The sequence below is a fragment of the Achromobacter sp. 1011811831 genome (genome assembly GCF_059760905.1).
The window spans coordinates 1-109454 of the sequence record NZ_JCBANG010000009.1; the positions used below are offsets into that span (position 1 = coordinate 1).

Here is a 109454-nt window from a genome sequence, read left to right on the forward strand (position 1 = left end):
CGCGGAGCCAGCGCGGCGCCGGCGGCCAGGACCAGCAGCGCCGCCCAGCCGCCGGCGCGCGCCAGGAAGGCACGCGGGGCGGCGGAAAGAATGGGTGGCGCCATGGATGGACTCCGGCGGTATCCGGCAAGGCGCCCGGCGCGCAGGCGCGTCGGGCAGGAGGCCCTATGCTGCGCCGCCGAGCCAGCCTTGTCGCTCCTGCCTACGAACTAATGCGCGACGTCGGGCCCAGATCAAGGAAAAAACAGGGACGGCACTAAGGCTTTTGGCGGGCACGCCGTTGCATAAGGTGCCAGTGGTCATGGGCATGAGTTAATATATGACCTAATATTTCGTTTAATTACTAAATGAGTGAACCGGCCAGCAGCGCCGGGCAGGAGGCTGACATGGACGCAAACAACTCGCTCCAGCTACTGCTGGACGCCAACACCCACGTCCTGACGGCGATCTATACCCCGCCCCCGGCCCGGCCCGCCACTGCCGCCACCGAGACCGCCGAAGCCGCCCCCCCCTCGGACGAGAACGGCGCGGACGAGAACGCCGACGCTGCCGAAGACGGCGCCGAACGCGCCGGCGATGCCGCCCTGGCCAGCGACCTGCCCAACTGGGACAGCCTGGCCGCCGCCGCCGCCGAACAGGGCTGGACCACCGAAGCGCTGGACAACCACGCCGTCATCGCCTTCATCGACATGTGCCGGGACGCCGTCGCGCCCGTGCAGGGCACGATCGGCAAGGTGGAAGACGGCTCCTATGAGCTGGAACTGAGCGCCGACCGCATGGCGGCCATGATCACCCTGCTGCCGCCCAAGGGCGGCCGTCCCGTCGCGCTGCAGACGGTGCGCCAGGCGCTGGCCGACCAGGGCATCGTCCATGGCCTGCTCGAAACGGAACTGGCCGAGGCCGTCGAACAAGGTCGCAACGGCACCCTGCTGGTGGCACAAGGCACCCCACCCACGCGCGGCACCCCCACCCGCTTCGAAAGCCTGCTGGACCGGCTCAAGCCGCGCGCCCAGGAAATCGACGAACTGGCCCAGGTGGACTACCGTGACCTGGGCAGCCTGCTGCTGGTCACGCCGGGCACGCCGCTCATGCGCCGCATCCCGCCGCTGCCCGGCATCGACGGCCGCGACGTGCTGGGCCAGCCCGTGCTGCCCGACGAGATGGCCGACACGCAATTCTCCAGCGACATGTCCGGCGTCGAGATCGATCCGGAAGATCCCCTGCTGCTGCGCGCGGCGATCGCCGGCAGCCCCAAGCTGATCAACCAGGGCGTGCAGGTCAACCCGGTCGTCGAGGTGGACGCCGTGGACCTGACCACCGGCAACATCAATTTCGAAGGCTCGCTGCAGGTCCGGGGCGACATCAGCGCCACCATGGAAGTGCGCGTGACGGGCGACGTGGTCGTCAACGGCACCATGGAAGCGGCGCTGGTCGAGGCCGGCGGCAATGTCACGGTCAAGGGCGGCATCATCGGCATGGCCGAGGCGGTGCAGGACGCGTCCGGCCCGGCCCGCACCGCGCACATCGTCTGCGGCGGCGAGCTGAAGGCCCGCTTCATCGAGAACGCCATCATCAGCGCCGGCCAGAACGTGGAAGTCGAGCGCGAGATCCGCCAGTGCAGCATCGCCGCCGGCGGCGCGGTCAACGTGGGCGCAGCCAACGCGCAGCAGACCGCCATCATGGGCGGCCAGATCCGCGCCCTGCAGGCGGTGCGCGCCGGCACCATCGGTTCGCCCGCCGGCGTGCCCACGCTGGTGCAGGCGGGCCTGGACCCACACGCCGACATCAAGCGCTCGGCGCTGACGCGCAAGCGCGTGAAGATGAACGAGGAAAAGGCCAAGCTCGAACAGCTGCTGCTGTTCCTGCACTCGCACCCCGAGCGCGCCACCGGCGACGTGGTCGATCGCGCGCGCAACACCCACGCCAAGCTGGGCCGCGACCTGGTCACGCTGGAAGAGGAAGAGGCCCAGCTGGTGCGCGACCTGCAGCCGATCCACACGGCCAGCATCACGGCCAGCCGGCGCTATTGCAGCGGCGTGAAGATCCAGATCGGCAACAAGATGCAGGAATTCCTGGAAGACCAGGTTGGCGGCAAGGCCGCGCTGGAAGAAGGCCAGATCGTCATCCGCTGACGGGCATTGCGGGCGGCGCGGACCTTGCCGCGCCTGGCCCGCTCCGGGCCGCGACAGCCGGCGACCGCGCCGCTGCCGGCGGGTCCGCGAGCGTCACGTCCCGCCCGCGCCCTCGTCCTGGCCCGGCGCCAGTTCACGGAACCACACGCGCGGCGAAATCCCCCGGTCCGGCCCCAGCACCGAAAAGCCGCCGTCCACCGGGATATCCACCCCCGTCATCCACGACGCCGCGTCCGAGCAGGCGAAACACACCGCCGCCGCGATCTCCTCGCCCGATCCCACCCGCCCGAGCGGATGGAAATGCGCGCCCACCGCATCGGCCGCCGCGCGCGAGCCGCCCGCCAGTTGTTCGACCGAGGGCGACCAGGTCCAGGCAGGCGACACCGCCAGCACCCGCACGCCGGCCGGCGCCAGTTCCACCGCGAAGTTCTTGGTGATCTGCAGCAAGGCCGCCTTGGACGCAGGATAGATCGCGCGTCCGGCCGCGCCGAACTTGCCGCCGGTGCTGCCCATGTTCACCACCACGCCGCCGCGCGGCAGCCTCGGCGCGACGAGCTGGGTGAAGATCGCGGCCGACACCAAGTTGGTGTCCAGCGTCGCGTGCCATTGAGCGCGGCTGGAAGCCAGGCCCTGGTCGGCGTACTGGCAGGCGTTGTTGACCAGGATGTCGATGCGGCCGAAACGTGCCAGCGCGGCCTGGATGCAGCGCTCGATCTGCTCGTCCTGGCCGATGTCGGTCTCGCAATACAGCGCCCGCTCGCGCAGCTCATCCGCCAGCGCCTGGCCGGCCGGGGCATTGCGGCCGACCAACACCACGTTGGCGCCGGCCGCGGCCAGCCCGCGCGCGATGTCCGCGCCCAGCCCTTGCGTGCTGCCGGTGACGATGGCGGTTTTGCCGGCCAGGCCGGGAAAGCCCTTGAAATCCATGACGTATCCTTGTTCAGTGCGCGGCCGCCCAGCGCATGGCCTCGGCCACCGAGCCGGTCTGCGCGATCAGCCGCATGCTGGCCAGCGACGCATCGTGCACCGCCGGGTCGGCCGAGGCGCAGGCGTCCTCGGCCACCATCACATTGAAACCGATATCGGCGGCGTGGCGCACCGTGCCCTCGACCACCGAATGCGTGGCCACGCCCGCCACCACCAGCCGGCGCGCGCCCAGCACGCGCAGCGTCTCTTCCAGCGGCGTGCCGTAGAAGGCGCTGATGCGCGTGTGCTTGACCACGAACTCGCGCGCGCTGCCGGCCAGCGGCTGCAGGCCCTCGTAGAACGCGCTGCCCCACTGCCCTTCCGGCACCGCGCCGATGGCGGCCACGTTGCGGAAGATATCGCAGTTGGCCAGCAGGTCGGCGTAGTCGGGCCGGAAGGCGATGCGCACGTGCACGATGGGCAGGCCGCCCATGCGCGCGCCCCGCAGCAGGTCGGAAGCGCCGCGCAGCAGCCGCTGGCGCGTGCTGCCGTCGCCGTCCAGGCCGACACGGATCTTGCCTTCCGGATGCAGCACATCGTTCTGGTAGTGCAGGGCCAGCACGGCCACGTCTGCCGCGTTCATGGCTGGCTCCCGCAAGCCGGGCCGGCGCCGCGCGGTGTATGCAGGCAAACCCTCACACGAACACCTCGAACGCGTCATGCGCGTCATCGCAATTGACCAGGTCCACGCGCTTCATGCGGATGCGCCAACCGTCGCCGTCGGCGGCCAGCTTGTGGGTATAGCGTCCGGCCAGCTGGCGCGGCTGGCGCTTGCGCCATTCGGTCATCTGGAAGGCCGAATGCACCACCAGGTTGCCGCCCCCGTCCACGCCCTCGACCTGCACTCCGCCCACCAGCCGCACGCCGCGCGTCGGCGGCTGTTGCGACCAGTTGCGCGGGTGCTCCAGCCGGCGGATGCGCACATCGCGCAACATGCGGTCTTCCCAGAACAGCGAAACGTGGTCATAGGGGCTCTTCTGCCCCGGCACGCGCGGCATCCAGTACATGCCGTCCTCGGTCCACAGCGCATGCCAGTCGGCATAGCGCCGCTCGTCCAGCAGCCGCGCCTCGCGGTAGAGGAACTGGGCGATGCGGTGATAGGCCTCGGCCGGCACGTCCGCCGGCTTGAGATTGTCGGTATCGACGTCGAAATCCAGGTCTAGCAGCATGCGCCTTCTCCCTTCGCGGACGATGCCAGCGCCACGGGGCCGGCCAGCATGTAGTCGCGCCAGGCGCGGAACTGGTTGCGCATGGGCAATTCGCTGGTGCCGTTGACCGACACCATGCCTTGTTCATCGCTGCGGTCGGTGCCGTGATAGCGGTGCATGCTGACCCATTCGCCGCCGCGCGTGGCATTGCCTTCCTGGCAGCGGTTGTACAGCTCGATGTCGTCCGGCATGACGTTGGAGGACGGCGAATTGATCACGTTGGCGTACAGCATGGCGCGCTTGAACACGCCGTCCGGCGCGCCCTTGCAGCGGAAGGTCTGGATCTCGATCAGCGTGCGGTCCACGGCCACCGGCCGGATCACGCGGAACTGCTGGAATACGGTATGGGGCGAACCGCTGCCGTAGATCACGGTGTTGTGCCGGTTCATGCCCAGCACCTGACGCGCCTTGTCCTCGCCATAGGCCGCCGCCAGCGTCTCGAAGTGCGCCCGCGAAACCGGATCGCGCTCGGCCGCGCCGGGGTTGAAGATGCCTTCCATGTAGCCGTGGCCGTTCGGGTAGGCGCGCAGTTCCAGCTTTTCCCAGAATTCGTAGGGTTCGCCGTTGCCGTCCATGATGTGCAGCTCGAACGGCATCTCGCCCATTTCCTTGGCTTCGTCGCGCGCGGCGGCGAACGAGGACTCATGCGTGACGCGGGCGTGCATGGTGTCGTGCAGGTTCTCGTAGAACACCTTCCAGTTCGAACGCTGCATCACGCGGAACACGCCGCCGGCCACCTCCACCTCGCCCACCGGCGAACGGTCGCAGAGATTGTCGATGGACGAGCGCACGCCGCCCAGGAAGTCCTCCAGCGCCGGCCCCTCGGCCGACTGGCTGGCAAACACGAAGCCCCGGTAGCTGTCCACCCGCGCCAGGCGGCGCATCGAGAACGTGGGGTCGGCCGGGTCATAGGACGTGCCTTCCAGGCCCTGCTTGAGCGGCACGCCCAGGTGGCTGCCGTCCAGCTTGAAGGTCCAGGCATGGTACGGGCAGCGGAAGAACTTGCCCGCGCAGCCCTCGCCGTCGGCCACCACCTTGGCGCCCTTGTGCGGGCAGCGGTTGTACAGCACGTGCACGCGTCCGTCGGCCGCGCGCACCATCAGCACGTCCTGGTCGCCCAGGCGCGTGGTGTGATAGTCGCCCGTCCTGGGCACCTGGCTTTCATGTCCCACGTAGATCCAGGCGCGTCCGTAGATGCGCTCCATCTCCATGTCGAAGATCGCCGGATCGGTATAGACGCCGCGGTGCACGCTGTCGCCGCGCACCATCGCGGCCAATTGCTCTTCGCTGTATGCCATGTCCATCTCCTACTTTTTCTCGCTCTCGCGCCAGCGCGCCATCAGCGTGTTGGACGGCAAGGTCTCGTCCAGCAGCTTGCGCGCGGTCTCGGCGCCGGCCACCGGCAAGCCCTGCGGGTCGAGCAGGCCCACCTGCACCAGCACGCTGGCCTGGTCCCAATAGATGTGTTCGTGATAGAGCTTGTCGCCACGGAACTTCACGATCGCCACCAGCGGAATCTCGACGTACTTGCCGGTGGGCGGCACGCCGGGCAGCATCCAGTCGATCTCGGTGGTGTGGGTGAAGCAGAACAGCAGCTCGTCGACGATCTGCGTGGCGCCCACCGTGCGCGACAGCGGCACCAGCCGCGTGTCGGGCGGATTGCTGTTGACGAAATGATGCTGGTAGAAGCGCGACAGCTCCTTGTGGCCCACGCCGCCGGTCATGGTGGGAATGTGGTTCACATAGGGCTCGGCCACCATGGTGGCCATGGTGGCGGCCACGTCGCGGGTGCCGAATTCGTATTCGCAGTGCTTGTCCCACAGATGCGAGTAGTCGAACTCCGGTCCGATCGCGCGTTGCAGGGCGGCCATGCTGCGCTGGTGCGCCATCATCGCGGCGGGCTTGTCGTAGTGCGCGCCGCCGGTGCGCGCGAAGGCGTGGTCCAGGCCCGGATACACGTACAGCTCCACGCCGGGCTTGCCGCCCAGCGCCGCCAGGATGCGCTCGCGCGCCTCGGGCGGACAGAAGCCGTCGCGCTCGGCGATGTGCAGCACCAGCCGGCCGCGCAGTTTGGACGCTTCTTCCAGGCTGTTCTCGATGCCGACGCCGTAATAGCCCACGGCCACATCCACGTCGCAGCGGCAGGCCGCCAGATAGGCCAGCTTGCCGCCCAGGCAATAGCCCAGCGCGCCCACGCCGCCCTTGAGCTCGGGCAGCGCGCGCAGCGCCGCCACCGCCGAGCCGATGTCGCGCACGCCCAGATCCTCGTTGAAGCCCTGGTACAGCGCGAAGGCGCGCGGCATGTCGTCCGGACCGTCGGTCAGTTCGATGCCGGGCTGCTGGCGCCAGAACAGATCCGGCGCCAGCACCACATAGCCTTCCTCGGCCAGCCGCTCGGCGGTCTGGCGCACGAAGCCGTTCAGGCCGAAGATCTCCTGGCACAGCACCAGGCCAGGGCCGCTGCCCGAGGCCGGCACGGCCAGGTAGCCCTCGAACTCGCCGCCGTCATGCGCGGCGATGCGTATCCGCCGGGTCGTCACGTTCACACTCATGTATCTCTCCTTCTATCTCTATTCAAACTGGGCTAGCAAACCACTCGCCCCGCATAAGCAGATGCCACGTCACCCAGGCCGCGCGAAGCCGGCTCCGCCGGTCCGCTGCGGCGCCCCCTGGGGGGAAGCGCGCAGCGCTTCGGGGGGGTCTACCGCATTTGGCAGGATGCAGCGAACGGGTCCTGGTACTGCGTCAGCACCGTGCCCGACAGCTTGTTCGCCGGCTTGCCGTCCGCGCCGGACTCGATGATCCGCAGGTAGTAGTTCTGGATGGGGTACTGGTTGCGGTTGAACTTGAAATCGCCGCGCACCGACTTGAAATCGGCGCGGCGCAGGGCCGGACGCAGCGTGTCCGCGTCCAGCTTGCCGCCGGTCTGGCGCACCGCGCTGTCCAGCAGCATGGCGGCGTCGTAGCCCTGCGAGGCGTACAGCGTCGGCATGCGCTTGTAGGTCTTCTTGAAATCCTCGACGAACTTGCGATTGGCGGGATTGTCCAGGTCCGCCGCCCATTGCGCGGTGTTGCGCAGGCCCTTGATCGGCTCGCCCACGGCGGCGATGGTGTCCTCGTCGCCCGAGAAGCCCGGCGCCAGCAGCGCGATCTCCTGGCCCAGTCCGGCGCCATTGAACTGCTTGATGAAGTTCACGCCCATGCCGCCCGGCAGGAAGAAGAACACCGCGTCCGGCTTGCTGGCGCGCAGGCGGGTGATCTCCACGCCATAGTCCAGCTGGCCCAGCTGCGTATAGATCTCTTCGGACAGGCCGCCCTTGTACAGGCGCTTGAAGCCGTTGAGCGATTCACGCCCGCCGGGATAGTCGGGCGCGATCAGCGCCACGCGCTTGTAACCCTGGTCGGCCGCGTACTTGCCCATGGCCGCCGGGATGTCCTCGTTCTGCCAGGCCACCGCGAAGAAATTCGGATTACAGCCGGCGCCGGCGTAGTTCTCGGGGCCGGTGTTGGTGCTGAGGTAAATCGTGCCCGATTGCAGGATGGCGGGCATCACCGGCAGCAGCACGTTCGAGAACACGATGCCGGTCATCACGTCGACCTTGTCGCGCTTGAGCAGGCGTTCGACGGCCTGGCGGCCGGCGTCGGCCTTCTGCTGGTCGTCGGCCACCACCACCTCGGCCGGCAGGCCGCCGAGCTTGCCGCCCGTATGTTGCAGCGCCAGATTGAAGCCGTCGCGGATTTCATTGCCCAGGGCCGCGCCCGGACCCGACAAGGTGGTCAGCATGCCCACCTTGACCTTGTCCGCCGCCACGGCGCCCGCCGCCGCTCCCATGCACACCAGCACGGCCAGCGCGCGCCGGCCCCAGAGATTGCGATTCATGAGTCACCCCGTTTTGTCGCGCCGGCCCCGCCGGCGTCAGACTGGCAGAATCCGTCTGCCGCGGTCCGCGCATGCCGCTCGCCAGGAATCGCCAGCTTACGCGCCGCCGCGCCACGCACCAACCCAGGCCCGCCTGCGCGGGATCCCAGGCCTCTTGCGCTAGCGTAGGCCGCCCGACCGCCCCGCTCTATCCGAAAAGCGGCGGCTTTATCCGGGATTCACTTAATTCCCAATCCTTGACCTTTAAATTACTCTGGGTGCGCAGGCGGGGTGTCCCGCGTTCCGGAGGCATCCATGCGCGGCTGGTCCCCCCTAGAGCTGGCGCCCTTGTTCGAGCGGCGCGTATTCAGCTCCACGCAACAAGACGAGACGCGTGCGCTCGTCTCGGAAACGCTCAAGGAACACCGGCTGACCTGGAAAGGCGGACGAGTCGACGCGCGCCTGAACCGCGGCCGCTTCGGCGCGCTGACGGTCTGTACCTTGCGCTATGGCGCCGAAGTCCAGATCGAACCCGACAAGCTGCAGGATTTCATGCTGGTGCAGGTGCCGCTGCGCGGGCGCGCCCGCATCGACTGCGGCGGCGTCCAGGTGGACGCCGATCCGGCCTGTGCCGCGGTCATCGCGCCCAACCGGCCGCTGCGGCTGCACTGGGAGGCCGGCTGCGAACAACTGCTGTTGAAGATCCCGCGCGGCAAGCTGGACGCCATCGGCCAGCGCGCCTTCGGCGAGGCCGCGCTGCGGCCGCTGGACTTCAGCCCCGCGCTGCGGCTGGACCATCCCGTGGGCGCCGCCTGGCGCAGCATGATGGGCGGCCTGATCCACCTGCTGCCCACGCTGGACGACGGCGCGCCGCGCCCGCCGGCCGCCTGGCTGGACCAGCTCGAGGACACGCTGGTGCTGCACCTGCTGTACAACCAGCCCAACACCTGGCGCGGCGGACCCGCGGCGACGCCGCCACGCCGCCTGGCGCTGGCCGAGGCCTATATGCGCGCGCACCTGGCCGCGCCCATGACGCTCAAGGACATCGCCCGCCATGCCGGCGCCAGCGACACGGCGCTGACCCGGCTGTTCCAGGAACACCGCGACACCACGCCCATGAACGCGCTGCGCGCGCTGCGGCTGGACGCGGCGCGCCAGCGCCTGCTGGACGGCGCCTGCGCCAACGTCACCGAGGCGGCGCTGGCGGTGGGCTTTGGCCACCTGGGCAGGTTTTCGGAGTATTACAAGGACAGATTCGGCGAACTGCCCAGGCAGACCTTGCGCCTGGCGCAGTGATCGCGGGTACGTGGGCACGCGGCCCGCGCCGGCTCCAGCGCCCGCCATCCCGTACCGGGTGCCGGCCCGGGAAACTGGACGGCGGACGGCCGGAGCCTGCAGCGCCGGGCCTGCGCGACAGGCCGCTCGGCGCGTTGAACAAGATCAGGCCGGCACGACGGCCGTGACTTCGATCTCGACCTTGGCGCGATCCTCGACCAGGTCCGCGACCTCCACCGCCGTCATGGCCGGGAAATGCCGGCCGATCAGTTCGCGGTAGTGCTTGCCGATGGCCGGGTAGGCCGCCACGTATGCGTTCTTGTCGGTGACGTACCAGGTCATGCGCACGATGTGCTCCGGCTTGGCGCCGCCCTCGGCCAGGATGGCGACGATGTTCGCCAGGGTCTGGCGCACCTGGTCCGCCAGGTCATCCGACTCGAATTGCTGCTGTCCGTTCCAGCCGACCTGGCCGCCCACGAACACCAGCTTGCTGCCCACCGTCATCTCGGCAAGGATTCCATTTGAATAGCCACGGGGCGCCATCCAATCCGGCGGTTGCAGAATCTTCATAACGTCTCATCCTATTATCAAAAAAACACTCTGGAAAAGGCTGGCGCGCGCTCAGGCGGCGGGCGCCAGATAGGCCCGCATCCGCTCGCGCAGATCGTCGGGCAGGGGCGTGGACTTCATGCTGCGCAAGTCCACGGTCACGATGGTCAGGGTGGCCGACAGCCGCAGCTGCCCGTCCGGCCCCTCGAAGCGCACCAGCGCCTTGAACGATGCGCCGCCGATGCGCTGCACTTCCAGCGTCTGGCGCAGCCGTTCATGCCAGCGGCTGGGCGCGGTGAAGTCGCACTGCACCGAGGCCGTGGGCGTGCCGATCCGGCGCTCCACGTGCAGCGCATGGAAAGGCAGGCCCATGCCCTTGTCGAACCATTCCTCGACGAAGTCGTTGATCATCTCGAAATAGCGCGGATAGAACACGATGCCAGCCGGATCGCAATGGCGGAACCGCACTTCCACCTGGCTGACGAACGGATTTCCCATGTTGGCTCCTGCTTGCCTTGTCGCCGCTCAGGCCATCTTGCGCAGCGCGAAGCGCTGCAGCTTGCCGGTCTCGGTGCGCGGCAGCGCATCCACGAATTCGATGGCGCGCGGGTACTTGTAGGGCGCGATATTGGCCTTGACGAAGGCCTGCAGCTCGGCCACCAGCGCATCGCCCGGCTCGAAGCCCGGCTTGAGCACCACGAAGGCCTTGACCACCTGGCCGCGCTCGTCGCAGGGCGCGCCGACCACGCCGCACTCGGCCACGGCCGGATGGCGCAGCAGCGCGTCCTCGACCTCGGGACCGGCGATGTTGTAGCCCGCCGACACGATCATGTCGTCGTTGCGCGCCTGGTAGAAGAGATAGCCGTCGTCATCCTGCACGAAGGTGTCGCCCGGCAGGTTCCAGCCGGCCTGCACGAAGCGCCGCTGGCGCTCGTCGGCCAGGTATCGGCAGCCCGTGGGACCCTTGATGGCCAGCCGGCCGGCGGTGCCGTTGGGCAGCGGATTCATGTCGTCGTCCACGATCAGCGCGATGTAGCCCGGCACCACGCGGCCGATGGCGCCGCGGCGCACCTCGTCCGGCGGGCTGGACACGAACACGTGGATCATCTCGGTGCCGCCGATGCCGTCGATCATCTCCAGGCCGCTGGCCTGCTTCCATAGCTGGCGCGTGGCATCGGGCAGGGCCTCGCCCGCCGACACGCTCTTCTTGAGCGAGGACAGGTCGTACTTGCCGGCCAGCGCCGCCATCTGGCGGTAGAAGGTGGGCGCGGTGAACACGATGGTGGCGCGGAAATCCTGGATCAGCTGCAGCAGGCTGTCGGGCGACAGCTTCTCGGCCAGCACCGTGCTGGCGCCCACGCGCAGCGGGAAGCACAGCAGTCCGCCCAGGCCGAAGGTGAAGGCCAGCGGCGGCGTGCCGCAGAATACATCGTCCGGTCCCGGCTTGATCACGTGCTTGGGGAACAGGTCGCACATGGCCAGCACATCGCGATGGAAGTGCATGCAGCCCTTGGGCGCGCCGGTGGTGCCGCTGGTGAAGGCGATCAGGCAGACATCGTCGGCCGAGGTGTCGCAAGCCTGGAAATCATCGGCCTTGGTCGCGGCCAGCGCGTCCAGCGAGGCCGGCCCCTGGTCATTGAAATACACGACCTGCCGCAGGCCGGCGCAATGGTGCTCGTGGTCCTTCTGCAGGCAGAACTCGGCCTCGTCCTTCAAGCGCACGTCGCACAGCGCCGCCTGGATCTGCGCCTTGTCGATGATCTGCTTGAGTTCCTTGGCGCGCAGCAGCGGCATGGTGGGCACGGTGACCAGCCCGGCCTTGATGGCGGCCAGCCACGCGGCGGCCATCATGGGATTGTTCGGGCCGCGCAGCAGCAGCCGGTTGCCCGGCACCAGCTTCATGTCCTCGACCAGCACATGGGCGATGCGGTTGGTCAGCGCCGCCAGCTCGCCGTAGGTCATGGCCGCCGGCTTGCCGTCCCGGGACCAGCGCAGCGCCACGCGCTCGCCGTGGCCGCGTTCGACCATGGCGTCCACCAGTTCCACCGCGCAGTTCATGCGCTTGGGATAGGCCACGTCGGGGCCGTCGAGCAGGAATTCAGGCCATAGCTCGCCCGGGGGCAGGTTGTCCCGGGCGAAAGTGTCGATGTGGGCGGATGTTTCCATGAAAACCCCTTGCCGTCTGTGCTGTGCTGTGTGGTTTGGTGGCGTGGCCTGGTCCCGCGGACGCTCTGCGGCGTCCGTCAGGATTTCAGTAGTTCACGGGCAATGATCAACTTCTGGACTTCGGTGGCGCCCTCGTAGATGCGCAGCGCCCGGATCTCGCGGTACAGCTTTTCCACCGGCATGCCGGAAACCACGCCCGCGCCGCCGAACATCTGCAGCGCGCGGTCGATCACGGCCTGGGCCGATTCGGTGGCGGTCATCTTGGCCATCGCGGCCTCGCGCGTGGTGCGCTGCTTCTGCACGTCGCGCATCCAGGCGGCGCGGTAGGTCAGCAGCGCCGAGGAATCGATGGCGGTGGCCATGTCGCCCAGCGCCGCCTGCGTCAGCTGCAGGTCGGCCAGCGTCTGGCCGAACATGCGGCGCGACCTGGCCCGTTCCAGCCCCTCGTCCAGCGCGCGGCGGGCGAAGCCCAGCGCCGCCGCCGCCACCGAGGCACGGAAGATATCCAGCGTCATCATGGCCAGCTTGAAGCCCTGCCCCGGCTCGCCCAGCCGCTGCGTGACGGGGATGCGGCAGTTGTCGAAGGTGATCGTGGCCAGCGGATGCGGGGCGATCAGGTCGATGCGCTCGCTGACCTCGAAGCCCGGGGTGTCGGCGTCCACGACAAAGGCGCTGATGCCGCGCGCGCCCGGCGCCTCGCCGGTGCGCGCGAACACGCAATAGAAATCGGCGATGCCGCCGTTGGAGATCCAGGTCTTGGCGCCGTTGAGCACATAGGCGTCGCCGTCCAGCCGGGCTTCGCAGGCCAGCGCCGCCACGTCGGAACCGGCCTCGGGCTCGGACAGCGCGAAGGCGGCGATGGCCTCGCCGCGCGCCACGCGCGGCAGATAGCGCGCGCGCAGCGCATCGGAACCCATCAGCGAAATCGCGCCGCTGCCCAGGCCCTGCATGGCGAAGGCGAAGTCCGCCAGCCCTTCATGGCGCGCGAGCGTTTCGCGCAGGATGCAGACCGAGCGCGAATCGACCTCGGGCAATGCGCCGCCCCAGGCGCCGTCGGGACCGCCGGCGACCGCGTAGCGCAGCCAGCCGGCCTCACCCATGGCCTTGACCAGCTTGCGGCAGGCGGCGTCCGCGTCATGGTGATCGACTTCGCCCAGCGAACGCTCGCACCAGGCGTCGACCTCGTGCGCCAGGGCGCGGTGCCGTTCCTCGAAAAACGGCCAATCCAGCCAGCTTGCATCTCTCATATCAACTCTCCGTAGCGCTACGCGGCATCTGCAACGCTAAAAACAGGTGTGGCTCAATCGCGGCTGCGCGGAGCCGGCTTTGCCGGTCCGCAGCAGCGCCCCCTGGAGGGGGAGCGCGTAGCGCTCGGGGGTGGGCCTCTCCCTTCAGTCCCCTTGGAAGACGGGCTTTTGCTTGGCGACGAAGGCCTCGTAGGCGCGATGGAAATCGCGCGTCTGCATGCAGATGGCCTGGGCCTCGGCCTCGGCCTCGATGGCCTCGTCCACGCCCATGTTCCATTCCTGATGCAGCAGCTTCTTGGTCACGCCGTGCGCGAAGGTCGGGCCGGCGGCCAGCTGCGCGGCCAGCGCCTGGGCGGCATCGAGCAGCCCGGCGCCATCGTGCAGCGCGTTGAAGAAGCCCCAGCTGGCGCCCTCTTCAGCCGTCATGGCGCGGCCGGTGTACAGCAATTCCGACGCGCGGCCCTGGCCGATCATGCGCGGCAGCAGCGTGCAGGCGCCCATGTCTGCGCCGGCCAGGCCGACGCGGGTGAACAGGAAGGCGGTGCGCGCGGCCGGCGTGCCCAGGCGCATGTCCGAGGCCAGCGCGATCATGGCGCCGGCGCCGGCGCAGATGCCGTCCACCGCCGCCACGATGGGCTGCGGGCAGGCGCGCATGGCCTTGACCAGATCGCCCGTCATGCGGGTGAAGTCCAGCAGCTCGGGCATGCTCATCCTGGTCAGCGGGCCGATGATCTCGTGGACGTCGCCGCCAGAGCAGAAATTGCCGCCCGCGCCCGTCACCACCACGACCTTGATGTCGGTGGCGTAGACCAGCGCGCGGAACAGGTCGCGCAGCTCGGCGTAGGAATCGAAGGTCAGCGGATTCTTGCGCTCGGGCCGGTTCAACGTGATGGTGGCGACCTTGCCGTCCGCAGACACCTGCCACAGGAACGTCTTCGCCTGGTAGCCGGCGAGCGGACGCTTGTGGTGCTTCATGGTGTGTTCTTCGGTCTGCGTGCTCATGGTGTCTCCGTTTCTGTATGCAAGGGGTGGGCGCCGGCTCAGCCGGTCATCACTTCGCCGCCGTCCACGGCGATGGCCTGGCCGTTGATCGAGGCGCTGGCCGGCAGGGCCAGCCAGGCGACCGTCTCGGCCACTTCCTCGGGCTGCACCAGGCGGCCCTGCGGGTTGCGCTCGGCCAGCTTGGCGCGGGCGGCGTCCGGCGTCATGCCGGTCTTGTCGACGATGTTGGCGACGGCGCCGCGCACGATGTCGGTCTCGGTGTAGCCGGGGCAGACCGCGTTCACGGTCACGCCCTTCCGCGCGGTTTCCAGCGCCAGCGAGCGCGTCAGGCCGATCACGCCGTGCTTGGCGGCACAGTAGGCGCTGACATAGGCATAGCCGATCAGGCCGGCGGTGCTGGCGACGTTGATCACCCGGCCCCAGCCCGCCGCCAGCATGCCCGGCAGCGCCGCCTGGACGCAGTGGAAGGTGCCGGTCAGGTTGACCGCCAGCATGTTCTGCCACAGCGCGGCATCGGTGCGCTCGAACTTCTGGCTGACCGCCTGGCCGGCGTTGTTCACCAGGATGTGCACCGGGCCGAAGGCGGCCTCGGCCTGCGCGAAGGCCTGCCGCACCGAGGCTTCGTCGGCGATGTCGGCGCTGACGGCCTGGGCCTGGCCCAGGCTCGCCAGCCCCCCGACGGCGCTGTCCAGCGCCGCGCCGTCGCGGCCCAGCAGCGTGACGCGGGCGCCGCGCGCCAGCAGCGCGCGGGCGCAGGCCAGGCCGATGCCGCGGGCGCCGCCCGTCACCAGCGCATGGCGGCCCGCCAGGGGCAATGCAAGTTCACTCATTTGACGTCCAGTTGCGCCATGGCAGCGGCGCGCTCGAAGTTGGTTTCCAGCTGGCGCTTGCCGGCGAAATATTGGCTGGGCCAGGTCACGTCACGATAGCCCACGCGGGCGGCTTCGCGCAGCGTCCAGGACGCGTCGGCCAGGTGCGGACGGGCCAGCGCGCACAGGTCGGCGCGGCCGGACGCGATGATGGCGTTGGCATGGTCGGCCTCGAAGATCGCGCCCACGGCGATGGTGGGAATGCCCGCCTCGTTGCGCACGCGGTCGGCGAAGGGCGTCTGGAACATGCGGCCGTAGACGGGCTTCTCGGCCTTGCTGACCTGGCCGGACGAGCAGTCGATCATGTCGGCGCCGGCGGCCTTGAAGCGGCGCGCGATCTCGACCGCGTCGTCGGGGGTGATGCCGCCCTCGACCCAGTCGTGCGCCGAGATCCGCACCGACATGGGCTTGTCCTCGGGCCAGGCGGCGCGCACCGCGTGGAACACTTCCAGCGGATAGCGCAGCCGGTTCTCCAGGCTGCCGCCGTATTCGTCGTCGCGCAGGTTGGTCAGGGGCGAGATGAAGCTGGACAGCAGATAGCCGTGGGCGCAGTGCAGCTCCAGCCAGTCGAAACCGGCGGCCACGGCCCGCTTGGTGGCGGCCACGAAATTGTCGCGCACCTGGTCCATGTCGGCGCGCGTCATGGCGCGCGGCGTCTGCGACACGCCCTCGATATAGGGCAGCGCCGAGGCCGACAGCAACGGCCAGTTGCCTTCGGCCAGCGGATGGTCGATCTTCTGCCAGCCCAGCTGGGTCGAGCCCTTGCGCCCGGCGTGGCCGATCTGCACGCCAATGCGGGCGTCGCTGTTGCCGTGCACGAAGTCCACGATGCGCGTGAAGGCGCGCGCCTGATCGTCATTCCACAGGCCGGGGCATCCCGGGGTGATGCGCGCGTCGGGCGAGACGCAGGTCATCTCCACCATTACCAGGCCGGCGCCGCCCATGGCGCGGCCGCCCAGATGCACCAGGTGGAAGTCGCCCGGCACGCCGTCCTGGCAGGAATACATGGCCATGGGCGAGACCATGATGCGGTTCTTGAGCCGCACACCGCGCGCCTGGTAGGGCGTGAGCATGGGCATGGCCGGACGCTGGCCGGCCGGGGCCGGCGCGCCGGCGCGCTCGGCGATCCAGCGCTCGAAGCCTTCCAGCCATGCCGGATCGCGCAGCCGCAGGTTCTCGTGCGAGATGCGCTGCGAGCGGGTCAGCAGCGAATAGGCGAACTGCTCCGGCTCGAGACCAGCGTAGCGCTTGACGTTCTCGAACCATTCGGTGGAGTTGCGGGCGGCGTTCTGGATCTTCAGCACTTCCACGCTGCGCACTTCCTCGTAGTGCTTCAAGCCGTGTTCCACGCTGCCTTCGGCGCCGCTCAGGCAACGCGCCAGCTCGATGGAATCCTCCAGCGCCAGCTTGGTGCCCGAGCCGATGGAGAAGTGGGCGGTGTGGGCGGCGTCGCCCATCAGCACCACCGGCACGCGGCGTTCGCCACGGGCGGTGTCCAGCGTGTTCCAGTGCACCCAGGTATTGCAGATGACGCGCGGGAAGCGGATCCAGATGGCCGAGCCGCGCAGGTGCGAGGCGTTGCTCACCAGCGGATTGCCGTCCAGCCAGGGCGCGAACAGCTTTTCGCAATAGGCGATGCCCTCTTCCTGGCTCATTTGTTCGATGCCGGCGGCCTGCCAGGTTTCCTCGGGCGTTTCCACGATGAAGGTGGACATGCCGTCTTCGTAGCGGTAGGCGTGCGCCTGGAACCAGCCGTGCTCGGTCTGCACAAAGGCGAAGGTGAAGGCGTCGAAGACCTTTTTCGTGCCCAGCCAGACGAAGCGGCAGTTGCGCTGGTCGATGTCGGGGCGGAAGGTGTCGGCGTAGCGGGTGCGGATCTGGCTGTTGATGCCGTCCGAGGCGATCACCAGGTCGGCGTCGTACTCACGGGCGATGGCCTGATCATCCTGGATGAACTGTTCGAACACCAGCTTGACGCCCACGTCCTCGCAGCGTGCCTGCAGGATGTTCAGCAGCTTCTTGCGGCCGATGCCGATGAAGCCGTGGCCGCCGCTGCGCAGGCTGCGGCCCTTGAAGTGGATGTCGATGTCGTCCCAGTGGTTGAAGGCGTCGCCGATGGTCTGGGCGGATACCGGATCGGCCTCGCGCAGGTTTTGCATGGTGGCGTCCGAGAACACCACGCCCCAGCCGAAGGTGTCGTACGGGCGGTTGCGCTCGATCACCGTGACTTCGTTGGCGGGGTCCTGCAACTTCATGAGCAGACCGAAATACAGGCCGGCGGGACCGCCGCCGATGCAGACTATTTTCATTGCCGTATGCACTCCATGGTGTGCGACGGGCGCTCTGGGTGTGCTGGAGCGGGGGCCGCAGATATTTAGGTCTGGATAGTTTAGGCTTGAAATATATACCCGAAATTGACCTATCGCAAATAGGGGAAGCGACAAGTCGGAATATCAAATGGGGACGAATTGCTGCGTGAAGCAGCCAAGCAGGAAGCCAGGGAGGATGGCGCGAGGGCGCGCGCCGAGGGTTGCGGCCTGCCCGGGACGGCACAAGGGCGGGACCAGGCCCGCCCTTGCGTTCAAGCTGCCGCTAGAACCGACCGCGCAGCCACTGCTCCAGGTCGTTGGCCGGCAAGGGCGGCGAAAACAGGAAGCCCTGCCCCGCCGCGCAGCCCTGCTCGATCAGGAAGCGCCGCTGCTCCTCGTTCTCGATCCCCTCGGCCACCACGGGCAGGCTCAGGCTCTCGCCGATGCGGATCACGGCGCTGGTCAGCGCCCGCGCCGCGTCGTCGCTCTCCAGGCCCTGCACGAAGCTGCGGTCCAGCTTCAGTTCGTCGACGATCAGCCGGCGCAAGTGCCCCAGGCTGGAATAGCCGGTGCCGAAATCGTCCATGGACAGGCGCACGCCCAGGCGATGCAGTTCGGCGATGGTGCGCAGCGTGCCGGCGGTGGCGTCCAGCACCACGCCCTCGGTGATCTCCAGCATCAGGTCGCCTGGCGCCAGGCCGAATTCCGCCAGCGTCGCCGCGATCATCCGGGGCAGGTTCAGGTTGTGGAAGTTGGTGGCCGACAGGTTCACCGACACCGAAGGCACGCGCAGGCCGTTGTGACGCCAGGTCGCCAGCTGCGAGCAAGCCTCGCGCAGCGCCCAGTCGCCCAGGTCGCCGATCAGCCCGCATTCCTCGGCCAGCGGCACGAAGCGCGCTGGCGAGATCTCGCCCAGCGTCGGATGGCGCCAGCGGGCCAGCGCCTCGACGCCGTACAGGCTGCCGTTCTTCAGCCCGACCTGCGGCTGATAGTGCAGCCGCAGCGCGCGGCCTTCCAGCGCGTCGCGCAGGGCCGCCTCCAGCGCCAGGCGTTCCTGCGCCTGGCGGTTCATCTCGGCGCTGAAGAAGGAGATGCGGTTGCGGCCGGCGGTCTTGGCCTGGTACATGGCCATGTCGGCATGGCGCAGCAGCGTGTCCATGTCGCGCCCGTTTTCCGGGAAGACGCTGATGCCGATGCTGACCGAGGGATTCAGCGTGATGCCGCCCACGGCGAAGGGCTGCGCCAGCGCCACCAGGATGTGCTCGGCGGCGGCGGTCAGCCGGCCATGCTCGAAATCGGGCAACAGCATGACGAACTCGTCGCCCGACAGGCGGCCGACGATGTCGGTGGCGCGCGCCAGCCGCCGCAGCCGCAGCGCGACCTCGCGCAGCAAGGCGTCGCCAATCGGGTGCCCCAGCGTGTCGTTGACCTGCTTGAAGCGGTCCAGGTCCAGGAACAGCACCGCCACGCGCTTGCGCTCGGCCTCGGCGCGGGCGATGGCCTGCTCGGACTGGGCCAGCAGCAGGTTGCGGTTGGGCAGCCCGGTCAATTCGTCGTAGAAGGCCAGCTGGCGGATGCGGGCGCGCGCTTCCTCGCGCTCCAGCGCCAGCGCGCACAGGTAGACGCAGACATCCACCAGGCGGTGATGGAAGTCGTCGGGCAGCCGGCGCTCGCGGAAATAGAAGCCGAAGGTGCCGATGACGCGGCCATCGCTAGACTTGATCGGCGAGGACCAGCAGGACTTGATGTCGTCCGGCAGCGGCAGGTGGCGATAGCCGTCCCACAGCGGATCGGTGGCGATATCCGGCACGATGACCGGCCGGCCCAGGAAGGCGGAAGTGCCGCAGGCGCCGCATTGCGGGCCGATGGGCTCGCCGTCCAGCGCGTCGCTGAACGCCGGCGGCAGGCTGGGCGCGGCCAGCGGCCGCAGCCGCCCGGCATCGTCCACCCGCAGCACGGTGGTCAGCACCTCGGGCGCCAGGCGTTCGACCTCGCGGCACACCATGTTCATCACTTCGGTGACCGAGGCCTCGTTGACCATGGCCTGCAGCACGCGGCGCTGCAGCACCTCGTGCACCTTGGTCGGGGTGATGTCAGTCAGCACGTCCACCACGTTGACCAGCGTGCCGCGCTCGTCGAACACGGAGTTGGCCATGACCGACACCCACAGCGGCTTGCCGGCGCGGTCGTAGACCAGCACGTCCTTGTGGTAGCCCTCGCGGCAGGCGATGCGGCGGTCCAGCTCTTCGCGCGTGCCGCCATCCGGCCGGCCGCCGGCCAGCAGTTCGCCCAGCTCCTGGTTGACCGCGTCGGCGCGGCCGAAGCCGAGCATGCGGTGAAAGCCTTCGTTGACGTAGACGATGCGGCCGTCCGGGCCGGACACGGCCACGGCGTTGCCGGTCTCGTTGATGCCCAGCAGCAGCAGGCGCACCTCTTCCTGCCGTTCGGCGTCGGCGATGGACTTGCGCGAGACGACCGAGATGCGCTCGACCTCGCCGGCCGGATTGATCTGCGGCAGGTAGGTGGCCTCGATCCACAGCGCGCCGCCGTCGCGGCGGCGGTAGCGGCAGGTGCCGGAGAAGTGTTCGCCGCGGCGCAGCCGGGCCCAGATCTGTTCGGCGCTGGCAATGCCCTTGCCCTCGTCCATGCTGTCGCACAGCAGGTCGTGGCGCAGGGCCAGCGCCTCGGCGCCGGCGTAGCCCATGGCCGCCAGGAAATTCGCATTCGTACTCAACACGGAGCCGGCCGGGTCGAAATCGAACAGCAGCAGCGCCCGATCCATCGATGCCAGGTAGCTGCCCGTTCGCCACGCGTCCGCTTCTGGATCCGCGTCGGGAACGCCCAGATGAGAATCAAGCATATGAGGCTCCAATACCGGAATACAGCAGTTCCGGGGTCATTCAGCGCCGGGGGTATATCCAAGGGCGACGCGGTCGCGTCCATCCTGCTTGGCCAGGTACAGGGCCTGGTCCGCGCGGCTGAGCGTTTCTGAAAAGGTCTCTCCCAGCTGATGGCGCGACATGCCGATGCTGACCGTGAGCCGGATCGCCTCGCCGCCCACGTCCACGGACAGGGCGCGGATTTCGCCGACCAGCCGGTCCATGACGATCTGGGCCGCCTCCGGCCCGGTGTTGGGCAGCAGCACCAGGAATTCCTCGCCGCCCCAGCGGCCGCACAGGTCGTACTCGCGCAGACCGTGGCGCAGCACCCTGGCCAGCTCGACCAGGGCGCGGTCGCCGGCCTCGTGGCCGTAGCGGTCATTGACCGCCTTGAAATGATCCACGTCCAGCATGCCCACGACGAAGGGCTGGCCGCCGCGCGCGACACGTTGCACTTCCTGCTTGATCGTCTCCATCAGGGCGCGGCGGTTCAACAGGCTGGTCAGGGGGTCGCGGCTGGACGTTTCCTCGAGCGCGGCGTTCAGGTCGCGCATCATGCTCTGGTAATGGTCGGAGATGCGGGCGATGCGGGTCAGCCTGCGCAATTGCCGGTCGAAGCGGTCGCACAGGCCGATCTCGCGCTCATGCGCCATGGTCTGGTAGGCATCCGACAGCTGGGTCACGCGCTCGATCCGCGCCATCTGGTCGGCGGTATGGCGCCACAGCGCCTCCAATGCCTCGCGCAGCGGATGCCCGGCATGGGCGGGATCCGCCAACAACTCGGCGATGCGCTGATCCAGGTCGGCGTTGCCTAATTTCATTGGCGGCCGATAACCGAGAAGGGAAAGGTGCAATCTTCCTTGAATTCCTCGGCCAGCTCGCCGACGCGCTCGTTGCGCATGTCATAGAACCAGGTGACGCCAACCTGGCGTCCCTTGCCGTGGGCGGCTTCCAGCACGTCGAAGATGTCCATCATGGACTTGATGCTGCTGGTGTTCAGGTAGAGCAGTTCCAGTTCCAGGTTGAGCGGCGCGCTCGATGCCAGCAGATAGGACTCCACCCACTCGATCACCGGGCCGAACAGCTCGAACGAGTTTTCCGGATAGGAATCGCCGCGCATGGTCAGCAGGCCCCGCGCCGGATCCGCGGTGATGGCGGGCGTGGACTGGGTCCCGGGAATGGTCAGGTCTTTCATCAATAGCTCCGATGGGCCCCGTCGCGGACGCGGGCGGCTGGGTCCGGCGCATGGGGCCTGTTCAATTGGGAATCCGTGGGCATGGCGGCGTTCAGATCACCGCGCTAAGGCTGAAGAAGGCCGAGCCCTCGCCGGCGGCCGGCGTCAGGCTGGCCTCCATCGGCGCGCCCGAGCGCCGGGCGATGTCGATCAGCCCGAGGCCCGCGCCCGAGGCCACGCCCTGGGCCCGGGGCTTGTGCAGTTGGGCCTTGTAGGCGGCCTTGAGCTCGGCCTTGTCCAGGGCAGCCAGCTCCTGGACGCGCGCCACCAGGGCGTTGCCGTCCTCGATCCGCACCAGGTTGCCGGCCGACACCACGTAACGACTTTCGTCGCGGCGGCCGATGACCACCGTGGCGCAGGCGTCGGTGTCACCGTTCTGGGCGGCGTATTGGCGGATGTTCTGGATCATTTCGATATAGACCGAGAACACGTCCATGGCCTCCGCCGGCCGGGCGTGCTCGACATTCAGGTAGTTCTTCAGTGCGTTGCCGATTTCTTCGATCAGGCTGCGGGAGATCGGCCCGTTGAAGCACAACAGGGTCCGGTTCTGGTTGAACCGCTCGCCCAAGGCGTACAGATCGGAGGCATTCATGGAAGTTGGCGCCCTGATAACGATTATTCGAAACGGAAAGACAGCAAGGTGATGTCGTCGCGCTGCGGCTGGCCGCCCTGATAATCGGCCAGCGCCTGCGTGAACGCGGCGACCTGTTCAGTTAACGGCCGCCGCGCGTGGGTCTTGAGCATGTCGGCGAAGCGCGTATTGCCGAAGCCGAAGCCATGTTCACCGCCCGCCTGGTCCAGGAAGCCATCGGTCGCCAGGGTGTAGGTCCAGCCCGGCTCCATCGACAGCTCGATATTCTCATAGGCGCCCGCGCGCTTATCACCCAACGCGCGCCTTCCTCCGGGAACTTCGCGCAACGCATCGCCATTGCTGGCGTACAGGCTGATCTTCGCGCCCGCGTAGCGCAGCAGGCCAGCCTGGCGGTCAATATATACCAGCCCCGCATCGGTATTGGTCGCCAGCGCCCGCGGCAATTGCGCGTCCGCAAGCATGGCGCGGATCGCGCTGTCGGTGCGGGTCAGCACGGCGGCCGGATCGGACGGGCCGACCTCGGTGATCGCCAGATCGATGGCGGCGCGCGCCAGCATGGTCATCAGCGCGCCCGGCACGCCGTGGCCGGCGCAGTCCATGATGCCCAGCAGGCAATTCCCGCCATCGGAACGGAACACGTAGAAATCGCCGCCCACCACGTCGCGCGGCTTCCACAGCACGAAGTGATGCTCGCCCAGCGACTGGGTCAGCTGGCGGTCCGGCAGGATGGCCCGCTGGATCAGGCTGGCGTAGTCGATGGAGTCGCCGATCTTCTTGTGCGCGGCGGCCATGGCGCGGTTGGCGTTTTCCAGCTCCGAGGTGCGCTCGCGCACCTTGCTCTCGAGCTCGGCCGTGTGCTGGCGCACCTTGTCGGCCATGACGCCGAAGGCATTGCTGAGATCGCCGATCTCGTCCTGCCCGCCCGGCGGCAGGCTGACGTCATAGCTGCCGTTGGCGATGGCGCGGGCCGATTGCTGCAGCCGGCGCAGCGGCCGCAGCATCAGCCGCTCGACGGCATAGCCGAAGCACAGCAGCATGGCCGCGAACAGCAGCACCAGGCCCGCCGCCACCGGCCAGATCCAGCCCGTGTCCAGCACCCGGGCCGCACCCAGGTCCACCATGGTCACCACATGCCAGTGCAGTTCGGGCATGTAGGCCACCGACGCCAGCTGGCGGCGGCCGTCCACCGCGACCCAGGCCGACTGCACCGACTGCGGATCGGCCTGCGCCGCATGCATGGCCGAGCGCAACTCGTCGCGCCCCGGGCCGGCGTCCAGCAGGGTGAACACCATGCCCCGGCCGTCGGCGCCGCCGGCGCCGGAGTTGTAGGCGATCAGCGTGGGATCCATGTGCGCCTGGATCGCGCCCGTCTCGTCGACGATGATGGGCGTGACGCCAGCCTGGCCGCTATTGACGAAGTCGCGCAGGAAGCCGCCCACGTCCAGGCCGGCGCCGGTCAGGCCCAGCACCTTGTCGCCATCGCGCACCTGCGCGTTGATCCAGACCCGCGTGGTCTTGAGCTTCAGGTCAGGATTGACGTTGATGTTGTAGAGCGCGGGCGCCTGCAGCGACTTGTAGAACCAGCCGTCATCGGCGGCGGCGCGGCTCAGCGTGTAGCGCGGCGCCTCGGACAGGGGCTGGTCGTCGTTGAAGTAGTAATTGCCGGTGGCCGCGCTGGCGATGAAGTAGGCCCGGCCCAGCAGATCGCGGCGGTAGCCGTCGGCTTCGCGGAAGAACAGCTCGCGCGCGGCCGGATCGGACTCATTGCGCAGCCAGCGGCGCGTGACCTCGCTGTCGGCCAGCCGCAGCGACAGGGCCAGTTCGCGCGAGACCGGCGCCAGGATGCGCTGGCGGTTCAGTTGCGTGAAGTTGTCGGCGAATGCCCGCCCGAAGTGATCCCTGACGCCATCCAGCAGCTGCCAGCCGATCAATGCGGCCGGCGCCAGCGCGACCAGGCACGCCAGCAGCAAAGCCATAAGCGATTTCTTGCGCAAACCCCATTTCGCCATGCGTAGTCTTCCTGACAACTGGATAAGTAGCGGCGTGCGCGGAGTGTCTTGCATGCGCGGCCTGCCGTCCCGGCCGCGAGTCCGCGGCCGCGGGCAGGGCTTGCCGCCGCGCGCTCGACCCGCCTCGTGGGCAGTGATGGCCGCGCACCGAGCTGGTGCGTGGCGCGCTTAGTGTAGAGAACCGCGCAGGCGATGGAAACGGGTGTAAACGCCTTGAAGCGTTTTGTGCGTCAAGTTTTTCCTTGCGGCAAACTATATGTGGTTTTATTGCCGTTTATGTCGCATCTTCAAACCGGCGGCGCGGGGGAATTGCGGCTTTCTCGCTACACCCCGAGATAGCGTTCCCACAGGCCGCGATCGGCGTCCAGCGCCGGCGAGTCGCCGGTCCAGACCACCTTGCCGCGCTCCAGGATCACGTGCTGGTCGGCCAGGCTGAGCAGCCGCTCGACATACTTGTCGATCACCAGGATGGTCTGGCCGGCCTCCCGCAGCCGCGCCAGGCAATTCCAGATTTCCTCGCGGATCTTGGGCGCCAGGCCCTCGGTGGCCTCGTCCAGGATCAGCAGGCGCGGATTGGTGACCAACGCCCGGCCGATAGCCAGCATCTGCTGCTCGCCGCCGGACAGCTGGTTGCCCATGTTGCGGGCGCGCTCGCCCAGGCGGGGAAACAGCTCGAACACCCGCTCGGGCGTCCAGGGCGCGCCGATGTCCGGATTGCGCGCCGCGACGAAGGCCGTCAGGTGCTCGCGCACCGTCAGGTTGGGAAAGCACTGCCGCCCTTCCGGCACGATGGCCATGCCCAGGCGCGCGATGCGGTCCGGACTCCAGCCGCTGATGTCCTGCCCGGCGAAGCGGATCGCGCCGCCGCGCAGCGGCAGCTGGCCGAACAGGGTGCGCAGCAGCGTGGTCTTGCCCATGCCGTTGCGGCCCAGCAAGGTCACCACCTGTCCCGCGCCGATGCGCAGGTCCACGCCGAACAGCACCTGGCTCGCGCCGTAGCCGCTCTTGGCCGATTCGATCGAGAGCATCAGGCAGTCTCCTGGCGGGCGGGCGCGGTTTCCTCGTCACCCAGATAGGCTTGGCGCACGTCGGCGTTCGCGCGGATCTCGTCGGGCGTGCCGGTGGCGATGATGCGGCCGTACACCAGCACCGAAATGCGGTCGGCCAGGCGGAACACGGCCTGCATGTCATGCTCGACCAGCAACATGGCGGCGCGGCCGCGCATGGCCTCGATCAGCTCGGTCAGCCTGAGCGTCTCGTCCGGCCCCATGCCGGCCATGGGTTCGTCCAGCAGCAGCACGGCGGGCCGGGCGGCCAGGGCCAGCGCGAACTCCACCTTGCGTTGCTCGCCGTGCGGCAGCGTGCCGGCGGGACGCTCCAGCAGGCTGGCGTCGATGGCGCATTCGCGCGCCAGCTCGCGCGCCTGTTCATACAGCGCGGTCTCGGCCGCGCGCGGGCGCCAGAAGCGGAAGCTGCTGCCCGCGTGCGCCTGCACCGCCAGCACCAGGTTGTCCAGCACCGAGGACTGCTTGAAGATATTGGTGATCTGGTACGAGCGCGACAGGCCCGCGGCCACGCGCTGGTGCGCGTTCATGCCGGTGACGTCGCGCCCGCCCAGCAGCAGCGTGCCCGCGTCGGCCGACAGCGTGCCCGAGAGCAGGTGAATCAGGGTGGACTTGCCGGCGCCGTTGGGGCCGATCAGGGCGTGGATCTCGCCCGGCGCCAGGCTCAGCGATACCTGGTCGGTCGCCACCAGCGCGCCGAAGCGACGCACCAGGCCGCGCGCCTCCAGGGCCGGAACCGCGGAATTGACGGCGTTCATCGCGATCCCTCCTTGCCCGGCTGTGCCGCCGCGCGGCCGGCGAACCATGGTCCCAGCAGGCCGACCAGCCCGCGCGGCGCGCCGAACACCACGCCCAGCAGCAGCACGCCCAGCGGCAGGTGCCAGTATTCCGTCCACAAGCGCAGGACCTCTTCCAGCGTCAGCATCACCACCGCGCCGGCCACGCCGCCGTAGCGCAGGCCGATGCCGCCCACCAGCACCATGATCAGCAGGTTGGCCGACTGGGTCCAGTGCATCAGGCTGGGCGAGATGAACAGGTTGTGGTTGGCCAGCAGCGCGCCGGCCAGTCCCGCCGCGGCGCCGCTCAAGGTGAAGGCGGCCAGCTTGATCCGGTAGACCGGATAGCCCAGCGACTCCATGCGCGATTCGTTCTCGCGTATGCCTTGCAGCGCCATGCCGAAGCGCGAGGCCACCAGCCGTCCGAACAGCCAGGTCAGGAGCGTGAACAGCGCCAGCACCAGGTAGTAGAACGACACATCGTCGCCCAGCGACAGGCCCGGCAGCGTCGACGGACCCGGCAGGTTCAGCCCGTCCTCGCCGCCATACTGCCGCAGCGAAATGAAGATGTAGAACAGCATCTGCGCGAAGGCCAGCGTGATCATGATGAAGTACACGCCGCGCGTGCGCAGCGAGATCGCGCCGGTGACGCAGGCCAGCACGGCCGCCAGCGCCACGGCCACCGGCCAGGACACCAGCGCGGACGTGACGCCCGACATGGCCAGGATGCCCACCGCATAGGCGCCGGCGCCGAAGAAGGCCGCGTGGCCCAGCGCCACCATGCCGCCGTAGCCCAGGATCAGGTTCAGGCTGGTGGCGGCCAGCGCGTAGATCAGCACGCGGCGCACGAAGGAAATGTAGAAGTCCAGGCCGAGCGCGGGCGCGACCAGCGGAAACACCGCCAGCAGGGCCAGCAGGACCAGGGTCCAGGCAGTCTGTTTGCGCATCTTGCCTTACCCCCGCGCCGGAAACAGGCCCGAAGGCCGGAACACCAGCACCGCCGCCATCAGCACATAGATGGCGATGGCCGCCAGCGTGGGACCCACGCTGGACGCCACGGCGGGCGAAAACACCTGGCGCAGCAGCATGGGCAGGAAGGCCCGGCCCGCCGTGTCCACCATGCCCACCAGCAAGGCGCCGACGAAGGCGCCCCGGATCGAGCCGATGCCGCCGATGACGATACAGACCAGCACCAGGATCAGGATCTCCTCGCCCATGCCCACCTGCACCGAGGTGATCGGGCCGAGCAGCGCGCCGGCCACGGCGGCCAGCATGGCGCCCAGCGCGAACACGCCCAGGAACAGCAGCGGCACCCGCACGCCCATCAGCGTGGCCATCTGGCGGTTGGACGCGCCGGCGCGCACCAGCACCCCGGCGCGCGTGCGTGTCACGAACCAGTACAGGCCCAGCGCGGCAGCCACGCCGAAAGCGATGATCATGAGCCGGTAGGCGGGATAGAGCAGGTCCGGCAGCAGCCGCACCGGACCGGACAGCGTCGCGGGCATGTTGAGCATGACCGGCGCCGGCCCCCAGATCATCTTGACCAGGTCGTTGGCGATCAGGATGACCGCGTAAGTGCCCAGCACCTGCGCCAGATGGTCGCGCAGCGCGAGGCGGCGGATCAGCGTGAGTTCCAGCGCCACGCCGACCAGCCCGGTGGCGACGGCCGCCACCAGGACGGCGGCGGTGAAGGAACCCGTGCGTTGCATGGTCTCGGCGGCCACGTAGGCGCCGGCCATGTAGAGCGAGCCGTGAGCCAGATTCATGATGTCCATGATGCCGAACACCAGGGTCAGCCCGGCCGCGATCAGAAACAACATCAACCCAAACTGCAGACCGTTCAGCAATTGCTCGACGATCAGCGTAAACGTCATGAACACTACCCCCCTGCCGCGCGCCGCCGATGGCCTGGCGCACGGTCGATTCAGTAAAGCGCTTCCAGTTCTTCAGATACCGCCTGCCCACCGCATGCCACGAGACCAACCTCGAGGAAGTGCCCGACAACGCAACGGGTGCCCCACCATCGGGATGCCGCGGCCCCGGCTTTGCCGGTCCGCAGGCATGCCCCCTGGAGGGGGGCCCGCCTAGGGGGAAGCGCGTCAGCGCTTCGGGGGTGGACCTACTTGCATTCGCCGACGTAGACGTCCTGGTACTTGTCGAAGACCTTGCCCACCAGCTTGTTGGTGATGCGGCCGCTCGCGTCCTTCTGGATCACGCGCTGGTAATAGGCCTGGATAGGATAGTGGTTCTTGCCATAAGTGAAGCTGCCGCGCACCGAGGGGTAGTCGGCCTTTTCCAGCGCGCGCACGATGGCGTCGCGATCGCTGGCCTTGCCGCCGGCCTGCTTGACCGCCGCGTCCATGGCCATGATCACGTCGTAGGCCTGGGCCGCGTAGACCGAGGGATAACGGCCGTTGTATTCCTTGCGGAAGGCCTCAACGAAGGCCTTGTTCTGCGGCACGTCCAGGTCATGCGCCCACTGCGCCGTGTTGACCATGCCCAGCATGGGCTCGCCCACGGCCTGGATCACGTCCTCGTCGGCCGAGAAGCCCGGGCCGATCAGCTTGATGCTCTGCGACAGGCCCGCCGACACGAACTGCTTGACGAAATTGATGCCCATGCCGCCAGGCAGGAAGATGTAGACCGCGTCCGGCTTGGCCGCGCGGATCTGCGCCAGCTCGGCCGCGTAGTCGATCTGGCCCAGCTTGGTGTAGACCTCGTCGCCCGGGGCGGTCTTGTAGCCGCGCTTGAAGCCGTTGAGCGCGTCCTTGCCCGCCGGATAGTCCGGGGCCATGATGAACATCTTCTTGAAGCCGCTGTCGGCCGCGACCTTGCCGGCGGCCTCGTGGAAGGCGTCGTTCTGGTACGAGGTGCCGAACCAGTAGGGATTGCACTGGGCGCCGGCGAACTGGCTGGGGCCCGGATTGTTGGACAGGTAGGGCACCTTGGCGGCGAACAGCGCGGGGCCCACGGCCAGCGCCACGTTCGAGCCGATCGGGCCGGTGAAGAAATCGACCTTTTCGCGCTGCAGGTAGCGCGTGACCAGCTGGCGGGCCTGGTCGGGATTGCCGCCCATGTCGGTCTGCAGGAATTCGGCGGGCTGGCCGCCCAGCTTGCCGCCCAGCTGCTTGATGGCGAGGTTGAAGCCGTCGCGGGCCTCGGCGCCCAGCGCCGAGAACGGGCCCGAAATGTCGTTGGCGATGCCGACCTTGATGGCATCGGCTTGCGCCAGCGCCGGAACCAGGGCGGCCGCGGCGAGTAGGGAAGTGATCAAACGCATGGTGGATGCTCCGTGCGCGAGCCCGCGCAGAGATGTTCTTTTTGGAGGTGCGATTCGAAAGACTTCTTCCCGGCCTGCCGGCGCCTGTGCGCCGCCGTCAAACGGGAGTCATGCGGGAGCTTGCGACACCCGCCCCCGCCGCGGGACGTGGGGAAGGCTGGCGTGCTTCATAGTTTAGGTTTAAAGTATTCGCCAAAACAAGTCTAGGGTTTTTACCAATAAACTACCGCATGGCTACGCTGTTCCGCTCCCCTGACCGCGCGACCTTACCCGACATTGCGCCGCCGCTCAAGACGCGCGCGCCGGGCCGCGCGCCCGCGGCGCCGACGCCCGCCGACCAACCGCCCTCCCGGTAACTCTTCCGCCATGACCGACACCCCCGACCTGGAATCCCGCGCCGCGCCCGACGACCACCACGCGCTGCGCCTGTGGCTGCGCATGCTGACCTGCTGCAACCTGATCGAAGGCGAGATCCGCAGCCGGCTGCGCAACGACTTCGACACCACTCTGCCGCGCTTCGACCTGATGGCCCAGCTGCAACGCGCGCCCAAGGGCATGAAGATGGGCGAACTGTCGCGCCACATGATGGTCACCAACGGCAATATCACCGGCATCACCGACCAGCTCGAAAAGGAAGGCCTGGTGGTCCGCACCAAGGTCGAATCCGACCGCCGCAGCTCGCTGATCAAGCTCACCCCGCAAGGCAAGAAAGCCTTCTCGCGCATGGCCCGCGCCCACGAGACCTGGGTCAAGAACATGTTCGGCGACATGCCCGAAACCAGCCGCAACGCGCTGTTCCAGGCCCTGGGCGAACTGAAGCTGCAGGTGGTGGCCACCCGCTCCGAAGCCGAGAAGGGCTGAGGCGCCTGCCACCTACTACCTGCTATCTATATAGGCGGCCAATCCCCCCAAAAGGCAGCCAAGCAAGACGCCCGCCCAACCAAGCACATCCTCTCCCAACCGGGGCAGCGCGGATCCGGCTCCGCCGGTCCGCAGCTGCGCCCCCCTGGGGGGGAAGCGCCCCCGGCGCCTCGGGGGGGATCCTATAATCTTCCCATGATCCCGGTCTCACTTCCTGGCGGCAATTTCTACGTGCTGATGGCGGTCTCCCTCGCCTGTCTGAGCACCCTGCTGACATGGCTGGCGGTGCTCGCCACCAGCCGCGGCGCGCGCCATTGGCTCGGCGGCCACCGTCGGCTGGGAACGGTCCTGATGGCCGCGCTGGCCCTGCTCGGCGCCGTCTTCCCCTATCAACAGCTGGGCCAGTGGCTGGACGCCGAGCGCGACGCCCAGGCCGACGCCGGACGCCGCAGCGTGCTGGACCAGCCCACCCGCGTCGCCGGCGTGGACATGCCCGCCGGCACCGTGCTGCGGCTGGCCACGCCGGGCGAGCTGTCCTCCTTCGACCGCGCCCGCTTCCCCGACGGCCAGCCGGGCCTGGTCCACGGCCTGGAAAGCGCCGGCCTGTACCGCTACGCGGCGACCGCCCGGCAGCCGGAAACCCTGTCCGTGGAGATCGCCCGCGACCAGGCCCAGGAGGGCTGGCTGTGCGCCCACGGCCACCGCGTCGAATTCGTCATGCTGGGCGGCCAGCCCCGTTTCGCCAGCTGCCATCTGGCCATCGGCAACCAGCTGGACGGGCAGCCGGTGCCGCCGGGCACCTGGATCCAGGTGGACCCGGCCGTGCGCGGCCAGCCCATCGAACAGGCGGGCGCGGGCACCGGCGCGCGCTGGCTGCTGCGCACCGAGGGCAGCGAGCCCATGGACGTGGAGCGGCTGTCGCTGCTGAAGCTGGAACTGCGGCTGGATGCCCGCCGCCAGCTGCTGGGTTTCGAGGGACTGCTGTCGCGCGAGACCGCGCTGGGCGAGATGACCTATCCCGCCGGCACCCGCGTGCTGTCGGGCGGCCTGCGCGCGGCTGGCGCCCAGCCCGGCGACCTGCTGTTCTCGGCCTCGCGCGGCCGCGTGGCCCGGCGCGCCGGCGGCACGGACGTGGCGGCCGGCAGCTCGGTGCTGCAGGCGCCGGACGGCGCGGTGCGCGCGGTCCTGTCCAACCGCGATGCCGGCGTGCTGGATGTGGCCGCGGTCCGGGTCGGGCCCTAGCGTGCTGTCCCGCAGATACGCCCGCACGAAATCCACCCCCAGCCGCCATGGCGCCCGGGCGTTCGCGCCCCTCCCGGCGGTCCGCCTTGCCGTGATCCCTGCCCTGCAGCAAAGCGGTGGGATAATAGCCAGCTTTCCCCCACGCGCCGCCCAGCGGGCGGCGGTTCCGTCCTGCTCATTGATAGAGACGAAGTCATGGCCGTTAACCTGCAGATCCCCTCCGAGTCCGAAATTTTCCCTGTTGCCGGCGTTGAAATCGGCGTTACCGAGGCCGGCATCCGCAAAGCCAACCGACGCGATCTGACCGTGTTCCGCTTCGCGCCCGGCACCAGCGTGGCGGGCGTGTTCACGCGCAATCGTTTCTGCGCCGCGCCGGTGCAGGTCTGCCAGGCCCATCTGGCCGCCGGCGGCCCGATCAGCGCGCTGGTCATCAACACCGGCAACGCCAACGCCGGCACCGGCGACGAAGGCCTGCAAAAGGCCAAGGACACCTGCGCCGCGCTGGGCAAGCTGCTGGGCGTGCCCGCCGCCGAAGTCCTGCCCTTCTCCACCGGCGTCATCCTGGAGCCGCTGCCGCTGGACCGCCTGGTCGCCGGCCTGCCCGCCGCCATCGCCAAACTCGGCCCGGACCACTGGTTCAGCGCCGCCCACGGCATCATGACCACGGACACGCTGCCCAAGGTCCATTCCAGCAAGGTCCGGATCGGCGGCAAGACCGTCACCTTCACCGGCATCAGCAAGGGCGCCGGCATGATCCGGCCCAACATGGCCACCATGCTGAGCTTCCTGGCCACCGACGCCGGCATCGCCCAGCCGCTGCTGGGCAAGCTGGCCCGCGAGATCGCCGACGCCTCGTTCAACCGCATCACGGTCGACGGCGACACGTCCACCAATGACTCCTTCATCATCGCCGCCACCGGCAAATCCGGCGTCGAGGTGAACGCCGAGTCCGACGCCGACTACGCCGCCGTGCGCCAGGCCCTGACCGCCGCCGCGCTGGAACTGGCGCAGAAGATCGTGCGCGACGCCGAAGGCGCCACCAAGTTCATGACCATCCGCGTCGAGGAAGCCGGCAGCACCGAAGAAGCGCTGAAGGTGGCCTACGCCGTGGCGCACTCGCCGCTGGTCAAGACCGCCTTCTTCGCCTCGGATCCCAACCTGGGCCGCATCCTGGCCGCGGTGGGCTATGCCGGCATCGACGACCTGGACGTCTCGAACATCCGCCTGTGGCTGGACGATGTGCTGGTCGCCGTCAACGGCGGCCGCAATCCGGCCTACCAGGAAGCCGACGGCCAGCGCGTCATGAAGCAGGCCGAGATCGCCGTGCGCATCGCGCTGGGCCGCGGCCAGGTGAGCGACACCGTCTACACCTGCGACTTCTCGCACGAGTACGTGTCGATCAACGCCGATTACCGTTCCTGAAGTGGTTTGCCCCCCCCCCGAAGCGCTACGCGCTTCCCCCTCAAGGGGGCGCCGCCACGGACCGGCAAAGCCGGCTCCGCGCGGCCCGGATCGTGCAGGCCCTGCCTCATTGGGGGGCTTGATTCTTGGCGGGATGATGCCGCCGACTCACAAGGTCGGTTGCGCGAAATCCTCCAGGAATCCTGCCCGCCTCATGCGACTCGGATGTCGCCCATCCGAAGACAAACGCGGACGCGCCGCGGCCCGATGGCCGCAGGCCCGTCAGCCCATCCAAGGACCACAACCGTGACCGCAAACGAATTCACTACCCTCATCCAGCGCGCCGAGCGCGTGCTGTCCCAGCTCGAAGCCTGGCTGCCGCCCGCCACGCCCGAGATCGACTGGACCGCCCATGCCTACCGCTGGCGCAAGCGCGGCGCGCGCGGCTGGCTCGACTCGGTGCGCCACGTGGCCCGCATCGACCTCGACGACCTGCAGCACATCGAGCGCCAGAAGAACGTCATCGACCGCAACACCCAGCAGTTCATCGAGAAAAAGCCCGCCAACAACGTGCTGATGACCGGTGCGCGCGGCACCGGCAAGAGCTCGCTGGTCAAGGCCATGCTGGCGGCCTACGCCGATCGCGGCCTGCGCCTGATCGAAGTGGACAAGTCCGACCTGGGCGACCTGGCCGACATCGTCGAGCTGGTCGCCGGCCGGCCCGAGCGCTACATCGTGTTCTGCGACGACCTGTCCTTCGAGGAAGGCGAGGCCGGCTACAAGGCGCTGAAGTCGGTGCTGGACGGCTCGGTGGCCGCCTCGGGCGACAACGTGCTGATCTACGCCACGTCCAACCGCCGCCACCTCATGCCGGAATACATGAGCGAGAACCTGCAGGCCAAGCACCAGCCGGACGGCGAAATCCATCCCGGCGAAACGGTCGAGGAAAAGATCTCGCTGTCCGAGCGCTTCGGCCTGTGGCTGTCGTTCTATCCCTTCAAGCAGGACGACTACCTGGACATCGTCTACCACTGGCTGCGCGAGCTGGGTTGCCCGGAACAGCACATCGAGCCCTCGCGCACCGAGGCCCTGCAATGGACGCTGGAGCGCGGTTCGCGCTCGGGACGCGTCGCCTACCAATTCGCCCGTGACTGGGCTGCCCGTCATGTCTGAAAAAATCGTCGATGTCGCCGCCGGCCTGATCCTGCGCCCGGACGGCAAACTGCTGCTGGGGCAGCGTCCCGAAGGCAAGCCCTGGTCGGGCTGGTGGGAACTGCCCGGCGGCAAGCTGGAGCCCGGCGAGACCGTGCTGCAGGCGCTGGCGCGCGAGCTGCACGAGGAAATCGGCATCCGCGTCACGCAATCGTGCCCCTGGGTCACCTATGTGCACGTCTATCCCCACACCACGGTACGGCTGGCGTTCTGCCACGTCACCGGCTGGGAAGGCGAGCCGCGCGGCCTGGAGAACCAGCGCCTGGAATGGGTGGACCCGGCGCGCGCGGCCGAGGTCGGCGACCTCCTGCCCGCCACGCTGCCGCCGCTGCGCTGGTTGCAGCTGCCGACCCGCTACGGCATCAGTTCCATCGGCTCGCGCGCGGGCCTGCCGGCTTTCCTGGACCGGCTGGACGCGGCGCTGGCGCGCGGCGTGAAGCTGGTGCAGCTGCGCGAGCCACAATGGCCCGACGGCCCCGGCGCCGCCTCGCTGCATGAAGCGCTGCTGCAGGTGAAGCAGCGCTGCCACGCCGCCGGCGCGCGCCTGCTGGTCAACAGCATCCATCCGGCCGCCTGGTGGAAGGAAGCCGACGGCGTGCACCTGCGCGCCGCCGACGCCGCCCGCCTGGACGCGCGCCCGGCGCTGCCCGAAGGCGCGCTGGTCGGCGCATCGGCGCACGACAACGCCCAGGTCACGCATGCGCGCGATCTGGGCGCCGACTTCGCCGTGCTGGGCCCGGTGCTGGACACGCCCAGCCATCCCGGCACGCCGACGCTGGGCTGGGAGGGCTTCGTGGCCGGCAACCGCGACGCCGGCCTGCCGGTATATGCGCTCGGCGGCCAGTCCGAGCAGACCGTGTCGCAAGCGCTGCGCCATGGCGCGCACGGCATCGCGGGAATACGCGGACTCATCTGAGTACGTCCGGGACGTCCGCGCGCGTGCGCGGCGTCCCCGGCCCGCTTCACCCCTCGGTAGACCACAATAGGCAGGCCTCCCTGGTCTTGGCTACAACGGAAGTGCGCCATGCACATTCCGAGGAGCACGCCATGACACTGGAATCCCGCTACAAGATCCGCCCCACCCCGACCATCGCCCTGCAGGAACCCTCGGCCAGGCCCGCCGCCGGCGGGCACCAGCGCCCCACCGCATCCGCCAACAACTCCTGGGACGCCTGGTTCGACGGCGAATCCGTCACAGCCGACTTTCTTGTCGATCGCGACCAGCCGACGGACGATGCCCGATGACGCTGCGGTTCGTGCTCGACACGAACATCTGCATCTTCGCCATCAAGAACAAGCCGAGCAACGTGCGGCAGGCGCTCAACCGGCGGCCCGGCCAGCTGTGCGTAAGCGCGATCACCGCAATGGAACTGCGCTACGGCGCGGAAAAATCAGCAACCCCGGCCCGCAACCACGCCGTCATCGACGGATTCCTGAAACGCCTGGAAGTGCTGAACTATGACCGCGCGGCAGCCACGCACGCTGGCCGGCTACGGGCCGAGCTGGCGCGAGCCGGCACGCCCATCGGCCCCTACGATGCCATGATCGCCGGCCACGCTCGCTCTCGGGGTTTCGTGCTTGTCACGAACAACACTCGCGAGTTTTCCCGTGTGTCCGGGCTGCGGCTGGACGATTGGACACTGTGACGTTCGATCACGGCGCCGGCTGACCGCCCCGAAAGCGCAGCGTCAACTTGCGCTCGGCCAAAACCAGGGACGGGCATCGACGGTCAGAATCTGCCGCCGCCAGGGCGGTCGCCCCCGTGGTGGATAGCCGTCGCAGCGCTGTCGCGTCACTGTCGTGCCCGTGTCGTGCCCGTGTCGTATCGCTGCGCCGTCCTTTCGGCTACCTTGGCAGCTCCGAACCAATGGAAGCCGAACCATGTTGATTCAAAAGCTGCGCCTCAAGCGTGGCTGGTCCCAACAGCAGCTGGCCCAGGCCAGCGGGCTGAGCGCCCGGACCATCCAGCGCATCGAAGCGGGCCAACCCGCGAGCGTGGAAACGCTCAAGTCCATTGCCTCGGTTTTCGAAGTCGACTTTTCCACCCTGAATACGGAGGAAGCAAATATGGACACGACCATGACGGCCGCCGACGAGGCGGAACGGGAAGCCTTCGCCCATGTCCGCGAATTGCGCGGTTTCTATGTGGCCTGCATGCGCTACGTACTGATCGCGGTGGCGCTGCTCGCGATCAACCTGCTGACATCGCCCCACAACATGTGGTCATACTGGGCGATGCTGGGCCTGGGGCTGGCCCTGGCGGCGCGCGCCATCCGGGTCTACGCGCCCTGGCGGCTGTTCGGTCCGCAATGGGAAAAAGCCCAGGTGGAAAAGCGGCTCGGACGGCCGCTGTAACGAGGGCCGGGCCATGCCCGGTCCCGTCCCGTCCTGTACCGTCGGGTCCTCAGTCGATCTTGTAGTCCATCCACGACGCGACCATTTCGCGCAACCCGCCGCCCTCGTCGAAGGCCTCGCGCGATCCCTCCGCCTTGTTGCGGCCCAGCTCCAGGATGTACATATAGTCCGAGATCTCGGCGCAGCGGCGCACGTTCTGGTCCACCAGCACCACCGTCATGCCCTCGTCCGCGAAGCCACGGATCAGCGCATAGATTTCCTTGGAGATCCGCGGCGCCAGCATGGCGGTCGGTTCGTCCAGCAGGATCACCGAGGGCTCGATCAGGAGCGCGCGGCCGAACTCCACGAAACGCTGCTGGCCGCCGCTCATGCTGGACACCGGATCGTCGCGCTTCTGCGCCAGGATCGGAAAACGCTCATACACCGACTCGATGCGCCGGCGCACGCGCGCCTTGTCCTGCCGGAACGGCCAGCAGCCCAGCAGCAGGTTGTCATGCACCGACAGCTCGCCGAACAGGCTGCGGTGCTGCGGCACGAAGGCCACGCCGTGGCGCGCGCGCTCATGCGAAGGCTGCGCGCTGATGTCCTGCCCGCGCAACGTGATGCGGCCCGTGCGCGGCGGCAGGAAGCCGAACAGCGTCTTGAGCACCGTTGACTTCCCGGCGCCATTGGGTCCGATCACTCCCGTGACCTTGCCCTGCCGAGCCTGCACATTCACGCGGTTCAGGATGGTGATGTCGCCGTGATAGGCCACGGTCACATCTTCCAGCGCAAGCACTGCGTTGCTCATATCCGTCGCTCCTCTGCGCCGCGCGCAGTTCAATCCAATCCAATCCGATCCAACAAGACACCGCTCTCGCCCGAGCCCGGCGCCCTTCATCCGAGATAAACCACCCGCGCCCAATAAAAACCGCCCTCACTCAAGCGGGGCCGCACGGATCCGGCTCCGCCGGTCCGTAGCGGCGCCCCCTAGGGGGAAGCGCCGCAGGCGCTGCGGGGGGGGACTCTACTCGCCGAGATAGGCCTCGACCACTCGCGGATCGTTCCGCACATGGTCGGCATCGCCCTCGGTCAGGATCGCGCCTTCGTTCATGACAATGATGTGGTGGGACAGCTGGTAGATCGAGGTCAGGTCGTGCGAGACCAGCACCACCGAGCAATCGTGCTCGACCGGCAACTCGCGGATGACCGAGATCAGCAGCTGCGCAAGCGCCGGATTGACGCCGGCGAAGGGCTCGTCCAGCAGCACCACCTTGGGCCGCGCGACCATGATGCGCGCCAGCTCCACCAGCTTCTGCTGGCCGCCGGACAGCTCCTCGGCATAGTTGTGCCGCAGCCGGTGCAGCTCGACCTTGCGCAGCCAGTATTCGGACTGGACGTAGCGCTCGTCGGCGCTGCGCCCGGTCTGCTGCTGCGCCACGTCCAGGTTGTCCAGCAGCGTCAGCTGGCGGAAGATGCGCGGCACCTGGAAGGTGCGCCCCACGCCCAGCCGCGCCACTTCATGGACCTGGCGGCCGGCGATGTCGCGGCCGTCCAGCTCGATGCGACCCTCGTCCGGCGTATAGATGCCGTTGATGCAGTTGAGCATGGTGGTCTTGCCCGACCCGTTCATGCCGATGACGCCCAGAATCGCGCCGCGCGGCACATGCACATCCACGCCTTGCAGCGCCACCAGGCCGCCGAAACGCTTTTTCAGATTGCTGACTTTCAACATGGCGGATCTCCTAGCGCAGCGCCTGGCGGCCGAACAGCCCGCTGGGCCGCACGAAGATCATGGCGACCATGAGCGTGAAGCCGCAGATGGTGGCGATGGACGGATTGAAGAACACCACCGACACCTGCTCGGTGACGCCGAACAGCAGCGCGCCGACCAGCGCCCCCACCGGATGGCCCAGGCCGCCCAGCACGATGACGATGAAGCCGATCAGCGTGTAGTCGTTGCCCATGAACGGCGAGAAGGACGGGAACACCATCGCCACCAGCACGCCGCTGGCCGCCGCCAGGCCGATGCCCAGGCCGAAGGCCACCGCCGACAGGCGCTCGGCGTTGATGCCGACGATGCGCACCGCGTCGCGGTTCATGATGATGGCGCGCAGCGCCTTGCCCAGATGCGTGCGGTACAGGAACAGTGCCAGCGCCGCCACGATGGCCAGCGCGATGCACAGCGCCAGCAGCCGCACCGTCGGGACCAGCACCGGGCCGAACTTCAGGAACACCGGCTCGATCTCATAGGGCAGCGAGCGGGCGTCGGCCTCGAAGGCCAGCAGCATGATCGCGCCCAGCATGATGGATACGCCGAACATCAGCAGCAGCGAGCTGATCTCCGGATCTTCGGCCTTGGATAGCCTCGGGATCAGCACGAAGTACAGCAGATAGCCCGCCAGGGAGAAGACGGCGAAGGCCAGCGGCAAGGCCAGCAAGGGGTTGATGCCCAGGTATTCCAGCAGATAGAAGGCGAAATAGGCGCCGAGCACGAGGAATTCGCCGTGCGCGAAGTTGACCACGCGCAGCACGCCGAAGATCACGTTCAGCCCCACGCCGATCAGCCCATAGATGGCGCCCAGGATCAGGCCGTTGATCAGCCCTTGGATAATCAGTCCGGTCATGTCGAATCCCTCAGGCGATGTAGCGACGCAGTTGCGGCTTGCGCTTGATCAGGCTGCCGACGATGCCGCGCGGCAGGAACAGCATCAGCAGCACGATGATCAGGCCCAGCAGCAGCAGATTCACCACCGGGAATTTCTGCCAGATCAGGTGATCGATGCCCAGCAGCGCCAGCGTGCCGGCCACCGGCCCGAGCACGGTGCCGAAGCCGCCGGCCATGGCGTAGATGATGCTCTTGGCCGTGATCAGCACATGGAACGCGTATTCGGGATCGACCACGTTCGTGTACCAGGCCTCGATGCCGCCGGCCAGCGCCGGGAACAGCGCGGCCAGCAGCCAGGCCTTCAGCCGCGTATTGGGCACGTGGATGCCGACGCAGGCGGCCGCGCCGTCGTCGTCGCGGATAGCCTTGAGCGCGCGGCCCAGGCCCGACGCGGACAGCCAGGTCACCACGGCCAGCGTGGCGCCCATGACGGCCAGCATCGCGTAGTAGCTGTGCGCGGGGTTGTTGGCGTTGGACAGGATGATGCCCATGCTGCCGCCGGTGAAGGACTGCGGCAGGTTGGAGATCACCAGCTTGATGATGGTGGCCAGCGCCAGGCTGACGATGCCGAAATACACGCCGCGCAGCCGCAGCGTGGGCGCCAGCAGCAGCGCGATCGCCACGCCCGTGCCGCCGGCCGCGAGCAGCGACGGCAGGATGGGCCAGCCCAGGATCTTGTAGCAGATGCCGGTGGCGTAGGCGCCCACGCCGTAGAACACCACGTAGCCGAACGGCAGGTAGCCGGTGAAGCCCACGCAGATGTTCATGGCGCTGGCCATGGTGATCCACAGCATCAGGTAGAACGCGAACGAGATATTCGACGTCGCGGCGGGGACCAGCGCCAGGCTGACGGTCAGCACGGCAAAGACGGCGATGGCGATACGGGTGCGTAGCCGCTGCGCGCGCTGATCCTGCGCGCGATGCGACGCCGCGCCCGCCGCCAGGGCGGGACTGCTGCTCATGGTGTCTCCTCCGGGCCGCTCGGGATCGGCGGCCACATTTATTTGGAGGCGATTATGAACAGATAAAACTATAACTGCAAGTTAAGGACTAACCCTTATCCAGTCCCTTATTTGCCCCCGGGAAGGCCTCTTCCAGCACGCCGCGCAGCTCCTTGATGAACTGTTGCGCGATGCGCGAAGGCTCCCGGTTGCTGGCATAGACCGCCGAAATATTCAGCGGAATACGCTCCTGCAGCGGCACGATGACCACGTCCGGCATGGTGTTCTGCATGACCGTGAATTCATCCACCACAGCGATCCCGACGCCCGCATTGACCAGGGCGCAGGCCAACTGGCTCCAGGGCACGTCGGCGCACATATTGCAGGGCAGGCCGGCCTGCTCGAAGGCGTTCAGCACCAGCATCCCGTAGGGCATGCGGGTGCCGACGATGATGTGCGGATGCGGCGACAGATCGGCCAGGCTGACCACCTCGCGCCCGGCCAGGACATGCCCGCGCGGGATGGCGGCCACCATGCGCCCCACGTGCAGCAGCTCCGACACCAAGAAGGGATGATCGGCCTGCATCACCACCAGCCCCAGCTCGGCCTCGCCCTGCAGCACGTCGGTGATCAGGCTGGGCAGCGCGGTCGTGCCCAGGCGCAGCAGCAGCTCGGGGTGGCGCTGCTGGAAGCGCGCCACGGCGCGCGGCACCAGGTACTGCGCCAGGCTGGGAATGGACGCCAGGCGCAGCACGCCCGTGCCGTGCTCGGCCAGCGCGTCGGCCAGATCGTTGACCCGCTGCATCATGCGCTGCGTCTTCTCGATCTCCTCGAACAGGCTCTGCACCTGCACGGTCGGCTGCAGCCGCCCCCGCACCCGCTCGAACAGCGTCACCCCCATCGCTTTCTCGGTGTGGGCGAGCATGCGGCTGACGGCCGGCTGGGAAATATTGAGCAGCCGCGCGGCGCCGCTGATGGACCCGGCCATCACCACGGCCCACAACATTTCGGTCTGTCGGTAATTCAATTTACTCAAGGCGTGCACTCCATGCCTATTTGTTATACGCTACTTCCCGTATTGCGCAAAAACTGCTCAATACCGCTCGCGATCTGTCCCCAAGACCAGGTCCGGGATCGCATATTTATAACGATTGGAGACATCCCATGTTTGGCAAATCCTGGCTGTACCGCCTGCCCGCGCTGGCCCTGGCCGCCGCGGCGCTGACGCCGACCCTCGGCGCCGCCCAGACTTCCGACAAGCTGCGCATCGGCATGACGGTATCGTCCACCGGCAGCTTCGCGCTCGCCTCGCAATCCGGCGTGCGCGGCGTCGAGCTGTGGGTCGACGACGTCAACCGCCGTGGCGGCATCGAGATCAAGGGCAAGAAATACCCCGTCGAACTGGTCAAGCTGGACGACCGCAGCGACAAGCAGATGGTCACGCGCGTCTACGAACGCCTGATTGTCGATGAAAAAGTGGACCTGGTGTTCGCGCCTTTCGGTTCCACGCTGACGGCCGCCGCCGCGACCGTCACGGAACGGCTGGGCAAGTACATGATGGTCTGGTCCGCCGCCAGCGACGACCTGTACCGCCAGGGCTTCAAGAACATGGTGTCGGGCACGCAGATGCCGGTGTCGGCCATGCTGCGCGCCAACATGGAGATGGCCGCCAAGCTGGGCGTGAAGAAGGTCGCGCTGCTGTATTCGGACGAACCCTTCCCCGCGGGCCTGGCCGAGGGCGGCAAGGAGCAGGCCGCCAAGAACGGCATGCAGGTCGTGATGTTCGAGAAATACCCCAAGGGCCAGAAGGACTTCAGCACCATCCTGCAGAAGGCCCGCGCATCCGGCGCCGAGGCGCTGGTGCCGACCTCCTACGAGGGCGACCTCATCAGCATGACGCGCCAGATGAAGCAGCTGGACATCAACTTCCCGTACGTCTTCATGGTGTACGCGTCCACGCCGCAATTCCAGGCCATCGGCGCCGACGCGGACTACATCTACAGCCACACCAACTACCATCCCGCGATCAACTGGAAGGTCAACGCCGGCATGACGCGCGAGCAATTCGCCACGTCCTATGACCGCCTGTTCCCCAAGGCCGAGTTCCCGCCCGATTTCCAGACCGCGCTGGCCTACGGCGCGGGCGCGCTGACCGAAGAGATCGTCAAGCAGGCGGGCAACACCGACGCCGCCGCGCTCAAGAAAGCCTCGCTGGACCTGTCCGGCAAGCTCACGGTGATGGCCGGCCCCTACGCCATCGACGAGACGGGCAAGCAACTGCAGATGCCCTTCCCCGTCGTGCAACTGCTGCCGGGCAAGCAGATGGCGCCCGTCTGGCCTGAAGACGTGGCCACCGCCAAGCCGGTCTACCCCATGCCTGCCTGGAACAAGCGCTGATCGCGCTCATCGCGCCGGGCCGCGCCGCGCGTGCGGCCCGCGCACCAACCCGAGGAAAACATGTCTGACATCGCATTTGCCACGCTGAGCGAACTCGCCCTGGGCCTGGCCGAGGGACGCCACAGCTCGGTGGAGTTGGCGAAGCACTTCCTGGACCGCATCGGCCGCGCCAATCAGACGCTGCACGCCTATGTGAGCGTGGATGCCGACAGCACGCTGCGCCTGGCCGAGGCCGCCGATGCGCGCCGCCGCGCCGGCTACGGGCTGCTGGGCCCGCTGGACGGCGTGCCCGTGGCCATCAAGGACCTGTGCGACATCGAAGGCCAGGTCGCCACCGCCGGCTCGCAGGCCTGGCGCCAGCGGCGCGGCACGACCACCTCGACCGCCGTGGCCAGGCTGCTGGCGGGCGGCATGGTGCCGCTGGGCAAGCTGCACATGGTCGAGTTCGCATTCGGCGGCTGGGGCACCAATCCCGTGATGGGCACGCCGCGCAATCCCTGGGACCTGGAACACGCGCGCATTCCGGGCGGCTCGTCCAGCGGCTCGGGCGTGGCCGTGGCCGCCGGCCTGGCGCCCGCCGCGCTGGGCTCGGACACGGGCGGTTCTGTACGCATCCCGGCGGCGCTCAACGGCGTCACCGGCCTGAAGACCACGCGCGGGCTGGTCAGCCTGCATGGCGCGGTGCCGCTATCCGGCACGCTGGACTCCATCGGCCCGCTGACGCGCGACGTGCGCGACGCGCTGCTGCTGACGCAAGCCATGGCCGGCGCCGATCCCAGGGATCCGCTCACGCAGGGCGTGCCGGCCTTCCAGATGCCCGAGAGGCCCGCCGGCGCGCAACCCCTGCGCGGCATGCGCATCGCCATGATGCCGCCGGCGCAATACCCGATCGAAGTGGATGGCGCCGTGCTGGCCGCGCTGGACGACACGCGCCGCGCGCTGATCGAACTGGGCGCCGAGGTGCGCGAAACGCCCTTCCCGTTCGACTTCCACGACATGATGCTGCGCAATGGCGTGATCATCGCCGCCGAAGCCTATGCGCTGCACCGCGAATACATCGAGGACGCCTCCCTGCCGTTCGGCAGGCATGTGCGCGCCCGCGTGCTGGCGGGCAAGGGCACGGGCGCGGCGGACTACGTGCTGGCGCTGCAGGCGCACGCCCGCGCCTGCGCGGCCTGGGCCGAATGGATGCGCGACGCCGACGCGCTGCTGACGCCTTGCCTGCCCTTCGCCGCCTGCCGTCTCGAGGAGGTCGACGAAACGGCGACGCCGCTGGCGGCCTTCACACGCGCCGGCAACTACGTCAACGCATCCGGCCTGGCGCTGCCGGCCGGCTTCACCGCCGACGGCTTGCCCGTGGGCGTGCAACTGTTGGGCAGCCCCCACGGCGAGGCAGCGCTGGGCCGTATCGGCATGGCCTTCCAGGCCGCCACGGACTGGCACCTGCGGCGTCCGGACCTGGGCGCGATCGGGCTTTAGGCGTGAGCTAGGCTGGCGCCCGCGTGCCTCGCGCGCGGGCCGTTCCACCTTCGATCGGGCCATGCCGACGCGGGCGTTCGTCGATTCGCGGATTCCTCTTTAGAATTCAGCAGACGCCCAAAAACGCCGGCGCGCCACGCCGCCGCGCGCCGGCGGCCCGCCCCATCGAAGGAATGCGCCCATGTCCCGACGCGAGAAAACCGAACGCCAGATCCTGCAGGCCCTGGAGGAACAGATCCGGGAAACGGGCATGGGCGGCGTCGGCATCAACGCCATCGCCAAGCGCGCCGGCGTCAGCAAGGAACTGATCTACCGCTACTTCGACGGCATGCCCGGCCTGATGCTGGCCTGGATGCAGGAACAGGATTTCTGGACGCGCAATCCTGGCCTGCTGCTGTCCGACGAGGCCAGCCAGCGCACGCCAGCCGACCTGGTGCTGTCCATGCTGCGCGCGCAGGTCGAGGCACTGGCCGGCAACGACACCTTGCGCGAAGTGCGGCGCTGGGAGCTGATCGAACGCAATGAGGTGTCGGCCCCGCTGGCCGAGCGGCGCGAACGCGCCGCGCGCGACTTCATCGACCGCATCGACGGGCTCAGCCCCGGCCTGGACGCGCCCGCCGTCGTCAGCGTGATGCTGGCCGGCGTGCTCTACCTGACGCTGCGCGCCAAGACCGAAAGCCATTTCCTGGGCCTGCCGCTGCGCGAGCCGGAAGGCTGGCAGCGGATCGACGCGGCGCTGGCACACCTGGTGTCGGGCGGCTTCCCGGAGCCGCTGCGCAGCGCCTCGCTGGCCGAGCTGGAGGCGGAACGCAAACCGCCCGCCGCGCCTGACGCCGAACGCTGATCCGGCATCTGCACGCGCCGAAGGCAACCATGCCGCCGCCGCGTCACGCCGGCTCGCAGGCCTCGCGCAGCAGGGCCTCGAGCCAGTCCGCGAACACCTGCACCCTGCGCGACGGCAGCCGTCGCTGCGGATAGAGCAGAGTCATCGGCATGGGCGCGGGCAGATGGTCCGGCATCACGGCCACCAGCTCGCCCGACGCGAGATGCTGGCGCACGTCATAGGCCGGGATCTGGATCAGCCCCAGCCCGGCCAGGCAGCTGGCGATATAGGCTTCAGCATTGTTGACCGTGACGCGGCCGGGCAGCGTGCGTATGCGCGCGACCTGCCCTTCCAGCCATTCCCATGGCGCGACGCGGCCCGTGGACGGCGAGGCGTAGTGCACGCAGGCATGCGCGTCCAGGTCCGCCGGCGTGCGCGGCACGCCGTGGCGCGCCAGATAAGCCGGGCTGGCGACATTGATGAGCGGCAGCTTGCCCATCGTGCGCGCCACCAGTCCAGAATCCGGCAGCTCGCCCACGCGCAGCGCGCAATCCACGCCTTCCTCGATCAGGTTGACGGCGCGGTCCGTCACGCCCAGCGTGATGTCGATCTGCGGATACGCGTCGAGAAACGCGGGCAGCGCCGGCGCCACGATCAACCGCCCCACCCGGCCCGGCACGTCCACGCGCAGCACGCCGCGCGGCCCGACCGAGGCCTGGCGGAACAGGTTCTCGGCCTCTTCCATGTCTTCGATCAGGCGCAGGCAGCGCGCGTAAAAGACCTCGCCCTCGCGCGTGGGCGCGACCTGGCGCGTGGTGCGGTTCAGGAGCCGCGCGCCGACCCGGCCCTCCAGTTCCTGGATGGCCGCCGACACGGTGGAACGGGGCAAGCCCAGCGTATCCGCGGCGCGGGTGAAGTTGGCGCATTCGACGACGCGGGCGTAGACGCGAAACAGGTCGATCCTATCCATGCAGGGTCCGGCCGCGAGCCGGCGTATGAGTCGATGAGGGACGGGCGGCGGGGAGCACCAACCCGTCTGGCCGAAGCCGAAGCCGAAGCCGAAGCCGAAGCCGAAGCCGAAGCCGAAGCCGAAGCCGCCAGAATGTTCGTTAATTCTGGACAGTAAAGACAGAATTAACAGCTTTATCCTGATTTTGTGGAATATATCATTCCCTTCCATGAGCGGCCGCAATCCGGCGGCCCCGCAATCAGGAGCCTCTCATGGCGGATCACGGCATCAAGGGCAAGACCATCATCATCGCGGGCGGCGCGAAGAACCTGGGCGGGCTGATCGCCCGCGACTTGGCGCAACAGGGCGCGCGCGCCGTGGCGATCCACTACAACAGTCCGGCGACCAAGGCGGACGCCGACGCCACCGTGGCGGCGGTAAAGCAGTTGGGCACGCAGGCGGTGGCGTTGCAGGCCGACCTGAGCTCGGCCGGCGCCATGGAAAAACTGTTCGCCGACGCGGTGGCCGCCGTCGGCCGGCCCGACATCGCGATCAACACGGTGGGCAAGGTGCTGAAGAAGCCTTTCACCGAGATCACCGAGGCCGAGTACGACGAGATGACGGCGGTCAACTCGAAGGCCGCGTTCTTCTTCCTGCGCGAAGCGGGTCGTCACGTCAACGACAACGGCAAGATCTGCACGCTGGTCACTTCGCTGCTGGGCGCCTACACGCCGTTCTACGCCGCCTACGCGGGCACCAAGGCGCCGGTCGAGCACTACACCCGCGCCGCGTCCAAGGAATACGGCATCCGCGGCATCTCGGTGACGGCGGTCGGCCCCGGTCCGATGGACACGCCCTTCTTCTATCCGGCCGAAGGCGCCGACGCGGTGGCGTACCACAAGGCCGCCGCCGCGCTGTCGCCATTCTCCAAGACCGGCTTGACCGACATCGAGGACGTGGTGCCCTTCATCCGCTTCCTGGTGTCGGACGGCTGGTGGATCACCGGCCAGACCATCCTGATCAACGGCGGCTACACCACCAAGTAAACGGCGGGCGGACCATGCGCGCCGCCGGAACGCACCGGCGGCGCCCGCGCGTCATTCATGAAGGAAAAGACATGCACATGCTGCTGACCATCTGCAATGGCCTGCTGGTGCTGGCGGTGTTCCTGCTGTTCGGCCGGCTCTGGGGCGGCGACTCCGCCGCGCTCGTGCTGGCCGCCAAGCTGTTCATCCCGGCGTGGCTGCTGCTGTCGATCGTGAACCTGTGGATCGGCGTGAGCCGCGCCGGCTACACGGTGCGCGAGGAACTGCCCATTCTGCTGCTGGTGTTCGGCGTGCCCGCCGTGGTGGCCGCGCTGACCATCGCCTTCACGCCGCGCGGCTGATCCAGGACTAGGGTCGCGCCGGCGTCGCCGCAGCCGGCTCGGCGACGGCAGCCGCCGGCCCGGCATCCGCGGGCGCCGTCGCGGCCTGCGCCGGCGGCGGATTCAAGCCATCCCAGCCGCCGCCCAGCGCCACGATCAGGTTGACGCTGGCGGCCAGCCGGTTGCCCAGCAGGCTCAGCGCGCTGCGCTCGCTGTTGAGCGCCGTGGCCTGCACCACCGACACGCTCAGATAGTCCACCAGGCCGGCCTCGTACTGGTTGCGGACCAGGCGCAGCGATTCGCGCGCCGCCTCCAGCGCGCGGCCCTGCACCACCTGCTCCTGTTCCATGACGCGCAGCTGGATCAGATAGTCCTCGACCTCGCGCAGGCCGGTGAGCGCTGCCTGCCGATAGGCGGCCGCCTGCGCGTCATAGGCCGCGCGCGCCTGATCCACCTTGGCCTGGCGCGCGCCGCCATCGAATACGGTCAATGCCAGCGCCGGGCCGAGCGACCAGAAGCGCGCCGGCGCGGTCAGCAGCTCGGCGAACTGGCCGCTGCGGAACCCGCCGTCCGCCGACAGCGTCAGGCTGGGGAACCAGGCCGCCTGCGCCACGCCGATATCGGCATTGGCGGCCGCCGCGCGGCGCTCCGCCGCCGCCACGTCGGGACGCCGCTCCAGCAGCTCGGACGGCAGCCCCACCGGGATCCGCGGCAGCTGCTGCGTGAACGGCGCGGGCGTCAGGCTGAACTGCGACGGCGCCTGCCCCATCAACACGGCGATGGCGTGCTCGTACTGCCCGCGCTGCCAATCCAGGTCGATGGACTGGGCGCGCGTGTTTTCCAGCTGCGTGCGCGCCACGGCCACATCCGCCTGCGCCGCCACGCCGACCTCGTAGCGGTTCTGCGTCAGGCGCAGCGACCGTTCATAGGCCGCGACGGTGGCGTCCAGCAGGCGCTTCTGTTCGTCCAGCACGCGCAATTGCAGATAGGTCAGCACCAGACTGGCCTGCGCGCTCAGCCGCGTGGCGGCCAGATCGGCCTGGCTGGCGGCGGCGCCGGCCTCGGACGACTCGACCGAGCGGCGCACGCGGCCCCACACGTCCAGCTCCCAGCTGACGCTGCCGCTCAGCGAATACTGATTCGACACATTGCCGCCCGACGAGGACGAGCCGCCCTGCGTGCCGCCGCCGCTGCCCGAGCGCGTGACGCCGGCATTGGCGCCCACTGTCGGGAAAAAGCCGGCGCGCGCGCCGCGCACCAGGCCCAGCGCCTGGCGGTAGTTGGCCTCGGCCTGCGCGATGGTCTGGTTCGATGCGTTCAAGCGCTCGACCAGGCCGTCCAGCGTGGCGTCGCCATAGACGCGCCACCATGCGCCGCGATCGGCCTGGTCGCGCGGTTCGGCGGGCTTCCAGCCCGGCACCTCGCCCTGCCCTTCCTTGTAGGACGCGCCGATGTCCAGCGCCGGACGCTGATAGTCGGGCCCGACGGCGCAGGCGCCCAGCAGGGCGCACAGCGCGAGCGCGACGGCGCCGCGCAGCGGCAGGAGGGGAAACGACGGCTTGGCGTTGCGGGTCATGGATGTTCTGAGGAAACGGCCGCCGCGCCGCCGGAACGGCGCCTGCGCGCGGCCCAGAGACGGAAGCGGTCCAGATAGAGATAAACCACGGGCGTGGTGTAGAGCGTCAGGATCTGGCTCAACACCAGGCCGCCCACGATGGTGATGCCCAGCGGCTGGCGCATCTCGACGCCAGCGCCGGTGGCCAGCATCAGCGGCAGCGCGCCGAAGATGGCGGCCATGGTCGTCATCATGATGGGACGGAAGCGCGTCAGGCAGGCCTGGAAGATCGCGTCGCGCGGCGCCAGCCCCTGCGTGCGCTCGGCCTCCAGCGCGAAGTCCACCATCATGATGGCGTTCTTCTTGACGATGCCGATCAGCAGGAACACGCCGATCAGCGCGATCAGCGTGAAGTCCTGGCGCAGCATCAGCAGGGCCAGCAGCGCGCCCAGGCCGGCGGAAGGCAGCGTCGACAGGATGGTCAGCGGGTGCACGAAGCTCTCGTACAGGATGCCCAGCACGATGTACATGGTGACCAGCGCGGCCAGGATCAGCCAGGGCTGCTGCGCCAGCGTCTGCTGCAGGGCGGCGGCGGTGCCCTGGAAGCCCGCCTGGATTTGATCCGACGGCAGGCCGATGCGCGCCACCGCCGCGTCGATGGCGGCCGTGGCCTGGCCCAGCGACACGCCGGGAGCCAGGCTGAACGACACTGTGTCGGCCACGAACAACCCCTGGTGCTGCACGCTCAGCGGCGCATTGGCGTCCTCGAAGCGGGCAAAGGCCGACATGGGCACGCGCGCGCCGGTGGCGGTGATCACTTCCACCTGCTTGAGCGACTGGATATCCTGCGCGAAGCGCGGATCCACGCCCATCACCACGTGATACTGGTTGAGCGGGCCGTACATCACCGATACCTGGCGCTGGCTGAAGGAATTGTTGAGCACGGTGGAGATGGTGCTCATGCTGACGCCCAGCCGGGTCGCGGCCTCGCGGTCGATCACCAGGTTGATCTGGCGCCCCTTGTCCTCGACGTCGGTGTCGACGTCAGTGATCTCGGGCACCTCGGCCATGGCGCGCTGCACCTTGGGCATCCAGGTCCGCAGCAGCTGCAGGTCGCCGGACATCAGCGTGTAGTCATACGAGCCCTGGCTGGAACGGCCGCCGATGCGGATGTCCTGCTGCGCCACCAGGAACATGCGCGCGCCCGGCATGTTCTGCAGCTTGCCGCGCAGGCGGTTGATGACCACGTCGGCCGACACGCCGCGCTCTTCCAGCGGCTTGAGCTGGATCTGCATGAAGCTGCTGTTGCTGCCGCCGCGCCCGCCGGCGAAACCGGTCATGCTCTGCACGGCGGGATCGGCCAGCACCACCTTGCGCAGCGCATCCAGCTTGGGCACGGTGGCCTGGAACGAAGTGCCCTGGTCGACGCGGAAAAAACCTAGCAGCTGGCCGGTGTCCTGCTGCGGGAAGAAGCCCTTGGGCACCACCGCATACAGATAGACGTTCAGCCCCACGGCCGCGGCCAGGATCAGCATCATCAGCCGGCCATGCGCCAGCGCCCAGCCCAGCGTGCGGCGGTAGCCTTCCTGCATGGCCTCGAAGCCGCGCTCGGACCAGCGCGCCAGCCGGCCCGGCGGCCGGGGCTCGGCCGGCTCGGCGCGCAGCAGGCGCGCGCACATCATCGGCGTGAGCGTCAACGACACCACCAGCGACACCGCGATGGCGGCCGACAGCGTGACGGCGAACTCGCGGAACAGGCGCCCGACCACGCCGCCCATCAGCAGGATCGGGATGAACACGGCCACCAGCGACAGGCTCATGGACAGCACGGTGAAACCAACTTCGCGCGACCCGCGCAGCGCGGCGCGCATCGGCGACATGCCGCGTTCGACGTGGCGCATGATGTTCTCCAGCACCACGATGGCATCATCCACCACGAAGCCGGTGGCCACGATCAGCGCCATCAGCGAGATCGTGTTCAGCGTGAAGCCGCACAGGTACATGACGCAGAAGGTACCGATCAGCGACACCGGCACGGCGACGCTGGGGATCAGCGCGGCGCGCCAGCGGCGCAGGAACAGCAGCACCACCAGCACCACCAGGCCCACGGCGATGATCAGCGTCAGCTCGGCCTCGTGCAGCGAGGCGCGGATGCTGGGCGTGCGGTCCTGCGCCACCGACATCTTGACGTCGGCCGGCATCAGCGCGGACAACATGGGCAGCTGGGCGCGCACCGCGTCCACCGTTTCGATGATGTTGGCGTCGGCCTGGCGCCGCAGGATCATCAGGATGGCCTTGCGATCGTTGAAGAAGCCCGTCTGGTAGAGATCTTCAACCGAATCCTCGACCTTAGCCACGTCCGACACGCGCACCGGCGCGCCATCGCGCCAGGCCACGATCAGCGGCTTGTATTGCTCGGCGCGGCTGAGCTGGTCGTTGACCATGACCTGCCAGTGATAGCGGTCGTTCTCCAGCACGCCCTTGGGGCGGTTGGCGTTGGCATTGGCCAGCGCCGTGCGCACCTCGTCCAGCGACACGCCACGATTGGCCAGCGCGCCGGGCAGCACGGTGACACGCACTGCCGGCAGCGAGCTGCCGCCCACCGTCACTTCGCCCACGCCGTCCACCTGCGACAGCTTCTGCGCCACGATGGTCGAGGCCAGATCGTAGAGCTGGCCCTGGCTGAGCGTGTCGGACGTCAGCGCCAGCGTCATGATGGGCGCGTCCGACGGGTTGGACTTGTGATACGTGGGATTGCTGCGCAGGCTGGTCGGCAGCAGCGAGCGCGCCGCGTTGATGGCGGCCTGCACGTCGCGCGCGGCGCCATTGATATCGCGGCTCAGGTCGAACTGCAGCGTGACGCGGGTCGAGCCCTGCGAGCTGCTGGAGGTCATCTCGGTCACGCCGGCGATGCTGCCCAGCGAGCGCTCCAGCGGCGTGGCCACGCTGGAGGCCATGGTCTCGGGGCTGGCGCCGGGCAGGCTGGCCGACACCGAGATGGTGGGGATATCCACCTGCGGCAGCGGCGCCACCGGCAGCAGGAAGAACGACAGCAGCCCCGCCAGCACGACCGCCAGGGTGAGCAGCGTGGTCGCCACCGGACGGACGATGAAGGGCGCCGAGATGATCATGAGGCGTCCCCGGCCCGCGCGGGACGCGCGCCGCGCCAGCGGCGCGACAAGCGGTCGAACATCAGGTAGATGACCGGCGTGGTGAACAGCGTCAGCACCTGGCTCAGCAGCAGCCCGCCCACCATCACCAGGCCCAGCGGCTGGCGCAACTCAGCGCCCGTGCCGGTGGACAGCATCAGCGGCAGCGCCCCGAACAGCGCCGCCAGCGTGGTCATCAGGATGGGACGGAAACGCAGCAGCGCCGCCTCGTGGATGGCCGCGCGCGGCGACAGGCCGCGCTTGCGCTCGGCATCGAGCGCGAAGTCGATCATCATGATCGCGTTCTTCTTGACAATGCCGATCAGCAGGATGATGCCGATGATGCCGATCATGTCCAGCTCGGTGCCGCTGATCAGCAGCGCCAGCAGCGCCCCCACGCCGGCCGAGGGCAAGGTCGACAAAATGGTGATGGGATGGATGTAGCTCTCGTACAGCACGCCCAGCACGATGTACATGGTGACCACCGCCGCCAGTATCAGCCACAGCGTGCTCGTCAGTGAATTCTGGAACGCCAGCGCCGCGCCCTGGAAGCGCGTCTCCACGCCGGCCGGCATGCCGATCTCGGCCTCGGCGGCCTTGATGTCCTCGACGGCGCCGGACAGCGAGGCGCCCGGCGCCAGGTTGAACGACACCGTCACCATAGGGAACTGGTCCAGCCGGTTCACGGCCAGCACGGTCTTGCCTTCGGTGATGCGCGCCACCGAGGACAGCGGCACCTGTCCGCCCGTCGACGTCGGCACGTGGATCTGGCCCAGCGCCGCCGGATTGGTCTGGAACTGCGGCTGCGCCTCCAGCACCACGCGGTACTGGTTCGACTGCGTGAAAATCGTGGAGATCAGCCGCTGGCCGAAGGCGTCGTACAGGGCCTCGTCGACCACGGCGGCCGTGATGCCCAGGCGCGAGGCCGCGTCGCGGTCGATCTCCACCCAGGTCTGCAAGCCCTCGTCCTGCAGGTCATCGGTCACGTCCGACAGGCCCGGTACCTGGCGCAGCCGCTCGACCAGCTTGGGCGTCCATAGGCTCAGCACGCCCAGGTCGGGATTGGAGAGCGTCATCTGGTACTGCGTGCGGCTGACGCGGTCCTCGATGGTCAGGTCCTGCACCGGTTGCATGTAGACGGTCAGGCCGTCCTGCGTGGCCAGCGAGTCCTGCAGCCGCGCCATGACCGCGCGCAGGTCGCCGCTACGCTCGGCATGCGGCTTGAGCGCGATCAGCATGCGGCCGGCGCTGAGCGTGGCATTGCTGCCGTCCACGCCGATGAAGGACGACACGGCGGCCACGTCCGGATCCTCCAGCGCCTTGCTGGCGGCGGCCTGCTGGCGCTCGGCCATGGCCGTGAAGGAGATCGATTGCGGCGCCTGGGTGATGGCCTGGATCAGGCCCGTGTCCTGCTGCGGGAAGAATCCCTTGGGGATCATGATGTACAGCAGCACCGTGAGCGCGAAGGTCGCCAGGGCCACCAGCAGCGTCAGCGGCTGGTGCCGCAGCACCACCTGCAGCATGCGGTCGTAGGCGGCGATGACGCGGTCGATGAAGGCGCCCGTGACCTGGTGGAAGCGTCCGTGGCGCTGCTCGGACTCGGCGCGCAGCAGGCGCGCGCACATCATCGGCGTGAGCGTCAGCGATACGAACAGGGAAATCAGGATGGACACCGCCAGCGTGATCGCGAACTCGCGGAACAGCCGGCCCACCACCTCGGTCATGAAGAGCAGCGGGATCAGCACGGCGATCAGAGAGAAGGTCAGCGAGATCAGCGTGAAGCCGATCTGCGAGGCGCCCTTGAGCGCCGCCTGCAGCGGGCTCTCGCCCTCCTCGATATGGCGGGCGATGTTCTCGATCATGACGATGGCGTCGTCCACCACGAAACCGGTGGCGATGGTCAGCGCCATCAGCGTCAGGTTGTTGATGGAGAAACCGGCCAGGTACATGATGCCGAAGGTGCCCACCAGCGACAGTGGCACCACCACGCTGGGAATCAACGTGGCCGTGAGGCTGCGCAGGAACACGAAGGTCACCATCACCACCAGCGCCACGGCCAGCAGCATCTCGAACTGCACGTCGGCCACCGAATCGCGGATGGTCTGGGTGCGGTCGGACACCACGGTCACGTCCAGCGTGGCGGGCAGCGACGCGCGCAGCTGCGGCAGCAACGCATTGATCCGGTTGACCACGTCGATCACGTTGGCGCCGGGCTGGCGCTGGATGTTCAGCAGGATCGCCGGCTTGTCGCCCGCCCAGGCCGCCTGCCGCACGTCCTCGGCCCCTTCCACCGCGCGCGCCACGTCCGACAGGCGCAGCGGCGCGTTGTTCTTGTAGGCGATGATCAGGCTGTTGTAGTCGGTGGGCGTCTTGAGCTGGTCGTTGGCGTTGATCGTGGTCGAGCGTAGCGGGCCGTCCAGGTTGCCCTTGGGCTGGTTGACGTTGGCGCCGACGATGGCCGTGCGCAGGTCCGACAGCGACATGCCGTTGGCGGCCAGCGCCTGCGGATTGACCTGCACGCGCACCGCCGGCCGCTGGCCGCCGGCCACGCTGACCAGGCCCACGCCCGGAATCTGCGACAGCTTCTGCGCGACGCGCGTGTCCACCAGGTCGCGCACCTGCGGCAGCGGCATGGTGGGCGAGGTGATCGCCAGCGTCAGCACGGCGGCGTCGGCCGGATTGACCTTGTTGTAGGTCGGCGGCACCGGCAGGTCGTTGGGCAGCAGGTTGGAGGCCGCGTTGATGGCCGCCTGCACCTGCTGCTCGGCCACGTCCAGCGGCAGGCTCAGGTTGAATTGCAGCGTGATGACCGACGCGCCCCCGGAGCTGGTGGACGACATCTGGTTCAGGCCCGGCATCTGTCCGAACTGGCGCTCCAGCGGCGAAGTGACCAGCGAGGTCATCACGTCGGGGCTGGCGCCGGGGTACAGCGTGGTCACCTGGATGGTCGGGTAATCCACTTCCGGCAGGGCCGACACCGGCAACAGCCGGTAGGCGATGAAGCCGGCGATCAGGATGGCCACCATCGACAGCGTGGTGGCCACGGGCCGCAGGATGAACAGGCGCGACGGGCTCACGGCGGCGTCCGCTTATCGGGTGGCCGGGGTGGTGCCGGCGGGCGCGCCCGCGCCCAGCGACTTGTCGGTCGACTTGGGTATCGTGTCCGATCCCTTGGCGACGTCGACCTTGGCGCCGGCGCGCAGGCGGTCGGTGCCCTCGGTCACGACCCGGTCGCCGGGCTGCAGGCCCTCGTTGACCGCCACCATGCCGTTGTTGACGGCGCCCAGCTTGACCTGCCGCACGGCCACCGTATCGTCGTCCTGGACCAGGAAGACGAAGGCGCCGGCCGAGCCCTGCTGCACCGCCGCGACGGGAATCGCGGTGGCGTCCTTGCGCGTGGTCACGTGCAGGCGCGCGTTGACGAACTGGTTCGGAAACAGTGCGTCGTCGGCATTGTCGAAGCGCGCCTTGAGCTTGAGCGTGCCGGTGGTGACGTCGATCTGGTTGTCCAGCGTTTCCAGCTTGCCGCTGGCGATGCGGCGGGTATCGGCCCGATCATAGGCTTCCACGGTCAGCTTGTGGCCGGCCGCCAGCTCGGCCCGCACTTCGGGCAGCTGGGTCTCGGGCAGCGTGAACACCACGGAGATGGGCTGGGTCTGGGTGATGACCACCAGGCCGTTGGTATCGGAACTGGACACCAGGTTGCCCTTGTCCACCTGGCGCAGGCCGAGGCGGCCGCTGATGGGCGCGGTGATGCGCGAGTAGTCCAGCTGCAGCTTGGCATTGTCGACATTGGCCTGGTCGCTCTTGACCGTGCCTTCGTACTGGCGCACCAGCGCGGCCTGCGTGTCGACCTGCTGTTTGGCGATGGAGTCCTGCTTGTACAGGGCCTGGTAGCGCTGCAGGTCGCGGCGGGCGTTTTCCAGCTGAGCCAGGTTCTGCATCTGGGTGCCCTGGGCCTGGGCCAGCGCGACCTGGAAGGCGCGCGGGTCCACCTGCGCCAGCAGATCGCCGGCCTTGACGGTCTGGCCTTCCTGGAACGGCACGTCCACCAGCTCGCCGCTGACGCGGCTGCGCACGGTGACGGTGTTGTAGGCCGTGACGGTGCCCAGGGACTTGAGATAGATATCGATGTCCTGCTTGACCGCGGCCGCCGCGCGCACCGGCACGGCCATGTTGGCCATGGCGGCCATCTGACCGCGTCCCGCGCCAGGGCGTCCCGCGCCGGGCTTGGCAGCAGGCCGCAGCGCCAGCCAGGCGATGCCGGCGACGACCAGCAGCAGGATGGCCCACCCGAGCAAGCGGCGTCGGGTCCAACGGGAAGGCGGAGTAACGGGACGGCTTTGAGACATGGAAGCGGATCCGGCGCGAGCGGGAAAAGCCGTATTGTCTACTAGGCGACGTTGAATTCGTATGATGCCCGGCCGCGCTGAAATAGCCCGCAACAGGAATCGGGGCCTGAAGGCCCCGCGCTCAGGAATTGCAGAGCGTCATCTGGAAGGGCACGTCCCGCGCCACCGGCTGGGGCTTGAAATCCCCGTCCTGGGTGGAAAAACGTATCCAGATCATATACTTATTGGCGCTGATCTCGGGAAACACGCCGTGCGCCGGGTCCACCCACACGCGCAGCATCTGGAACTGCTTGCCGCCCAGCATCTGCTGGTAGGCGCCCTGCTCGGCCACGGTGTCGCTCTTGCGGCCGGACTCGCGCAACAGGCGCAGCGCCAGCGTCAGGCCGTCGTACAGGGGAACGAAGGGCGCGGTCCAGGCCTGCAGGTCGGCGCAGCGCGCGGCCTGGGGCTTGTGCTGCCAGGAATAGTACGAGGGCATGTCGACCTGGATCGCGCCGCCCGCCACCGACAGGCGGCCGCGCAGGCTGGTCAGCCATTCGTTCTCGCGCAGCGACTGGCCGGTCTTGCCGGTCGCCGACAACGTTTGCGCGATCTTCTCCATTTCACGCAGCATGCCTTCGAGCGCGTCCTGGGCCACGCCGGGATGGTCGCGCAATGCACCAAGCGCCAGGCGCTGCCGTTCCAGGTCCTGCAGCAGCGCACCCTTGATGTCGGTGCGCTCGCACGCGTCGAGCAGGTCGAACAAGGCGGTGACGGCGACCTGGTGTTGGCGGAAATCTCCCTCGCGGGCGAAGAAGAACAGCCTGTCGAACAGGTATTCCAGCCGCAGATAAGCGCGGATGCGCTCGTTGAAGGGATACTCGTAAACAATCACGCTATATGCAGGCCCGTCAGGAGTCGGCCGCATGGGCCGGGTTATTCATGAGCGCCGCATTGGCGCCAGGCTCACGGCCTTGCGGCCGCCAACGCCAACCAACGCTCATGCACGGTCTTCGTCCGCGCGCGCAATTGTTCCGGTGTGGTGTCGCCATCGTTGTCGACGACATCGTCCGCGACCGCCAGCCGGCTTGCCCGCGCAGCCTGTGCCGCCATGATACGCCGTATGGCAGGCTCCGTCAGCCCGCTGCGCGACTGCACGCGCGCGACCTGCGTGGCGGGATCGCAATCGACCACGCAGATGCGGTCCACGCGCGGCCGCCAGCGCGGCAGCGACTCGACCAATAGCGGCACCACGAACACCAGATAGCAGCCGCGCGCCGCTTCGGCCTGGCGCTCCGTCTCATCGCCGATCAACGGATGCAGCACGGCTTCCAGCCGCTGCCGCACCGACGCATCGGCGAAGGCGCGCTCGCGCATCCAGGCGCGGTCCAGCGAACCGTCCTCGGCCAGCGCCCCGGCGCCGAACGCCTGCTCGATCGCGGGCATGGCCGAACCGCCCGCGACGGTCAGCGCGCGCGCGATCTCGTCGGTGTCCACCACGGACGCGCCCCACTCGGCCAGCATGTCCGCCACGCGCGACTTGCCCGAGCCGATCCCGCCCGTCAAACCTATCTTGAATATGCTCATAGCCTTCGCCCCATGTATGACCGCTCGCGCGCCCGCGCCATGCCCGGTGGTCATGGCAACAGCCTTGCCAGCCCGGGCTCGCCGCCCAGCAGCAGCACCGCCACCCCGGCCAGTGCCAGGTAGGGTCCGAAAGGCAAGGGTTGGCCACGGCTGGCGCGGCCGGCCAGCGTCATCGTACCGCCCACCAGCACGCCGGCCAGCGACGCCGCCAGCAGCAGCATGGGCAGCGCACCCACGCCGAACCATGCGCCCAGCGCGGCCAGCAACTTGAAATCGCCGTAGCCCATGCCCTCGCGCCCCGTGAAGTAGCGGAACGCGTGAAAAATCAGCCACAGGAAACCATAGCCGGCCACCGCGCCCAGCACCGCCAGCGGCAGCGGCGTGAAACCGTCGCCCAGATTGACCAGCAGCCCGGCCCAGGCCAGCGGCAAGGTAATCGCGTCGGGCAGCAGCGTGCTCTCCAGGTCGATCCAGGCCAATGCCACCAGGGCGGCCGACAGGCCCATGCCGCACAGCGCGATGGGCGTGGGCCCGAAGCGCCAGGCGCAGGCAACGAACAAGACGGCGGTCAGCAGTTCGATCACGGGATAGCGCCAGCCGATGGCGGCGCCGCAGGCCGCGCAGCGCCCCTTGAGCAGCAGCCAGCCCGCCAGCGGCAGGGTGCGCCAGCCCCGGACCGGCGCCGAGCACTGCGGACAATGCGAGGCCGGCGCGCGCAGGCCATAGGCCGGGGCGCACGCCTGCCCCGTGGCGGCGGCCGGCTCGGCGGACTCCTGGCAATGCGCCTGCCACTCTCGTTCCATCATGCGCGGCAGCCGATGGGTCAGCAGCGTCAGCCAGCCGCCCACGGCCAGGCCGGCCAGGGCCGCCAGAACCAGGAACAGGGATTGAGGCAGGTCAAAGGCTTGCCACATGGCCGTCATGCGCCCCCGGCGTCCAGCCAGGCCCCGTGGATACGGGACGGGCGGTGCAAGCATGCCAGGCGGTCATGCCCGGGGACGTGTCGTAATTTGCGCATAAAGGCCGGCCGCTCGACGGAGCGGCGATTGGATTCGTATCGAATCTTCGCATAAGTGCGTAAAATCGGAGACAGACTCAATTCACGGATAAGCTGCCATGATGACCGCGCGCGACGATACCTCCACCCGCCCCCGCAAATTCAACATCATGGCGCTGCTGCTGGCCGGCTCGGCGCTGGGCATCGCCGGCTGCGCGCAACAGCGCACCGAAGGCTATTACGACCCTCCGGCTGAAAGCACCGTCACGGACGCCCAGTCCCAGGGCTCCGGCGCCGGCTACCGCACCGTCCTGCGCGCGCCGTCGCAAGTGCAGATCGCGCTCAAGCCCGACGCCTCCCGCAAGACCGCCAGCCAGCAGGCCCAGGCCGCGCAAGCTGGCCATACCACCGAGGACGGCCAGGCCGTGCCCGAAGGCGCCGACAGCGCCGCCGCCTCGGGCGCGGCGCCCGCCCCGGCCCTGCCGGCATCCACGCCCAGCGCCGCCGCGCACAGCCTCGTGCCGCAGCCGCAAACCTACATGGGCACGCTGCCCTGCTTCTCGCCCGCCATGCAATGCACGGCGCAGCGCGTGACGCTGACGCTGGCGCCCAACGGCCGCTGGCGCGGCCGCGTCGCCTACCTGGAAAGCGACGCCAAGCAGGGCGCGCCGGTGGTCGAACAAGGCTGCTGGAACGCCACCGACGAGCGCCCGTCGCGCGTGATCCTGCTGGACGGCAAGGGCAATGTGCGCGCCGAGTTCGCCGCCGCCGCCAACAATGTGCTGCGCGTGCGCTCCATCGCCGGCCAGACGCCCAACCTGAACTACAACCTGACCCGCCAGCCCGACCTGGACCCGATCGACGAGCTGTCCAAGGCCGCCGCGCCGCAGTGCCCTTGAGCGCCGCCGGCAACGGCTGAACGCGACGGACAGCGATACCCGACTATCCGGCCGCGACACGACAGGCCCGCCTTCTGGCGGGCCTGCGCGTTTCCGGACCTGGCGACCCGCGCTAGGACCGGCCCCGGCAGCGCGGGGCGGCCGGACGGACAGGCTGCGAACCAGGACTGGACGAATCGGATGCAGCGGCGGAGGCGGAAGAATCGGAAGCGCCAGCGCAAACCGCAGCCGCGTCGGGATACCGCAGCAACGGCGACGCCCCCGCGCGCCAGTGCTCGCACAGCCGGCACGCCAGCTGCATGGCGTTGCGGACGCCGAGTTTTTCGAAGATGTGGGCGCGATGGGCCTCGGCCGTGCGCAGCGAAATGCCCAGGTCGATGGCGATGACCTTGTTGGCGCGCCCGGTGGCCACATAGAGGACGATTTCGCGTTCGCGCGGGGTCAGCGAAGCGAGCAGGGAATCGAGATCGGAGCGTAGCTGCATGGGCAAAGACTGCTGGCATTCTTGTGAATACCCGCAGTCTGCCGTGGCGGCGGCCACGCCGTAAGCTGGCAATTCTGACAGCGGCGGGCCGCGCCCGCCGCCCGGCGGCTACGCCCGGTAGGCGAGTTCCAGGTTGTCGATCAACCGGGTCGCGCCCAGCTTGGCGGCGGCCAGCGCCACCAGCGGTTCGCCGGCGGCCAGGTCGGCGGCCTCCGGACGCTTCAGGTCGCGCTGGCGGCGCACCGAGATGTAGTCCACCTGCCAGCCACGGCGCGCCAGGCTGGCGGCGGCCTCGGCCTCCAGAGCGACCGCGTCGGTCGCGCCGGCGGCCAGCCGATGCTCGATGGCGCGCAGCTCGGCGTACAGCGCCGGCGCCTCGGCGCGCTCGGCCTCGCTCAAGTAGCGGTTGCGCGACGACAGCGCCAGGCCGTCGTCGGCGCGCACGGTCTCGTGCGCCAGCACTTCCACCGGCAGCTGGAACTGGCGGCACATGTTGCGCACCACCATGAGCTGCTGGTAGTCCTTCTTGCCGAACACGGCCACGCGCGGCTGCACGCAGGAGAACAGCTTCAGCACCACCGTGCTCACGCCCGTGAAGAAGCCGGGCCGGAACTCGCCTTCCAGGATGTCGCCCAGGTCATCGGGCGGCTGCACACGGTAGTTCTGCGGCTCGGGATACATCTCGCGCTCGTCGGGCGCGAACAGCACGTAGACGTCGCGCTCGCGCTCCATCTTCTCGATGTCGGCAGCCAGCGTGCGGGGATAGCGGTCGAAGTCCTCGTTGGGCCCGAACTGCAGCCGGTTGACGAAGATGCTGGCCACCACCGGGTCGCCGTGCTGGCGAGCCATCTTCATCAAGGACAGGTGGCCTTCGTGCAGGTTGCCCATGGTGGGCACGAAGGAGACGCGATTCTGGCCGCGCAGCTGGTCGCGCAGTTCCTGGATGGTGTGGACGACTTTCAAGGGAATTCTCCGGGGTTGGGCGCAGCCCCGCCGGCGGATCAGGCCGCGACGGCGGCCACGCTCGTATAGGCCAGGCGCACGTAGATCGGCGCGTAAGGCTCGGCCTGCGTGATCTCCAGCAGCGATTCGCGGGCCAGCTCGAGCATGGCGATGAAATGCACGACGACCACGGCCGCGGGCGCGCCTTCGCGGATGCGCTCCATGAACAGGTCGCCGAACTCCATGAAGCGCACGTCGTTCAGGCGCCTCAGGATATGGGTCATGTGGTCGCGCACGGACAGCTGTTCGCGCGTGATGTGGTGGTGCTGGTTGAGCCGGGCGCGCTTCATGATGTCGGCCCAGGCCGCGCGCAGGTCGTCCACGTCGACCTCGGGCAGCATGCGCTCCACGCTCAGGTCGGCCACGGCGTGGCTGCTGACAAAATCGCGGCCCAGCTGGGGCATGGCGTCGAGCTTCTGCGCCGCCAGCTTCATCTGCTCGTACTCGAGCAGGCGGCGGACCAGTTCGGCGCGCGGATCCTCGGGCTCTTCGCCGGTGTCGCTCTTCCTGACCGGCAGCAGCATGCGCGACTTGATCTCGATGAGCATGGCCGCCATGAGCAGGTACTCGGCGGCCAGCTCCAGGTTGTGGATGCGGATCTGGTCCACATACGACAGGTATTGCCGCGTGACATCCGCCATGGGGATGTCCAGAACGTTGAAGTTCTGCTTGCGGATCAGGTACAGCAGCAGGTCCAGCGGCCCCTCGAACGCCTCGAGGAAGATCTCCAGCGCGTCCGGCGGGATGTACAGGTCCGTCGGCATCTGGAACAACGGCTCGCCGTAAAGGCGAGCGAACGCCACGCTGTCGACCGTATCAGGGGTGCTGTCGACGGGCGGTTCCACGAGCGCGGCCAGAGCGTCGCCTGGGACGGAGGCGTTCTTGGACATGGCTGCCGCGACGGTATCAGTCGGCCTGATACACGTACGGCCTTTGCGGCACGCGGGCCGCGCGGAAGCCTTCCTGCAGTTCCTGGTCCTGCGGCTTGTCCCAGAGGCGGGCGCGGCCTTCGCGCTGGCGCTCCTCGGTGCCGGGATGGGACTTCTTGTAGTCCTTCAGGAAGAGAGTGATCTCGGATTCGTAGTTGGTTGCCATGACACCAATTTCAGCGGGTTTCTGATCCCGGGAGTTTACTGCACCCTGGCCCACCCCCGGCGTTACAATCTTCCGGCACCCAACGCCCCCTCCCGCCATGCCCGCAGACACCGCCGCAGCCGCCCGCCCCGCTCCGCCCTCTACCCCGGACGCGCAGCGCGCGGCACGGATGATTCCCTTCATCGTGGGCTGCGCGCTCTTCATGCAGATGCTGGACGCCACCGTGGTGGCCACCGCGCTGCCGGCCATGGCCCGGGCCCTGGATTCGACCCCGGTGCGGCTGAACGTCGCCATCACCTCCTACCTGCTGTCGGTGGCCGTGTTCGTGCCGGTCAGCGGCTGGGCGGCCGACCGGTACGGCGCGCGGCGCGTGTTCGTGGCCGCCATAGGCCTGTTCACCCTGAGCTCCGTCGCCTGCGCCCTGGCCCAGGACCTGCCGCAGCTGGTCCTGGCGCGCATCGTGCAGGGCATGGCCGGCGCCATGATGGTGCCGGTGGGCCGCATCATCCTGCTGCGCACGGTGCCCAAGCAGGATCTGCTGAAGGCCATGTCCTTCCTGTCCATCCCGGCGCTGCTGGGGCCGGTGATCGGGCCGCCGCTGGGCGGTTTCATGGTCACCTACATGTCCTGGCACTGGATCTTCCTCATCAACATCCCGATCGGCGTGCTGGGCATCGCGCTGGTGCTGCGCTATGTGGCCGAGATCCGCGAGGAAAGCGCGCCCGGCCTGGACTGGCCGGGCTTCCTCTTGAGCGCGGCCTGTCTGGCCATGCTGGTCAGCGGCTTCGAGGCCATCGGCCGCGACATCATGCCGTTGCCCGCGTTGCTGGGCCTGCTCGCCGCCGGCACCGCCTGCGGCCTGCTCTACGCCTGGCATGCCAAGCGCGTCGAGCATCCCATCATCGACCTGTCGCTGATGAAGATCCCCACCTTCGCCATCTCCACGCTGGGCGGCAACCTGTGCCGCTTCACCGTGGGCGCCACGCCCTTCCTGCTGGCCATGCTGCTGCAGGTGGGTTTCGGCCTGACGCCGTTCTCGGCCGGGCTGATCACCTTCGCCAGCGCCGCCGGCGCGCTGCTGATGAAGTTCGTGGCCACGCCCATCGTCAGGCACTTCGGCTTTCGCCGCGTGCTGACCGTCAACGCGGTGCTGGCCGGCGCCTTCGTGGCCGCCAGCGCCGCCTTCACGCCCACCACGCCGGTCTGGCTGATGATCGCCGTGCTGCTGGTCGGCGGCTTCTTCCGCTCGCTGCAGTTCACCGGCGTAAATACGCTAACCTATGCCGACATCCCGCCGGCCAAGATGAGCCGCGCCAGCAGCTTCGCTGCCATGGCGCAGCAGTTGGGCATCAGCCTGGGCGTGGGGGTGGCCGCCGTCACGCTGAACGTCAGCATGACCTTGCGCGGCGCCGAGACGCTGGCCATACGCGACGTGGTCGCGGGTTTCATCGTCATCGGCCTGATGTGCGCGGCCTCGGTTTTCTCCTTTAGACGCCTCGAGCCCATGGCCGGGGCACACCTGAACGGCGCAAAGCAAAGTGACGACGAATGAGTTTGTCCTCGCCCTGGACCAGGGCACGACCAGTTCCCGGGCCATCGTGTTCGACCGCGACGGCGTGGTGCGCGGCGTGGGCCAGCGCGAGTTCCACCAGCACTATCCCCGGCCGGGCTGGGTCGAGCACGATGCCGGCGAGCTTTGGCACAGCCAGCTCGACGTGGCGCGCGAGGCGCTGCGCAACGCCGGGGCCACCGCGGCCGACGTGGCCGCCATCGGCATCACCAACCAGCGCGAAACCACGCTGATCTGGGAACGCGCCACCGGCCGCCCGCTGGCGCGCGCCATCGTCTGGCAGGACCGCCGCACCGCGCCGCTGTGCGACCGGCTGCGCGCCGACGGGCACGCCGATTTCCTGCAGTCCCGCACCGGCCTGGTGCTGGACGCGTACTTCTCCGGCACCAAGCTGTCCTGGCTGCTCGACCACGTGCCCGGCGCGCGCCAGATGGCCGAACGCGGCGAACTGGCCTTCGGCACCGTCGACACCTGGCTGGTGTGGCAGCTGACCGGCGGCGCGGTCCACAGCACCGACCCCAGCAACGCCTCGCGCACCATGCTGTTCGACCTGCACACACAGGACTGGAACGATGACATCCTGGCGCTGCTGAACATCCCGCGCAGCGTGCTGCCCGACATCGCGCCAAGCAGCGCGGTGATCGGCAACGCCCTGCCCGAATGGCTGGGCGGCGCCATCCCCATCGCCGGCGTGGCCGGCGACCAGCAGGCCGCCACCTTCGGCCAGGCCTGCTTCACGCCCGGCATGGCCAAGAACACCTACGGCACCGGCTGCTTCATGCTGATGAACGTCGGCGACAAGCCGGTGCGCTCGGCCAACAACCTGCTGTCCACCGTGGGCTGGGGCCTGCCCGATGCCGGCTCGCGCGGCTCCTGGAAGCCCGCCTACATGCTGGAAGGCGGCGTGTTCGTGGCCGGCGCGGCGGTGCAGTGGCTGCGCGACGGGCTGGGCATCATCCAGCGCTCGGAAGAGATCGAGGCGCTGGCCGCCAGCGTCGCCGACACCGACGACGTGTTCATGGTGCCGGCCTTCGCAGGCCTGGGCGCGCCGCATTGGGACCCATACGCGCGCGGCACCCTGGTCGGACTGACGCGCGGCACCACGCGCGCGCATATCGCCCGCGCCACGCTGGAATCCATCGCGCTGCAAAGCGCCGAGCTGCTGACCTGCATGAACGGCGACAGCGGCATCGCCCTGACCGAGCTGCGCGTGGACGGCGGCGCGGCGCGCAATGACCTGCTCATGCAGATGCAGGCCGACCTGCTGGGCGTGCCCGTAGTGCGCCCGCGCGTATCGGAATCGACCGCGCTGGGCGCGGCCGGCCTGGCCGGCCTTGCCGTGGGCTTCTGGTCCGGCCAGGACGAGTTCGCCTCCAAGTGGCAGGCCGAACGGACCTTCGAACCGGCCTGGCCGGAATCGGTGCGCGCGGCACGCATGCAGCGCTGGCGCCAGGCGGTGGAACTGTCCAAGGGCTGGTCCAACACCGCCAGGTAGCGGCCGCGCCCGCAGCGGCCGGCGCGGTCAGCGCCGGCGGCCCTCGCGCCGGTCCATCGCCCGCCGCGCCATCCGGTAGCCGGCATAGACATAGAAGGCATTGCTATCCAGCACCAGCCAGGCGCCCAGTCCGCAGGACAGCGCCAGCGCCGGCCCCACCGCGCGCATGTCGCCCTGGGTCCAGGCGATCAGTCCCAGCGCGCCGGCGGCCGCCAGGCCCAGCGCCAACCGCCTGAGCAGCACCAGTCCGTAGGCGTGTCCGCCCATGAAGGCCACCACACCGATGGCCAGGGTCAACGCGGTCGCGGCGCAGGCCAGCACCAGCGCGAAGGCCGCCGCCGCCGCGCCCGCCAGCGGCAGCAGCAGGCTCAGCAGGCCCAGCCCCACGCCCACCCCGCCCGCCATCGCCAGCACCGCCAGCGCCAGCGGCGACCACATGCCCGGCGGCGCGCGGCGCGCGTCCATCTCTGCGACGAATCGATGCATGGCCGTCGACTCCCTGTGCCCGGCGCCGTCCAGCTCCACCTCCAGCCGGCGACACTGCTCGATCAGCGCGTTCAGGCCACGGCGGGACGAGGGCATGTCAGGACCTCGCCGCGCCCGGCGCGTGTTCGGCCACCGTGGCGCGCAGGGCTGCCATCGCCTCCTGCACCGCCGCCGGCCGGAAGGCATCCTCGCGCCAGTACATCGCCACCGAGCCGAAGCCCGACAGGCGCACCGGCAGGATGCGCATGGCCCGCAGCTCCGAAAAGCGCAGCGCGGCGCGGTGCGAGGCCACGCCGATCATGTCGCTGTTGTTGAGCAACGTGAGGTTGATGGTCACCGAATTGGATTCCACGTGGTCGGCCGGCGCGACCTGGCCGGCGGCGGCCAGCGCGGCGTCCAGCGCATTGCGGATGGGCGTGCCCCTGGGCCACAGGATCCAGCGGTAGGACAGCAGCCGCGGCCAGTCCGGTTGCGCGACGGCGAACAGCGGATGGCGCGGCCGCGCCACCAGGTGGATGGGTTCCAGATAGAGCGCCTCGTAGCGGATGGCGGGGTCGTGGTGCTCGGGCGCCGAGCGCCCCACCACGATGTCCAGCCCGCCTTGCGCCAGCTGCTCCAGCAACCGGTCGGTGGTGCCCTCGACCAGTTTCACGCGCGCCTGCGGCATGCGCTCGAGCAGCTTCATCACCGCCAGCGGCACCGTGTCCGACGCCGACGCGCCCGAGGCGCCGATCACCACCCGCCCGCCTCCGCCCTCGCGCAGCGCGGCCATGTCCTCGCCGGCGCGGTCGAGCTGGGCCTCGACGCGGCGCGCGTGCGCGATCAGCACATCGCCATGCGGCGTGGGCCGCAGCCCGCGCGCGTGCCGCTCGAACAGCGGCAGGCCGATATCGTCTTCCAGATCCTTCAGCCACTTCGACAGGCCGGGCTGCGTGGTGTTGAGCATGGCCGCCGAATGGCTGATGTTGCGGGTCTGGTCCAGGCTGAGCAGCATCTTCAGGTTGCGCAGGCGCAACCGGTGGGTCCAGTCCATGCAAGCCCCTTGCTTGTCTCTCAGGTATATATTTCTTCGTATGGATAATAAGATAATTTCATTTCAAAACACATAGCTGCCTGCGCATAATCGTCTCCACCACCCGGACCGCGCCCCGCCGCGACGGTCCCGAGCAGAAGCCGGCCTGAACCGGCTCGCCCAGGAGACAAGCATGCAGGACAGCCACACCGCCGGCGCGGATCGCGCCGCCTATTACGCGCGCATCGCCAAGAAGCACATGGCCCCGCTCTGGGAGTCGCTGCACAACCTGGTGCCGCGCGAACCGGCGCCGCGCTGCGTGCCCGCCATCTGGAAGTACGAGGACGTGCGCGCCGACGTCATGGCCTCCGGCGCGCTGATCAGCGCCGAGGAAGCCGTGCGCCGCGTGCTGATCCTGGAGAACCCCGGCCTGCCCGGCCAGGCCAGCATCACGCAAAGCCTGTACGCCGGCCTGCAGCTGATCCTGCCCGGCGAGATCGCGCCCAGCCACCGCCACACCCAATCCGCGCTGCGCTTCATCGTCGAGGGACGCGGCGCCTACACGGCGGTCAACGGCGAGCGCACCACCATGCGCCCCGGCGACTTCATCATCACCCCGTCCTGGACCTGGCATGACCACGGCAACGCCGACAGCGCCGACGGCGGCGAGCCGGTGGTCTGGCTGGACGGCCTGGACATCCCGCTGCTGCGCTTCCTGGACGCGGGCTTCGCCGAGAACTACCCGTCGGCCACCCAGCCCGTCACCCGCCCCGAGGGCGACAGCATGGCGCGCTACGGCCACAACATGGCGCCGGTGCGCCACCAGGCGACGGGCGGCACCTCGCCGATCTTCAACTATCCGTACGAGCGCAGCCGCGAGGCGCTGGACCAGCTCTACCGCCACGGCGAGCTGGACCCCTGGGACGGCGTCAAGCTGCGCTACCTGAATCCGGCCACGGGCGGCTATCCCATGCCCACCATGGCCACCTTCATGCAGCTCCTGCCCGCCGGCTTCCAGGGCAAGACCAGCCGCAGCACCGACTCCACCGTCTACTGCGTGGTGGAAGGCCGCGGCACGGCCCGCATCGGCGAGCAGGAATTCCATTTCGGCCCGCGCGACGTGTTCGTGGCGCCGTCCTGGCAGCCGCTGCAGCTGGCGGCGCTGGAAGACGCCACGCTGTTCAGCTATTCCGACCGCCCGGTGCAGGCCGCGCTGGGCGTCTGGCGCGAAGCGCGCGCCGACTGAACGCGCGGCCCCCGCGCGCCTTTCCGTTTTCCGACAGTCCCGCATCAGAAGGGTGATCCATGTCTTTCGTCTTTGCCCCCGCCGCGCCCGTCGCGGTGCCCGTGGCCGGCAGCGCCGACCGCTATCCCGTGCGCCGCGTCTATTGCGTGGGCCGCAACTACGCCGCTCATGCCCGCGAGATGGGCTTCGACCCGGACCGCGAACCGCCCTTCTTCTTCTGCAAGCCGGCCGACGCCGTGGTGCCGGTGGCCGAAGGCGAAACGCTGTCCCTGCCCTACCCGCCCGAGACCGCCAACCTGCACTATGAAATCGAGCTGGTCGCCGCCATCGGCAAGGGCGGCGCGAACATCGCCGTGGAAAACGCGCTGGACCATGTCTGGGGCTATGCCGTAGGCCTGGACATGACGCGCCGCGACCTGCAGATGAAGATGCGCGAGGCCGGCCGCCCCTGGGAGCTGGGCAAGGCCTTCGACCAGAGCGCGCCGATCGGCCCGCTGCGCCCCGCCGCCGCGCTGCCCGATATCGCCCGCGCCGGCATCTGGCTGCAGGTCAACGGCCGCGACAAGCAGCGCAGCGACATCGGCAAGCTCATCTGGTCGGTGGCCGAGACCGTGGCCTACCTGTCGAAGTACTTCCGCCTGGAAGCCGGCGACCTGATCTATACCGGCACGCCCGAAGGCGTGGGCCCGGTGGTGCGCGGCGACCTCATGACCGGCGGCGTCGACGGCCTGGGCACGCTCAGCGTGCGCATGGCCTGAAACCTCTCGCAAAGAGCCGCCCATGCAACTGCACAACTTCTTCAACAGCTCCACCTCGTACCGCGTGCGCATCGCCCTGGCGCTCAAGGGGCTGTCCTATGAATACCTGCCGGTGAACCTGCGCAAACAGGAGCAGCGCGCCGCCGGATATGTGGCGCTGAACCCGTCCGCCGGCGTGCCGCTGCTGATCGACGGCGACACGCAGCTGTCCCAGTCGCTGGCCATCATCGACTACCTGGACGCCACGCATCCCGAGCCGCGCCTGCTGCCCACGGCTGCGCTGGCGCGGGCGCGCGTGCTGGAACTGTCGCTGGCCATCGCCTGCGACATCCATCCCGTCAACAACATGCGCATCCTGCGCCACCTGCAGGACGTGCTGGGCGCCAGCGACGCGCAGAAGAACGACTGGTATCGCCACTGGATCGCCGAAGGCATGGCCGCCGTCGAGGCGCTGCTGCAGCGCCACGGCCAAGGCGCCTATTGCTTCGGCGACGCGCCCACGCTGGCCGACTGCTGCCTGGTGCCCCAGGTGGCCAACGCGCAACGCATGGGCTGCGACCTGACGCCGTACGCCCATGTCAAGCGCGTCCATGAACACTGCATCGCCCAACCCGCCTTCCAGCGGGCCGCGCCCGCCCAACAGCCCGACTACATCCAATAGCCCGAGCAGGAAACCATGCAAGAACCCGATACCCAAGGCCGTCCGCTGCGCGAGTACCTGGACCCGGACTACCGGCCGCTGTGCGCCACGCTGGCCGACGTGCGCGCCAACATCGACCGGCTTGACGACCAGATCGTCAAGCTGATAGCCGAGCGCGCCATGTACGTGAAGGACGCCGCCCGCTTCAAGCGCGACGCCTACCAGGTCAGCGCCCCGGCGCGCCAGGCCGAAGTCTTTGAAAAGGCGCGCCGCCTGGCCGAGCGCCACAACCAGGGCTTCGCCAATCTGGAGCAGGTGGTCGACGCCGCCTATCGCGCCATGGTGGCGGCCTTCATCGCCAATGAACAGACCTACTTCGATGCCATGAAGGACGCGGGAGACAACCATGCATAAGCCCTTGACCCTGGCCGCAAGCGCCGTCGCGCTGGCCCTCGCCGCGCTGGCGCCGCTGGCCGCCGCCCAGGCCCAGGCCTGGCCCAGCCAGCCGCTCAAGGCGCTGGTGCCGTTCGGCCCCGGCTCCAGCCCGGACCAGGTGGCGCGCATCGTCACCGAGAAGGCGGGCGCGCTGCTCGGCCAGAGCATCGTGGTCGAGAACAAGCCCGGCGCCAGCGGCAACATCGGCACCTACGCCATCGCCAATGCCAAGCCCGACGGCTACACCTTCGGCGTGTCCATCACCGGCCCGCTGGTGAACAATACGCTGCTATTCGACAAGCTGCCCTATGCGCCCGCCACCGACCTGGCGCCGCTGACGCTGGCGGTGCACCAGCCCAACGTGCTGGTGGTGCCGGCCGGTTCCGGCATCGCCAACGTCGGCCAGCTGCTGGACGCGCTGAAGAAGAACCCGGACAAGTACAACTTCCCCTCGACCGGCACGGGCACCGTGTCCCACCTGGCGGTGGAACTGCTGCTGCAGCAGATCGGCGCGCGCGCCACGCATGTGCCCTACCCCTCGTCGCCGGCCGCGCTGACCTCGCTGATGTCGGGCGACACGCAATTCGGCGCGCTGCCGCCCATCGCGGTCATGCCCATGGTCAAGGACGGCAGGCTGAAGGCGCTGGCGGTGACCTCTTCCAAGCGCTCGGCGCTGCTGCCAGAGATTCCCACGCTGGCCGAGGCCGGCGTGCAGGGCATCGAAGGCTCGGCCTGGATCGGCTTCGTCATCTCATCCAAGGTGCCGGCCGACATCCAGAAGAAACTGTCCGACGCGCTGATCCAGGCGATCCGCGATCCGGAGGTCGCCAAGCGCCTGCAGGCCCAGTTCATGGATCCGGTGGGCGACACGCCCGCGCAGTTCCGCGCCTACATGGACGACGAGCTGCAACGCTGGAGCCCCCTCATCAAGAAACTCGGCATCAAGGGCCAGTAGGCGCGCCGCGCCAGCAAGGAGACACGGATGCACATCACCGAACCCGCCCGCCAGACCCCGCTGCACGGCGAATACGATGTCGTCGTGCTGGGCGGCGGCCCGGCCGGCCTGCTGGCCGCCGCCAGCGCCGCGCGCAACGGCGCCAGCGTGCTGCTGGTCGAACGCTATGGCTTCCTGGGCGGCATGGGCACGGCGGCCGGCGTGTCGAACTTCTGCGGCCTGCACGCCAACGTGCACGGCACGATCCGGCAGGTGGTGCATGGCATGACGGACGAGCTGCTGGACCGCATGCGCGCGCTGGACGGGCTGAACGAGCCGCACCTGATCCTGGGCAAGATCCACGCCCAGGCCTACGACATCTCGGCCTTCAAGTGCGCGGCCGACGGCCTGCTGCGGGACAGCGGCGCCGGCGTCCTGTTCCATGCGCTGGCCACCGGCATGGCGCGCGGCGCCGATGGCGACGTCGACACGCTGTTCCTGGAAACCAAGTCGGGCCGCCGCGCGGTGCGCGGCCGCGTCTTCATCGACTGTTCCGGCGACGCCGACCTGGCGGCCTGGGCCGGCCTGCCCTTTGAAAAGGGCGATGCCCATGGCGGCATGCTCTACCCCACGCTGATGTTCAAGGTCGGCAACGTCGACGGCGCGCGGGCGCAGGAAGCCTGGAAGACCATACCGGCGCTGATGGACGCGGCCGCCGCCAGCGGCGAATTCACCTTCCCGCGCCGGGGCGCCATCGTGCGTCCGCAGAAGCACGACTACGAATGGCGGGTCAACGTGACCCAGCTGGCCGATGCCGATGGCGGCGCGGCCGACGGCACCGACGCCGAATCGCTGTCGGCCGGCGAGCTGGAAGGCCGCCGCCAGATCGTGCAGTACCTGGCCTTCCTGCGCGCCAAGGTGCCGGGCTTCGAGCAGGCCTATGTGCTGGACATCGCGCCGCAACTCGGCATCCGCGAAACCCGGCGCATCGTCGGCGAGTACATGCTGACGCAGGACGACGTGCTGGGCTGCGCCGACTTCGACGACAGCATCGGCGTGAACGGCTGGCCGCTGGAGATGCACATGGCCGGCGACGTGAAATGGCTGTGGCCGCCCATTCCCGAATCGCGCGGCTACAACCAGCTGCCCTACCGCATGATGCTGCCGCGACGCGACGCCGGCGTGGCGCGCAACGTGCTGGTGGCGGGCCGCTGCGCGTCCATGACGCACGAGGGCCAGTCGGCCGCGCGCGTCAGCGGCAGCTGCTTCGCGATGGGCGAGGCCGCCGGCGCCGCGGCGGCGCTGGCGTTGAAGGCCGGCACGCTGCCGGCCGAGCTGTCCGTGGCGCTCTTGCAGGCGTGCCTGCGCGAGCAAGGCGCGTTCCTGGGCGGCCAGGACTGAGCGGGCAACGCCGCCCCGGCGGCGGCGACATGAATCATGACGATGGACACAACGGCGGCAAGGGAACGGGCATGAACACGGCAACGGCGGGCAGCTCCGCCCGACAATCGGTCATCGTGGTGGGCGGCGGCATCGGCGGCCTGGCCGCGGCGCTGGCGCTCACGCGCCAGGGCGTGGCGGTGCAGCTGCTGGAGCAGTCCTCGCAGATCGGCGAGATAGGCGCGGGCATCCAGCTCGGCCCCAACGCCTTCGCGGCGCTGGACGCACTGGGCGTCGGCCGCGCCGCGCGCGAACGCGCCGTCTTCACCGACCACATCATCATGATGGACGCGGTCGATGCCCGCGAGGTGGTGCGCATCGATACGGGCAAGGACTTCCGCGCCCGCTTCGGCGGCCCCTATGCCGTCATCCACCGCGCCGACATCCACCTGTCCATCCTGGAAGCCGTGCGGCAGGATCCCTTGATCCGCTTCCACACCTCCACCCAGATCGCCGACGTGTCGCAGCAAGGCGGGCGCGCCGAAGTGGTGGACACGCAGGGCCGCCGCTACCAGGCCGATGCCGTGATCGGCGCCGACGGCGTCAAGTCCGTGATCCGCCAGCGCATGGTGGGCGATCCGGTGCGCGTCACCGGCCACGTGGTCTACCGGGCCGTGGTCGAGCGCGACAACATGCCCGAGGAACTGCGCATCAACGCGCCCGTGCTGTGGGCTGGCCCGCACTGCCACCTGGTCCACTATCCGCTGCGCGGCGGCCAGCAATACAACCTGGTCGTCACCTTCCACAGCCGCGAGCAGGAGGAATGGGGCGTGCGCGACGGCAGCAAGGAAGAGGTGCTGTCGTACTTCCAGGACATACACCCGCGCCCGCACCAGATGCTGGACCGGCCTACCTCGTGGAAGCGCTGGGCCACCGCGGACCGCGAGCCGGTCGAGCACTGGGGCCAGGGCCGCGTCACGCTGCTGGGCGACGCCGCGCATCCGATGACCCAGTACATGGCGCAAGGCGCCTGCATGGCGCTGGAAGACGCCGTGACGCTGGGCGAGGCCGTGCGCGCCTGCGACCACGACTTGGAGGCGGCCTTCCGCCGCTACGAGTCGGTCCGCATCCCGCGCAGCGCGCGCGTGGTCTGGTCCACGCGCGAGATGGGCCGGCTGTATCACGCGCGCGGCGTCGAACGCACCGTGCGCAATTCGCTGTGGACCGGCCGCAGCCAGTCCCAGTTCCAGGACGCGTTGCAATGGCTCTACGGCTGGAAAGTGGAGCAATGCCTCGCGGGACCCATCCAGCCATAAAAAAACAGGCACAGGAGGAGACGACATGAAGCACGCACCTACCCGCGGCGCCGTCCGCATTGCCGCAGCACCCGCCGCCGGCGCGTCCCGGCGCGCCGCCCGCCGCGTCGCCGCGTCGGCCGTCACGCTGCTGGCGCTGTACGCGCACGCCGCCGGCGCGCAGCAAAAGCCCGTGGACATCGGCTTCATCGGCACGCTGTCCACGCCCGCCGGCTACATCGGCGAGGACGAGCGCGACGCCTTCATGCTGGCCGTGCAGGAAGGCGGCGGCAAGCTCGGCGGGGTGCCCGTCAACGTGCGCGTCGAGGACGACGCGCTCAAGCCCGCCAACGCCAAGCAGAGCGCCGACAGGATGGTGCAGAGCGGCGTGCGCCTGTTCACCGGCGTCAACTTCTCGAACGTGCTGGCCGCCGTCGCGCCCGCCGTGCTCAACGCCGGCGGCTTCTACGTCAGCCTGAACGCCGCGCCGTCGAACTACGCCGGCCGCGCCTGCAATCCCAACTATTTCTCGGTGGCGTTCCAGAACGACTCCTACGCCGACACCGCCGGCATGGCCGCCAACGAACTGGGCGCCAGGCGCGTGGTCGTCATGGCGCCCAACTACCAGGCCGGGCGCGACGCGGTGGCCGGCTTCAAGCGCGCCTACAAGGGCGAGATCGTCGAAGAGATCTACACCAAGCTCGACCAGTCGGACTTCTCGGTGGAACTTGCGCGCATCCGCTCGCTCGATCCGGACGCGCTGTTCCAGTTCCACCCCGGCGGCGCGGGCATCAACCTGACCAAGCAGTTCGCCAATTCCGGGCTGGCCGGCAAGATCAAGATGATCACGCCGATCTACTCGATGGACGACCGCATGCTGGCCGCCACCGGCAGCGCCGGCAAGGGCTTCTACCTGAGTTCGCTGTGGAGCGCCGACCTGGACAATCCGCAGAACAAGCACTTCGTCGACGCCTTCACCAAGGCCTACAAGCGCGCGCCCACCGCCTACGCGGCCCAGGCCTACGACACGGCCAACCTGATCGGATCCGGCCTGAAGGCGGTCGGCGGCGACATCGCTGGCAAACCCGACGCGTTCCGCGACGCACTGCGCCGCGCCGACTTCCCCAGCGTGCGCGGCAAGTTCAAGTTCGGTTCCAACCAGCACCCGGTGCAGGACTGGTACCTGCTGCACATCGAGGAAGGCGCCGACGGCAAGCTGGTCTACAAGAACGTCAAGGTGCTGGCGCGCGACCACACCGACGTGCACGCGGCCGAGTGCAAGATGTAGATCGAGGCAGGACGGGCATGGCGGCAGACAAATGCGTGGCGGGGCCGTAGTATTCGGAACCTTCCGCCTCGCATAGGACACGACGCCGCCATGCCCATCGCCCGAGCCGACTCCTGGAAGCGCCTGCCGGCGCCCGCCAAGCGGGCCGACCTGCCCTTCGACGCCGTCTACAACGCCGACCAGTACGCGCGCCTGCGCCAAGGCCGCATTCCACGGGAGATGGAAGACAAGTGGTTCATCTACCTGGAAGACGGCCAGCTGTGCCTGCACCGCAGCTGGACTGGCACCTGGATCTATGCGCTGCGGCTGGAACCGCAAGACGCCGGCTGGCGCGCGGCGGGCGCCTGGGTCAACCGCGACCCTGACCAATACGGCTGCACCAACCTGGACGTGGACCACAAGCAGCTGGCGCGGTTGATCGACGGCCTGCTGAACGCCCCGCTCGCCGACGAGGACGACTGAACCGGCGTGCCGGCATCAAGACGGCGAAATGAAAACGGCCCGGCGCTTGAGGCGCCGGGCCGTGGATGCTTCTTGCCGGATCAGTTCAGGCTGGCGCCCGAGATCTTGACGATCTCCTGGTACTTGGCCTTTTCGTTCTTGACGAACTCGGCGAAGGCTTCGGGCGTCATCGAACCCGCTTCCGAACCCATGGTCAGCAGGCGCTGCTTGACGTCGTCCTGCTTCATCGCGTCGGCATAGGCCTGGTTCAGCTTGGCAACCACCGGCGCGGGCGTGCCGCCCGTGGTGAAGACGCCGAACCAGGTGCCCAGGTCGAAGCCCTGGACGCCGGATTCTTCCACGGTGGGCACGTCGGCCAGCAGCGAGGAACGCTTGGCGGTGGTCACGGCCAGCGCCTTGACCTTGCCGTCCTTGATCAGCGGCGCGGACGCGGCCAGGTTGTCGAACATGAAGTCCGACTGGCCCGACAGTAGCGCCAGCTGCGCGGGCGCGGCGCCCTGGTAGGGAATGTGCTCGACGCTGATGCCGGCGCGCGCCTTGAGCAGCTCGCCCGACAGGTGGCCGGCGCTGCCGTTGCCGCCCGAGCCGTAGTTCAGCTTGCCGGGATTCTTCTTGGCGTAGTCGATCAGGTCGGCCAGCTTCTCGATCTTGTTCTTCTGCGCGAACTCGACGTTCATGACCAGCACGTTCGGCACCGAGGCCACAATGGTGATCGGCGCGAAATCCTTGACCGGGTCATACGGCAGGTTGGCGAACAGCCAGGGGTTGATCGCGTGGGTCGCCACCGCGCCCATGACCAGCGTGTAGCCGTCGGCCGGCGCCTTGGCCACCAGGTCGGCGCCAATGTTGCCGCCCGCGCCGGAACGGTTCTCGACGATGACGGGCTGGCCCAGCGAGGCGCGCACCTTCTCGGCCAGCATGCGGGCCATGGTGTCGAGCGGGCCGCCGGGCGGGTAAGGCACCACGAAGCGCAGCGGCTTGGTGGGGAAATCGGTGTTCTGGGCCTGGGCGGGCGCGCCGAAGGACAGCGCGGCGGCCAGCGCCACGGCGCCGCTCAGCAGGACGCGACGGACGGCGCTGCGGGGGGCTTGATTCATGGGGTCTTGCTCCTGTCTACGCTTGAATGGCGGCTCGTAGCATACCGCAGCGGCCCGGCGATGAAAAAGCCGCCCGAAGGCGGCTTTTTCCTACCGGACTTGCCGTCCGTCAATGCAGGATCTGGCTCAGGAACAGCTTGGTGCGCTCGTTCTGCGGGTTGTCGAAGAACTCGTCCGGGCTGTTCTGCTCGATGATCTCGCCACGGTCCATGAAGATGACCCGGTTGGCCACCTTGCGCGCGAAGCCCATTTCGTGGGTCACGCACAGCATGGTCATGCCGCTTTCCTGGGCCAGGCTCACCATCACGTCCAGCACTTCCTTGACCATTTCCGGGTCCAGCGCCGACGTCGGCTCATCGAACAGCATGATCTTGGGGCTCATGCACAGCGAACGCGCGATGGCCACGCGCTGCTGCTGGCCGCCGGACAGCTGGCCGGGGAACTTCTTGGCCTGGTCGGGGATGCGCACGCGCTCCAGATACTTCATGGCCGTGGCCTCGGCCTCGGCGCGCGGCTTCTTCAGCACCCACATGGGGCCCAGTGTCAGGTTCTCGAGCACCGTCAGGTGCGGGAACAGGTTGAAGTGCTGGAACACCATGCCCACGTCCTTGCGGATCGTCTCGATGTGCTTGAGGTCGTTGGTGAGCTCGGTGCCGTCCACGATGATGTGGCCCTTCTGGTGCTCTTCCAGCCGGTTGATGCAACGGATCATGGTGGACTTGCCGGAACCCGACGGCCCGCAGACCACGATGCGTTCACCCGGCGCCACGTCCAGGTTGATGTTGCGCAAAACGTGGAACTGGCCGTACCACTTGTTCACGTCCTGCAAACGAATGATGGCATCAGACATGCCTGTACTCCCGTAGATATCGCTGTGCGCGCCCGCCTCGCGGCGGACGCGCGGTAGTGGCTAGCGCGCGTGGCCAGTGGCCAGTCGCCGTTCCAGCGCCTGGCTGTATTTGGACATGGAAAAGCAGAACACGAAGTAGATGAGCGAGATGAACAGGTACGCCTCCACCCCGAACCCGCGCCATGCCGCGTCGGACAGGGCCGCCTTGGCCGCGAGCGTCAGATCGAAGATGCCGATGATCACCACCAGCGAGGTGTCCTTGAACAGCGCGATGAAGATGCTCACCAGCGGCGGGATCACGATCTTCAGCGCCTGCGGCAGGATGATCTTGCGCATCTGCTGCCAGTAGTTCAGGCCCAGCGAATCCGCGCCTTCGTACTGCCCCTTGGGGATCGCCTGCAAACCGCCGCGCACCGTCTCGGCGATGTAGGCCGCCGCGAACATGATGATGGCGATCTGCGCGCGCAGCAGCTTGTCGATGGTGAAGCCTTCCGGCAGGAACAGCGGCAGCATCACCGAGGACATGAACAGCAGGCTGATCAGCGGCACGCCCCGGATCAGCTCGATGTACACGACGCACAGCGCCTTGATCGCCGGCATCTTCGAGCGCCGGCCCAGGGCCAGCAGCACGCCGATGGGGAAGGCGAAGGCGATGCCGAAGGTCGACAGGATCAGCGTGAGCGGCAGGCCGCCCCAGCGCGCGTTCTCGACATAGGTCAGGCCGAACACGCCGCCCCACATCAGGAGCGCGACGGCGGTCAGGCCGACGGTCCAGATCAGGGCCAGCTTCCAGTTCCAGAAACGGCGGATGCCGCTGCACACGATCACCGCCACCAGGATGATGGTGGCGATCAGCGGGCGCCATTGCTCGTCGAACGGGTAGGTGCCGAACAGGATCAGCCGGTGCTTTTCAATGATGAAGGCCCAGCAGGCGCCGCCCACCGACTGGCGGCATTCCTGGGCGTTGCTGGCCGTGTAGTTGGCCTTGATGAAGGCCCACTCCACCAGCGCCGGCACCGCCATCAGCAGGAACCAGGCGGCCAGCACCGTGATGAGGATGTTCAGCGGCGACGACAGCAGGCGGCTGCGGATCCACGCCCAGACGCCGACATGCGTCTTGGGCGGCGGCAGGCCTTCACTGGGGGTATGCGTAGTGCTGCTCATCTCAACGCTCCACCAGCGCGATGCGCTTGTTGTACCAGTTCATGAAAATCGAGATCGACAGGCTGACCGTCAGGTAGGCGGCCATGATGATGAGGATGCCCTCGATCGCCTGGCCCGTCTGGTTCAGCGTGGTGTTGACCACCGACACGATGTCCGGATAGCCGATGGCCACGGCCAGCGAGCTGTTCTTGGTCAGGTTCAGGTACTGGCTGGTCATCGGCGGGATGATCACGCGCAGCGCCTGCGGCAGCACCACCAGGCGCAGCACCAGCGGACGGCGCAGGCCCAGCGAGCCGGCCGCTTCCCACTGGCCGTTGTTCACCGCCTGGATGCCCGAGCGCACCACTTCGGCGATGAAGGCCGAGGTGTAGATCACCAGGCCGGCCAGCAGCGCGGCGAACTCCGGCGACAGCGTCAGGCCGCCCGAGAAGTTGAAGCCCTTCAGTTCCGGCATGTCCAGCGTCAGCGAGGCGCCGCTGGCCAGCCAGCCGACCAGCGGGCCGAGCACGATCAGGCCGATGGCGGCGCGGCCCAGCGGGAACACGCGTCCGGTGGCTTCCTGGCGCTTCCTGCCCCAGTGGCCCAGGAACAGGATGGCGACGATGGCCACGGCCAGCCCGATCAGCATCCAGTCCAGCGAGTTGCCCTCCAGCCCCGGCACCTTCAGGCCGCGGTTGGAGATGAACACGCCCGGCAGCGGATTGTGCGCCTGGCGCGGGCCAGGCATGTTTTCCGTGATCAGCGCGTACCAGAAGAACAGCTGCAGCAGCAGCGGCACGTTGCGCATGACCTCGACGTAGATCGAGGTGATCTTGGCGATCAGCCAGTTCTTCGACAGCCGGCCGATGCCGATCAGCGTGCCGAGGAGGGTGGCCAGCACGATGCCGATGACCGCCACGCGCAGGGTGTTGAGCAGGCCGACCCAGATGGCGCGGCCGTAGGTGTCGGCGGGTGTGTAGGCGACCGGCGTTTCGCCGATGGCGAAACCTGCCTCGCGGTTGAGGAAGCCGAAGCCGGTGGCGATGTTGCGCACCGCCAGGTTGTGCAGGGTGTTCGATACCAGGAACCACACGGCCAGCGCTACCGCCGACAGCGCAACTACCTGGTACACCACGGCCCGCACGCCCGGATCGTTCCAGTTCAGCCGCCGCTTGGGAGCAAGCTGGGCGCCGGCGGAAGACCGCGGCGCCGGCTGATGGGCATTATTGTTGGAATTCGTCATGAATCACTTCTACAGAAGTCGGATACCGGGCGGCGGCGCCACGCAGGTCGCGCCGCCCACTCCTGCCGCCCGCGCGTGGCGGGCAGGGCGGAACATTACATCCCGCCCCCGGGCAGCCGCGTGTCAGCGCACGGGCCAGCCGTACATCAGACCTCCGTTCTTGTACGAAGCGTTCAGGCCGCGCTCAAGCTTCATGGCGCTCTTCTGGCCGAGCGTGGTCTCGAAGCTCTCGCCGTAGTTGCCCACCTGCTTGATGATGTTGTAGGCCCACTTGTCATCCACGCCCAGGTTCTTGCCCATGCCCGGGGTCACGCCCAGGATGCGCTGGATGTTGGGGTTGGTGCTCTTGGTCATCTCGTCGACGTTGGCCTTGGTGATGCCGTATTCCTCGGCTTCCAGCATGGCGTTCAGCGACCAGCGGACCACGTTGAACCACTGCTCGTCGCCCTGGCGCACCATGGGGCCCAGCGGCTCCTTGGAGAAGCCTTCCGGCAGGATCACGTACTTGTCCGGGTTCTCGAGCGTGGTGCGGGTCGAGGCCAGCTGCGACTTGTCGGTCGTGAAGGCATCGCAACGGCCGGCCGAGAAGGCGCGGATGATTTCGTCGTACTTGTCGATCACGACGGGCTTGAATTCGATCTTCTGGCCGCGGAACCAGTCGGCCAGGTTCAGCTCGGTGGTGGTGCCGGGCTGCACGCAGATGGTGGCGCCGTTCAGTTCCTTGGCGCTCTTGACGTTCAGGTCCTTGGAGACCATCACGCCCTGGCTGTCGTAGTAGTTCACGCCCACGCCGATCAGGCCCAGCGTGGTGTCGCGCGTCAGCGTGACGGTGGTGTTGCGGGTCAGCACGTCGACCTCGCCGGACTGCAGCGCGGTGAAGCGCTGCTGCGTGTTCAGCGGCGTGACCTTGATCTTGCTGGCGTCGCCGAACATGGTGGCGGCGATGGCGCGGCACAGGTCCACGTCCAGGCCCTTCCATTCACCCTTGCTGTCCGCGATCGAGAACCCCGGGATGCCCGTGGAAACGCCGCACTGTACAAACCCTTTCTTCTTGACGTTATCGAAGGTCGCGCCCGCGTGGGAAGCTGCGGAAGCAGCAAACAAGGCGGCGCCGACAGCAGCGAGTTTCAGTACTTTCATCGTGATCTCCGTGTGGGTGAATCGAAGCCGGTAACCGGGCCGTGTAGGCCCTGCACATGCGCCGAATGGTAGCGGCGGCGCAGCAAACGGCGCATCGGGGAATTCCCTCGAAATATAGGGACACTGGTTGAATAAAAACACCGTTCACCGCGAAAAACGGGGACGGCTTTTCGTTCGAAAGAATCGCGTTTCCGCTCGGTCACATGCAGGCTTTGGAAACGTCTTGGCCACGCGGGAATGCGTCCTTCTCCCTGTCCCCGAGTTACTATTGCGGCTTCATCCGACAGCCGCCATGATCGAATTCCAGCACGTCTTCAAATCGTATGGCCGCGGCCGCAATATCCTGGCCGACATCAACTTCCGCGTGAGCGCGGGAGAGTTCATCTTCGTGTCCGGACCGTCCGGCGCCGGCAAGTCCACCCTGCTCAAGCTGATCGGCGGGCTGGAGCCCGCCAGCCGCGGCTCCATCCAGGTCAACGGGCAACGGCTGGACAAGCTGCCGGCGCGCGCGCGCCCCTATCTGCGGCGCGCCGTCGGCGTCATCCTGCAGGACACCCATCTGCTGTTCGACCGCAGCGCGTTCGAAAACGTGATGCTGCCGCTGGCCGTCACCGGCCAGGCCTGGGACTCGGCGGCCGCGCGCGCCCGCGCGGCGCTGGACAAGGTCGGCCTGTCGGGCAAGGAAGAACTGAACCCGATCGAGCTGTCCGGCGGCGAGCAGCAGCGCCTGGCGATCGCCCGCGCCATCGTCAACCGCCCCGCCATCCTCATCGCCGACGAGCCCACCGCCAACCTCGACCATGACAACGCGCAACGCATCATGAATGTGTTCCGCGACTTCAACCGCGTCGGCGTCACCACGCTGATCGCCTCGCACGACCAGGAACTCATGGCGCGCTACGCCACGCGCACCCTGCGCATCGACCCCGGCAAGTTCTCCGACTCCCATGGCCCGGCCACGCCCGCGCCGGCCGCCGGCGAAGGAGCGCAAGCATGAACGCCTGGCTGCGCCAACACCGCTACGCGCTCATGGTCACCGTGCGCCGGCTGATCAAGCAACCCTTCTCTTCCCTGGCCAACCTGCTGGTCATGGCCCTGGCCCTGGCGCTGCCGCTGCTGGGCAGCGCCATCCTGGTATCGGTGCAGCCGGTGGCGCGCCAGATGTCGGTCACGCCCGAAGTCACCGTATTCATGCGCGTGGACGCCCCGGCCGGCGCGGCCGTCGGCGTGGCCAAGCGCATCCAGTCTGAAAACCACGACGATGTGCGCGCCGTGCGCGTGGTCGGCCGCGACGACGCGCTGGCCAGCCTGCGCGCCAACCCCGCCTGGCAGCAGGCGCTGGCCGTGCTGCCGGGCAACCCGCTGCCGGACGCGGTGGTGGTCACGCTGGCCGACGGTGAAGACCTGTCGGGCCGCGCGGACCGGCTGGCCAAGGTATGGAAGCAATGGGACCAGGTCGACCTGGTGCAGCTGGACAGCGCCTGGGTCCAGCGGCTGGAGGCCATCCTGCGCTTCGCCCGCATCGGCCTGGGCTTCCTGGCCGCCTGCGTGGCGGTCGTGGTGCTGGCGACGGTGTTCAACACCGTGCGCATGCAGGCGCTGTCGCAACGCGAGGAAATCGCCGTGGCGCGGCTGGTCGGCGCCACCGAATCCTTCGTGCGCCGTCCCTTCCTGTACCTGGGAGGCCTGTCGGGCGCGCTGGCCTCGTTGCTGGCCATCGGCGTGGCGGCGCTGGCCTTGTCGCCGCTGAACAACGCCCTGCTCGGCCTGGCCCGCAGCTACGGCGCCGAGTTCGCCCTGCGATTGCCCGGCACGCCCGTGCTGGCGAGCGCCGTCTTGGCCGCCGCCGTGCTGGGCGCGCTGTCGGCGCGCTGGTCGGTCACGCGCAGCACACGTTTCTGAACACGGCGTCAAACGCCGTTCTAAAGCCCCGTATAAAGCACCTTCTTCCCCGTGATCGGGGGAAAGCCACGCGCGGCCTCCATGTAGGATGGTTCCAGATCATCCCGGCGGGGCTGCGCGCTACTGCGCAGCTTCTGCCCGCGAAGACGGCGAAACCCATGCCGGACCGCAGCGCCAGGGCGTTGCGGCAGGCCGCCGCCGCGGAACGGAAAGAACAAAACACAGGGGAAGCAGCCAGCCATATAAGCAGGGACGCATAGTCGCCGCCGTTACACAGCATTTCTCCCGCTGATCTTGCGAATATGCAAGAATAAAGCGCAAATTTTTTACATATTTTGAAACGAATTCTGTTTTCCGTAGCAGTGCCTTACGTGTCCTTATCGTTGCCCTTGCCCAATATCCAGCGCCATGGTCTCCCGTCTTGAAGCTCGCGCAACGCGCCATTACTACGACAGCGCGTTCCAATGTCAGGCGGTGAAGGTACTTCCTAACGAGTACTACGTCACCGACGAAGACCTGATGATCTCGACCGTGCTCGGGTCGTGCGTCGCCGCCTGTATCCACGATCCCAAAACCGGGGTCGGTGGCATGAACCATTTCATGCTGCCGGAGGGCGACATGCAGTCGCCCGCCTCGGCCACCATGCGCTATGGCGCCTTCGCCATGGAAGTGCTGATCAACGAACTGCTCAAGGCCGGCGCCTCGCGCGACCGCCTGGAAGCCAAGGTGTTCGGCGGCGGCGCGGTGCTGTCCGCCATGCAGCAGATGAACATCGGCGAACGCAACGGCCAGTTCGTGCTGAACTACCTGAAGACCGAAGGCATCCCCGTCAAGGCCCAGGACCTGGGCGACGTGCATGCGCGGCGCATCAACTATTTCCCGCGCGACGGCCGGGTGATGGTGCGCAAGATGGCGCCCCATCACCAGCGCGCCGAGGAGATCATCGCCAAGCGCGAACAGGTCGCCGCGCAAAGCGTGCAGGCCAAGACCGAGAGCCCGCCGCGCGTCGAACGCTTCACGCGTCCCGGCGTGGAGCTGTTCAAGCGTCCGGCTGCCCGGCCCGGCGTGGAGCGCTTCGACACCGCGCCCGCCCGCCCCGGCGTGGAACGTTTCAACACGGGCGCCGCGCGCCCTGGCGTGGAGCGTTTCGATACCGGCATCACCCGCCGCAACAAGACGGAAACCACCGGCTGATTCCGGGCGGATCGGCGCGAACGCCGATCCGCGCTTGTCCAGCGTCCACCAGCGCAGGGGCTGCGGCACCCCTGCCCTATCTTCAGGCCACCCGCGTCCCGCCCAGCTTCACGACCGTCGCGGTGAAATCCTTCAGCAGCGCCTCGCGGCGCTGCGCCGCGCGCGCCATGGCGGCTTCCTTCACGTGGCCGTAACCGCGTATCTCTTCGGGCACGCTGGCCAGCGCCACGGCACGGTCCAGGTTGCCGCGATTGAGCTTGGGCAGGATGGCCGTCAGCGTCTCGTGGTAGTCCCTGACCAGCTCGCGCTCGGCGCGCCGCTCGGCGGTGTAGCCAAACGGATCGAAGCGCGTGCCGCGCAGGCGCCGCAGCCGCGCCAGCAAACGGAACAGGCGCAGCGTGCCCGGTCCGTAGGCGCGCTTGACCGGCTTGCCGTCCGGGCCGCGCCGCGCGAACAACGGCGGCGCCAGATGGAAGCGCAGCTTCCAGTCGCCCTCGAACTGCTGCGCCACGCGGCGCTCGAACTCGCCGTCGGAGTACAGGCGCGCCACCTCGTATTCGTCCTTGCAGGACATCAGCTTGAAGGCATAGCGCGCCACCGCCAGCGCCAGCCGCTGCGTGCCGGTGGCCTCGCGCTCGGCGCGCGCCACCTTGTCGACCAGGTCGGCGTAGCGCGCGGCGTAGGCGGCATCCTGGTACCGGGTCAGGAACTCGCGTCTCACCGACACCAGCTGCTCCAGCTCGCCCGCGGGCTTCTTCAGCTCGGCCACCGGCGCGGCAACGCGCGGGCGGCGCAGTTCGACGATGCCCTCCGGATAGGCCGACGCCGGCTTCGGACCCTGCGCCACCAGCCGGTTTAAACCGGCCAGGTCCTGGGCCGCGCGGCGGCCCCAGGCAAAGGCGACCTGATTGGCGGCCACCTGCTGGCCGTTGAGTTCGATGGCGCGCAGCAGCGACTCGCGCGACAGCGGCAGCCAGCCCTTCTGGTAGGCATAGCCCATCATCAACGGGTTGGCGTAGATGGCATCGCCCAGCAGCGCCACCGCCAGCGCGGCCGCATCCACCGTGTCCACGTGCTCCTTGCCACACACGCCTTCCAGCTCCGAGGCCAGCGCCGCGCCGGGCAGGGTCCAGTCGGGATTCTTGACGAAGGCGGCGGTCGGCGCGGTGTCGCTGTTGAGCAGCACGCGCGTGCGTCCCGGCGACAGACGCGCCATGGCGTCGGCGCTGGTGGCCACCACCAGGTCGCCGGCCAGCACTAGGTCCGCCTCGCCCATCGCCACGCGCGTGTTCATCAGCTGATCCGGCGCGGCGGCCAGCACCACGTGCGAATACACGGCGCCGCCCTTCTGCGCCAGGCCCGCCATGTCCAGCACCGAACAGCCCCTGCCCTCGATATGCGCGGCCATGCCCAGCAGCTGGCCGATGGTGACCACGCCGGTGCCGCCCACGCCGGCGATGAATACGCCATAAGGGCGCGCAAGACCGGGCACCGCCGGCGCCGGCAGCGCGTCGTCGATCGCGCCTTCCGGCGCCAGCGGCTGCGGCTTGCGCAGCTTGCCGCCTTCCACCGTCACGAAGCTGGGGCAGAAGCCCTTCAGACAGGAGAAATCCTTGTTGCAGCTGGACTGGTTGATGGCGCGCTTGCGGCCGAACTCGGTCTCCAGCGGCTCGACCGACAGGCAATGGGATTGCTCCGAACAATCGCCGCAGCCCTCGCACACGCGCTCGTTGATGAGCACGCGCCGCGCCGGGTCGGGATAGGCGCCGCGCTTGCGGCGCCGGCGCTTCTCGGTGGCGCAGGTCTGGTCATAGATCAGCACCGACACGCCGGCGTGGTCGCGCAGTTCGCGCATCACCGCGTCGAGTTCGTCGCGGTGATGCACCGGCACGCCCGGCGCCATGCCGGCCATGCCGCGATACTTGTCCGGCTCGTCCGTCACCACCACGATCTTGTCGATGCCCTCGGCCGCGACCTGGCGGCTGATCATGGGCACGCTGATGGGGCCGTCCACCGGCTGCCCGCCGGTCATGGCCACCGCGTCGTTGAACAGGATCTTGTAGGTGATCGGCGCCTTGGCCGCGACCGCCGCGCGGATCGCCAGCAGCCCGGAATGGAAGTAGGTGCCGTCGCCCAGGTTGGCGAACACATGCTTCTCGTCGGTGAAGGGCGCCTGACCTATCCACGGCACGCCCTCGCCGCCCATCTGGGTGTAGGCCTGGGTATTGCGGCCCATCCAGGTCACCATGTAGTGGCAGCCGATGCCGGCCATGCCGCGCGAACCCTCGGGCACTCGGGTGGAGGTATTGTGCGGACAGCCCGAGCAGAACCAGGGCTTGCGCTCCTCGACCACGCGCGGGCGGGCCAGCGCCCGTTCGCGCGCGGCGATGGCGTCCAGCCGCGCCTGGATGCCGGCGCGCACGTCCTCGGGCAGCTCGAAGCGCAGCAGCCGCGAGGCGATGGCCTTGGCCACCATGGCGGGCGAGAACTCGTAGTGCGCGGGCAGCAGCCAGTTGCCCTGCGGCACCGCCCACTCGCCGCCGTCCTTGTCGTCGAACTTGCCGACCACGCGCGGGATCTTCTTGCCGCTGCCGATCCAGCCGAACAGCTCTTCCTTGAGCTGGTATTCCAGCACCTGGCGCTTTTCCTCCACCACCAGGATCTCGTCCAGCCCGTCGGCGAAGCGCTGCGTGCCGGTGGATTCCAGCGGCCACACCATGCCCACCTTGAACAGCCGCAGGCCGATACGCCGGCAGACCTCGGGCGACAGGCCCAGGTCCGCCAGCGCCTGACAGGTGTCCAGATAGGCCTTGCCCGACGTCATGATGCCGAAGCGCGCCTCGCTGGCGGGCACGTGCCAGGGCTCGCGGTTGAGCTGGTTGGCGCGCGCATAGGCCAGCGCGGCGTACAGCTTGTAATCCAGCAGCCGCGCTTCCTGTTGCAGCGGCGTGTCGGGAATACGGATGTTCAGGCCATCGGGCGGCAGCTGGAAATCCTCGGGCAGCAGGATCTTGACGCGCTCGACATCCACGTCGACCGAGGCGGACACCTCGACGATGTCGGTGATGCACTTCATGCCCACCCAGACGCCCGCGTAGCGGCTCATGGCCCAGCCATGCAGGCCGTAGTCCAGCACTTCCTGCACGCTGGCCGGAAACAGCGCCGGAATCATGCAGGCCTTCAGGATGTGATCGCTCTGGTGCGGCAACGTGGAGGACTTGGCCGGATGATCGTCGCCCGCCACCACCAGCACGCCGCCATGCGGCGAGGTGCCGGCGGCGTTGGCGTGCTTGAACACGTCGCCGCAGCGGTCCACGCCCGGCCCCTTGCCGTACCACATGCCGAACACGCCGTCGTAACGCGCACCGGGAAACAGGTTGACTTGCTGCGTGCCCCAGACCGCGGTGGCGGCCAGGTCCTCGTTGATGCCGGGCTGGAACTCGACGTGGTGCGCCTTCAGGTACTTGGCAGCCTTCCACATGTTCTGGTCCACGCCGCCCAGCGGCGACCCCCGGTAGCCCGACACGAAACCGGCGGTGTTGAGCCCGGCCCGCGAGTCGCGCAGGCGCTGCATCATCGGCAGGCGCACCAGCGCATGGATGCCGCTCATCCAGGCGCGGCCGGTTTCAAGGGTGTACCTGTCGTCCAGCTGGACGGATTCGAGGGCCGCCAGCACGGCCGGCGAAAGAGGCGCATTCATGTACATCGCTCCAGTGAGTGTCACTCGACCTGCAATCGCAATACATAAATCCACAGCACAAACCCGCCGCCGCGCCTGAAGTTGCCGCGCTCCGGCTTCCTCCTTTGGCAAACAGGAAGGCGTCCTGGACGCCTGCGGCCATTATGCATTCAAGCGCGCGCCGCCGCACGCCTGCATCGCGCGTCCCATGAACCCGGAATGCCGCCTCGACAGCCAAGGCAAACAGCCACGCCGGACACACGAGCCGTCGCCGCGCCAGCCCCTGACGCCGCACAAACGCGGCCGCGCGGATCCGGCTCCGCCGGTCCGCCACGGCGCCCCTTGAGGGGAAGCGCCGCAGGCGCTTCGGGGTGGGCCTTATACTTTCACGATGGAATTTTCTCCCCGCATCGTCGCCTGGCAGCGCCTGCACGGCCGCCACGATCTCCCCTGGCAGAACACTCGCGATCCGTACCGCATCTGGCTGTCGGAGATCATGCTGCAGCAGACCCAGGTCGCCACCGTGATCCCGTACTACGAACGCTTCCTGGCCCGCTTTCCCGACGTGGCCGCGCTGGCCGCCGCCACTCAGGAAGACATGATGCCGTACTGGGCCGGCCTGGGCTACTACGCGCGCGCCCGCAACCTGCACCGCTGCGCGCAGGAGATCGCGCGCGACTGGCAGGGCCGCTTCCCACCCACGGCCGAAGCCATCGCCACCCTGCCGGGCATCGGCCGCTCCACGGCGGCCGCCATCGCCGCCTTCGCCTACGGCGAGCGTTCACCAATCCTGGACGGCAACGTCAAGCGCGTGTTCACGCGCCACTTCGGCATCGCCGGCGATCCGTCCAAGCGCGAGGTCGAACAGCGCCTGTGGGCACTGGCCGACACGCAGGTCGAAGTGGCGCCGGACCTGGACATGGCCGCCTATACCCAGGGCCTGATGGACCTGGGCGCCACGCTCTGTACGCGCGGCAAGCCGGCCTGTGACAAGTGCCCGGTGGCCGATACCTGCATGGCCAGGCGCGAAGGCCGCCAGGCCGAGCTGCCCACGCCCAAGGCGCGCAAGGCGGTGCCCGAACGCGAAACCGCAATGCTGGTGCTGCAATGGAATGGCGCCTACCTGTTGCAGCAGCGACCCGAGCCTGGCATCTGGGGCGGGCTGTGGAGCCTGCCCGAATTCGACGCGGCCGGCGATCCCGGCGCGGCGTCCCGGGCACTGGGCCTGGAACCGGAGCGTCACAGCGCGCTGGCCGCGTTCTCGCATACCTTCACGCACTACCGGCTGCATATCCGGCCGTGGTGGGTGGAAGTGCGCTCGGCCGCGCTGCGCGAAGGCGGCCCGCCGTCGCGCTGGGTGCCGGCCGATGAACTGGCAGCCACCGCGCTGCCGGCGCCGGTGAAGAAACTGCTGACGGGGCTGGCGCAGGCGAATTCGGCCGAGGGTCGGCTGTTCTAAGCCTGGCAGGTGATCGGGCCGGCCTGAGGCAAGGCCCTGGACAAGCCGGAAAACCCTGGAAAAAAGAACGCGGGCAGAGCCCGCTGCAATGGCCCTGCCCGCGCCGCTCGACCCGGCTGTCTGATGCAGTCGGCGCGCCTCAGAACTTGTAGGCGATACCCAGACGCACGTCGTGCGTCTTGAAGCTGAGGGAATCGGACACGTCGCTGAAAATCTTGGCCTTGCCGAAATCGGAATAGCGATATTCGACGCGCGCGATCAGGTTGTCGGTCACGGCGTAGTCCAGGCCCGCGCCGATGGTCCAGCCCGTGCGCGTCTTCGATACATCCAGCATGCTGCCTTCCTCATCCCAGACCGACAGCTTGTATTTCCCATAGGAAAGACCCGCCGCGACGTACGGCAGGAACCGATCGACGGCATAGCCTGCACGGATCCGGGCCGCGCCATTCCAGCGCATCTTGATCGACGTTCCCACTTCGGGATCGCGGGTGCCACCGTCGTAGTACTTGCCATTGTTCTTGATATTCGCAAGGCTGAAATCCGCATCCAGGCCCAGCACCATGTTGTTGCTGAACTGGTGGTTGTAGCCGCCGTAGATGCCGCCCAGGAATCCATCCGGGCTGAACTTGAGCTGCTCATCGATATCGCTGCTGTAGCGGGACGTGCCCGAGGCGTAGCCCATCTGCCCGCCGAGATAGGCGCCGGACCAGTCATAGCCCGCGGCGAGGGCGCTTGTCGAAGTCAGTAGAACAGTCAATGCAGACAATAGAAATTTCATTATCAGATCCTTTTTTTGAATACACCGGGCTTAATGCTGCTTTTTCATCTGGACGTCAAAGACGCGGATCAAGGCGCGCCACGCCCGCGATGAGCGAAAACTTCCGACAGCCAGGACATGGCCGCTCACGGATCCCTGCTAGCGCATGCAATGTTGAGTTTTTATTCCCCCCTTTTCTATTCATGCCTCTTGTCCGCGCCGCACCCGCCTTCGCATCACCAGCACGCCGATGAAGTGACGAGCATCTGGATTGCGAGGCAATGGGCACGGGGAGATGCTACCGATTCCGTCTTCGCTTGTGACGCTGCTTGCGGGCTTCCGCAAGGCAAATCAGACGAAGTAACCGGTGAGGTTTGCGATGACTGGAAAATGTCTGAGGGAACTAGGAATGAGCGTGATCCGCGGATCAAGTGCCTTGGCAATCAATCGATCGAAAATGCACGAAAGTGGTATTCGCGATAATCAGGCCGGCGGAATTCATGCGCGCTCGCGCATATAAGATTTTGAGGAAAGCAGCGTCATGGGCAGATGAAGAGTCGCGGCATCCGGATGGATCACCATCCAGAGGACGTGTTCACCGAGGCTGCTTAAGCAAACACCGGCTTGGGACTGGCGACGGCTGGGTATCATCTCAGTACACCAGATATGCGGCTTTTCCATGATGACGGAACTGAAGATCGAAAAGGCACAAGTCACCGACGCCAAGGCGGCCGTGCGCCTTATCGCCCTGGCTGACGAAGATGCCATCCTGGAAATCTCGGGGCAGGCGAGCCTGCCCGAAGCCTTGCTCCACTACGAACGAGACTTCTCGCGCGCCGACGTGTACTTCAACGTCGAGAATGTGATGGTCGCGCGCAAGAACGGCCAGGTTGTCGGCTGCATCCTTTACTTCAAGGGAGCGGATGAAAACCGCTACGCGCCGCCGGACGGCCAGGTAGGCGAGCTTGCGCGAGAGTCCGACGACGACGAAATCTACATTGACTCGCTGGCGGTCGATCCCGACCACCGGGGCGGCGGTATCGCCAAGCAGTTGGTGCGCGCCGTCATCAGGGAGGCTGGAGCTGTAGGCTTGCACAAGGTCGGCCTGCTGGCCGATGTAGGCAAGCCCAACCTGGCAAGGTTCTATCTGGGCTTGGGTTTTTCAGAAACGCGGCGCATGCGGTACCTGAACGATCTGTACGCCAAGCTGGTGTATGAAATTCCGCAAGTCACGTCCGCACAAGCGTGAGCGGCATGGCGCGGAGGGCTTCGCGCACGTCAAATAGAGGGGCAACACACGAGCGCGCTGGCGGCCGTCGACGCGTTCTTCGTCGGTTCGTTCAGGGCGTGGGCGAGGGTTAGCTGCAACCCGCCCAGGACTGCCATGGCCAGCTTGCCGCAGGGCGAGCAGCAAGGCCTGCGCATCGAAACTTTGCTCTCGGACAACGGCAGGGAATACTTCGGCAGGCCCGATCAGCAACCGTTCGAATTGTTCTTGCAACTGGAGGGAAACCAGCACCGCACGACCGGCGTCAGGAAAATAGCATCTCAGTACATATAGGGGATTACCGAACAAGCACAATGTCACTGAACTTCATGACCAGGAAGAATCAAGGCGCACCGCAGGCTGGTAATGAGCGGGATATTTTGTTGTCATAGCACTCGCCTATGTATTGGTAGTTTTTCTTCAACATGCAACGCTGAGTCTGGCGAGACAAATCATCTGAATCCCTTTGAATTTCTTTCGAAGTACGACTTTCTCCATTTGGAAACACCTCAATACCATAACGTCCTCCCGAAGTTCCGCCGCATTCCATCCAATCTTTAAGTCGGGCCTCTGTTGTTCGACCGATAAGCGACCACTTCTCTATGGTCGTTCCGGGTTTGGTCACACTGTTGTACAGATCTCGGTCGCAATAGGCTTGCGGCATGGTAATGCTACAAATCTCTCCCTTTCTGGTGATGTAGCAGCCAGCCACCAGCAGCAGGACTCCGATCGCAATACCGAGTCTGATTGCCGAGTGGATGATCATGGAGCGCCGCAGGCCGGCAATGAGCGGGAGACATCGTTGTCATAACATTCCCCGATAAATTGGTAATTTTTCTTCAGCATACAGCGCTGAATTTCCTTGAATAGAGCGTCTGACTCTTGCCGTATTTGCTCTCCAGTCCGTCTCTTCCCATTTGGAAGTGCTACCAGACCATAACGCCCACTTGAAGTTCCGCCACATTCCATCCAATCCTTAACTCGAACATCCTCAGACCGGTCACCTAGCGACCACTCCTGCATCGCCGTACCTGGTTTAGTTAGCCGGTCATATGCCTCTCGGTCGCAGTATATTTGCGGCATAGTGATACTACATATCTCTCCCTTTCTAGTGATATAGCAGCCAGTTGCCAGCAGCACAAGAAAGGACGCAATAGTAAGTCTTAGCATCGCTCTCATCGGCTCATCCTCAGCAAGATATCCAGAGCCTTCCACGCTTGTGGCGGCAATGCTTCTGACAAAGCAAATGGCGTCGAGGGCACAAGAGCAATTCCACTCCAAACCCCATACAACCGTTCCTGCATAGGGGTGAGACCACGCCTAGCATTGCCCTGCTCGTCATAGTACCCACTCAGGGTGCCACCGATAAAATCATGTGTCCCGCCAAAGGCTTCATGTAAGAAATCAAGAAACCCACCTGGCGAATATGGTCTACCGGCAAGTGTTCCAGGACCACCCTGATTACCTCCTGTTAATCCTGCTGCCCTCTTACCGTCCGCAGTCTCTTTAAATTGAGCTAGAGTCATTCTTGCCTTGACTCTATCAAACTCAATATTTCCCGCCTCATCCGTCATAAGCTTCGGAATACCCTTTTCATCCAAAACATCTTGACCTCCGGCGTCTTTTTCTGTCTTGCACCGCTCATTCATCGTGCCACACACGGCATCCAAAACCACCCTCGTGCCCGCCGTCTTGAATTCATCGCCACGAATTCCAGAGCTTCTACCACTCTGGTTATCCCAGATCGTGTCCTCGTCGCGGATACCAGGAAATTTCTTCGAATCCTCAATCGTGTACTGTCGCATGCGATCCGCCGCTTCCGACAGCCCCGCCTGCAGCGCCGCGACTCCGCCCGATCCGCCCAACGCACCCACAGCCACGTTCAGCAAGCGCTCCTGCGTATTGAGCTCATTGATCTGCGTCTGAAGCCCCCGGATCTTGTCAGGATCGTCCGTGGCCTTGATCTGCTCTCGAAGCTCCGCGCGCTTTTTCTCCGTGTAGCTCTGGATTGCCTGTCCCGCCTGCTGACTGAACGCCGCGACGATTTCGGCTTCCGCCTGGACCTGTCGGCGCAGTTGCTCACCATCCCATTTCTTGGTCAGCCCGCCAGACCCATCGCCCGTCAGGATGCTTCGATCCAGCATCGCCAGCACCTGGTCGGCGGTCTTGCCGGTGCGCTCCCTTTGCGCATTCATATCGGTGATCGTCACGGCGGCGCCGCTGATGTCGCTCTGGGTCAGGCTGCTTTCGCTGCCCTTGCGCACGCTCATGCCCGGCGCGCCCGCGCTGGCGCTGTTGCCGAAGTTCTGCACGGACCATGTGCTGCCCTTGCCCACGACGTTGGTGGCGGCGACCTTATCCGGCTCCTTGGCGCCTCGGTCGCCTTCGGTCTTGCCGTCCGACTTCTTGTCACCCCCTCCGGCGACGCTGAATCCGCCCGACAGGCTGACGCCCGTCGCCTTGTACTTGCTGTAGTTCTCGATATCACTGGCGGTCAGGCTGCCAGTCTCGAGGGTATTCCGGCCATTCATTACGGCGGACTCGGCTGAAGTGATCGCCGCGCCCTTGAGATCGGTATTGCCCCCCACCTTGACTTGAAAGCCGCCGTCGCCGGCCGCGATGCGGGACTGCTCGACAACGCTGGCGAAATCACCATCCACCTTGGTGCTGGCATAGCTGCCGCTGGCCGCAAAGCCCGCGCCCACCGTCACGCTGCCGCCGATGCTCTGGTCCTTGCTCTTGAACGTGCTCGTGTCTTGCAGGCTTTCGATGGCAAGATTGCCGCCCACGTCGGCCACCACCTGCCTGCCACTGGCAACCGCGCCGCGCAGCGTGGTGTCGCCGCCCGAGACCAGCGTCAGGCCCTCGCCCGCGCTGACCTGCGTGTTGGTCCAGGTCACGTCCTTGCCTTCGCCCTTGCCCCGGCCTCCACTGGCATTGGCGGTCACCCCGAATGCCGCGCCATTCGAGCCCAGGGAGATCGCCACGCCCACCCCCGCGCTGGCGCTGCTGCTCTTGCGGTCGGTCTCCTGCGTGTTCCTGGCCGCCAGCAGATTGATGTCGCCGTCGGCCTTGAGCACGGCGTTGCCGCCCGCGCTGATGTTGCTGCCGCGCACCGTCAGGTCTGAATCCCGTCCGGCGCCGGTCGCGCTGATGCGCACGTCGCCGCCCGCGGCCACGGTCGAGCCGGCGGCGGTGTCGTAGGTGGTCGTGGACTTGCTGTCGCTCTTGCTGGCGCCCACCGTGATCGAGATATTGACGCCGCCCGCGGCCTTGGGGTCGGCCTGCACCGCATCGTAGGCGTTCTTGGCCGCCAGTCCCGTGGCGGCGCCGGCCAGCGCCTGCATGCGCCCATCGGACGTCTGGCTGGCCGCGCTCGCCATCTGCTGGCCGGTCTGCAGCGCAGAGAGAATTGGCGAAGTCAGCGCCACGGTCAGGCCGGACTGGCGGAACCGGTTCTGTTCAACGCTCTTGCCGGTTTCCCGCGCCTCGACGATATCGACACGCTGGGCGTGGATGTCGATGTCGCCCTGCGGCGCCAGGACCTTGCTGCCGATCTGTTGATACTGATTGCCCGCCACCAGCGTGACATCGCCCGTCGTGGCGCCCACGGTGGACGCGGCGGTGCGCGTGCTGACGTCCTTGCGATCCACGCTCTGCATCTGGCTGCCGAGGGTGAAGGCGACGCCGCCGTTGTAGAGGAAACCGCTGGTCCTGGTCTCCTTGAACTGGCTCTGGCTGGCGGTCTCGGTGGCCCCCTGGATCGTCAGGTCGTTGCGGGCGACGATCGTCGTGCCCGCGTCGGACACCACGTTGCTGCCGGTGACAGTCACGTTCCGGCCCTGCACCGCGACGGTGTTGCCGCTGAAGGTGCTGGACACGGCCTGCGTTTCCTCCAGGCTGGCGCGGGTGGTCTTGGTCTTGGAGCCCAGCAGGCTGCGCGAGCTGTGCTGGCGGCCTTCGCTCCAGTTGCTGTCCGCGACGCCCGCCTGGATGTTCACATCGCCTTGGGCCACCGCGATCACCGCCCCCTGCTCGCTGGTGACATTGGCGGCAACGGCGTTCAGGTCGCGGCCAGCCTGCAGGCGAACCTCGCCGGTCGTCGTGATGGCGCTGCCCACATCGCGCTCATAGCCTTGCTTGAGATAGTTGCTGGCATTGCGGACGTTGTTCTCCTGCGCGGCGATCTTGACCGTGCCCAGCGTCAGGTCGCGGCCCGCGACGATGGCGGTCTGGCTGTCCTTGCCGCTGTTGATCAGTTGCGCCGCCATCAGCGTGGCGTCACGGCCCGCCGAGGCCAGCAGGATGCCGTTCGGGTTGCTGACGTACAGGCCCGCCACGCGGTCGATGTTGGTGCGGCTGAAATCGCTCGCGCCTGCCCGCCTGGCGTCGCCGCGCGTGGTGCTGAGGATGTTGAGATCGCGCCCGGCATTGAGCAGCAGCGTCGAGCCCGCGTCGAGCGTGCCGCCGATGTTGTCCAGATCGTTGCGGGCCGTGAGCGCCACGGCATCGCCGCTGATGCGTCCGCCCAGGTTGCGCAGGTTCTCGCCGGTCAGCCTGACCGCTGTGCGCCCCGCGATGGTGCCGGCGTTGACCAGGTCGCCCTTGAGCTTGAGGTCGATGGCCTTGGCGGCCAACAGGGTTCCATTGCCGTCGATGTCGCCCGCCTTCACCCGCACATAGACCTGCGGCACCAGGGCGCGCGTGACCGTGCCGTCGGCCAGCGTCACTTCCCGTTCCACCAGCCAGACGATATCGCTGGTCAGCTGCGCCATCTGCGCGGCGGTCAGCGCCACGCCGGGGCGCAGGTTCCAGGCCTGAGCGTAGGTGCTGCCCGCGTTCAGCAGCGCGCGGTACTGCGCTTCGTCGTCGGCGTAGCCGTCCAGGAAACGGCGGCCGGTGAGCTGGCCGATCTGGTCGCGCACCAGCTTCTGTTCGTAGAATCCGTCGCCCAGGCGCTTGTGCACGGTGGTCGGGTCGTAGCCCAGCTGGGACAGCATGTAGTCGGAGCTGAGCCAGTTGCGGTAGTTGGCGAAGCGCGGATCGGTCTCGACCAGGTAACCGCCCGCGCCCGGACTGCTGCGGAACAGGCTGGCGGCGGGGGCATCGGTGTCCACCTGGACGGTGCGGACGCGGATCGGCGCATTGCCGCTGGCGCTGCTCGCGGTGTTGACGTCGCCACGGCCCGGGCCGCGCGGATCGGAGACGGTCGCCTGCACCTCGGTGATGGACCTGCGGAGGGTTTCTCCCGTCGCGCCGGCGCTGGCCTCGATCGCGCCGCCCACCTGCCCGGCCTGCCGGCCGTCAATGACATGGCCGCTGCCGCCGGCGACGGCGTTCTGCACCACCTTGGAGACATCCAGCGTGATCGTCTGCACCGTGTCGGCGGGGGTGTAGGCGATCTTGCGATCCCATTTCCGGTCGAAATACCACCTCGTGCCTCCGCGCCAGCGTGAACGCGTGAATTGGCTGGTGCCGATCTGCCGGACGATGTGTTCGCCCAGGGCGGCGACGTTGTCGAGTCGGCCCACATCGCCCAGCAAGACGCCACCTACGATGATCTGGCTCTTGTCGTTGATCAGTTCATTGCCGCGCAGCGTGAGGTTGCCGCCCGCGCGGATCAGCGCGGGAGCGCTCTCGGCGACTTGCGTGCGGTACTCGGTCTGCGTCACGTCGTACTGCGTCCAGTTGCGTATCTCCCGGCCGGTCTCCTTGTGGCGGTACCTGCCCGCCTTGCTCCAGCGCTCCCAGCGATATTCATCGACGAGAGTCTTGTCGCGATCGCCCTCGGGCTGGATGTACAGGTACTTGACCGGCCCGCCGACCTGGACCACTTCCGTGCGGAAATGCAGATTGGCATTGAGCAGGCGGTCCGTCTCCAGCATCATGCTGCCCAGCGATTCGATGGTGGCGCTTTCATTGAGGACGAGATTGGCGCGGCCGGTCGCCGCGCTATCGGCATCCAGCGCGCCGCCGATGTTCAGCGCATCGCCGCCGCCACCCGCGCTGAATATCAGCGCCTTTTCACGATTGTTGATGACGCTGGCGCCGATATCCAGCCGCTGGCGCGCGGCGATGACGGCGGCCTTGTCGCCTTCCTCGCGGTTGCGCAGGGTGTCGGCCTGGATTGCCAGGCGGTCGCCATAGATGCGGCCACTGCCCAGGTTGTCGACGGTGGCGGCCTCGATGCGGGCCTGGCCGCCGTCGATCAGGCCACGATTGGTCAGCGTGCCATCCGCGACGATGCGGGCGCTGCGCGCGCCGCTCATCTCGCCGGTCACGCTGTTGTCGATGTGGGTGCCGCGCACGTCCAGATCGTTCGCGCGCACCACGCTCCGGTTGGTCCATGTGCCCGCCGCGCTGATGCGCGCGCGGCCATTGGCCGTGATGGTCTGGTCATTGGCCTGGCCCTGCCGCAAGGCGAGCGTGAGATCGCCCTTGGACAACAGGCTGCCGTTGCCGCTCACGGTGTCCGCCGCGATGTCCAAGGCGCGGCCGGCAAGCAGCGTACCCGCGTGATTGAGCAGTTGCCCGACGTCGACCACAATAGCGCCGCCTGATGACAGGCTGCCGCGCGTGTTCTCCAGCACGCTACCCTTGCCCTGGATGCTGATGCGCTGATCAGCGGCGACGAGACCGCCAGTATTGTCAGTGTGATCGGCCGTCAGGACGACGCTGTTGCCCTGCAAGCCGAGCGGCTTGCTGTCGTCCGCGCTTTGTGTGTCGCGATTGCGTATCTGTGCGGCGCTGACCGTCAGATCGCCACCCGCGACCATCAGACCGCTGGTATTGTCCGCCATGGCGGCGAGCGTGGCGCTCAGGTCCTTGCCTGCCTGGATCTTGCCGCCACCGTTGCCGAGCGCCGCGGCGTTGATAGCGACATTCGCGTTACCGCCCAGCTGACCGGATGTGTTGTCGATGCTGCCACTGCGCGCGTTGACATCGCCCTGGCCTTGAATCAAGCCACCCCAGTTATCCAGGTCGCCGCTGGTCAACGCCAGCGCGGCGCCGCTCAGGATGCCGCCGGCGCTGCCAGCGTCGGTATTGATCAGCGCCTGGCCGTGGGTATCCACGCGCATGGCTTGCGCGGACTGAAGCAGGCCGCCGGTGTTGGTCAGCGCGCCGCTAGCTATGGTCACGTCGCCACGCGTGCTGGCGAGGGTGCCGCCGGTGTTGTCGAGCGCGGCCTGACGGGTGTCGACCGTCACGGACGCGCCCAGTACGGTGCCCTGCGTATTGTCCAACCCGGCATTGGCGAGGACGACATCGCCGCCTTGCAACGTGCCGCCGCGATTCTCGGTGCGGCCACGGGTGTCCACCGTGAGGGCGCCAGTGGTGGAGACCACGATGCCAGCGGCGCGATTGTCCAGTGTTTTCGCCAGGATGCCGAGAGCGGCGGCGCTGACCACTTTGCCGCCACGGTTGTCCAGCTCCTGCTGGACGGAGGTTTGCAGCGGGCCGGTGGCGTTGATGACGCCGCCGCGATTGTCCAGCGTGGCGGCGGTGACTTGTGCGCTGCCGCTGCTGGCAATGAGGCCGCTGGCCTGGTTATCGAGATGACCCGCCACAGCCAGCGACAGGCCGGCGTCGCCGGACGCCAGCACCTTGCCGCCTCGGTTGTCCAGCTCACCCGCATTGACCACGGTCCTGCCAGCCGCGAGCAGGGTGCCGCCGACATTGTCCATGACCTGCCGGACCGTGACGCGGGTCGCGTCCAGCCCGGCGGACTGGATCGTGCCGTCCCGATTGCCCAGGGATCGCGCCGACAGGTTCAGCGCGCCATTGCTGGCGATGACGCCACCCTGATTGTCCAGCGCGCCGCGCGTCGTCAGTTCCAGCGGGGCGTTACCGCTGGCGGCGAGCTTGCCGCCAACGTTGGTCAGCGTGCCGGTATCGATCCGGATGGCTTGCGCCTGTGTGGCGGCGCCGGTCAAGTCCGTGGTCTCGCCCGTCAGCGCCAGCCCGCCATTGCTGGTGATCGTGCCTTGCGCACCCAGCAGGGTCCGCGCGGCGATGTCCAGCCGGCCGTCGCCGGCGTGCAGGATCTGGCCGCGTGTGTTGGCGAGCGTGCCGGCGCGCAGGGCCAGGTCGCCATTGCCGGCGATGACCCCGCCGTCGCCATTGTCGAGAATCTCGGCGGCGGCGATGCGGCTGGCATCCGCTCCCGTGGCGATGAGCTTGCCGCCGCGATTGTCGAAGGACTGCGCGGCCAGGTCGATCTGGCTGGCGCTGAGGGCTGCCTGGCGATGGTCGACCACGCCCAGGCGCAATGTCGCCGCGCCCGCCGTGACCGTCTCGCCGCGCGCGCCATCGACGCGACCGGCATTGAGCATCAGGCCGCCGGTGCCGGCATGGGTGATCTTGCCGTCTTCATTGACCAACCGGCCGGCGTCGATGGTCAGACGCTGCGCATTGCTGGCCAGCGCGCCGCCGCTGTTGTCGAGCTTGCCCAGGACCGCCAGCCCGGTGTCGGTTGTGCCGCTGTGCAGGACCGTGCCGCCCCGGTTGGAGACGTCTTGCGCGCGCAGGTCGAACGCGCCAGCCGCCAGCAACTGACCGGCGTCGTTGCGCAGTTGCCCGACCTGGAGACGGGCATCGCCCCCGATCCGGAGTTCACCCCGGCGATTATTCAGATCGCCGCCGCTGACGTCGAGCCGGTTCACGCCCAGGTGTCCGCCGTCGTTGTCCAGGCCCGCTTGCGCGCGCAGGTCGATCTGACCGCTGGCGAGGATGCGACCGCCGTCATTGTCGAGCGTGGCGCTGATGTTGAGCACGCCATTTGCCAGCGGCGCGGCGTCGACGCCAGTCTGGCCGCCGCCGACGTTCCCTTCACCCTGTCCACCGCTGCTTCCTGCCGTTGCGCCGCCCGCGCCGCCTGCGCTGCCGCCCGGGGAGGTTTCCTTGTCCGCGGGCGTGCCGGCGTCGGCTGCCAAGAGTCCGATACGGCCGCCGTCGCGGTTGCTGGTCTGGGCGGCGCGCAGGACCAGGTCCTGGAGACCGGTCTGTTCGATGGTGCCGTCCCGGTTGCGCAGCGACCGCGCATCGACGCTGATGCGGCGGGCATTGAGCGTGCCCTGGCGGTTGTCGATATCCCGCGGCGTGTTCACGGCCAGTTCGCGACCGGCGCTGAGGGTGCCGGCATTGGCGAGACCGCCGCTGGCGTCGATCCGGGTATCCGTCCCGGCCTGCATCGTGCCGCTGTTTTCCAGGCGGCCATCGACCGTGACGACCAGCTGGCCGGCCTGCGCGCCGATGGCGCCGGCGTTGCGCATGCCCACGCCGTGCTCGGTGCCGACCAGCACGATCTTCTGGCTGTACATGCCGCCCAGCGCGCCCACATCCAGCGCGAAGGCCGGCGCGTCGCCGCTGGCGGCGGTCTTTTGCACCCGGGCGTGGTCGACGCTGACCTCGTTGCCGCCGGCCGTGACTTGCAGTTGCCGCGCCCAGATGCCGGCGTTCACCTCCACCGAGCGGGCGATCAGGTCGGTGTAATTCGCGCCCCGGGCGTCCATGCCCTTGCCCTGGACCTGGATGGCGCCGCCCTGCACCCGGTAGCCCTCCAGCGAGCCGCCATTGATGATGGGCCGGCCAGTGGTGACGGTGGCGCGGTCGGCATTGATGAAGCCGCAGCCATCGCAGGAAATGCCCGCCGGATTGGCGATGACGAGCTGCGCGCGGTTGCCCGCCACTTCGACATAGCCGCGCAACTGGCTGGGATTGCTGGAATTCACCTCGTTGAGAATGACGCGGGCGGCGCCGCGCGCCAGCCACGGATTGCCCTGCACCCATCCGCCCAGTTCGGTCTGCGTGTTGGCGCGCGAGTTGTTCAGGATGGCGCCTTGCTGGTCGACGTCGAACTGCCTGTAGGCATTGCGCGACACGCCGGCGGCGCTGGGGGTCTGGATGTTCACCAGCGGTACGCCGTTGGGCGCTTGCAATACGGTCGGGCGTTGGTTGCCGGGCGCGCCGGGATCGGCCACGACCTGGGCGTGGGCGAACGGGACGATGATGGCCTGGCCGAGCGCAAGCGCCAGGGCAAGGCGCAAGGGCTTGAGCGTGGCAAGAAAGCGGCTGCCGGCAGCGGTGCTGCCGGCGCCGGCGCCCGGTCCATCGCGCCGCGCGATTTCCGCGACAACCTGGAACAGGCCCAGCGCCCGGTTGAAAACGATGCGGTAAAGGTGCTTGTTCATGGCGTCACTTTCCTTGCTTGGGCATAGGCCGCGGCGTTCAGTAGGACCAGCTCAGGTTGAAGCCGGTGGTCACGGCGGCGGTCTGGAAGCCCTTGGGCCTGGCCAACGGCGCGCCGGCGAAGAGATCCCACTGGAAGCCCTTGGCGCCGCCGCGCACGCCGATGACCGCGCCGGCCAGGTTGCGCCCCTGGAGCCAGCGCGTGGACGGGCCGGCCACATGGCCATAGTCGGCCCCCGCGTAGAGTTCCTGGCCCGCGCCCACCGGCAGTCCGATTTCATTGCGCAACACCCAGCCGCGCTCGCCCATCAGTGTCAGTTCGCCGTCGAAGCCGCGCACGGTGTAGCGTCCGCCGATGGAGAACCGATCCTGCGGCGCGAGCGGCGTGCGGTTCCACTGGGCGCGCCAGCTGCCGATATAGCGGGCGCGCTGCGCGCCAAGCGGGAACGGAATCAGCCATTGGGCATCGGCCGTGATGACCTGCATCCGCGACGTGCCTTCGCCGAAGTCCTCCTCCGGCGCCGGCATCGCGCGAAAGGCGCCGGTGCCGCGACGATAGGCAAGGTTCATGTCCAGCGTGCTCGCGCCCAGGTACTCCCGATGATTCAGGCCCAGTTCCCAGCCGCCCGTGCGGCGGCGCTGGACCTCGATTTCGGTGTCGTCGATGTAGTTGCCCGATTTGCGCATCCACAATCGGGCATGGAGACCGGTCTTGCGGCTCGCGTCGCGATAGACCAGTCGGGACAGGCGCAGCTCGGCGTTGTCGCTGGAGCCGCTGTAGACATAGTTCTGGCTGAAGCCGGCGACCGTCTGGCGGTACTTGTAGCCGCCCAGGGTGGCGGCCAGCGTCCAGTAGCCATATGGCACGCTGTAGTGCGCCGTATAGCCGCGCGTGCCACGGGTGTTGCCGTTGAACACGTCATGGTTGAAATTGGCGTAGAGCAGGTCGTTCCACATCAGCAGGTCATCGAGCGAGACCGTGATGCCGCCCTGCAGCTTGCCGGTGGTCTTGCCGCCGGAGTCGTCCAGCGTGGCGCTTATCCGTACCGGAAAGGAACGTTGCCGCCAGGCAATGACGAGATCGCTGTCGCCGGGCCGGGCATCGGCGCCTTCGGCGGGAACGATCTGGATGTCGGCTTCCACGGTGGGGACGCGCTTGAAATTCTCGAGCGCCTGCTCGATGTCGCGCAGGTTGAGCAGCTCGCCGCGCCGCGCGGGGACGGCATTCCAGGCGGTGGCTTTCAGTGACGTGCCGGGCGCGTAACGGATGTCGCGGATGCGGCCCGGCACGACCGTCAGGACCAGCGCGCCCGTCTTGAGGTCCTGCGGCCGGGCCAGGACCCGCGTGGTGACGAAGCCGCGCGCGATGATGGCGTTCTGGATGCGGGCCATCACCACATTGATGCCGGCCGAGCCCAGGCAGCGGCCGGTCGCGCGGTCATCGGCCGGATCGCCCTCCCGCAAGGCCCAGTGGAAACGTTCCGCCTCCTCGCCGTCGAGCCGGATCTGCACGATGGGAAAGCAGGGTTGCTCGTGCTGGGGCAGACGCCCGGGCAAGGCCGGAACCGGCCTCGGCAGGCGCTCGTCCGGCGGCGCTTCCAATTGCTCGCGCAGCGCGCGTTCGCGCTCCTGCTGGCGCAGGAGTTCCTGCGCCGCGTTGTCCGGTATCTGAGCCCATGTCGGAACGCCTATCGACCACAGACCGAGCACGGCCCACGCGCCAACGTTCCATGCGCGCCAAGCCTGCCGCATGAATTCCCCTGTCCATTACCGCTGCCCCCGCCAGGTACACGGCGGAACAACAACGTAGCGGAGGAATTCGGTCGGGCAAATCGTAGGATTACGAGATCCGCAGAAGTCCCCGGCACGGGCCGGAAAAAATCAGACCAAATCCGGGAGAATCCCGGCTCCAGCCTAGCCGCGACGAACGTCTGGCCCCTTCCCTTCCGGCAGCACCAGCTTCTCCAGATACGCCAGGTCCTCGCGCAGCAACCGCAACGACTCGCTGACGTCGGGGCTGCGCGTGCGGCGCGCCTCGTCGCGCAGCAGCGAGCGCACCGCCATGTCCGCCATGATGGCGGCGACCTCGGCGCGGCTCAGGCGGCCGTCCGGCTTGTACCACCAGGCCGACCAGTTGCACATGCCGATCAGGCTGACGGCCGCGATGTGCGGATCGACCATGCGGAACTGGCCATCGCGCACGCCCTTTTCAATGACCACGCTGAAGTTCTCCAGCAGGCTGCGCCGCGCCGCCTGCAGGGCCGCACGCTGCTTGGGCGTCATGTCGCCCTCGGTACGGTCGGCCACGCGGAATTCCGCCGGTCGCGACAGGATCAGGTCGGCATGCTGGGTCACCAGCGCGCCCAGCGCCTGGACCGGATCCAGGTCGGCGCGCGCCACCGTGTCGCCCGCCAGCTTGCGCGCCGTGTTCAGTACCTCTTCGGTCAGCGCGCGCAGGATCGCGTCCTTGTTCTTGAAGTAGTAATAGACGGCGGTGCGGCTCAGGCCCAGCGCCTCGGCGATGTCCTGCATGCTGGTGCCGCCGGTGCCGCGCTCGATGAACAGCGTGGCGGCGGCGTCGAGGATGGCGCTGCGCAGCGCCTCGCCTTTCAGGCTTCCCTTGGTGCTTGCGTCTGTCACGGTGGCATTTTTCCTTTTCTATGGCCGCCCGGCGCGGGCGGATCGTGGCATGAGCGGGCGCGCCGGCCGGCCCCGCTCCCGGGGTCCGCGCAACGCGGACATCCGTCCGATTTGACCACAGCGTCAGTTTTTCGACTTTGATTGACATCAAAGTCAAATATTTGTCTAATCTGACAAATCGAACCCCGAAACGACTATCCAAGGAGACGGATATGACTTCCGGCAGTCCTTCCAGCCACGTCACCGCTGGCTTCCTGAACACCGACTGGAACCCCCGCGACCTGCCGCCGGGCGCCTCCACCCGCAATGTCGTGCTGCGCACCGCCGACGGCGCCGCCACCTCCGGATCGCTCTACCTGCCCGCCGGCCCCCGGCCCGACACCGTGGTGTGCGTGATGCATCCGCGCGAGTTCATGGCCTGTCACTACCTGATTCCCGATATCGTCGGGGCGGGTTGCGCGGCCTGGTCGCAGGGCGCCCGCTCGGTCGGCAACGACCTGCGGCTGGAGCACGAAACCGCCCTGCTGGACGTGGCCGCCGGCCTGACCCATCTGCGCGGCCTGGGTTTCAGGCGCATCGTCCTGCTGGGCAATTCGGGCGGCGCCGGGCTCTATGCCTTCTACGCGCACCAGTCGGGCCTGCCGACGGCCGAACGGATCGCCCGCACGCCCGGCGGCAAGCGCAGCGGGCTCAACGAGCTGGACATGCCCACGGTCGACGGCATGGTGCTGATCGGCCCTCATCCCGGCCAGGGCGCGCTGCTGCTGAACTGCATCGATCCGTCCGTCGCCGACGAGAACGACGCGCTGTCGGTCGCTGCTGAACTGGATCCGCTGGCGCCCGCCAACGGCTACCTGCCCGGCGGCCGCGCCCGCTACGCGCCGGCTTTCGTCGAGCGCTACCGCGAGGCGCAGCGCCAGCGCGTGGCGCGCCTGGACGAGCAGGCGCGGCGGATGATCGCCGAGCGCATGCAGGCGCGCGCCGCGCTCAAGGAGCAGACGGAGCCCTCGCCCGAACTGCGCCGCCGGGCCGCGCACACGCCCGTGATGGTGGTCTGGCGCAGCGACGCCGACCTGCGCTGCCTGGACCTGAGCCTGGACCCGTCCGATCGCCATCCCGGTTCGCTGTGGGGCAAGGATCCCTATGCATCGAACTACGGCGCGGTCGGTTTCGCCCGCTTCTGCACGCCGGAAAGCTGGCTGTCCACCTGGTCCGGCCTGTCGTCCAACGCCAGCCTGGCGCGCACGGCCCAGGGCATCGTCCAGCCCACGCTGATCATCGAATACACGGGCGACCAGGCCTGCTTTCCTTCCGACGTGCGCGCCATCCACGACGCGATTCCCGCCGCCGACAAGACCCACCTGCGCATTCGCGGAGACCACCACGGCCGCGCGCTGGCCGAGGGCGAGGAGCCCGGCCGCTACGCGGCGGGGCGCGAGCTGGCGGCGTGGCTGCGCGCGCGCTTTCTGTAACCCGACATCCATGGAACCGATCATGACCGCCACGACCTCCCCCGCGCTGCGCCTGCATGGCGTGGACCACACCGCCCGCCCCACCTGGAAGCTGCGCGAGACCGTGCATTTCTACCGCGACATCCTGGGACTGCCGCTGGTGCACGTCATCTCGGCGCGCGGCTGGGGCCCCGCGACCCATCCAGATTTCCTGCACTTCTTCTTCGACAGCGGACGCGGCAGCACCATCGCGTTCTTCTACTACCTGGGCTCCGAGGAGCCGGAAGCCATGCGCGGAAGGGCGGCCTCGCGGCCGCTGCCCGAGGATCACGTCGCCGACGCCACCCACACCGCCTGGCAGGTCGAGAGCGAGGATGAGCTCAAAGCCTGGAAGCAGAAGTTGCAGGATGCCGGACTGGACGTGTCGGTGGAGACCCGGCACGAAGTCATCGAATCGATCTACGTGCGCGACCCCAACGGCTACTTCATCGAATTCACCCGCAAGCTGCGCCCGCTGGCCGGTATCGACGCGGCCGACGCGGCGCTGACCCTGCAGGCGGCCATGCAGGCCGAGGCCGACGCCGAATCGCAGGGACGGCGCGTGCGGCAGGTGGATGACATCTGGGCGCGCAAGGCCGCGCTGCTGGAGGCCCGGCTGGACGCGCGGGACGAAGCGGCCGGATCCGGCGTGCGCATCTTCGTGCCGCGCGTCGAGGAATTCTCCGCGCTGATCGAGGACGCCGCGCGCCGCCCCGACTGCGCCGTGGTGCCGGCGGACGAATTCGACTGCATCGTCGCCGACGGCCCGCTGGAGTTCCGCCGCAAGACCCTGGGCCTGAAGCCGGCGGTCTGGTATGGCCTGTTCACGGGCGGGGTGCGCGGCACCATCGACGTGTTCGACCGCGACCGCGTGCAGATTTCGCCGGCCGCCAGATAGCGCCGCGGCAAGAGGAGACAGACATGCGAGACATACGCTGCCCCATAGAGGGCGTGACCTACCACCCCGAAGACCGCGCCCGGCGCTATTTCGCCAGCGGCGCCTGGGAACGCCGCACGGTCGGCGACGCGCTGCGCGCCACCGCCGCCCGTTGCCCGCAGCGCGCGGCGCTGATCACCGACGAAGGCAGCCTGAGCTTCCAGGAGCTGGACCAGCGCAGCGAACGGCTGGGCGCGGCGCTGCTGAAGCTGGGCCTGCGCCCGTCGGACCGCGCCATCTTCCAGATGGGCACGACGCTGGACACGGCGGTCGCGCTGCTGGCCTGCTACAAGGCCGGCATCGTGCCCGTCTGCACGCTGCCGCAGCACCGTGAGCTGGAGATCGGCCAGCTGGCCCGGCAGACGCGGGCGCGCGGCTACTTCGTGCAGGCGGACTTCGGCAGCTTCGACCTGGTGGCCTTCGCCGGCGCCATGCTGGCCACCGGCGACACGCTGGCGCACCTGATCGTGGCGCGCGGCGACGCCGGCGCCCACGCGGCCATGCAGGCGCTGATCGATGCCATGCCGCTGGACGAGGCCGCGGCCCTGCTGGCGCGGCAAGGCCCCGGCTGCGAGGACGTGCTGAGCTTCCAGCTGTCCGGCGGCACCACCGGCATGCCCAAGATCATTCCGCGCTTTCATGCCGAGTACCTCGGCCACGCGCTGGCCTGCGCGCGCGGCTACCAGATGGAGGAAGAGGAACGCATCATCTGGTCGCTGCCGCTGCTGCACAACGCGGCCCAGGTATACGTGCTGATTCCCGTGGTCGCGATGGGCGTGTCAGCCGTGCTGATGCCGCGCGTGGACGTGCCGCGCATGCTGACGCTGATCGAGCGGCACCGCGTCACCCGCGCCATGTCCATCGGCCCCATCGCGCCGCAGATCATGGCCTACGACCGCCTGGCCGACCATGATCTCAGCTCGCTACGGCTGTTCATCACCATGAGCGCGGCGGAAAGGCTGGAGGCCCATCTGCGCGTGCCCTGTTCCAACCTCTTCGGCATCACCGAAGGGCTGCTGCTGGGTTCGCCCGCCAGCGCTCCGGCGCAGGCGCGCCATCACACGCAAGGGTGCTCCGGCTGTCCCGACGATGAGCTGCGGCTGCTGCGCCCCGGCGCCGAGGAACCGGTCGCGCCAGGCGAAGCCGGCGAACTCTGTTTCCGTGGCCCGGCCACGCTGCCGGGCTTCTTCGACGCGCCCCAGGCCAATGCCAGCGCCTTCACGTCCGATGGCTTCTACCGCAGCGGCGACATGATGACCGCGCGCGTCGTGGACGGCCAGACCTGCTACGCGTTCGAGGGCCGGCTGCGCGACAACATCAATCGCGGCGGCGAGAAGATCGGCTGCGAGGAAGTTGAAGCCCAGGTCGGCGCGCATCCGGCCATCGCCGAGGCCCGCCTGGTGGCCATGCCCGATCCGTTCTACGGCGAAAAGGGCTGCCTGTTCGTGATCCTGCGGCCGGGCCATGCCGCGCCCACCGTGCCCGAGCTGGCGGCCTTCCTGACCGGCCGCGGCCTGGCCAAATACAAGTGCCCCGAGCGTATCGAGAGCATCGAGGCTTTCCCCGTCACCAAGGTCGGCAAGCTGGACAAGGCCGCCTTGCGCCAGGCCGTGGCAGCCATGCTGAACCAGGAGGCCGGGCAGGCCAGGGAGAAAAACGATGACCAGCACTGAATACGTGGTGAGCGAACGGCCTTTCGTGGTGCGACGGCGGGTCAAGTGGGGCGACTGCGACCCCGCCGGCGTGGTCTACACCGTCACCTTCGGCGAATACGTGCTGTCGGCCGCCGAGCTGTTCTACGGCTACCTGTTCGACGGCACGCCGCAGCGCATCAAGGACGAGCATGGCTTCGGCACGCCCACGCGCGCGCTGTCCTTCGACTTCCAGGCCTCGCTGTGGCCGGACGAGGAATTCGACATGCGCGTCACGGTGCACGAGGTGCGCACCCGCACCTACACCCTACACATCCACGGCAGCGCGCGCGGCAAGCCCGCCTTCGACGCCGTCCTGACGCCGATCTGCGTGGCCCGCGGCGAGCGGCGCGCGATCGAGGTGCCGGACGCGCTGCGCACGCGGCTGCTGTCTTACCAGGAAGCCTGCGCGCAGGCGCACACCAGCGGGAGCGCTGACAAATGAAGATCGCCATCATCGGCGCCGGCCCGGCCGGCCTGTATTTCTCTCTGCTTGCCAAGAAGCACGATCCCAGCCACGAGATCACGATCTACGAGCAGAACCCGCAAGGCGCCACCTATGGCTGGGGCGTGGTGTTCTCGGACATCGGCCTGGCCTTCCTGCGCGAGGCCGATCCGGACTTCTTCGGCAGGTTCGTGGCGCACCATGAGCGCTGCGACTATATGGAAATCGTGCATCAAGGCACGCGCGTCCAGGTGCAGGGCAACCATTTCTCGCGCACGTCCCGCATCGACATGCTGGCCGTGCTGGAGCAGGCCTGCCTCGAGGCCGGCGTGCAGATCCGCCACCAGCAGCGCATCGAGGACGTGGCGCGGCTGGCCGGCGAGGTCGACATGGTGGTCGCCGCCGACGGCAGCAACAGCGCGGTGCGCAAGCAGTACGCCGAGCATTTCCGTCCGGCCTTCGAGCGCCGCCGCAACAAGTTCGCCTGGTACGGCACGCGCCAGCGCTTCCACCCCGTGTCGCTGATCTTCCGCGAGGCCGAGCACGGCATCTTCATCGCCCACAGCTACCAGTACAGCAAGGACCTGAGCACCTTCCTGGTCGAGGTGGATCCGGACAGCTGGCGCCGCGCCGGCCTGGACACGGCCAGCGAGAACGACAGCCGGCGCTATTGCGCCGAGGTGTTCCGCGAGGACCTGGGCGCCAGCGAGCTGCTGGGCAATCGCTCGCTGTGGTTCGAGGCGAACATCGTGCGCAACGAGCGCTGGTCGCACGAGAACATCGTGCTGCTGGGCGACGCGCTGCGCACGGTGCATTTCTCGCTGGGCTCGGGCACGCGCATGGCCATGCAGGACGCGATCGCGCTGCACCAGGGGCTGCTGCAACACCCGGGCGACGCGCGCGCCGCCTTCGCGGTATTCGAGGCGCAGCGCCGCCCGGCCTCGTCCAGCTTCCAGGCCGCCGCCGCGCGCAGCCTGGACTGGTACGAGAACGTGGCCGACAAGATGCACCTGGACCCGGTCGACTTCGCCTACGACTACATGCGCCGCACCGGCCAGGTCAGCCACGACGACCTGCGCCAGCGCGATCCGGCCTTCGCCTCGGCCTACGAGGCGCGGCACCCGGTGACCGCCTGAATACCGG

General features: G+C 68.1%; 91 protein-coding genes. 38 read left to right on the forward strand and 53 right to left on the reverse strand.

The window, feature by feature from the left end:
• The first annotated feature begins 386 nt into the window (after positions 1-386).
• Positions 387-2132 carry a flagellar assembly protein A gene (locus AC6LJ9_RS05495; RefSeq protein ID WP_498146755.1) on the forward strand — a complete coding sequence of 582 codons (1746 nt, stop codon included), beginning with the start codon at positions 387-389 and terminating at the stop codon, positions 2130-2132.
• 93 nt (positions 2133-2225) lie between these two features.
• On the opposite strand, the gene AC6LJ9_RS05500 is transcribed toward AC6LJ9_RS05495, so the two are convergent.
• The 6 genes from AC6LJ9_RS05500 to AC6LJ9_RS05525 all read right to left on the reverse strand — a co-directional run bounded on the left by AC6LJ9_RS05500 (position 2226) and on the right by AC6LJ9_RS05525 (position 8186).
• Positions 2226-3059 carry an SDR family oxidoreductase gene (locus AC6LJ9_RS05500; RefSeq protein WP_498146756.1) on the reverse strand — a complete coding sequence of 278 codons (834 nt, stop codon included), beginning with the start codon at positions 3057-3059 and terminating at the stop codon, positions 2226-2228.
• Positions 3060-3072: 13 nt separating this feature from the next.
• On the reverse strand, positions 3073-3681 hold the full coding sequence (locus AC6LJ9_RS05505; RefSeq protein WP_212317322.1) for a cysteine hydrolase family protein: 609 nt from the start codon (positions 3679-3681) through the stop codon (positions 3073-3075).
• A 52-nt stretch (positions 3682-3733) separates the two neighbouring features.
• On the reverse strand, positions 3734-4267 hold the full coding sequence (locus AC6LJ9_RS05510; protein WP_498146757.1) for an aromatic-ring-hydroxylating dioxygenase subunit beta: 534 nt from the start codon (positions 4265-4267) through the stop codon (positions 3734-3736).
• Positions 4258-5604, reverse strand: coding sequence for an aromatic ring-hydroxylating dioxygenase subunit alpha (locus AC6LJ9_RS05515; protein ID WP_498146758.1), 1347 nt, complete (start codon positions 5602-5604; stop codon positions 4258-4260). Before AC6LJ9_RS05515 ends, AC6LJ9_RS05510 begins: the two co-directional genes overlap by 10 nt.
• Positions 5605-5613: 9 nt before the next feature.
• Complete coding sequence (locus AC6LJ9_RS05520) at positions 5614-6858, reverse strand: dienelactone hydrolase family protein (RefSeq protein WP_498146759.1); 1245 nt, start codon at positions 6856-6858, stop codon at positions 5614-5616.
• 149 nt (positions 6859-7007) lie between these two features.
• A complete protein-coding gene (locus AC6LJ9_RS05525; RefSeq protein ID WP_498146760.1) occupies positions 7008-8186 on the reverse strand; it encodes an ABC transporter substrate-binding protein in 1179 nt (392 codons plus the stop codon).
• Between the two features lie 294 nt (positions 8187-8480).
• Between AC6LJ9_RS05525 and AC6LJ9_RS05530 the strand changes: the two genes are divergently transcribed.
• Positions 8481-9461, forward strand: coding sequence for an AraC family transcriptional regulator (locus AC6LJ9_RS05530; RefSeq protein WP_498146761.1), 981 nt, complete (start codon positions 8481-8483; stop codon positions 9459-9461).
• Positions 9462-9605: 144 nt separating this feature from the next.
• On the opposite strand, the gene AC6LJ9_RS05535 is transcribed toward AC6LJ9_RS05530, so the two are convergent.
• The 17 genes from AC6LJ9_RS05535 to AC6LJ9_RS05615 all read right to left on the reverse strand — a co-directional run bounded on the left by AC6LJ9_RS05535 (position 9606) and on the right by AC6LJ9_RS05615 (position 29416).
• Complete coding sequence (locus tag AC6LJ9_RS05535) at positions 9606-10010, reverse strand: RidA family protein (protein WP_498146762.1); 405 nt, start codon at positions 10008-10010, stop codon at positions 9606-9608.
• Positions 10011-10061: 51 nt separating this feature from the next.
• Positions 10062-10487 carry an acyl-CoA thioesterase gene (locus AC6LJ9_RS05540; RefSeq protein ID WP_103272305.1) on the reverse strand — a complete coding sequence of 142 codons (426 nt, stop codon included), beginning with the start codon at positions 10485-10487 and terminating at the stop codon, positions 10062-10064.
• Between the two features lie 27 nt (positions 10488-10514).
• The gene (locus tag AC6LJ9_RS05545; protein ID WP_498146763.1) at positions 10515-12155 is read right to left on the reverse strand and encodes an AMP-binding protein; all 1641 of its coding nucleotides are present in this window, start codon (positions 12153-12155) and stop codon (positions 10515-10517) included.
• A gap of 77 nt (positions 12156-12232) precedes the next feature.
• The gene (locus AC6LJ9_RS05550; protein WP_498146764.1) at positions 12233-13402 is read right to left on the reverse strand and encodes an acyl-CoA dehydrogenase family protein; all 1170 of its coding nucleotides are present in this window, start codon (positions 13400-13402) and stop codon (positions 12233-12235) included.
• A gap of 144 nt (positions 13403-13546) precedes the next feature.
• Complete coding sequence (locus AC6LJ9_RS05555; RefSeq protein ID WP_498146765.1) at positions 13547-14404, reverse strand: enoyl-CoA hydratase family protein; 858 nt, start codon at positions 14402-14404, stop codon at positions 13547-13549.
• 38 nt (positions 14405-14442) lie between these two features.
• The gene (locus tag AC6LJ9_RS05560) at positions 14443-15234 is read right to left on the reverse strand and encodes an SDR family NAD(P)-dependent oxidoreductase (RefSeq protein ID WP_212317299.1); all 792 of its coding nucleotides are present in this window, start codon (positions 15232-15234) and stop codon (positions 14443-14445) included.
• On the reverse strand, positions 15231-17582 hold the full coding sequence (locus AC6LJ9_RS05565) for a bifunctional salicylyl-CoA 5-hydroxylase/oxidoreductase (protein ID WP_498146766.1): 2352 nt from the start codon (positions 17580-17582) through the stop codon (positions 15231-15233). Before AC6LJ9_RS05565 ends, AC6LJ9_RS05560 begins: the two co-directional genes overlap by 4 nt.
• 283 nt (positions 17583-17865) lie before the next feature.
• A complete protein-coding gene (locus AC6LJ9_RS05570) occupies positions 17866-20442 on the reverse strand; it encodes a sensor domain-containing protein (RefSeq protein ID WP_498146767.1) in 2577 nt (858 codons plus the stop codon).
• A 36-nt stretch (positions 20443-20478) separates the two neighbouring features.
• Entirely contained in the window at positions 20479-21282 is an 804-nt protein-coding gene (siaD, locus tag AC6LJ9_RS05575; RefSeq protein ID WP_498146768.1) for a biofilm regulation diguanylate cyclase SiaD, read from the reverse strand.
• Positions 21279-21656, reverse strand: coding sequence for a biofilm regulation phosphoprotein SiaC (gene siaC, locus AC6LJ9_RS05580; RefSeq protein WP_498146769.1), 378 nt, complete (start codon positions 21654-21656; stop codon positions 21279-21281). Before siaC ends, siaD begins: the two co-directional genes overlap by 4 nt.
• Positions 21657-21747: 91 nt before the next feature.
• A complete protein-coding gene (gene siaB / locus AC6LJ9_RS05585; RefSeq protein WP_498146770.1) occupies positions 21748-22287 on the reverse strand; it encodes a biofilm regulation protein kinase SiaB in 540 nt (179 codons plus the stop codon).
• 23 nt (positions 22288-22310) lie between these two features.
• The gene (gene siaA / locus AC6LJ9_RS05590) at positions 22311-24296 is read right to left on the reverse strand and encodes a biofilm regulation protein phosphatase SiaA (RefSeq protein ID WP_498146771.1); all 1986 of its coding nucleotides are present in this window, start codon (positions 24294-24296) and stop codon (positions 22311-22313) included.
• A gap of 323 nt (positions 24297-24619) precedes the next feature.
• Positions 24620-25324, reverse strand: coding sequence for an ABC transporter ATP-binding protein (locus tag AC6LJ9_RS05595; RefSeq protein ID WP_103272294.1), 705 nt, complete (start codon positions 25322-25324; stop codon positions 24620-24622).
• Positions 25324-26118, reverse strand: a complete 795-nt coding sequence (locus AC6LJ9_RS05600) for an ABC transporter ATP-binding protein (RefSeq protein WP_498146772.1) — start codon at positions 26116-26118, stop codon at positions 25324-25326. The genes AC6LJ9_RS05595 and AC6LJ9_RS05600 overlap by 1 nt, the downstream gene beginning before the upstream one ends.
• Positions 26115-27083, reverse strand: coding sequence for a branched-chain amino acid ABC transporter permease (locus tag AC6LJ9_RS05605; protein ID WP_498146773.1), 969 nt, complete (start codon positions 27081-27083; stop codon positions 26115-26117). Before AC6LJ9_RS05605 ends, AC6LJ9_RS05600 begins: the two co-directional genes overlap by 4 nt.
• A gap of 6 nt (positions 27084-27089) precedes the next feature.
• The gene (locus AC6LJ9_RS05610) at positions 27090-28010 is read right to left on the reverse strand and encodes a branched-chain amino acid ABC transporter permease (RefSeq protein WP_212317274.1); all 921 of its coding nucleotides are present in this window, start codon (positions 28008-28010) and stop codon (positions 27090-27092) included.
• A 245-nt stretch (positions 28011-28255) separates the two neighbouring features.
• Positions 28256-29416 (reverse strand): ABC transporter substrate-binding protein, encoded by a 1161-nt coding sequence (locus AC6LJ9_RS05615; protein ID WP_498146774.1) that lies wholly within the window; start codon positions 29414-29416, stop codon positions 28256-28258.
• Positions 29417-29782: 366 nt separating this feature from the next.
• On the opposite strand from AC6LJ9_RS05615, the gene AC6LJ9_RS05620 reads away from it, so the two are divergent.
• From AC6LJ9_RS05620 to AC6LJ9_RS05655, 8 genes are all read left to right on the forward strand, one after another.
• Entirely contained in the window at positions 29783-30277 is a 495-nt protein-coding gene (locus AC6LJ9_RS05620; RefSeq protein ID WP_212317269.1) for a MarR family winged helix-turn-helix transcriptional regulator, read from the forward strand.
• 195 nt (positions 30278-30472) lie between these two features.
• Positions 30473-31519, forward strand: coding sequence for a hypothetical protein (locus AC6LJ9_RS05625; RefSeq protein WP_498146775.1), 1047 nt, complete (start codon positions 30473-30475; stop codon positions 31517-31519).
• 195 nt (positions 31520-31714) lie between these two features.
• A complete protein-coding gene (argJ, locus tag AC6LJ9_RS05630; protein ID WP_498146776.1) occupies positions 31715-32941 on the forward strand; it encodes a bifunctional glutamate N-acetyltransferase/amino-acid acetyltransferase ArgJ in 1227 nt (408 codons plus the stop codon).
• Positions 32942-33226: 285 nt separating this feature from the next.
• The gene (locus AC6LJ9_RS05635) at positions 33227-34093 is read left to right on the forward strand and encodes an ATP-binding protein (RefSeq protein WP_212322406.1); all 867 of its coding nucleotides are present in this window, start codon (positions 33227-33229) and stop codon (positions 34091-34093) included.
• A complete protein-coding gene (locus AC6LJ9_RS05640) occupies positions 34086-35048 on the forward strand; it encodes a Nudix family hydrolase (protein WP_498146777.1) in 963 nt (320 codons plus the stop codon). Before AC6LJ9_RS05635 ends, AC6LJ9_RS05640 begins: the two co-directional genes overlap by 8 nt.
• Positions 35049-35179: 131 nt before the next feature.
• Positions 35180-35377, forward strand: a complete 198-nt coding sequence (locus AC6LJ9_RS05645; RefSeq protein WP_498146778.1) for an AbrB/MazE/SpoVT family DNA-binding domain-containing protein — start codon at positions 35180-35182, stop codon at positions 35375-35377.
• The gene (gene vapC, locus AC6LJ9_RS05650) at positions 35374-35778 is read left to right on the forward strand and encodes a type II toxin-antitoxin system tRNA(fMet)-specific endonuclease VapC (RefSeq protein WP_498146779.1); all 405 of its coding nucleotides are present in this window, start codon (positions 35374-35376) and stop codon (positions 35776-35778) included. The genes AC6LJ9_RS05645 and vapC overlap by 4 nt, the downstream gene beginning before the upstream one ends.
• Before the next feature lie 235 nt (positions 35779-36013).
• Positions 36014-36487, forward strand: coding sequence for a helix-turn-helix domain-containing protein (locus AC6LJ9_RS05655; RefSeq protein WP_212317221.1), 474 nt, complete (start codon positions 36014-36016; stop codon positions 36485-36487).
• Positions 36488-36536: 49 nt separating this feature from the next.
• Here AC6LJ9_RS05655 and AC6LJ9_RS05660 read toward each other — a convergent pair whose 3' ends face one another.
• From AC6LJ9_RS05660 to AC6LJ9_RS05680, 5 genes are all read right to left on the reverse strand, one after another.
• Positions 36537-37277, reverse strand: a complete 741-nt coding sequence (locus AC6LJ9_RS05660) for a branched-chain amino acid ABC transporter ATP-binding protein (RefSeq protein WP_212317219.1) — start codon at positions 37275-37277, stop codon at positions 36537-36539.
• Between the two features lie 216 nt (positions 37278-37493).
• Complete coding sequence (locus AC6LJ9_RS05665; protein WP_498146780.1) at positions 37494-38201, reverse strand: ABC transporter ATP-binding protein; 708 nt, start codon at positions 38199-38201, stop codon at positions 37494-37496.
• Positions 38202-38211: 10 nt separating this feature from the next.
• Positions 38212-39093 (reverse strand): branched-chain amino acid ABC transporter permease, encoded by an 882-nt coding sequence (locus tag AC6LJ9_RS05670; protein WP_498146781.1) that lies wholly within the window; start codon positions 39091-39093, stop codon positions 38212-38214.
• A gap of 10 nt (positions 39094-39103) precedes the next feature.
• Complete coding sequence (locus tag AC6LJ9_RS05675; RefSeq protein ID WP_498146782.1) at positions 39104-40096, reverse strand: branched-chain amino acid ABC transporter permease; 993 nt, start codon at positions 40094-40096, stop codon at positions 39104-39106.
• Positions 40097-40184: 88 nt separating this feature from the next.
• Positions 40185-41120 (reverse strand): LysR family transcriptional regulator, encoded by a 936-nt coding sequence (locus AC6LJ9_RS05680; RefSeq protein ID WP_498146783.1) that lies wholly within the window; start codon positions 41118-41120, stop codon positions 40185-40187.
• A 119-nt stretch (positions 41121-41239) separates the two neighbouring features.
• Between AC6LJ9_RS05680 and AC6LJ9_RS05685 the strand changes: the two genes are divergently transcribed.
• From AC6LJ9_RS05685 to AC6LJ9_RS05695, 3 genes are all read left to right on the forward strand, one after another.
• Positions 41240-42472 (forward strand): amino acid ABC transporter substrate-binding protein, encoded by a 1233-nt coding sequence (locus AC6LJ9_RS05685; RefSeq protein WP_212317211.1) that lies wholly within the window; start codon positions 41240-41242, stop codon positions 42470-42472.
• A gap of 60 nt (positions 42473-42532) precedes the next feature.
• On the forward strand, positions 42533-43951 hold the full coding sequence (locus AC6LJ9_RS05690; RefSeq protein ID WP_498146784.1) for an amidase: 1419 nt from the start codon (positions 42533-42535) through the stop codon (positions 43949-43951).
• Between the two features lie 181 nt (positions 43952-44132).
• Positions 44133-44795, forward strand: coding sequence for a TetR/AcrR family transcriptional regulator (locus AC6LJ9_RS05695; protein ID WP_498146785.1), 663 nt, complete (start codon positions 44133-44135; stop codon positions 44793-44795).
• A 43-nt stretch (positions 44796-44838) separates the two neighbouring features.
• Here AC6LJ9_RS05695 and AC6LJ9_RS05700 read toward each other — a convergent pair whose 3' ends face one another.
• Positions 44839-45744 (reverse strand): LysR family transcriptional regulator, encoded by a 906-nt coding sequence (locus AC6LJ9_RS05700; RefSeq protein WP_498146786.1) that lies wholly within the window; start codon positions 45742-45744, stop codon positions 44839-44841.
• Positions 45745-45995: 251 nt separating this feature from the next.
• Here AC6LJ9_RS05700 and AC6LJ9_RS05705 point away from each other — a divergent pair, with 251 nt between their 5' ends.
• Positions 45996-46769, forward strand: coding sequence for an SDR family oxidoreductase (locus tag AC6LJ9_RS05705; RefSeq protein WP_212317185.1), 774 nt, complete (start codon positions 45996-45998; stop codon positions 46767-46769).
• A gap of 71 nt (positions 46770-46840) precedes the next feature.
• A complete protein-coding gene (locus tag AC6LJ9_RS05710) occupies positions 46841-47110 on the forward strand; it encodes a hypothetical protein (protein ID WP_498146787.1) in 270 nt (89 codons plus the stop codon).
• A 7-nt stretch (positions 47111-47117) separates the two neighbouring features.
• Here AC6LJ9_RS05710 and AC6LJ9_RS05715 read toward each other — a convergent pair whose 3' ends face one another.
• From AC6LJ9_RS05715 to AC6LJ9_RS05745, 7 genes are all read right to left on the reverse strand, one after another.
• On the reverse strand, positions 47118-48665 hold the full coding sequence (locus AC6LJ9_RS05715) for an efflux transporter outer membrane subunit (protein WP_498146788.1): 1548 nt from the start codon (positions 48663-48665) through the stop codon (positions 47118-47120).
• On the reverse strand, positions 48662-51775 hold the full coding sequence (locus AC6LJ9_RS05720) for a multidrug efflux RND transporter permease subunit (protein WP_498146789.1): 3114 nt from the start codon (positions 51773-51775) through the stop codon (positions 48662-48664). Before AC6LJ9_RS05720 ends, AC6LJ9_RS05715 begins: the two co-directional genes overlap by 4 nt.
• The gene (locus tag AC6LJ9_RS05725; protein ID WP_498146790.1) at positions 51772-54870 is read right to left on the reverse strand and encodes an MdtB/MuxB family multidrug efflux RND transporter permease subunit; all 3099 of its coding nucleotides are present in this window, start codon (positions 54868-54870) and stop codon (positions 51772-51774) included. Before AC6LJ9_RS05725 ends, AC6LJ9_RS05720 begins: the two co-directional genes overlap by 4 nt.
• A 12-nt stretch (positions 54871-54882) precedes the next feature.
• Positions 54883-56145 (reverse strand): MdtA/MuxA family multidrug efflux RND transporter periplasmic adaptor subunit, encoded by a 1263-nt coding sequence (locus tag AC6LJ9_RS05730; protein WP_498146791.1) that lies wholly within the window; start codon positions 56143-56145, stop codon positions 54883-54885.
• A 121-nt stretch (positions 56146-56266) separates the two neighbouring features.
• Complete coding sequence (gene zapD, locus AC6LJ9_RS05735) at positions 56267-57019, reverse strand: cell division protein ZapD (protein ID WP_498146792.1); 753 nt, start codon at positions 57017-57019, stop codon at positions 56267-56269.
• 71 nt (positions 57020-57090) lie between these two features.
• The gene (gene coaE / locus AC6LJ9_RS05740) at positions 57091-57711 is read right to left on the reverse strand and encodes a dephospho-CoA kinase (protein ID WP_498146793.1); all 621 of its coding nucleotides are present in this window, start codon (positions 57709-57711) and stop codon (positions 57091-57093) included.
• 50 nt (positions 57712-57761) lie between these two features.
• Positions 57762-58625 (reverse strand): prepilin peptidase, encoded by an 864-nt coding sequence (locus tag AC6LJ9_RS05745; protein WP_498146794.1) that lies wholly within the window; start codon positions 58623-58625, stop codon positions 57762-57764.
• Between the two features lie 205 nt (positions 58626-58830).
• Between AC6LJ9_RS05745 and AC6LJ9_RS05750 the strand changes: the two genes are divergently transcribed.
• Positions 58831-59607, forward strand: a complete 777-nt coding sequence (locus tag AC6LJ9_RS05750; protein WP_498146823.1) for a copper resistance protein NlpE N-terminal domain-containing protein — start codon at positions 58831-58833, stop codon at positions 59605-59607.
• Positions 59608-59719: 112 nt separating this feature from the next.
• Here AC6LJ9_RS05750 and AC6LJ9_RS05755 read toward each other — a convergent pair whose 3' ends face one another.
• The 4 genes from AC6LJ9_RS05755 to AC6LJ9_RS05770 all read right to left on the reverse strand — a co-directional run bounded on the left by AC6LJ9_RS05755 (position 59720) and on the right by AC6LJ9_RS05770 (position 62188).
• A complete protein-coding gene (locus AC6LJ9_RS05755) occupies positions 59720-60091 on the reverse strand; it encodes a response regulator transcription factor (protein ID WP_498146795.1) in 372 nt (123 codons plus the stop codon).
• A gap of 108 nt (positions 60092-60199) precedes the next feature.
• Positions 60200-61054, reverse strand: a complete 855-nt coding sequence (gene panC, locus AC6LJ9_RS05760) for a pantoate--beta-alanine ligase (protein ID WP_498146796.1) — start codon at positions 61052-61054, stop codon at positions 60200-60202.
• Positions 61055-61092: 38 nt separating this feature from the next.
• Positions 61093-61983 carry a segregation and condensation protein A gene (locus tag AC6LJ9_RS05765; protein ID WP_212317156.1) on the reverse strand — a complete coding sequence of 297 codons (891 nt, stop codon included), beginning with the start codon at positions 61981-61983 and terminating at the stop codon, positions 61093-61095.
• A gap of 16 nt (positions 61984-61999) precedes the next feature.
• A complete protein-coding gene (locus tag AC6LJ9_RS05770; protein WP_498146797.1) occupies positions 62000-62188 on the reverse strand; it encodes a DUF3460 family protein in 189 nt (62 codons plus the stop codon).
• 97 nt (positions 62189-62285) lie between these two features.
• Here AC6LJ9_RS05770 and AC6LJ9_RS05775 point away from each other — a divergent pair, with 97 nt between their 5' ends.
• Complete coding sequence (locus tag AC6LJ9_RS05775) at positions 62286-63740, forward strand: MFS transporter (RefSeq protein ID WP_212322595.1); 1455 nt, start codon at positions 62286-62288, stop codon at positions 63738-63740.
• Positions 63727-65253: a glycerol kinase GlpK gene (gene glpK, locus AC6LJ9_RS05780; RefSeq protein WP_498146798.1), complete on the forward strand. Its 1527-nt coding sequence runs from the start codon at positions 63727-63729 to the stop codon at positions 65251-65253. The genes AC6LJ9_RS05775 and glpK overlap by 14 nt, the downstream gene beginning before the upstream one ends.
• Before the next feature lie 27 nt (positions 65254-65280).
• On the opposite strand, the gene AC6LJ9_RS05785 is transcribed toward glpK, so the two are convergent.
• Complete coding sequence (locus tag AC6LJ9_RS05785; RefSeq protein WP_498146799.1) at positions 65281-65835, reverse strand: hypothetical protein; 555 nt, start codon at positions 65833-65835, stop codon at positions 65281-65283.
• Between the two features lies 1 nt (position 65836).
• Positions 65837-66772 (reverse strand): LysR substrate-binding domain-containing protein, encoded by a 936-nt coding sequence (locus AC6LJ9_RS05790; RefSeq protein ID WP_498146800.1) that lies wholly within the window; start codon positions 66770-66772, stop codon positions 65837-65839.
• 172 nt (positions 66773-66944) lie between these two features.
• Between AC6LJ9_RS05790 and gtdA the strand changes: the two genes are divergently transcribed.
• From gtdA to AC6LJ9_RS05835, 9 genes are all read left to right on the forward strand, one after another.
• Positions 66945-67997, forward strand: a complete 1053-nt coding sequence (gtdA, locus tag AC6LJ9_RS05795; protein ID WP_498146801.1) for a gentisate 1,2-dioxygenase — start codon at positions 66945-66947, stop codon at positions 67995-67997.
• Between the two features lie 59 nt (positions 67998-68056).
• Complete coding sequence (locus AC6LJ9_RS05800; RefSeq protein WP_103272259.1) at positions 68057-68755, forward strand: fumarylacetoacetate hydrolase family protein; 699 nt, start codon at positions 68057-68059, stop codon at positions 68753-68755.
• 22 nt (positions 68756-68777) lie between these two features.
• Positions 68778-69416, forward strand: coding sequence for a maleylacetoacetate isomerase (gene maiA, locus AC6LJ9_RS05805; RefSeq protein WP_498146802.1), 639 nt, complete (start codon positions 68778-68780; stop codon positions 69414-69416).
• Positions 69417-69431: 15 nt separating this feature from the next.
• Positions 69432-69809: a chorismate mutase gene (locus AC6LJ9_RS05810; RefSeq protein WP_103272257.1), complete on the forward strand. Its 378-nt coding sequence runs from the start codon at positions 69432-69434 to the stop codon at positions 69807-69809.
• Positions 69802-70785 (forward strand): Bug family tripartite tricarboxylate transporter substrate binding protein, encoded by a 984-nt coding sequence (locus AC6LJ9_RS05815; protein ID WP_212317072.1) that lies wholly within the window; start codon positions 69802-69804, stop codon positions 70783-70785. Before AC6LJ9_RS05810 ends, AC6LJ9_RS05815 begins: the two co-directional genes overlap by 8 nt.
• 27 nt (positions 70786-70812) lie before the next feature.
• Positions 70813-72165 carry an FAD-dependent oxidoreductase gene (locus AC6LJ9_RS05820; protein WP_498146803.1) on the forward strand — a complete coding sequence of 451 codons (1353 nt, stop codon included), beginning with the start codon at positions 70813-70815 and terminating at the stop codon, positions 72163-72165.
• 71 nt (positions 72166-72236) lie between these two features.
• The gene (locus AC6LJ9_RS05825; protein ID WP_498146824.1) at positions 72237-73460 is read left to right on the forward strand and encodes a 3-hydroxybenzoate 6-monooxygenase; all 1224 of its coding nucleotides are present in this window, start codon (positions 72237-72239) and stop codon (positions 73458-73460) included.
• A gap of 25 nt (positions 73461-73485) precedes the next feature.
• Complete coding sequence (locus AC6LJ9_RS05830) at positions 73486-74727, forward strand: ABC transporter substrate-binding protein (RefSeq protein ID WP_498146804.1); 1242 nt, start codon at positions 73486-73488, stop codon at positions 74725-74727.
• A 90-nt stretch (positions 74728-74817) separates the two neighbouring features.
• Positions 74818-75189 carry a hypothetical protein gene (locus AC6LJ9_RS05835; protein ID WP_498146805.1) on the forward strand — a complete coding sequence of 124 codons (372 nt, stop codon included), beginning with the start codon at positions 74818-74820 and terminating at the stop codon, positions 75187-75189.
• Positions 75190-75269: 80 nt separating this feature from the next.
• Here the strand turns inward: AC6LJ9_RS05835 and AC6LJ9_RS05840 are convergent, their stop codons facing one another.
• The 5 genes from AC6LJ9_RS05840 to AC6LJ9_RS05860 form a co-directional block, all read right to left on the reverse strand.
• Entirely contained in the window at positions 75270-76286 is a 1017-nt protein-coding gene (locus AC6LJ9_RS05840) for a Bug family tripartite tricarboxylate transporter substrate binding protein (protein WP_498146806.1), read from the reverse strand.
• A gap of 109 nt (positions 76287-76395) precedes the next feature.
• Positions 76396-77136, reverse strand: a complete 741-nt coding sequence (locus AC6LJ9_RS05845) for an amino acid ABC transporter ATP-binding protein (protein WP_103272248.1) — start codon at positions 77134-77136, stop codon at positions 76396-76398.
• A gap of 60 nt (positions 77137-77196) precedes the next feature.
• Positions 77197-78300, reverse strand: a complete 1104-nt coding sequence (locus tag AC6LJ9_RS05850) for an amino acid ABC transporter permease (RefSeq protein WP_212317086.1) — start codon at positions 78298-78300, stop codon at positions 77197-77199.
• Position 78301: 1 nt separating this feature from the next.
• Complete coding sequence (locus tag AC6LJ9_RS05855; protein ID WP_498146807.1) at positions 78302-79522, reverse strand: amino acid ABC transporter permease; 1221 nt, start codon at positions 79520-79522, stop codon at positions 78302-78304.
• 123 nt (positions 79523-79645) lie between these two features.
• Positions 79646-80662 (reverse strand): amino acid ABC transporter substrate-binding protein, encoded by a 1017-nt coding sequence (locus AC6LJ9_RS05860; RefSeq protein WP_103272245.1) that lies wholly within the window; start codon positions 80660-80662, stop codon positions 79646-79648.
• Between the two features lie 292 nt (positions 80663-80954).
• On the opposite strand from AC6LJ9_RS05860, the gene AC6LJ9_RS05865 reads away from it, so the two are divergent.
• The 3 genes from AC6LJ9_RS05865 to cheD all read left to right on the forward strand — a co-directional run bounded on the left by AC6LJ9_RS05865 (position 80955) and on the right by cheD (position 83758).
• Positions 80955-81659 (forward strand): cell division ATP-binding protein FtsE, encoded by a 705-nt coding sequence (locus tag AC6LJ9_RS05865; protein ID WP_103272244.1) that lies wholly within the window; start codon positions 80955-80957, stop codon positions 81657-81659.
• Positions 81656-82564 (forward strand): cell division protein FtsX, encoded by a 909-nt coding sequence (locus AC6LJ9_RS05870; RefSeq protein WP_498146808.1) that lies wholly within the window; start codon positions 81656-81658, stop codon positions 82562-82564. The genes AC6LJ9_RS05865 and AC6LJ9_RS05870 overlap by 4 nt, the downstream gene beginning before the upstream one ends.
• A gap of 408 nt (positions 82565-82972) precedes the next feature.
• A complete protein-coding gene (gene cheD / locus AC6LJ9_RS05875; RefSeq protein WP_212317092.1) occupies positions 82973-83758 on the forward strand; it encodes a chemoreceptor glutamine deamidase CheD in 786 nt (261 codons plus the stop codon).
• Between the two features lie 82 nt (positions 83759-83840).
• Here the strand turns inward: cheD and AC6LJ9_RS05880 are convergent, their stop codons facing one another.
• Positions 83841-87458: an indolepyruvate ferredoxin oxidoreductase family protein gene (locus AC6LJ9_RS05880; RefSeq protein ID WP_498146809.1), complete on the reverse strand. Its 3618-nt coding sequence runs from the start codon at positions 87456-87458 to the stop codon at positions 83841-83843.
• 370 nt (positions 87459-87828) lie between these two features.
• On the opposite strand from AC6LJ9_RS05880, the gene mutY reads away from it, so the two are divergent.
• Complete coding sequence (gene mutY / locus AC6LJ9_RS05885; protein WP_498146810.1) at positions 87829-88896, forward strand: A/G-specific adenine glycosylase; 1068 nt, start codon at positions 87829-87831, stop codon at positions 88894-88896.
• 139 nt (positions 88897-89035) lie between these two features.
• Here the strand turns inward: mutY and AC6LJ9_RS05890 are convergent, their stop codons facing one another.
• Positions 89036-89674 carry an outer membrane protein gene (locus AC6LJ9_RS05890; RefSeq protein WP_498146811.1) on the reverse strand — a complete coding sequence of 213 codons (639 nt, stop codon included), beginning with the start codon at positions 89672-89674 and terminating at the stop codon, positions 89036-89038.
• Between the two features lie 658 nt (positions 89675-90332).
• Here AC6LJ9_RS05890 and AC6LJ9_RS05895 point away from each other — a divergent pair.
• Together AC6LJ9_RS05895 and AC6LJ9_RS05900 are read left to right on the forward strand one after the other, a co-directional pair.
• Complete coding sequence (locus AC6LJ9_RS05895; protein WP_498146812.1) at positions 90333-90902, forward strand: GNAT family N-acetyltransferase; 570 nt, start codon at positions 90333-90335, stop codon at positions 90900-90902.
• 135 nt (positions 90903-91037) lie between these two features.
• Entirely contained in the window at positions 91038-91214 is a 177-nt protein-coding gene (locus AC6LJ9_RS05900) for a hypothetical protein (protein ID WP_498146813.1), read from the forward strand.
• A gap of 49 nt (positions 91215-91263) precedes the next feature.
• On the opposite strand, the gene AC6LJ9_RS05905 is transcribed toward AC6LJ9_RS05900, so the two are convergent.
• From AC6LJ9_RS05905 to AC6LJ9_RS05920, 4 genes are all read right to left on the reverse strand, one after another.
• Positions 91264-91686: a hypothetical protein gene (locus AC6LJ9_RS05905; RefSeq protein ID WP_498146814.1), complete on the reverse strand. Its 423-nt coding sequence runs from the start codon at positions 91684-91686 to the stop codon at positions 91264-91266.
• A 409-nt stretch (positions 91687-92095) separates the two neighbouring features.
• Complete coding sequence (locus AC6LJ9_RS05910) at positions 92096-101110, reverse strand: two-partner secretion domain-containing protein (RefSeq protein WP_498146815.1); 9015 nt, start codon at positions 101108-101110, stop codon at positions 92096-92098.
• 37 nt (positions 101111-101147) lie between these two features.
• Positions 101148-102860 (reverse strand): ShlB/FhaC/HecB family hemolysin secretion/activation protein, encoded by a 1713-nt coding sequence (locus tag AC6LJ9_RS05915; protein ID WP_498146816.1) that lies wholly within the window; start codon positions 102858-102860, stop codon positions 101148-101150.
• 162 nt (positions 102861-103022) lie between these two features.
• Positions 103023-103748, reverse strand: a complete 726-nt coding sequence (locus AC6LJ9_RS05920; protein WP_498146817.1) for a TetR/AcrR family transcriptional regulator — start codon at positions 103746-103748, stop codon at positions 103023-103025.
• 212 nt (positions 103749-103960) lie between these two features.
• Between AC6LJ9_RS05920 and AC6LJ9_RS05925 the strand changes: the two genes are divergently transcribed.
• The 5 genes from AC6LJ9_RS05925 to AC6LJ9_RS05945 are packed head-to-tail and all read left to right on the forward strand — an operon-like array spanning position 103961 to position 109447.
• Positions 103961-105220 (forward strand): alpha/beta fold hydrolase, encoded by a 1260-nt coding sequence (locus AC6LJ9_RS05925; RefSeq protein ID WP_498146818.1) that lies wholly within the window; start codon positions 103961-103963, stop codon positions 105218-105220.
• Between the two features lie 22 nt (positions 105221-105242).
• Positions 105243-106136, forward strand: a complete 894-nt coding sequence (locus AC6LJ9_RS05930; protein WP_498146819.1) for a VOC family protein — start codon at positions 105243-105245, stop codon at positions 106134-106136.
• Positions 106137-106159: 23 nt separating this feature from the next.
• The gene (locus AC6LJ9_RS05935; protein WP_498146820.1) at positions 106160-107848 is read left to right on the forward strand and encodes an AMP-binding protein; all 1689 of its coding nucleotides are present in this window, start codon (positions 106160-106162) and stop codon (positions 107846-107848) included.
• A complete protein-coding gene (locus AC6LJ9_RS05940; RefSeq protein ID WP_498146821.1) occupies positions 107835-108311 on the forward strand; it encodes an acyl-CoA thioesterase in 477 nt (158 codons plus the stop codon). Before AC6LJ9_RS05935 ends, AC6LJ9_RS05940 begins: the two co-directional genes overlap by 14 nt.
• Complete coding sequence (locus tag AC6LJ9_RS05945) at positions 108308-109447, forward strand: FAD-dependent monooxygenase (RefSeq protein WP_498146822.1); 1140 nt, start codon at positions 108308-108310, stop codon at positions 109445-109447. The genes AC6LJ9_RS05940 and AC6LJ9_RS05945 overlap by 4 nt, the downstream gene beginning before the upstream one ends.
• Positions 109448-109454: the final 7 nt, after the last annotated feature.

Excerpts from the sequence above, each read along its gene's own strand:
- AC6LJ9_RS05495 (WP_498146755.1), top strand. The coding sequence starts at position 387 with ATGGACGCAAACAACTCGCTCCAGCTACTGCTGGACGCCAACACCCAC.
- AC6LJ9_RS05500 (WP_498146756.1), bottom strand. The coding sequence starts at position 3,059 with ATGGATTTCAAGGGCTTTCCCGGCCTGGCCGGCAAAACCGCCATCGTC.
- AC6LJ9_RS05505 (WP_212317322.1), bottom strand. The coding sequence starts at position 3,681 with ATGAACGCGGCAGACGTGGCCGTGCTGGCCCTGCACTACCAGAACGAT.
- AC6LJ9_RS05510 (WP_498146757.1), bottom strand. The coding sequence starts at position 4,267 with ATGCTGCTAGACCTGGATTTCGACGTCGATACCGACAATCTCAAGCCG.
- AC6LJ9_RS05515 (WP_498146758.1), bottom strand. The coding sequence starts at position 5,604 with ATGGCATACAGCGAAGAGCAATTGGCCGCGATGGTGCGCGGCGACAGC.
- AC6LJ9_RS05520 (WP_498146759.1), bottom strand. The coding sequence starts at position 6,858 with ATGAGTGTGAACGTGACGACCCGGCGGATACGCATCGCCGCGCATGAC.
- AC6LJ9_RS05525 (WP_498146760.1), bottom strand. The coding sequence starts at position 8,186 with ATGAATCGCAATCTCTGGGGCCGGCGCGCGCTGGCCGTGCTGGTGTGC.
- AC6LJ9_RS05530 (WP_498146761.1), top strand. The coding sequence starts at position 8,481 with ATGCGCGGCTGGTCCCCCCTAGAGCTGGCGCCCTTGTTCGAGCGGCGC.
- AC6LJ9_RS05535 (WP_498146762.1), bottom strand. The coding sequence starts at position 10,010 with ATGAAGATTCTGCAACCGCCGGATTGGATGGCGCCCCGTGGCTATTCA.
- AC6LJ9_RS05540 (WP_103272305.1), bottom strand. The coding sequence starts at position 10,487 with ATGGGAAATCCGTTCGTCAGCCAGGTGGAAGTGCGGTTCCGCCATTGC.
- AC6LJ9_RS05545 (WP_498146763.1), bottom strand. The coding sequence starts at position 12,155 with ATGGAAACATCCGCCCACATCGACACTTTCGCCCGGGACAACCTGCCC.
- AC6LJ9_RS05550 (WP_498146764.1), bottom strand. The coding sequence starts at position 13,402 with ATGAGAGATGCAAGCTGGCTGGATTGGCCGTTTTTCGAGGAACGGCAC.
- AC6LJ9_RS05555 (WP_498146765.1), bottom strand. The coding sequence starts at position 14,404 with ATGAGCACGCAGACCGAAGAACACACCATGAAGCACCACAAGCGTCCG.
- AC6LJ9_RS05560 (WP_212317299.1), bottom strand. The coding sequence starts at position 15,234 with ATGAGTGAACTTGCATTGCCCCTGGCGGGCCGCCATGCGCTGGTGACG.
- AC6LJ9_RS05565 (WP_498146766.1), bottom strand. The coding sequence starts at position 17,582 with ATGAAAATAGTCTGCATCGGCGGCGGTCCCGCCGGCCTGTATTTCGGT.
- AC6LJ9_RS05570 (WP_498146767.1), bottom strand. The coding sequence starts at position 20,442 with ATGCTTGATTCTCATCTGGGCGTTCCCGACGCGGATCCAGAAGCGGAC.
- siaD (WP_498146768.1), bottom strand. The coding sequence starts at position 21,282 with ATGAAATTAGGCAACGCCGACCTGGATCAGCGCATCGCCGAGTTGTTG.
- siaC (WP_498146769.1), bottom strand. The coding sequence starts at position 21,656 with ATGAAAGACCTGACCATTCCCGGGACCCAGTCCACGCCCGCCATCACC.
- siaB (WP_498146770.1), bottom strand. The coding sequence starts at position 22,287 with ATGAATGCCTCCGATCTGTACGCCTTGGGCGAGCGGTTCAACCAGAAC.
- siaA (WP_498146771.1), bottom strand. The coding sequence starts at position 24,296 with ATGGCGAAATGGGGTTTGCGCAAGAAATCGCTTATGGCTTTGCTGCTG.
- AC6LJ9_RS05595 (WP_103272294.1), bottom strand. The coding sequence starts at position 25,324 with ATGCTCTCGATCGAATCGGCCAAGAGCGGCTACGGCGCGAGCCAGGTG.
- AC6LJ9_RS05600 (WP_498146772.1), bottom strand. The coding sequence starts at position 26,118 with ATGAACGCCGTCAATTCCGCGGTTCCGGCCCTGGAGGCGCGCGGCCTG.
- AC6LJ9_RS05605 (WP_498146773.1), bottom strand. The coding sequence starts at position 27,083 with ATGCGCAAACAGACTGCCTGGACCCTGGTCCTGCTGGCCCTGCTGGCG.
- AC6LJ9_RS05610 (WP_212317274.1), bottom strand. The coding sequence starts at position 28,010 with ATGACGTTTACGCTGATCGTCGAGCAATTGCTGAACGGTCTGCAGTTT.
- AC6LJ9_RS05615 (WP_498146774.1), bottom strand. The coding sequence starts at position 29,416 with ATGCGTTTGATCACTTCCCTACTCGCCGCGGCCGCCCTGGTTCCGGCG.
- AC6LJ9_RS05620 (WP_212317269.1), top strand. The coding sequence starts at position 29,783 with ATGACCGACACCCCCGACCTGGAATCCCGCGCCGCGCCCGACGACCAC.
- AC6LJ9_RS05625 (WP_498146775.1), top strand. The coding sequence starts at position 30,473 with ATGATCCCGGTCTCACTTCCTGGCGGCAATTTCTACGTGCTGATGGCG.
- argJ (WP_498146776.1), top strand. The coding sequence starts at position 31,715 with ATGGCCGTTAACCTGCAGATCCCCTCCGAGTCCGAAATTTTCCCTGTT.
- AC6LJ9_RS05640 (WP_498146777.1), top strand. The coding sequence starts at position 34,086 with ATGTCTGAAAAAATCGTCGATGTCGCCGCCGGCCTGATCCTGCGCCCG.
- AC6LJ9_RS05645 (WP_498146778.1), top strand. The coding sequence starts at position 35,180 with ATGACACTGGAATCCCGCTACAAGATCCGCCCCACCCCGACCATCGCC.
- vapC (WP_498146779.1), top strand. The coding sequence starts at position 35,374 with ATGACGCTGCGGTTCGTGCTCGACACGAACATCTGCATCTTCGCCATC.
- AC6LJ9_RS05655 (WP_212317221.1), top strand. The coding sequence starts at position 36,014 with ATGTTGATTCAAAAGCTGCGCCTCAAGCGTGGCTGGTCCCAACAGCAG.
- AC6LJ9_RS05660 (WP_212317219.1), bottom strand. The coding sequence starts at position 37,277 with ATGAGCAACGCAGTGCTTGCGCTGGAAGATGTGACCGTGGCCTATCAC.
- AC6LJ9_RS05665 (WP_498146780.1), bottom strand. The coding sequence starts at position 38,201 with ATGTTGAAAGTCAGCAATCTGAAAAAGCGTTTCGGCGGCCTGGTGGCG.
- AC6LJ9_RS05670 (WP_498146781.1), bottom strand. The coding sequence starts at position 39,093 with ATGACCGGACTGATTATCCAAGGGCTGATCAACGGCCTGATCCTGGGC.
- AC6LJ9_RS05675 (WP_498146782.1), bottom strand. The coding sequence starts at position 40,096 with ATGAGCAGCAGTCCCGCCCTGGCGGCGGGCGCGGCGTCGCATCGCGCG.
- AC6LJ9_RS05685 (WP_212317211.1), top strand. The coding sequence starts at position 41,240 with ATGTTTGGCAAATCCTGGCTGTACCGCCTGCCCGCGCTGGCCCTGGCC.
- AC6LJ9_RS05690 (WP_498146784.1), top strand. The coding sequence starts at position 42,533 with ATGTCTGACATCGCATTTGCCACGCTGAGCGAACTCGCCCTGGGCCTG.
- AC6LJ9_RS05695 (WP_498146785.1), top strand. The coding sequence starts at position 44,133 with ATGTCCCGACGCGAGAAAACCGAACGCCAGATCCTGCAGGCCCTGGAG.
- AC6LJ9_RS05700 (WP_498146786.1), bottom strand. The coding sequence starts at position 45,744 with ATGGATAGGATCGACCTGTTTCGCGTCTACGCCCGCGTCGTCGAATGC.
- AC6LJ9_RS05705 (WP_212317185.1), top strand. The coding sequence starts at position 45,996 with ATGGCGGATCACGGCATCAAGGGCAAGACCATCATCATCGCGGGCGGC.
- AC6LJ9_RS05710 (WP_498146787.1), top strand. The coding sequence starts at position 46,841 with ATGCACATGCTGCTGACCATCTGCAATGGCCTGCTGGTGCTGGCGGTG.
- AC6LJ9_RS05715 (WP_498146788.1), bottom strand. The coding sequence starts at position 48,665 with ATGACCCGCAACGCCAAGCCGTCGTTTCCCCTCCTGCCGCTGCGCGGC.
- AC6LJ9_RS05720 (WP_498146789.1), bottom strand. The coding sequence starts at position 51,775 with ATGATCATCTCGGCGCCCTTCATCGTCCGTCCGGTGGCGACCACGCTG.
- AC6LJ9_RS05730 (WP_498146791.1), bottom strand. The coding sequence starts at position 56,145 with ATGTCTCAAAGCCGTCCCGTTACTCCGCCTTCCCGTTGGACCCGACGC.
- coaE (WP_498146793.1), bottom strand. The coding sequence starts at position 57,711 with ATGAGCATATTCAAGATAGGTTTGACGGGCGGGATCGGCTCGGGCAAG.
- AC6LJ9_RS05745 (WP_498146794.1), bottom strand. The coding sequence starts at position 58,625 with ATGTGGCAAGCCTTTGACCTGCCTCAATCCCTGTTCCTGGTTCTGGCG.
- AC6LJ9_RS05750 (WP_498146823.1), top strand. The coding sequence starts at position 58,831 with ATGACCGCGCGCGACGATACCTCCACCCGCCCCCGCAAATTCAACATC.
- AC6LJ9_RS05755 (WP_498146795.1), bottom strand. The coding sequence starts at position 60,091 with ATGCAGCTACGCTCCGATCTCGATTCCCTGCTCGCTTCGCTGACCCCG.
- AC6LJ9_RS05765 (WP_212317156.1), bottom strand. The coding sequence starts at position 61,983 with ATGTCCAAGAACGCCTCCGTCCCAGGCGACGCTCTGGCCGCGCTCGTG.
- AC6LJ9_RS05770 (WP_498146797.1), bottom strand. The coding sequence starts at position 62,188 with ATGGCAACCAACTACGAATCCGAGATCACTCTCTTCCTGAAGGACTAC.
- AC6LJ9_RS05775 (WP_212322595.1), top strand. The coding sequence starts at position 62,286 with ATGCCCGCAGACACCGCCGCAGCCGCCCGCCCCGCTCCGCCCTCTACC.
- AC6LJ9_RS05785 (WP_498146799.1), bottom strand. The coding sequence starts at position 65,835 with ATGCCCTCGTCCCGCCGTGGCCTGAACGCGCTGATCGAGCAGTGTCGC.
- AC6LJ9_RS05790 (WP_498146800.1), bottom strand. The coding sequence starts at position 66,772 with ATGGACTGGACCCACCGGTTGCGCCTGCGCAACCTGAAGATGCTGCTC.
- gtdA (WP_498146801.1), top strand. The coding sequence starts at position 66,945 with ATGCAGGACAGCCACACCGCCGGCGCGGATCGCGCCGCCTATTACGCG.
- AC6LJ9_RS05800 (WP_103272259.1), top strand. The coding sequence starts at position 68,057 with ATGTCTTTCGTCTTTGCCCCCGCCGCGCCCGTCGCGGTGCCCGTGGCC.
- maiA (WP_498146802.1), top strand. The coding sequence starts at position 68,778 with ATGCAACTGCACAACTTCTTCAACAGCTCCACCTCGTACCGCGTGCGC.
- AC6LJ9_RS05810 (WP_103272257.1), top strand. The coding sequence starts at position 69,432 with ATGCAAGAACCCGATACCCAAGGCCGTCCGCTGCGCGAGTACCTGGAC.
- AC6LJ9_RS05815 (WP_212317072.1), top strand. The coding sequence starts at position 69,802 with ATGCATAAGCCCTTGACCCTGGCCGCAAGCGCCGTCGCGCTGGCCCTC.
- AC6LJ9_RS05820 (WP_498146803.1), top strand. The coding sequence starts at position 70,813 with ATGCACATCACCGAACCCGCCCGCCAGACCCCGCTGCACGGCGAATAC.
- AC6LJ9_RS05825 (WP_498146824.1), top strand. The coding sequence starts at position 72,237 with ATGAACACGGCAACGGCGGGCAGCTCCGCCCGACAATCGGTCATCGTG.
- AC6LJ9_RS05830 (WP_498146804.1), top strand. The coding sequence starts at position 73,486 with ATGAAGCACGCACCTACCCGCGGCGCCGTCCGCATTGCCGCAGCACCC.
- AC6LJ9_RS05835 (WP_498146805.1), top strand. The coding sequence starts at position 74,818 with ATGCCCATCGCCCGAGCCGACTCCTGGAAGCGCCTGCCGGCGCCCGCC.
- AC6LJ9_RS05840 (WP_498146806.1), bottom strand. The coding sequence starts at position 76,286 with ATGAATCAAGCCCCCCGCAGCGCCGTCCGTCGCGTCCTGCTGAGCGGC.
- AC6LJ9_RS05845 (WP_103272248.1), bottom strand. The coding sequence starts at position 77,136 with ATGTCTGATGCCATCATTCGTTTGCAGGACGTGAACAAGTGGTACGGC.
- AC6LJ9_RS05850 (WP_212317086.1), bottom strand. The coding sequence starts at position 78,300 with ATGAGCAGCACTACGCATACCCCCAGTGAAGGCCTGCCGCCGCCCAAG.
- AC6LJ9_RS05855 (WP_498146807.1), bottom strand. The coding sequence starts at position 79,522 with ATGACGAATTCCAACAATAATGCCCATCAGCCGGCGCCGCGGTCTTCC.
- AC6LJ9_RS05860 (WP_103272245.1), bottom strand. The coding sequence starts at position 80,662 with ATGAAAGTACTGAAACTCGCTGCTGTCGGCGCCGCCTTGTTTGCTGCT.
- AC6LJ9_RS05865 (WP_103272244.1), top strand. The coding sequence starts at position 80,955 with ATGATCGAATTCCAGCACGTCTTCAAATCGTATGGCCGCGGCCGCAAT.
- AC6LJ9_RS05870 (WP_498146808.1), top strand. The coding sequence starts at position 81,656 with ATGAACGCCTGGCTGCGCCAACACCGCTACGCGCTCATGGTCACCGTG.
- cheD (WP_212317092.1), top strand. The coding sequence starts at position 82,973 with ATGGTCTCCCGTCTTGAAGCTCGCGCAACGCGCCATTACTACGACAGC.
- AC6LJ9_RS05880 (WP_498146809.1), bottom strand. The coding sequence starts at position 87,458 with ATGAATGCGCCTCTTTCGCCGGCCGTGCTGGCGGCCCTCGAATCCGTC.
- mutY (WP_498146810.1), top strand. The coding sequence starts at position 87,829 with ATGGAATTTTCTCCCCGCATCGTCGCCTGGCAGCGCCTGCACGGCCGC.
- AC6LJ9_RS05890 (WP_498146811.1), bottom strand. The coding sequence starts at position 89,674 with ATGAAATTTCTATTGTCTGCATTGACTGTTCTACTGACTTCGACAAGC.
- AC6LJ9_RS05895 (WP_498146812.1), top strand. The coding sequence starts at position 90,333 with ATGATGACGGAACTGAAGATCGAAAAGGCACAAGTCACCGACGCCAAG.
- AC6LJ9_RS05900 (WP_498146813.1), top strand. The coding sequence starts at position 91,038 with ATGGCCAGCTTGCCGCAGGGCGAGCAGCAAGGCCTGCGCATCGAAACT.
- AC6LJ9_RS05905 (WP_498146814.1), bottom strand. The coding sequence starts at position 91,686 with ATGATCATCCACTCGGCAATCAGACTCGGTATTGCGATCGGAGTCCTG.
- AC6LJ9_RS05910 (WP_498146815.1), bottom strand. The coding sequence starts at position 101,110 with ATGAACAAGCACCTTTACCGCATCGTTTTCAACCGGGCGCTGGGCCTG.
- AC6LJ9_RS05915 (WP_498146816.1), bottom strand. The coding sequence starts at position 102,860 with ATGCGGCAGGCTTGGCGCGCATGGAACGTTGGCGCGTGGGCCGTGCTC.
- AC6LJ9_RS05925 (WP_498146818.1), top strand. The coding sequence starts at position 103,961 with ATGACTTCCGGCAGTCCTTCCAGCCACGTCACCGCTGGCTTCCTGAAC.
- AC6LJ9_RS05930 (WP_498146819.1), top strand. The coding sequence starts at position 105,243 with ATGACCGCCACGACCTCCCCCGCGCTGCGCCTGCATGGCGTGGACCAC.
- AC6LJ9_RS05935 (WP_498146820.1), top strand. The coding sequence starts at position 106,160 with ATGCGAGACATACGCTGCCCCATAGAGGGCGTGACCTACCACCCCGAA.
- AC6LJ9_RS05940 (WP_498146821.1), top strand. The coding sequence starts at position 107,835 with ATGACCAGCACTGAATACGTGGTGAGCGAACGGCCTTTCGTGGTGCGA.
- AC6LJ9_RS05945 (WP_498146822.1), top strand. The coding sequence starts at position 108,308 with ATGAAGATCGCCATCATCGGCGCCGGCCCGGCCGGCCTGTATTTCTCT.